Source organism: Micavibrio sp. TMED2 (genome assembly GCA_002168225.1).
In the GTDB taxonomy this organism is placed as follows: domain Bacteria; phylum Pseudomonadota; class Alphaproteobacteria; order TMED2; family TMED2; genus TMED2.
This window is the reverse complement of sequence record NHBH01000001.1, coordinates 513,379-628,721: the sequence shown is the minus strand read 5'-3', so window position 1 is coordinate 628,721 and position 115,343 is coordinate 513,379. Positions and strand designations below refer to the sequence as shown.

Genomic DNA, 115,343 nt, shown 5'->3' with positions numbered 1-115,343 from the left:
ACTGGGCTACCGCCGAGGCACTGGCATTCGGCAGCCTCGTGGATGAGGGCGTGATTGTCCGCCTGTCCGGTCAGGATTGCGGTCGGGGCACCTTCTCCCAGCGCCATTCCGTGCTCTATGATCAGAAGACCGAAAAACGCTACACGCCACTGAAAAACATCAGCAAGGATCAGGCGACCTATGAGGTTATCGACAGTCCGCTGTCGGAATTTGCCGTGCTTGGTTTTGAATACGGCTACTCCATGGCCGAGCCGAATGCCCTGATTATGTGGGAAGGCCAGTTCGGCGACTTCGTCAATGGCGCACAGGTAATGATCGACCAGTTCATTACCTCGTCTGAATCCAAATGGCTGCGGATGTCTGGCCTGACCATGCTCTTGCCACATGGCTATGAGGGCAACGGTCCGGAGCACTCCTCCGCCCGTCTCGAGCGGTTCCTGCAGGCCTGTGCCGAGGATAATATCCAGGTGGTCAACTGTACGACCCCGGCCAACTACTTCCATGCCCTGCGTCGTCAGGTGCACCGGGTATTCCGCAAGCCGCTGATCGTCATGACGCCAAAATCGCTGCTGCGTCACAAGGCCTGTGTCTCACCACTGTCCATGTTCACCGGCGACGAAACCTTCCACCGCGTCCTCTATGAAGATCACGAGGGACTGAAGGCTGACGACAAGATCAAGCAGGTTGTCCTGTGTTCCGGCAAGGTCTTCTATGACCTCGCCGAAGAACGCGACAAGCGCGGCATTGATGACATCCAGATCCTGCGCATGGAACAGCTCTATCCATGGCCGATCAACTCGCTGAAAGAACAGCTTGGCCGCTTCCCGAATGCCAAATTCATCTGGTGTCAGGAAGAACCGGCCAATATGGGTGCATGGTTCTTCGTCGACCGTCGTCTTGAGGCGGTGCTTGAGGAAATCGGCCACAAGAATACCCGTGTCCGCTATGCCGGTCGCGTTGCGGCCGCCTCACCGGCAACCGGTCTTCTGAAGCGCCACAACAAAGAACAGGCAGATCTGGTCAACGAAGCACTTACCATCAAGCGCTAATCGCGCTACAAAGCGGCAGCCGGACCGATGCGCTTGCGCATCATCCGGGTGCCGATGACCCAGAATACAGCCGATCCAACCGATTTATCATTACCCTTACCATCACAGACAATAGGCCACTCGTTCCATGGATATCGTTGTCCCTACACTCGGTGAATCAGTCACCGAAGCCACCATCGCCCAATGGCTGAAGAAACCCGGTGAAGCCGTTGCGCTCGACGAGCCTCTGGTAGAGCTTGAAACCGACAAGGTGACCGTGGAGGTCAATGCACCGCAGGCCGGTGTGCTTGAGGAAATCCTCGCCAATGAAGGCGATGAGGTCGAAGTGGGCGCCCTGATCGGCAAACTCGGCGAAGGCTCCGGCGATGCTCCGGCACCCGCCAAGGAAGAGAAAAAGACTGAACCGGCGAAGGAAGAGGCCAAAGCGGCCCCGGCGCCTGCCAAGGAAGAAAAGCCAGCCGCGAAACCCGCTGCAGCCAACCTCGACTACCCGCTGGCCCCGGCCGTGCGCAAGCTGGCTGAGGAAAACAACCTCGATGCCGCCAAAATCCCGGCATCCGGCAAGGATGGCCGCCTGACAAAAGCCGACGTTCTGTCCTTCATGGAAAACGGTGGCAAGGCTTCCTCGGCCCGCCCGGCAGCGAAGACTCCTGTGCCATCCGGTCCACGCCCACGCGCTGACCGCGAGGAACGTGTGCGCATGACCCGTCTGCGCCAGCGTATCGCTGAGCGCCTGAAGGATGCCCAGAACACTGCGGCCATGCTGACCACCTTCAATGAGGTGGACATGACCAACATGATGAATGCCCGGTCCGAGTATAAAGATGCCTTCGAGAAGAAGTTCGGCGTGCGCCTCGGCTTCATGTCATTCTTCGTCAAGGCCGCTGTCGTTGCCCTGAAAGAGTTCCCGGCCGTCAATGCCGAGATCGAGGGCGATGACGTTGTCTACAAGAATTACTATGACATCGGTGTCGCTGTTTCGACCCCGAACGGTCTGGTCGTGCCGGTTGTCCGCGATTGTGACGAGAAGAACTTCGCTGATATCGAAGCCTCGATCAACGACATGGGCAAACGCGCCCGTGACGGCAAGCTTGGCCTCGACGAGATGTCAGGCGGCACTTTCTCCATCACCAATGGCGGTGTCTTCGGCTCCCTGATGTCAACGCCAATCCTGAACCCACCACAATCCGCGATCCTCGGCATGCACGCGATCAAGCAACGCCCGATGGTTGTTGATGGCAAGATTGAGGCCCGCCCGATGATGTATCTGGCGCTGTCCTATGATCACCGGATCATTGACGGTCGTGAGGCCGTGTCCTTCCTCGTTCGTATCAAGGACTGTATCGAAGACCCACGCCGGGTTCTGCTCGAACTGTAAGGCGCGCGAATACACATAATCGATTATGATGACAGGCCCGGCGAGACAATCACCGGGCCTGTTTTATTTGTTTTGTTACTTCGCATCGACGGCCAAAACCTTTATACCGGAAGCCGCAAGGTTATTCGGATAACTTGCCTCTCCTTCTCCTTTGCCCCAAACAGGAGCCCCCCATGCCTACAATTCAAGCCTTCTCCCCCTATGGTCTGGACATGAATGTCGCCGATGCACTTGGCGTCAACTTTGATGCAGAGCCACTCGCATTCAGCAGCACCAGCCTGATCCTGCCGACCTTTGATGGCGGCACATTCCATATTACCGGTTCCGGCTTTGGCGGGTTCGAGAGCGATAATGATGCATCCCTGACCGGTACTGTTACCGATCTGGCCCGTTTCGATGGCGGTGGTGGCGCACTGTTTTCTGTCAGCGGTATGGCCATGCCGTTATCCACCTTTGCTGCGGCGACCAACCTTGATTTCGTGCCCGATCTCGGCCTCAGCTTCTTCTCGTTCCTGAATTCAGGTGCGGACAATATCACCGGTGCCGATGGCCAGCGCGACAATCTGTTCGGGTTCGACGGCAATGACACGCTGAACGGTCTCGGCGGCGATGACATCCTCTATGGCAACAAGAACGACGACTTCGTTGCCGGTGGTGAGGGCAATGACACCGTCTATGGTGGCCAGCAGAACGATTTTGTCTTCGGTGAGAACGGCAACGACGTTGTCTATGGCAACTTCAATCCCGATGCGGTCTATGGCGGCGCGGGCGATGACACCATTTACGGCGGTCAGGGCGATGACCAGATGTTCGGTGAGACCGGCAATGACGTGCTGATCGGCAACCGCGGCAGCGACGTCATCACCGGCGGTGCCGGTGCCGACCAGTTTGTGTTCGGCTTCTCGCAAGGTCAGGGCACAGACACCATTGTCGACTTCAACAGCGCCGAGGATGTGATTACGGTCAATGATGCCATCAATACCGGCACCATAATCACCTATGATGCCGGGGCCGATGCCACGGTAATCGTCAGTACCTCGCAATTCGAGCAGGGCCAGCTGCTGCGCCAGCCCGATGGCAGCACGATCATCGAGCAACCCAGCACCGGCCAGAATTTCATCATCATTTCCGGTGGTGATTTCACCGGTGAGGTCGGCACCTCGATCTTCCTGCTGTAACCGATAACAGAACGGTTTCGCGACAAACCGCGTCAGCTTGGGTAAGTTGGCGCGGTTTTTTGCTGCCTGCCACCATCCCGGCGCGATCATGGCAGAAACACGGAAAAGCCGTCCAAGAGGTCTTTGCCTGACGCCACAGCCCTGATATATCAGGCATTCCGGTTTGCGCATCAATCCTTGCGCCAGTGCCGAGCCTATCTGTTCTCAACCCATCCGACTTCAAGGAAATTCCATGTCCGATAATTTCGACGTCATCGTCATCGGCAGTGGCCCCGGCGGCTATGTCTGCGCCATCCGTTGTGCCCAGCTTGGTCTCAAAACCGCCTGTGTTGAAAAGCGTGATACCCTCGGCGGTACCTGCCTGAATGTCGGCTGTATCCCGTCCAAGGCGCTGCTCGCCGCGTCGGAGAAGTTCAACGCCGTTAATCACCACTTCGCCGATATGGGCATCAAGACCAAGGGCGTCGAACTCGACCTCAAGGGCATGATGGGCCACAAGAATGGTGTGGTTGATGCCAATGTCAAAGGCGTCGACTTCCTGTTCAAGAAAAACAAGATCACCTGGCTCAAGGGCACCGGCAAGGTCAAGTCAGCCGATACCGTTGTTGTCACCGACGCCAAGGGCAAGGACAGCGAGTACAAGACCAGCGCCGTTGTGATCGCCACCGGCTCTGACGTTGCCGGCCTGCCCGGCGTCGACATTGACGAGAAGAAGGTAGTCTCCTCCACCGGCGCGCTTGAGCTCGCCAAGGTGCCGAAGCATCTGGTGGTGATCGGTGGCGGTGTGATCGGCCTTGAGATGGGTACCGTCTGGAACCGTCTCGGCTCCAAGGTCACGGTTGTCGAGTTCCTCGACCGCGCCCTGCCGACCATGGATGGCGAGGTTTCCAAGGAAGCCAAGAAAATCCTCGAAAAACAGGGCCTTGAATTCAAGCTCTCGACCAAGGTTACCGAGGTGAAGAACACCAAATCAGGCGTCGATGTGACCGTTGAACCGGCCAAGGGCGGCGATGCCGAGACGATCAAGGCCGACATCGTACTGGTGGCCATTGGTCGCAAGCCATATACCGACAGCCTCGGCCTGAAAGAGGCCGGTGTCGAGATGGATGACCGCGGCCGTGTGAAAACCAACGAGCATTTCGAGACCTCTGTGCCCGGCATCTATGCCATCGGCGATGTGATTACCGGCCCGATGCTGGCACACAAGGCCGAGGATGAGGGCGTTGCCGTCGCGGAAATCCTTGGCGGCGAGAGCGGCCACGTCAATTACGATGCGATCCCGAGCGTTGTCTACACCTGGCCCGAGGTTGCCTCGATCGGCAAGACCGAGGAGCAACTGAAAGAAGAAGGCGTCGCCTTCAACAAGGGCAAGTTCCCGTTCATGGCCAATGGCCGTGCGCGTGCCATGGGCGACACCAACGGCTTCGTCAAGATCCTTGCGGACAAGAAAACCGACCGGGTTCTGGGCGTTCACATCATCGGCCCTGAGGCTGGCACCCTGATCGCCGAGATCGGTGTCGGTATGGAATTCGGTGCGTCGGCTGAAGATATCGCGCGCACCTGCCACGCCCACCCGACATTGTCGGAAGTGGTCAAGGAAGCAGCTCTCGCCGTCGACGGACGCCCGCTGCACATCTGATCCGGCAATCAACATAAGCTTGGCAAGCCCCGCACGACCTTGACCGGTTTGCGGGGCTTTTGCTTTGCCATGCCTAGCCCTTGGCGCGCGGATGTGCCTTGGCATAGACCGCGCGCAAACGCTCGATATCCGCATCGAGATAGCGTTGGGTCGAGGTCAGGCTGGCATGGCCGAGCAGATCCTGAATTACCCGCAGATCCACATCGGCACCCAGCAGATGGGTGGCAAAGCTGTGGCGCAGGGCGTGCGGGGTGACGCTGTCCGACAGGGATAGGGATTGCCGGACCTGCCGCATCACCTTGCGCGCGGCATCGGCATTCAGCCGCTTGCCCTTGGCGCCATAGAACAGCGGCGCATCCGGCGTGTCCGGGAAGGGGCAGAGGGTGCGATAACGGGCCAGTGCCTCTACCACCACGGGTAATAACGGTACCTGTCGCTGCTTGTTGCCCTTACCATCAACGACAATGGCAGCGTTCTCCGGCTTGGATGGCATTGCCGACCGGTTGAGCGCCACCGCCTCACCGATCCGCAATCCGGCACCGTAGAGCAGGGTCAGGAGCGCCCGATCACGCTTGGCGATCCATGGTTCAGGCGCGAGCTCCTCGGCCCGGTCGAGTATATCTTTGGCATCCAGACGACTGACCGCACGCGGCAGCGGTTGCTTGCGCTTCGGTGCCTGCAACTGTCCGATTGATGGATTGAATGCCCGGTCGGTCTTGTCGAGCCAGTTGAACAGGCTGCGCAGGGCTGAGAGATTGCGTGCCCGTGTGGCCGCTGTTGCACCGTCACTGGCACGGGCAGCCAGCCATGAGCGGAATGAGCCGAGATCAATGGCGGCAAGATGGGTCAAGGCGAGCTGGCCACCGTGATGGCCCGCCATAAATCCCATAAAATCGGCAATATCGCCCTCATAGGCGCGGCAGGTATGGACCGACAGGCGGCGTTCATCACGCAGCCATGCGCGCCAGTCCTGCAGGGCAGCGGCCAGATCATCCCGGATTGGCAGCAACTGCCAGCTCAGATCATCATCGCCTGCTGCAGATGATCCAACCATCAGACCTCAAGCCAGAGGCGCAGCTGGCGTTCGATCACCCGACCGAGGAACTGGGCAAGTTCGGTGCCCTGACCGGGATCGAACATTTCCGGGTTACGGCTGCCAAGGACCAGCAGGCCGGTCGGCATCCGTGGATCAATATCGAGGCGGATCAGTGCCTGGCTCTGTACCAGTGAGGCAGCAGGACCGAACAGCTGGTCATCACCGATAACATTGCTGTCGAGGCGTACGGCCTGACTGCTGTTCATCCAGCTGTCGACAGTGCCCTGTGACACAACCCGAACGCCGTGCTGATTGATACCGGGCAGGCTGAGATCATTGGTTTCAACCGCCAGCACCACCGCATCCATATCGAGCATGACCGCCAGATCGGTGGTAATGGCGTTGATGAACTGCTCGAAGCTCTGGGCATCGAGCAGAAACAGGATCGCGGAATGCACCCGCGACTGGGTATTCATGTTGGCACGGGCATTGGCGATCAGATCGCCCTGCTGTGCCTTCAGCGCCTCGCCTTCTCGACGCAGGCGCTCGACCATGAAACGCTGGAAATCGGCGATACCGGCACCTACACCCGCCTCCGCACCGACATCGCGGGCCGGTACGGCAAGCACGTTGAGCATGTCCGGATTGTCCTTGAGGAACTCCGGATTGGCCCGCAGATAGGCGCGGACCTCATGCTCGGACAGGCTGGCAGCGTCTCTGGTCTCGGCCATTATGCTTATGCCACGCTGCGCTTGTCACCGCCGGGCAGGATGGTCTGGCCGGTCTTCTCCCAATCGGCAACAAAGGCGGCGAGGCCCTTGTCAGTCAGCGGGTGCTTGTACAGCGCACGCAGAACCGATGGCGGGATGGTGGCCACATCGGCACCCATCTTGGCGGCTTCCATGACGTGGTTCGGGCCGCGTACTGAGGCGACGAGCACTTCCGTATGGATGTTCGGGTAAACCGAATAGACCTCGATGATATCGGCGATCAGGCCCATGCCATCATGGCCGATATCGTCGAGACGGCCAACGAACGGCGAGATGAAGGTCGCGCCGGCTTTGGCAGCGAGCAGCGCCTGATTGGCGGAGAAGCACAGGGTCACATTAACCATGGTGCCCTCGTCGCTGAGGATCTTACAGACCTTCAGACCGGCTTCGGTCAGCGGCACCTTGACCGCTACATTGTCAGCGATCTTGGCGATGTGCTTGCCCTCGGCGAGCATGGTCTCAAAATCGGTTGCGGCAACCTCGGCGCTTACCGGGCCGTCGATAACTTCACAGATTTCCTTGATCCGGGTCAGGAAGTCCGCACCGCTTTTCGCGATCAGGCTCGGGTTGGTGGTGACGCCATCGACCATGCCGGTCGCGGCGAGATCACGGATTTCATCCAGATCGGCGGTATCGATAAAAAACTTCATGTCTGGCCCCTTCGCGGCTGGCTGGTGACTGGTTGCCTTATCAGATGGCATTACCCCGTGTGATACGCGCCCAGAGCAGCGAGAGCAACACCCAACAATCATCAGATCATTAAGTAGTCGCCCATGCCATGCTGTGCTAAGCCATTGGGCAGGCCGACAGCTTCTGGAAATCCGGAGGTAATAGCCCCATATTTGACCCACTGTCCGACAATGTTGATCGATCTTCCAGAACCTGAAAACAGTGCGAACGCCAAGGCACGCGCCAATTTTGGCGATGGCGTGCGGATCAGGGCGATGGTACCGCTGCCGATCGGCACCTCAACCGGCGGGCTGTATGATTACTGGCTCGGCAATCAGGTGCGCGGCAGCCACAACATCGATATCGGCACCTATATCGAGGTACCTGTGGGCAAACGGCACCTCCCGGCGATTGTCTGGGAGATTGATCCCGAACCCGAACCGGCACAATCGACCCGCAAGGTGACGCTGAAGCCGGTAACGCGGATTTTCGACCTGCCGCCGATGCCGGAGATGAACCGCAAGCTGATCACCTGGATGGCGCAGTATTATGCCGCCTCTCCCGGCACGGTGCTGAAGATGTTCCTGAACACGCCATCGGCACTGGAAACCCCGCCGGAGATTACCGCCTACAAACCCGTGCCACGACTGCCAGCGGATCTGCGCATGACCCCGGCACGCAAGCGTGTGCTGGCCAGTTTCCATGACATACCGATCATGACCGGCCCGGAACTGGCCAAGGCCGCCGGTTGCGGCACCTCGGTCGTGGCCGGGCTCGCCGAGCAGGGCGGGCTGGAGCGGGTCAGCCTGCCGGGTGTGCCACCGCGCCCGCCGCGCCCGGATCATGAGCTACCCGGCCCGACCCTGTCACCGGATCAGGCCGTCGCCGCCGAGGCACTGGTCGCCGCGGTCGAGTTGGGCGGCAACCATGTCTCGGTGATCGATGGCGTCACCGGTGCCGGCAAGACCGAGGTGTATCAGGAAGCCATCGCCGCCGCTCTGAAACTGGGCAAGCAGGTGCTGGTGCTGCTGCCGGAAATCTCTCTCAGCGCCCAATGGCTCGACCGCTTCGCCACACGATTCGGCTCAACGCCGACCATTTGGAACTCGGAACTGACCCAGGCAGCGCGCCGCGATACCTGGCGCAATGTGGCGCTCGGTCGTGTCGATGTGGTGGTCGGTGCCCGCTCGGCGCTGTTCCTGCCGTTCGACAATCTCGGCCTGATCATTGTCGATGAGGAGCATGATGCCTCCTACAAACAGGATGACCGGGTAGCCTATAACGCCCGCGACATGGCGATTGTCCGGGCCCGGCTGGCCGATCACCCGGTCGTGCTTGTCTCCGCCACCCCGTCGATGGAAACCGTGGTCAATATGCAGGAAGGCCGGTTCGAGCAACTGGTCCTGCCAGAGCGGCACGGCGCTGCCGAACTGCCGGACATCAAACTGATCGACCTGACCAAAGATCCACCGGATAAGCTGGAGCAACCGGGCCTCGAAGCGCTTGGCCCCGCCTGGCTGGCGCCGCCACTGGTCGAGGCGCTGGCCGATACGCTGGCAAAGCAGGAACAGGCGTTGCTGTTCCTCAACCGCCGGGGCTATGCGCCGCTGACCCTGTGCCAGTCCTGCGGCCATCGCTGGCAGTGCCCGAACTGTACGGCCTGGCTGGTTGAACATCGGCTGGCCCATCGCCTGCAATGCCACCATTGCGGACTGGCGATGCCGTTGCCTTCCCACTGCCCCTCTTGCGGTGCCGAGGACAGCATCATCGCCTGCGGTCCGGGCGTCGAGCGGGTGGCCGAAGAGGTGCAGACACGTTTTCCCGCGGCCCGTATCGGGTTGCTGACCTCCGACATGCTGACCGGGCCACTCGCCATGCGCGAGTTCATGGCCAAGGTGCATACGCGGGAAATCGATATCGTGATCGGCACGCAGATCATGGCCAAGGGCCACCATTTCCCGCTCCTGACCCTTGTGGGGATCGTCGATGCCGATATGGGCCTCGGCGGCGGTGATATTCGGGCACCCGAGCGCAGCTTCCAGCTGTTGCAACAGGTAGCAGGCCGGGCCGGACGGGGCGAGAGTCCGGGTACGGTGATGGTGCAGACACGCCTGCCGAACGAACCGGTCCTGCAGGCGCTGGCGGCCCATGACCGTGACGGCTTCATGGCTGCGGTCGATGCCGACCGGCGGATGCACGCGATGCCGCCCTATGGTCGCCTCGCCGCGCTGATCATCACCGACACCGACCAGAACCGCCTGAATGAGGCGGTCAACGCCCTCGCCAATACTGCGCCCAGAGTTGACGGCGTCATGGTGCTTGGCCCGGCACCGGCGGCACTGGCCATGATCCGGGGGCGTCACCGTCAACGGTTTCTGATCAAGGCCGGGCGCAATGCGGTGCTGGCACGGCTGATCGAGCCATGGCTGGCCTCGGTCAAGCTGCCAAGCCAGACCCGGGTACAGATCGATATCGATCCCTATTCTTTCCTTTAAGCCCCGGCAGCTACACCGGCGAGACGATCCATTGCCTTGGCCAGCTTGATATCGAGTTCGCTCAGACCACCGGCATCATGGGTGGTAAGCGTTACCTCAACCGTGCCGTAAACATTCGACCATTCGGGATGGTGGTTGAGCTTTTCCGCGTGGAGTGCCGCAGCACTCATGAAGCCCCATGCCTCGATGAAGTTTTTGAACCGATAGGTTTTACCGATCGCATCCCGGTCGCTCGCAAGCGTCCAGCCGGGCAGTGCCGCAAGCCCCTCTTCCCGTGCTTTTCCCGTCAGTTTTTCAGGCATTTCTTATTCCCTGTCAGTAACTTGCCAGTATATGAACCGTTATACACTACCTATCCGGCGATATGGGCACGAAGCGCTGGCAGCAAGTCGGCTTCAAACCAGCCGTGCTTTCTAAGCCAGCCATTGTTGCGCCAGCTCGGATGCGGCATCGGCCAGTATCGTGGCGCGTAGTCACGCCAATGTGCAACGGTATCCGTCATGCTCGACTTGCGGCGCTTGCCCAGATAACGCGCCTGCGCATATTGGCCGATCAGCAGGACAGTGCGGATATTCGGCAGTTCGGCCAGCACCCGGTCGTGCCATGTCGGCGCGCATTCCGGGCGGGGCGGTAAATCGGCACCCCGCGCATTCTGCCCCGGAAAGCACAACCCCATAGGCATGATGGCAATCCGCGCCGGGTCATAGAACTGTTCCCGCTCCATCTGCAGCCAGACACGCAAACGATTGCCGCTGGCGTCATTCCACGGGATACCGGTTTCATGCACCCGCGTTCCCGGTGCCTGACCGACAATCAACAGCTCGGCACTGGCCGCAGCCTGTATCACCGGGCGCGGATTATGTGGCAACGGGTTGCCATTGCTCATGGCGCAGAGGCGGCAGCCAGCAATCTCCGACAACAGGCTGTTGAGCGATGCACTCATGGCGCGGCGGCGAGATCCAGTAACTCATCAACATAGTCGGGCACCAGAACCGAGGCGGGACCGTAGCGGGTTTCGGCAAACAGGGTCGCCCCTTCCGATGGCTCCAGATTGAGCTCGATGGTCGCCGCTCCGTATTCGCGCGCCTCAGCGACAAAACCTGCCGCCGGATAGACATTGCCGGATGTGCCGATCGAGATGAACAGATCGGCATCAGCCAGCGCCAACACAATCCGGTCCATAAAGCGCGGCATCTCGCCGAACCAGACCACATGCGGGCGCATACCGGCGGGCAGACCGCAATCGGGACAGGCGGTTTCTATCGAGAGGTCTTCGCGCCAATCGACCACCGCACCGCAATGCTGGCACTCGGCCTTCAGCAACTCACCATGCATATGAATAACGGCGGGTGAGCCACCGCGCTCATGCAGATCATCGATATTCTGGGTGACCAGCACCACCTTGCCCGGCCAGTCCCGTTGCAACCGGGCAATCGCCTTATGGGCCGGGTTGGGCTGAATGGCGGGATCGAGCAGGCCACGGCGGCGGCTGTTGTAAAACTCATGCACCAGCGCCGGATTGCGGGCAAAGCCCTGTGGTGTCGCCACCTCATCAAGGCTGTGCCTTGCCCAGATGCCGTCGGGGTCTCGAAACGTGTCGAGGCCGCTCTCTTTCGAGATGCCGGCCCCGGTCAGGATCACGATTGTGCTATCGGGATGGAGTTGCATGAGATGCAATCTGCCACCCCGATTTCGGAATTACCAGCCTGTCAGATGCGCTGTGCGATCAAACCGGCCGGTTACTGCATTCATGCAGGCCCCATGCGCAGACCGGCGAGCGGCTGCGGTGCCTTGGTATCCCACTTCTTGATTTCGTCGAAATTCTGCTCCTGACGTGCATTCCGCCAGTCGCGGATCGCCCGGCGCAGGTGCACCTTCCGGCGCATATCTTCCTTCGGCGTTTCAGCCAGTGGGTTTACCTGATCCCGCAATTCATCAAGCAGCTTGCCCAGCGTGCTGTCCATATGCTCCTTGACGATTTTGGGGAGTGGGTCGCGGAAGCTTTGTGGCAGCATGGCCCAGGCGAGTTTGCCCAGACGTTCATTGGCGATCGACAGGCCAACCGTGGCCCATGCCGTTGCTTCCTTGACGGTTTGCAGAACGCTGTGAACCGTAGTTTTCAGCGCATTCTTGAAACGGGAGAATGTATTGAGTTTACCGGTGAACAATTTGCCGAGAAAACCGATCGGGCCTTGTGTTGCGACCCGCGTCGCTGATCTATCTAAATAATCACCGAAGTCTTCGATGTAGTTTGTCTTTGCGAATACTGTAGGCATAGCCATTACCGCAGACATAAACGCTCCTTTTAAGCGCCCCTGTCACGAGAAGAGTACCGTGACCGGCATCTCGTCTGATGAATGGCTGGGTGCCACTGACCCCCATGACCAGTAGAAACCCAAAATTGAACAAATCCACTTGTAACCAAAATCCCCAATGATATTGGTTACTTACCAAACCACCCGAGCCCCCTCGGCTGGAACCGGAAGTCCCATCATCGACCGCTCCATATTCCAAAATCCCCACGGTCGTAATGCGATGCTTAGGATTATTCCGGTGCAAGCGGACCTGCAACTCTTCAAACCATTCATCGACAATTCTTATGCTAGGACAAGGTTTTGAAAGTTCTTGAACAAAAATTTTGTCTAAAATTTTAATGAATTTGCAGTTTTTCTGGGAAAAATATACATAAAACACATGAACGCACCTGCAATATCCCTTGGAATACAGCTTGCTACACATGTTAAAGAAAGCAAAAAAGTACTCGCCGTCTTACTGAAAATAAGCCAAATAAAAATTATACCTTTAGTTTTCAACTGACAGTTTCAGCGTTTATTATCGTCAATCCCAGCGCGGACCACTTGGCGCGTCAGCGGCTTCCGGCATCTGGCTTGGCGCCTCCTGACCACTGCCGGTCAGGCTACCGAGCAGTTGCTCGAAGGCTGATTTGTCGTCATTGCTGATTGCACCACCGGCAGGATCACTACCACCGATCGCCGGGCCGGAACTGACCTGACTGGCTGCAATGCGATCCCAGACCCGGCCATCAAGCGACGGCAGATCGCGTACAGGCTTGCCACGATGGGCCGCCTTCATGATCTCACCCCAGGTTTCGGCAGGCAGAGAGCCACCGGTTATTGGCTCTTTCTTGATCCGGTTCATCGGCGTGTTGTCATCATTACCGAACCAGACCGCGCCAACATAATCGGCGGTAAAGCCGAGGAACCAGGCATCGCGGAACGATTGGGTGGTGCCGGTCTTGCCCGCTGCGGGGTGATCAAACGCCGCCTTCTTGCCGGTGCCCTCACTGACCACATCACGCATCATCGCCGTCAGGTTACGGGCATCATCCTGCTTGATCACCCGACTGCTGCTGGCTGGCTGGTGGCGATAGATCACCTTGCCGCCTTTGGCCCGGATTTCGGTAATCGCATGGGGCCAGATCGCCATGCCGCCATTGGCGATCGAGGCATAGGCCGCCGTCAGTTCCAGCATGGATACCTCGGACGTACCGAGGGCCAAACTCAGATTGTGACCGAGCGGGCTAGTAATGCCGAGACGACGGGCAACGCCCTTGACCCGGTCCAATCCAACCGCATCCAGCAATCGGATGGCAGAGACATTATAGGAATGCGCCAAAGCCTCACGCAGACTGACCACACCGTGGAACCGGTTGCTGTAATTCTCCGGTGACCAGTCGCCGAGGGTCAACGGCGCATCATTGATCCGATCAAACGGCGAATATCCGGCCTCCACTGCCGCCAGATAGACAAAGGGCTTGAATGCCGAACCCGGCTGCCGCTGCCCCTGGGTTACACGGTTGAACTGGCTCTGCGCATAATCAACGCCACCAATCATGGCACGGATAGCACCATCGGGGCTCATCACCAGCGCCGCCGCCTGTCGGGCACCGCGCTTGCGCCCTTCCTTGCTCATCGCCTCCGCAATGCCATTCTCGGCGGCGCGCTGTATCTTCGGATCAAGACTGGTGTGGACGATCAGATCCCGGTCGGTCTTGCCGACATAGCCGCCGACCTGCTCCATCACCCAATCGGCAAAGTATTTCTCACCCGATCCGGGCAGGGGGCGGGTCCGGGGCCGCCCATTGGCCGCCGCCTCACGCTCGGCCTCGCTAATGAAGCCAGCATCAGCCATGGCCGCCAGCACCACCCGCGCCCGCTGCCAGCCGAGCTTGGCATTATTGGTCGGGGCATAGCGTGACGGCGCCTTCAACAACCCGGCAATCAGGGCGCTTTCCCGCAGATCCACCGCTCGTGCCGGCTTGCCGAAATAGGTCCGCGCGGCGGCATCAACGCCATAGGTACCGGCACCGAGATAGACCCGGTTCAGGTAAGCGGCCAGTATCTCGTCCTTGGTGTAGGAAATCTCGAGCCAGAGAGCGAGCAGGGCTTCCTGTGCCTTGCGCTTCATCGAGCGTTCAGGCTCCAGAAACAGGTTCTTGGCCAGCTGCTGGGTCAGGGTTGAGCCACCCTGCACCACTCGTCCGGCGCGATAATTGGTAACGGCAGCGCGCACCAGACCGATGGGATCAATGCCCGGATGCCAGTAAAAACGGCGATCCTCAATGGCAATGACGGCATTGATCAGGTTTTTGGGCAGGCTTTCGACTGTTACCCGTGTGGTATGCAGATCGCCATAGCGACCGATTTCCGAACCGTCAGCTGCCAGAATGGTCACCGACTTGCGGCGCTCGAGCACCATCTGGTCGCGGATATCCGGCAAGTCATGGGCGAAATAGAGCAAGGCCGCACCACCGGCGACACCGCCCCAGACCGCCAGCACCAGCGACCAGCGCGTGACAAACCACAGGGAGCGCCCGAACCAGCCGCCGCGCTTGCCCTTGGCGGGTTTGGCAGCTTTACTGGCCTTGCTCTTGCTGCCACTGCCACTGCCACGCTTGGCGGTCTTGCCCGATTTTGCCGGGCTTTTGCCTGCACTCTTCTGTGCCATATACGCCTGTCATGTCTTCGGATAGGACGGTATCGATCACTACTTGATCGCAACTGGCCTTCAGGGTCCGTCCAGCACCCTGCCATGTCAATCAATGCCGGAAATCTGGCGCTGAAATATGGCTTTTTTGCCGTCAGCTGTGCAGTTGCGGACACGGCGATTGCCCCATTCCGTCCGCAATTCCCGTCACGGATCGGTATCCGGTGCCAGACCGCTCGATGCCACATAGCCGAGACCGCCATCGGGCAGTTTCACCGCTGCCCAGCCACCGACCGCGCCATTCATCACCGCCTGTATCCGCTCGCCCTTGCGCAGAAAGCCGGATGTTTCCGCGGCAGTATTCGGCGCATCATAGATTGTCAACCGATCGGCAGTAACCAGCATGGCCGCCAGTGGCGCATCCTCCACCCCCAGCATCCGGCCAAACGGCACCATCTCGCCAATCCGGGCAAAACTGCGCTTGAAACCATCAAAACTGAACAGCTGCAGATTGACCATGCTGAACAGGTTCTGCAGCACAATCAGAATGATCACCGCCAGCGGTATCGCCTGGGCCAGGAATATCCGGTCATCAATGATACGCCACTGGTTGCGCAGTTTCTTGACCTGTCCGTCACCACCCAGATGCTTGCGCAGTTCCAGCAGCTTGTCGCGCATGACAATCGAGGGCGCAAGCCGGAGCGCATCCTGAATGATGCCGAGCGCAATCTTGTTATGTCCGGCATAATGGAACCCCATGGCCTGACGATACAGAAGTTCGGCATTCTCGGCATTCGGTCGCTCACCGCCAACCAGATTGATCAGCGTTGCCTCGACCACCTTGACCGGGCCATAGGGCAGTGCCCACCAGCCAACCATCCAGTTGGCCAGATTGTTCTTCAGCCCCTCGACCATGGCACAGCGCGCGCAATATATGCCGCCCTTACGGATGGTCTTGACCTGGGTGATCAAGCCGCGAACCGCGAGAAAATATGCCACGCGTGGTTGTGCCGAGAGACAGCCGCAACGGGCACACATGCGCAATTCCGCCTGTGCCCTCGTCGGACGGCTATAGGTATAGGCGGTATAACCGGTGCTTCCGGCACCACTGCCCGGAGCTGCCGTCTCTGCAGAACGGGCACCCGTAGCGGCAGTACCGCCCGAACTGCCCGAGCCCATACGCATCCGCCGGGCACCCTCGGCATTGTAATCGGCGCGCTTTTTCGGGTCTTTCAGAACCTCATAGGCAGCGCTCAGCTTCTGAAATTCGGCGGTTGTATCCCGGGTCCGGTTGCGGTCCGGGTGCAGATCGCGCGCCCGCTCACGGAACGCTCGCTTGACCTCATCCGCCGAGGCTGTCGGCGGAATGCCCAGGGCTTTGTAATAGCCTTCAAAATCAAGCGTATCGGACAAGAGGCATCAGCCGTTGATAGTCAGACATAAAAAAGGGGCAGCAAGCGGCATGAAAACCGCCAACTGCCCCGATAGTATGGGGTTATGCGTCGAGATTGACCACCCGCAGCGCATTCTGCTGGATAAACTCGCGGCGCGGTTCCACCACATCGCCCATCAGGGTCGAGAACAGGTCCTCGGCCTCTTTGGTCTCGGCAACCCGGACCTGCAGCAGTGAGCGGACATTCGGATCGAGCGTGGTTTCCCAGAGCTGATCCGGGTTCATCTCACCCAGCCCCTTATAGCGCTGGAGCGCGGAACCCTTGCGGGCAATGTCATTGACGGCACCGAACAGGCCAAGCGGGCCAAGGATACCCTCAATAGAACGGTCCTTATGCGTAAGCGTCGCAGAACCAGCAAAGACCGGCGCCAGTGCGGTTGACAGCTGGTGCAGGCGACGCGCCTCACCGGTCGAGAGCAGTTCTTCGGTCAGGTTATAGGCCTGACGGACACCCTGCAGGGTGCGGACAATCTGCATCCGTGGCTTGGCCAGCAGACCAACAGCACCCGGCTCACCATCAACAAACTCGGCAGACCAACCGCGTTCCTTCTCCTCGAAGGCAGCATTGAGGCGATCGGCAACGCCCTTGAGCACACGGTCAGCCTCGGCACGGTCATTGAACAGATCGACATTGAAGCCACCGGCCAGTGCGATCTGCTCGACGATGAACGGGTCGCCCAGCTTGCGGCCAAGGCTCTCGATGGTTGAGGCGGCCTGACGGGCACGCTCGGCGAGTGCAACCAGGTCATTACCGGCAATCTGGGTACCATCGGATTGAGTGATCGCCGCCGCATCGGTGCCAAACTCGATCAGGTAGTTGTTCAGCTCGCGCTCATCCTTCAGGTAGCGCGCCGACTTGCCCCGGCTGAGTTTGAACAGTGGTGGCTGGGCGATATAGAGATAACCGCGCTCGATCAGCTCCGGCATCTGACGGAAGAAGAAGGTCAGCAGTAGGGTCCGGATATGCGAGCCATCCACATCAGCATCGGTCATGATGATGATCTTGTGATAACGCAGCTTCTCGATGTTGAACTCGTCGGGGCCGATGCCGGTGCCAAGCGCGGTGATCAGCGTGCCGATCTCCTGACTGGACAGCATCTTGTCAAACCGTGCCCGCTCGACGTTCAGGATCTTGCCGCGCAGGGGCAGGATTGCCTGAAACCGCCGGTTACGGCCCTGTTTTGCCGAACCACCCGCACTGTCACCCTCAACGATGAACAGTTCGGCGCGGGTCGGGTCGCGCTCCTGACAATCGGCGAGCTTGCCAGGCAGTGACGCCATATCGAGCGCACCCTTGCGCCGGGTCAGCTCACGCGCCTTGCGTGCGGCTTCACGGGCAGCGGCAGCCTCGACAATCTTGGCCACGATCTTCTTGCCCTCGTTCGGGTGCTCCTCAAGCCATGTGGACAGCGCCTCACCAACGGCATTTTCCACGGCCGGACGGGCTTCGGATGAAACCAGCTTGTCCTTGGTCTGGGACGAGAAGCGCGGATCGGGCATCTTGACCGACAGCACACAAGTCAGGCCCTCGCGCATATCATCGCCGGTCGGCTGTACCTTTTCACGCTTGAGCAGGCCATTCTGCGCCGCATAGGCGTTGATCACACGGGTCAGCGCCCCACGGAAACCGGCCAGATGGGTACCACCATCACGCTGCGGGATATTGTTGGTGAAACACTGCATCATCTCGGCATAGCTGTCGGTCCACTGCATCGCCGCCTCGACAGTCAGGCCGTCTTTCTCGGCGGTAAACAGGACCGGTTCCGGGTGCAGTGCGGATTTCGAGCGGTTCAGATAGGTCACAAATGCCTGCAGGCCGCCATCATAATTCATATCGACGACGCGCGGCTCTTCCTCACGGTCATCGGTCAGCACCAGACGCACACCGGAGTTCAGGAACGCCAGCTCACGCAGGCGGTGTTCGAGGGTCTCGAACTTGAACTCGGTCATGGTGAAGGTTTCAGCCGAGGGGTGGAAGGTGATCTCGGTACCGGTCCGGGTCTTGCCATCCAGCTCCGGGGCCGCGCCGACTTCCACGAGTGGGGCATCGGGCTCACCATGGCTGAACCGCATCTTGTGCTCACGACCATCGATGAAGATACGCAGCTCGAGCCAGTCGGACAGGGCATTCACAACCGAAACACCAACGCCGTGCAGACCGCCGGATACCTTGTAGGAGTTCTGGTTGAACTTACCGCCCGCATGGAGCTTGGTCATGATGACCTCGGCGGCGGAAACACCCTCTTCCGGGTGAATGCCCACCGGAATGCCGCGACCATTATCGGTGATGGTGGCGGAACCGTCGCTGTTCAGGGTCACGGTGACCACATCACAATGCCCGGCCAGCGCCTCATCGATCGCGTTGTCCACGACCTCGTAGATCATGTGGTGCAGACCGGAACCGTCATCGGTATCGCCGATATACATCCCCGGGCGTTTGCGCACCGCTTCAAGACCGCGCAGGACGCTGATCGAGCTGGCGTCATAGGCATCGCCATTGGATGCTTCAGGAGACGCTTCTGGGGCTGCTTCAGGAACAGTGCCTTCCGGGCCGGAAACGGCACCCGATTCTTCTTTTTTAGGATCGCTCATAGGGCCAAAACAGTTACGGAGCGGGCATTTGCCCGAATATCTGCATTATAGCGGAAAACCGCCAATCAAGCATCTTTTTGCGCATTTCCGCCAGTAATCGTTATACGGGTGGCCGAACTGCCCAACGGGTTGAAAATATTGGCATCCGTTCCGGTCATCCAGACTTGTGCACCATGGGCTGCCAGCCGGTCGAATAATGCATGGCGGCGGGCCTCATCGAGATGAGCCGCGACCTCATCCAAAAGCAGGATCGGCGCATGTCCGGTTTCGGCCCGAACCAGCCGTCCATGGGCGAGCGTGATGGCAATCAACAGCGCCTTCTGCTCGCCGGTCGAGCACAGATGGGCAGGCATATTGCGCTCCCGGTGGCGGGCGACGAGGTCACTGCGGTGCGGACCGATCCCGGCACCGCCACTCTGGGCATCCTCCGACCGCGCGCGTTTCAGGGCATCGGCGAGCCGATCTTCAACATCGCCGGCGCTTGCCCCCTCGGCGAGCCAGCCCTCCGGCTGGCCATCAAGGGTGAGATCGGCGGCAGGAAACGGCGCCAGATCGGTGGCGGCAACGCGGTTCAGGCGCTCGATCAGCGCCAGTCGCCCGGCAGCAATGGCGCTAGCCGTCTCGGCCATCCCGGCCTCGAGCCCGCCCAGCCAGACCGGATCGGCCTGCCGCCCGGTCTCTGCCGCATCGCGCAGCAGCTTGGCGCGCTCACGCAACAGGCGCTCATAACGGGTGACCCGCCCGGCATGGCTGGCATCGAAGGCAAAGACGAGGCGATCCATGAACCGCCGTCGCTCCGATGCCCCCTCACGGAACAAACCGTCCATCGCCGGGGTCAGCCAGGCCATATGCAAATGGTTGGCGAGGGCCGTCTGGGCCGATACCGCCTCGCCATTGATCCGCACCATGCGCCGGTTGTTGCCGTCACCGGCGCTGTCCTGCCCGGTACCGAGCCGCACCTCGCCCAAGCGGCCAACCGCTTCGGCGGCAATGCCCCAGCCGCCCGGTTGCGGCCGGTTGACCCGTGGCAGATCCTGAATCCGTGCCCCGCGCAGCCCACGCCCGGCGGTCAACAGACTGACCGCTTCCAGCAGATTGGTCTTGCCGGCACCATTATCGCCGGTCAGCACAACAGCAAAAGCCGCCGGTGCCGGATCAAGTTCCAGCACCAGCCGCTCATAATTGCGATATTGGGTTAGCGTCAGCCGATGAATGGCGAGCAATGGATGCCGCCCGATCAGACCCGCATTGGCATGAGGACGTAGATCGCCTCAGTATCCGATGGATCACGGATCAGGGTCGGGGATGCGCCATCAGCCATCAGCAGCTGGCAGCCATCGCCTTCGATCTGGCCGGTGATATCGAGCAGGTACTTCGAGTTGAAGCCGATCTCCATATCATCACCGTCATAGGTGACCTCGACCTCTTCCGATGCACTGCCGTTTTCCGGTGAATTGGCCGACAGGGTCAGGGTGCTGCCACTGATGCTGAGCTTGACCGCACGGGATTTCTCGGTGGCGATGGTGGCCACACGATCAACCGCACTGCCGAGCGCCTTGGCATCAACCGCCAGCGTCTTGTCATTGCCGGAAGGAATGACCCGCTCATAATCCGGGAAGGTGCCGTCGATCAGCTTCGAGGTCAGGATAACCTCGCCGAAGCTGAAGCGGATTTTGGTGGCGGAAACGCCGATCTTGATGTCCTCATCGGCATCATCGACCAGACGGCGAATTTCGCCAACGGTCTTGCGCGGGATGATAACACCCGCCTGCCCATCGGCATCGGTAGAACCGAGACCGGCTGCACCATCGGGCAGGGTCATTTCAACCCGTGCGAGGCGGTGACCGTCCGTGGCAACCGCGCGCAGCACGTCAATGCCCTCGGCCTCGGCCTTGTGCAGGAAGATACCGTTCAGATAGTAGCGGGTTTCCTCGGTCGAAATGGCAAAACGGGTACGGTCGATCAACCCGCGCAGATCGCTGGCGGAGAGGTTAAACTCGGCCTTCATCTCGCCGGATGCCATGAACGGGAAGTCCTCGGTCGGCAGGCAGCCGAGACGGAAGGCCGAACGACCGGCACGGATCATGAGCAGGGAGCCGTCACCGGCAACCTCCAGCTCGACCTGCGCGCCATCGGGCAGCTTGCGGACGATATCGAACAAGGTATGGGCCGGGGCAGTGGTGGCACCCTCGCGCTCAACGGTTGCCGATACGGATTCAACCATTTCGAGGTCCATGTCGGTCGCCGTGAATGACAGCTTGCCATCATCGGCGCGCATCAGGACATTGGACAGGATCGGAATGGTATTCCGCCGCTCAACAACGTTTTGCACATGGCCAAGAGCACGGAAAAGGACGGCACGTTCGATGGTCAGTTTCATGGGACCGGATGTCTCAGATCATTAAAATTCTAACACGGGGGCTCACACACCGATCGGCGCATGGAATTCGGTGACTTGCATGGCACCTTCCAGCACCTGCATCACGTCATATACGGGCATAGCGCCGACGGGGCTTCAGCGCAACTGTTCCCTCAGTTTTATTGGGCAAAAGCGTGGGATACATAGCCAAACCGGTCGGATGCCCGACATACTGACGTAACTTGCGGGGTTTGTCGGGCTGATGACCCCCTAACCAGTTGTGAAATCATGCCTAAACCGACCAACCGTTTTCGGCGCCAATTATACATCGCGCTTGAGAATACCCAGACAAACCGGCCACTGCAGATTGCCCTGCGCCTGCTCATCATGGGCATGATTGTGGTCAGTATCGGGTCGGTGATCCTCGAAACCGTGCCCGCTTTGGCCGCACGATTCGGCTATGTGTTTGTAACAATTGAGATCATCGCGGTCGCTTTTTTCACGGTCGAGTATGTGGCCAGGGTCTGGGTTTCGGTCGAGGAACGTGCGCCCGGATACCAGCACCCGCTCTGGGGACGGCTGCGTTACATGCTCACGCCGATGGCGCTTATCGACCTCGCCGCCTTCCTGCCCTCACTGATCACCGTATTCAGCGATGCCGGGGCCAGTTGGCTCGCCATGCGCCTGCTGCGGCTCGCCCGAATGCTCAAGATCATGCGCTATTCCCCGGCTCTGCGCACACTGGCAACCGCACTCTATACCGAACGGCGTGCCGGGCTGGCGGTGCTGTTGATCATGCTCATGGTTCTGGTCTCCCTCTCCACCGTCATGTGGATGATCGAGCGCAAGGCGCAACCGGAAGCCTTTGGCTCAATACCGGCCGCGATGTGGTGGGGCATGGCGACCCTGACCACCATCGGGTATGGCGATGTGGTACCCACCACACTGCTCGGCAAGGTGGTCGGCAGCATTGCAGGACTGACCGGAGTTGCCATGTTTGCCTTGCCCGCAGCCATTCTCGCCTCGGGCTTTATCAGGGAATTGAACCGGCAGGATTTCCGCGTCACCTTCGGCGTCGTCTCACAGGTGCCGCTGTTCGAGGATCTGGACCCGAACATCATCGCCGATGTGACCGACCGCCTGCACATGCGCCATATTCCACCGCGCTATGCCATCATCAGGCGGGATGAGGAGCCCCATGCGCTGTATTTTGTCGAGACCGGACAGGTCGAGATCATCGAGCCGCTGAAACCGGCCCGGTTCCTTGGTCCCGGACAGGTATTCGGCGCGATCGAACTGCAGAAGGATAGCCAGACACCGCAATTTACCGCCACCGCCCTGACCGATTGCCGATTGCTGGAACTGCCCGCCGATGACTTCATCGACCTGTTCCAGAACTATCATGAGCTGCGGCAGGCGGTCCTGCGGATCACCCGACAGGATCATGATTCCCTGTTGTTCGAAAAGGCGGAAGAGGCAGTGCGCGAGATTGAGGAGGCCGAACAGGCCCGGATTGCCGAACAGGAAAGAAAACTGTCGGAACACGAGGTGTCGGCATGAGCATTCAGTCACTCACCCCGGCCTTTCGCATCCTCTGCGTCTGCACTGGCAATATCTGTCGTTCCCCGACCGCCGAGGCCGTGCTGCGGCAACGTTTTGATGCCGCCGGGCTGGATGTGGCAATCGACAGTGCCGGCACCCATGGCTATCACATCGGCTCAGGCCCGGATCGGCGCAGCCAGCAGGCAGGCAAAAGCCGGGGCTATGATTTCACCGGCCAGCGCGCCCGACAGGTGGAAGCCGCAGACTTTGACCGCTTTGACCTGATACTGGCGATGGATCAGGGGCATTTTGACAGCCTGATCCGCCAGAAGCTCGATAACAGCCGGGCGGAAATTGCCTTGATGCTTTCCTTCCTGCCGCCGGATCATGATTTTGGCACGGGACTTGACGTGCCGGACCCCTATTATGGCAGTGAAGGCGGTTTCGAGCATGTGCTGGACCTGATAGAAGCTGCCGCCGACGGCCTTGTGCTGGACATCCGCAGCCGCCTGAACCCGAATTGATGTAAATCCATGGCACCGACGACAAAAAAGAAAAAGCCAGCCCAAAGACCCGGCACAGGACCGCACGCCGCCAGCACCGGCAAGCTAAAGGGCAAAGGCAAGGGCCCCGGAAAAGCGCCACCGCATGCCAAGACAGCGGGAAAAAGCGCCAAACCGGCGAAAAAACTGCCCGCCGCCAACCAACTGCGGATCGGTGTGCCGCTGCTGCTCGGCCTGTTCGGGCTGGCACTGGCTGCCTACGGCTTTGCCATTACCGATCAGGCATTGCAGGTTGCCGTGGCCAGAGGCCGGGATGCCGTGGCCGGGCCAGCCGGGACGCTGGCCGGGATCATGCTGGGCGCCGGTGTCGGGCTGATACTGGCCTGGTTGCTTGCCACCCGTATGAAAGCGATCACCGGTATCATTACCGCTGGCATCATTATTGGGGCAGCCAGCGCCGGCGGCTATGTCAGCGCACCGATCCTGATTGATCAGTTGGTCGACAATACCAGCCCGGCCCAGCGACAGGCGGCATTCCGTTCCCAGTTCTTGCATCAGAGCATCGCCGCCAGCGCGTTTCAGGCCAATGGCCTACCCAATAATCCGACGGACATGGAAACCCACGCCTTTGTTGCCGGGATCGGTGCCCTCGCCTCTGCCGATCCGGGGGTTTATGAGCGTATCGAGAGCAATCTGGACCAGCTGGCCACCGCCATTCTAGCCCGCAGCCTGAACGAGGCAGAGGCCTGGCGAAAATTTCAGGAAGCGGTTGCCGAAACCCAGCGTGATTATGAGCGCTACACCATTGCTGCAAATACCTATCGACAAACACTGGCCAATCTGAACCAGCGTTCGGACCAGCTCTGGAATGCCGTGATCCAGTCGGCCACCGCCCGCTGGAACAATTACCTGCAACGCCGCGAACAGGCGATACAGCAACTGAATGCCCGTATCCCCGACTTTCGCGACCTGCTCAATGTCTACTTTCCAGCACATCAGCGTGGGCGCGGCACCGCAGAAGCCGATCGCCGCTATGAGGAATACTCGACCGAGCTGTTCGGCAAATATGTCGATCCACAGATATGGTGCGGACGCAGTGGCTGTCCGGGTTCCGAGGAGTTCATTGCCAATACTGGTATCAATGTCCTCTCCGACGCCTTTCTCGAGCGTTTCGGCAATCTGCCGCTTAACCTGACGGAAGCCCAGTTCATCGCCCATCCAAGCGTACTGACCACCCTCCGGCAGGAAATCACCAAGGAAGGTGTCAATCTGCCGGAAAACTGGACCCTGAGTGCCGAGGGGCGGGATATTCTGCTGACCGCCGCGATCCGTGACCTGCCGGCCGAGGCGGAGAAACGTTACAATGCCTCGATCAATGAATGGTTCGGCGCCTCGCTCGCCCCGGACCTGACATATCCCGATTTCATCGCCCAGGAAGGCATCCAGAAACGCCTGCGCAACTCGCTACGGCTACCCAGCGAACTCCGGATCGATCCCGCCATCGATGAAGCAACTTTCGCCACCGATTATTATCCGCGTATCGAGCGGCGCCCGGTTGATGCGCTGGCTGGGGACATGCAGGCGCCGCTGGAGGATTTCGAGAATGGCGGTCGCCTCGCCGATGGTGCCAAGACGTCCCTGAAACTGCTCTTTGCCCTGCCGCTGATCATGTTCGCCGCCGGATTTGCCGGATTGTCGGGCACAATTATCGGCAGTTTTCTGTTCCTGCTGTCCCTTTGGCATATGGTCGCCAAACTCTTGAAGCTAGGTGCACCGACCGTACTCAGGATCAACAAGGTTTTCCGCCTGTCCTCCGGCATCCTGCTGGTGCTGGCCCTCGCCTCACCGGTGGTGCTCGGCAAGGGGGTGGCCCGCTACCCGGGTTATGGTCCGGTTCTGCAACCGGCGGTCATGACCAATCCGGTCATCGGCATTCCGTCCGATTGGGCCATGCGCACGGTTATCGATATGCAGGAGACCGGTGCCACGCTCCGCCACCTGGCATTCAATCAGAATGATTTCGGGCTGAAGCCGGTCATTGCCGAGCATGAAGACGGGTTCGGCTTTGTCTTTGACAGCGATGCCAATGACCCGAACCTGCTCAATGAGGAGCCCAAGGGTCCGAGCGGTATTACCGGCCTCAAGGACCGGATCGACAATATGATCGATCGCGCCACAAACAGAAATGACGCGAACTGATCTGACCAGTTCGCGTCATTTCTGAAAAGCAGTGTCTCTCTGCGGCTCGCCGTATCAACCAGCCAGCATCCGCTTCAGCAGTTCCACATCTTCCGCGAAGGCGCTGTCGGTCGAGCAAATTTCCTCGATCTTGCGCACGGCATGCATGACCGTGGTGTGATCGCGACCACCAAACTTGCGGCCGATTTCCGGCAGGGAACGGGAGGTCAGCTGTTTCGCCAGATACATGGCGACCTGACGCGGGCGGGCAACCGCACGGGCCCGGCGGGCGGAGTGCATGTCGGCAACCCGGATATTGTAATGCTCGGCCACCCGGCGCTGAATTTCATCGATGGTGACCCGGCGATCGGAGGCGCGGAGCAGATCCTGCAGCACGTCCTGCACGGTATCGAGGGTGATGTCGCGACCGACCAGATCGGCATGAGCAACGAGGCGGTTCAACGCGCCCTCAAGCTCGCGGACATTCGAGGTGATCTTGTGCGCGAGGAACTCGGTAACCTTCTGCGGCACGTTGACTTTCAGTTGGTCAGCCTTCGCCTGCAGGATGCCGAGGCGCAGCTCATAGCTGGTCGGGTGAATATCGGCCACCAGACCCCAGCCGAGGCGGGAACGAAGACGCTCTTCCAGACCTTCGAGGCTGGACGGGCTCTTGTCGGCGGAAATGATGATCTGGCGGTTCTGGTCAACCAGCGCATTGAAAGTATGGAAGAACTCTTCCTGGGTGCTCTCCTTGCCGCTGATGAACTGCACATCATCGATCATCAGGACATCGACGCTGCGGAACTGCTCCTTGAACGCCATGGTGTCCTTGAAGCGGAGCGCGCGGATAAACTGGTACATGAACTTCTCGGCGCTGAGATACAGCACCTTGCGTTCCGGGGTCTTCTGATGGATTGCCCAGCCGATGGCGTGCATCAGGTGGGTTTTACCGAGGCCGACACCGCCATAGAGGAACAGCGGGTTGAACGGCACATTATCGCTTTCGGCCACCCGGCGGGCAGCGGCATGGGCCAGTTCGTTCGGCTTGCCGACAACAAAATTGTCGAAGGTGAAGCGTGGATCGAGCTGGGACAGCAAAGCCTCTTCGCTGTCATTCAGTGAGCCGCCGTTGAAATTGCCGGCATCGCCGGGCTGGCGAATGGTGCCATGGAACTTGACCGGACGGGTGCGCTCAACCGGATCGGATGGTTTGAGCAGTTCCGGTGGTGGTGGTGGCGCCTCGCTGACCGCCTTGGCGAGATTGGCCGCCGCATTCGGTGAGATGATGATCTCAACCCGCAGAACCGACCCGTCCTCAGCCGCCCAAAGCTGACGGATACGATCGACATAATGACGGTTGACCCAGTCGCGCATAAAGCGGGTCGGGACGGCAAGCAGCACTTCGCCGTCAACCTGACCGGTCGGCACCAGCGGCTTCAGCCAGTTTTTATAGGCATTATCGCCAACTTCCACGCGCAGGCGTTCTTGAACCGCATTCCACTGGTGATACAGGCGATGCAGGATCGGATTGATGGTTTGCTGGGCAGCGGCAGCGGCAGCGGCTGTCTCGGTAGTCGGGTCGTTGCTGATGGGGGTGGTGGAGATGGGGGCGTTTTGGGCGGCGATCATGTTGAGACCATTCTTCGGTAATTCGTGCGGGGGAGCGGCACATATATGGACATTGCCGGATGGCGACTTCCGGGCTGTCCTGTGCCGGTTCATAGTGATCAGTGCTGCAATCGGCCTGGCCAGAACATTCGGGAACAGAAAATCCGGCTGTCCAATACCTGTTCCTGCATGGGATGGAACGGCGGATCATGCCAATTTCGGTGCCTTATACGGCATCTGTCTGAATGTATCTGCCGGCCCTGAAAAACAGACTGAGCAGTGTGGACGGGGAAAGTGACCGATTGGGCGGTCCCGATCATCGTCCGGCGATCAAAAGCGGATCGCTAAAATCCCTTGGAGACAGGTTTTCGTCTGATGACGAGGCCTGACCGACCGTAAACGCTAGATGTGACTGACAACGCGATATTGAACTCGATCGATTGATTATAGTGCCCCATCAATCTTTCCTTTCTTCCCCAGTGGTTTATGTCACGAGCACCGTAGCTGCAAGTAATAGGCACAGCAATAGCGCTACTTTAAAAGCAGTATCAAATAAGCAATCCAGAGAAAGCGATCAAAGCTTTATAATTTTCGACTTCTTAGCTGATCTATACTTTCCGGCTACTTTTCAAATTGTGGGATGATTGGCCCCGCCTTCCCGCCGGGCCAAGTATGTCGCGTCGGACACGCCGTTCGTCGACAGCTATGAGTAAAGCGCCTTGTCGGGAAAAAGGCAATGGGATCGAAACCGGAACATGGAAAAAAGTAATAATTGTTCAAAGATTTTTGAAAATAATTTTTAAATAAAAAACAGCGCTCTGCGAGTGCAGAGCGCTGTTTTTACTTATCTATACTTGATACCTTAAGAGTACCGACGGGCGGCCCCAGGGTCAAGCCATTTTCTTGATAGATTTTGAAAGCCGGGAAATTTTCCGGGCTACCGTATTTTTGTGCAGGACACCCTTGGTGACACCGGACTGAAGCTGTGGCTGGGCGGCTTTAAGGGCTGCCAGCGCCTCTTCCTGATTACCACCGGCAATAGCCAGTTCCACACGCTTGATGAAGGTGCGGATGCGGCTGACCCGGTCACGGCGCACAGCGGTGCGGCGGGCGGTCTGACGAATGCGTTTCTTGGCAGACTTGTGGTTTGCCATGTTTACTCTCCAAATTTTCAAATGCCGCGGGCTACTGCCCGTTGATCCAGATCGCCTGTAGCCTTCCCGGCACTCTCTCTGGACCTCAGCGTAACACTGGCCGCATCGCGGCCCCGAATTCACTAGAGCCGGGGTTATATGCAAGCTGGAACCCAGCGTCAAGTGACGAAAAGCGTGGATAACGTGGATACTGTCATTATCCGGTTTTGCGTCAAACGGTTGCCCCCGAAATCATTTGGTCGTTTTATCACCGATGTTTGAAATTCGGTTGTCTTTTTTCGACAAAAGCCGCCATTCCCTCTTTCTGATCCTCTGTCGCAAACAGGGAATGGAACAGACGGCGTTCAAACATGACGCCCTGACGCAGCGTGGTCTCGAAAGCGGCATCCACCGCCTCCTTGCACATCATGACCGATGGGCGGGACAGCTTGGCGATCTTGTGCGCCACGGCCATAACCTCATCCATCAGCTTTTCAGCCGGAACGATACGGCTGACAAGCCCGGCACGCTCGGCTTCCTCGGCATCGATCATACGACCGGTCAGGCACATTTCCATAGCCTTGGCCTTGCCAACCGCACGGGCCAGACGCTGGGTACCACCGGAACCGGGAATAACCCCGATATTGATTTCCGGCTGACCGAATTTGGCGTTCTCGCTGGCGATAATGAAATCGGCCATCATCGCAAGCTCACAACCGCCACCGAGGGCATAGCCACCAACAGCAGCGATCACCGGCTTGCGCACCTGCAGGATGGTCTCCCATTCGGAGGTGATGAAATCGCTGCCATAGACATCGATGAAATCGCGCTCGGCCATTTCCTTGATATCTGCACCGGCAGCAAACGCCTTTTCGTTACCGGCCAAGACAATCACGCCGATGGTATCATCCTGATCGAACTCCAGCGCCGCCTTGCCCAGCTCGCGCATCAAACCGGTGGAGAGCGCATTCAGCGCCTTTGGCCGGTTGAGGGTGATGACCCCGACACCATGATCGGTGCTGGTCAGGATGTTTTCGTAGGCCATGGAGATTTCCTTGAGGTTCTGTCGGATTTGAGATTTCGGGTCAGGTCGACTCAGCGGTCGGACGGCGCCGGGTTCAGGCGGAATATCAGCGTGGTGTCGCCATTGGCGTCAAGCTGCTCGATCTGCAGCGCTTCATCCTCACGGGCGTACTGGGCCTTGCCGATGGCAGCCGGGCCGACCGGTGCCCAGCCGAGCGAGCGCAGGGTCTGATCATAAAACCGCATAGCGCTCAGGTGATCCACAGGGCCAACGATGGTCGCCTCCAGAATCCGGCCACCGGGCTTGTCGAAGATCAGGCTGCCGTCATCGGTCTGAGCCATCCCGGCCATCACCGGCACCGCATCAAACCCGTCGATATAGTCAAAGGCCCGACCGGTAACCGGAAAGGCCAGAACCAGCGCCAGGACGAGAAGGGCGGCGGTCGACAGAGCGGTATGCTGCGTGGAAAATTTCATGGCCTCTGCTTAGCGCGACTGGAGCGGCAATTCAATGACATACATAATCGCCCGATAACCGAAGGCAAGGATCAGCGCTGGCACCGGCCGCAATAGAAGGTCGAGCGGTTGGATTGCACCATGCGCATAATCATCGGCGGATTGTCGGGATCATCGACAGAACAGCGCGGACAGGGATGCCCCTCGCGGTCATAAACCGAAAACTGCTTCTGGAAATAACCGAGCTCGCCGCTGGCCTGCACATAATCCCGCAAGGTTGAGCCACCGGCCCTGATCGCATCCTCCAGCACCGAGCGGATGGCTGGAACGAGGCGCTCGGCCCGCTTGCCCGCAACCGTATGGGCGAGGCGTGTCGGGCTGATGCCAGCCAGATACAGCGCCTCACAGACATAGATATTGCCGAGACCGGCCACCACCTTCTGATCGAGCAACACGGTCTTGATCGGTGACTTGCGTCCTTTGAGTGCGGCGGACAGGGCAGCGGCATCAAAGGCCGGGTCAAACGGCTCCGGCCCCATCGCGACAATCAGCGGATGCGCGGCCATGGCGGCGGCGGATGGCTCCATCAACAGGGCACCGAACCGGCGCGGATCGCTGAAAATCACCCGATGCCCGTCGGTGAAGTCGAAAATCACATGGTCATGCTTGGCTGGCGGCGCATTGTTGTGACCCGGCTTCAGGATCACCATGCGCCCGGACATGCCGAGATGCAGCAGCATCACCTGCCCGTCATCGAGGCTGACCAGCAGATATTTGCCACGCCGGGTAATCTCGGCCCAGCGCCGACCGGCGAGCCGTGCGGGCAGATCCGCAGGCATCGGCCAACGCAGATCCGGGCGGCGCTGATCCACCGTCTCAATAACAGCCCCCAGCACGGCATTGGCCAATCCGCGACCAACGGTTTCAACCTCGGGAAGTTCGGGCATGGGTTACTCTCGCCTATATTGTCGCATAAGCGCTATCAGTGACGGCAAAGCCGCTGACCCGGCACCATATTCATGCTATCGGAAGCCGAACAGCATTTTCCGCGACCGACCTATCCATCATCCGGGCACCAGAGCATGAGCGAGAACAGCAGGCCAAATCACGATACCGATGTTGAAGCTGGCACTGGCACTGGCACTGACGCCACCGCCGATTTCGGCTTCCGCACGGTCAGCGCCCGGGACAAGACCAGAATGGTCGGCGATGTTTTTGCCAGCGTGGCGAGCAATTACGACATTATGAATGATGTCATGTCCGCCGGTGTCCACCGCATCTGGAAAGCCCGCTTCGTCGCCCAGCTTGGACTGCGGCCCGGCATGTCGGTGCTCGATCTGGCGGGTGGCACCGGCGATATCGGCTTTGCCATCGCAGGCAAGCTGGAACGGCAGATCAAACGGCAAAGCCTCGACATCGAGCAACCACCGGTCAATATCTGCGACATCAATCCGGCCATGCTGGCGGTTGGCCGCGACCGGGCGCTGGATCGCGGGATTGTCGATCAAGTCACCTGGTCCTGTGGCAATGCCGAGCAACTGCCGTTCGATGACCGCAGCTTCGACCGGGTGACCATTTCCTTCGGCCTGCGCAACGTCACCGACATCGACGCTGCTCTGCGTGAGGCACGCCGGGTACTGAAACCGGGCGGCAAGTTCTATTGCCTCGAGTTCAGCCGCGTCCATGCGCCGATACTGAACCGCCTCTATGATCTCTATTCCTTCACCCTGATCCCGCGCTTCGGCGAACTGGTCGCCGGTGACCGGGACAGCTATCAGTATCTGGTGGAGAGCATCCGCAAGTTCCCTGAGCAGAAAGCCCTCGTTCAGCGGATGCGCGATGCCGGGCTCCATCGTCCAACCTATGAGAATCTGTCTGCCGGTATCGCCGCCATTCACAGCGGCTGGCGGCTGTAGTCAGCCAAACCAGAATTCAGGCAATAAAAAAGGCGATCTGACTGATCGCCTTAATTCAATGTTATATCGCCGAGACCTACATACCCGGACGGTGCGGTTCGAATGCCTTGGTGCCGGTGAGCGCATCGGTCAGAGCATTGAGCCCCTTGCGCGCCAGCCGAAAAGCATTCACGTCGACAAGGTCGAGCGGCGCATTGATTTCTGCGCCCTTTTCCGGGGAACCGCCACTGACGCTGTTCACGTCGCCAGCCAGTCCCATCATGGTTGGTGATAAGCCCATTTCTCTCGCCCCAAATTGGTTCGATCACGTTTATCTAAAATCCAATATATATAAGTGAATGGAAACCGGCCAGCAGAAATGGCGGAAATACCGGGATAATCGCCGGATATACCGTTTTCCGCTTCCCGTGCGCGGGACAAAGACCTATCTGTTAGGCATCATGTCTTGATCGGCATATACCAGTCAGGTGCCCTATGAGCGATATGAACGCGCAGACAATCGACAGCACCGCCCTCGGCGGGTTCCGCATCCTGCTGATCATCTCCGGCGGCATTGCGGCCTATAAATCCCTCGATCTGATCCGCCGACTGCGCGAACGCGGGGCCGAGCTGCGTTGCGTCCTGACCGCTGGCGGGGCCGAATTCATCACCCCGCTTTCCGTTGCCTCACTGTCGGAATCCCCGGTCTATACCGATCTCTGGTCCCTGAAGGATGAGAGCGAGATGGGCCATATCCGCCTGTCGCGCGAATGCGACCTGATCATCATCGCCCCGGCGAGTGCGAATATTCTGGCCCAGATGGCCAATGGGCTGGCCAGCGATCTTGCCACCACCACCCTGCTGGCCGCCGACAAGCCGATCCTGATCGCCCCGGCCATGAACCAGATGATGTGGGGCCATGCGGCGACCCAGGCGAATATCGCCACCCTGCGCCAGCGCGGCGTGCACCAGATTGGCCCCGGCAGTGGCGAGATGGCCTGCGGCGAGACCGGCTCCGGTCGCATGGCCGAACCGCTCGAGATCGTGGCAGCCGCCACCGACCTGCTGCGTGGCAACGGTCCCCTGCGCGGCAAACGGGCGATTGTCACCAGCGGCCCGACCGTTGAGCCGCTCGATCCGGTCCGGTTTATCTCCAACCGATCATCCGGCAAACAGGGACAGGCGATTGCCGCCTCACTGGCGCGTGCCGGTGCCGAAACCATCATGATTTCAGGTCCGACCGGTTTGGCACCGCCGCCGGGGGTGAAAACCATTTTCGTCGAAACCGCGCAGGAAATGCTCGATGCCTGTGTCAATATGCTGCCAGCCGATATCGCGGTCTGTGCCGCCGCGGTTTCCGACTGGCGCGCCGCCGATATGGCCGGGCAGAAGCTGAAGAAGACCGGTGATGGCCCGCCGAGCATCGCGCTGGCAGAGAATCCGGACATTCTGGCGAGCCTCAGCACCCGTAACGACAGTCGCCCGGCGCTGGTGGTCGGCTTTGCCGCCGAAACCGAGAATATTATCGAGCACGCCCGCGCCAAGATCGCGAAAAAGGGCTGTGACTGGCTGCTGGCCAATGATGTGGGCGGCGATACCGGAACTTTCGGCGGCGACAACAACCGTATTCGCTTCCTGACCCGCGATGGCCGGACCGAAGATTGGCCGGATATGCGCAAAACCGATGTTGCCAATGAGCTGGTCAATCGTATAGCCCAGCACTTTGCACAATCTGCCTGATCCGGTTATCAAAGCCGACACGCCCAATCCCGTTACCCGGAGCCTTCTGCCTATGTCGATCAACTGGCCAACCCAGCCACAGCACATCCATATCCGCCGTCTGGATCACGCCCGTGATCTCGACCTGCCCGCCTATGCCAGCATCGGTGCCGCCGGTATGGATCTGGTCGCAGCGATTGCAGAGAATGTCGTACTGGCACCCGGTCAGCGCGCGCTGATCCCCACCGGCATCTCCCTCGCCCTGCCGGTCGGTTATGAGGCGCAGGTTCGCCCGCGCTCCGGCCTTGCACTGCGCAACGGTATCACCACCCTCAACACCCCCGGCACCATCGACAGCGATTATCGCGGCGAGGTCGGGGTGATCCTGATCAACCATGGCGATGAGGACTTCGTGGTCGAGCGCGGTATGCGCATCGCCCAGATGGTCGTCGCGATCTATACCGCGGTCACATGGGTTGAAGTCAATGAACTGCCCACGACCGAACGCGGTGCCGGTGGTTTCGGCTCAACCGGGGTCCAGCATCCAACCGAATGGCCGCGCGAGAAAGCATCGGACAAGTGAGCGATCAGCCGGATATCCATGATCCGGCGGTGCGCTATGCCCGGCATCTGGTGCTGCCGGAAATCGGCGGACAGGGCCAACAGAAGCTGGCCGCAGCCAGCGTTGCGATTGTCGGTATGGGCGGCCTCGGCAACCCGGCAGCGCAGTATCTTGCCGCCGCCGGGATCGGCAGCCTGACCCTGATCGATGGTGACCGGGTCACACCGAGCAATTTGCAGCGGCAAATCCTGTTCACCGAAACCGATATCGGCCAGAGCAAGGTGGCGATCGCCCGCGCACGCCTCAACAGCCTTAACAGCCAATGCACAATCAACGTGGTTGACGAAGCTCTCACAGCAAAGAACGCAACCGCGCTGCTCACTGGGCACAACGTCATTATTGATGCCACTGATCTTGTAACCACACGCTATGTCATCAATGACGCCTGCCGCAATCTGCGTATCCCGTGGGTGATGGGAGCGGTCATCCGGTTCGAGGGGCAGGTTGCCGTGTTTGATCCGCGTGAGGCCGATGCCCCGGATTACCGCAGCCTCTTTCCCGACCTGCCGCCCGCCGATGCCCTGCCCGCCTGTGCCGAGGCAGGCGTTCTTGGCGCGGTCGCGGGCATTATCGGCTCATGGCAGGCAATGGAAGCCATCAAGCTGATAACCGGTGCTGGCAGCATCACCATCGGTCGCACCATGAATCTCGACGGCCTCTATGGCGAGATGTTCAGCACCAGCCTGTGACTGACGCCGATTACTCAGTAGCGGTTATTCGGCAGCAATCTGATATTCGGGCGGATTCTGCGGATCGTAATCGTTCGGGTAGAACTGTGCGGTTATCGACATCTCGATTGCCCGCAATTCCTGCTCGGTCTTGTCGAGCAGACTTTCACGCGCCTCGATGAACCGGGCACTCTTCAACACCCGTGCGGCATTGAGCCGGGTCAGCGCCTGCATGAACGGTGATGCTTCCGCCACCGCCTTGTCGAATTTTATCGGTGAGAGGCGGGCGAGCTCCACACCCTCCTTGTCGATGGCAATCAGATTGCCCTGATAGGGCAGCCCGAGGATATGCTCGACATCGCCATAGAGGCTGCCAGCAGATTTGAAAAATGTCGCCTGCTGCTCTTTACCGGTCTTCAGTACCGCGTCGCCACGCAGAATGAGCCAGATGGCATCCACCCTGTTTCCCGCCTGGCAAATCACCTGCCCTCTTGTATAAAATCGGCGATCAATAATCGTAGGCGCCAATGTCCTGAGATAATCCATGCACCACCTCCCCAATGATACAACCATAGGTTGATTATACCACATGGGCTGAAGCGCAACAAAACGGACAGGCTTTGTTAACTATAAATATTACGTTCGTATGCGATTGAAATCATTCAACCTTACCGCTGTCATCAAGGGCATAACCCGCTGAGCGGACAGTGCGGATGATGTCGGCTTCACCGCCATCATTGAGGGATTTGCGCAGGCGACGGATATGCACATCGACCGTGCGCGGTTCCACATAAACATCCTGGCCCCAGACCATGTCGAGCAGTTGCTCACGGCTGAATACCCGGCCCGGATAGCTCATGAAATGACGCAACAGCTTGAATTCGGTCGGGCCGAGATGGACGTCGCGCTCCCCGCGCTTCACCTTGAAGGCGGCGAGGTCCATGACAATGTCGCTGAAGGTCAGGCTCTCATCCGCCGTTGCCGGGCTGGCGCGGCGCATGACGGCGCGCATCCGCGCGATCAGTTCAGCAACCGAGAACGGCTTGGCGATATAGTCATCGGCACCGGCATTCAGCCCGCGCACCTTGTCCGCTTCCTCGCCACGGGCGGTCAGCATGATGATCGGCACGTCACGGGTGCGCGGATTGCGGCGCATCTGGCGGCATACCTCGATACCCGAGGTATGGGGCAGCATCCAGTCGAGCAGCACGATATTGGGCGTCGTCTCCTTGATGGTGACCAGGGCTTCCTCGCCATCGGTCGCCACCAGCGTACGGAATCCCTCTTTCTCGATATTGTACTGCAGCAGCGTGACGATATCGGCTTCGTCCTCAACGATCAGCACAATAGGCTTTAGCGTATCACTCATATCTCGGGCCCCTACCCTTTGGAAATCGCCAGTCTAGTCATTTGCCCCGGCCGGTTTGTCCCTATCGGCAGGGCGGATCAGTTGATCACTCGTATCATCACCGGTCGGACGGACCTTGTTGAAAGGCTCGCCGGTGACGATCAGATGCACCATCTCGGCAATATTGGTTGCATGATCACCAATACGCTCGACGTTTTTCGCAATGAACAGAATATGGATGTAACCTGTGATATTCCGGGGGTCTTCCATCATATAGGTCAGGACCTCACGGTGCAGGCTGGTATAGAGGTCGTCGAGGTCCTCATCCCGGTGCCATGCCTCGATCGCACCGGCCAGATCATTGCGGCTATAGGCGGTGACCACGCTGCTCAACAGGTCCCGGACCAGCCGCCCCATGCGTGATACCGCACCGATCTGCGGCAGGTCGGAAAACTCCGCCAACGGGCGCACCCGTTTGGCAATATTGGCGGCATAATCGCCGATCCGCTCGAGATCACCGGCGATCCGCATCGCCCCCAGTATCTGGTTCAGATCCGCCTGATCCGGGCGCTGGTCGATCAGCAGCTGCTGGGCCTCGCGGTTGATCCGGGTCTGCAGGTCATCAAGCACGGAATCATTACCGGCGACCGCGATTGCCTTGGCCGCATTGCGCCTGACTGCCGCTGTGATGGACTGTTCGAGCTGGCTTTCGGCATAGCCGGCCATACGGATCACCAGTGGTGCCAGCACCTCTGCCGGCTCCCGGCGCGCACTCTTGCCCCCGACCTTCGGCAGGATGGAGTTGCGCAGTTTTGGTCTGGTGGTTCGTGACTTGGCCATGATTGCCATGATTAGCACCGGCCGCGCGGCAAGACTACCATTGAAATACCAGTCAGCAGCGGCACTTAGCCGTAATCACCCGTGATATAGCCGCGTGTACGCTCATCCTGCGGGTTGTTGAACAGCTCCCCGGTTGGCTTCAGTTCTGCCATGGTGCCAAGGTGGAAAAAGGCGGTGCGCTGGGACACCCGCTGTGCCTGCTGCATGTTGTGGGTGACAATCACGATGGTGAAGTTCGAGCGCAACTCGTGGATCAGCTCCTCGATCTTGGCGGTCGCGATCGGATCGAGCGCCGAGCATGGCTCATCCATCAGGATCACCTGTGGGCTGACCGCAATGGTACGGGCGATGCAGAGGCGCTGTTGCTGGCCGCCGGACAGGCCGGTGCCGGGCTGGTGCAGCCGGTCCTTGACCTCGTTCCACAGACCGGCACGGGTCAGGCTGCTTTCCACTACCTGATCGAGATCGGCCTTGCTATCCGTCAGGCCGTGGATGCGCGGGCCATAGGCGATATTGTCATAGATCGATTTCGGGAACGGGTTCGGTTTCTGGAATACCATGCCGACCCGGGCGCGCAGCTCGACCACATCGAGGTCGGGGCTGTGAATGTCATTGCCATCGAGCAGGATGCGACCGGAAACCCGGGCACCGATGATCGTGTCATTCATCCGGTTCAGACAGCGCAGGAAGGTAGATTTGCCGCAACCGGACGGGCCGATCAGCGCCAGCACCTCACGCTCATTTACATCGAGGTCAACGCCCTTGAGCGCATGGGCCTCGCCATAATGCACCTGCACATTGCGGCAGCTTATCTTGGTAGTGGCATGCTCATGTTCAGGTTCAGACATTTCCGACCGCTCTATAAAAGCAAGGTTGCTCATGATCCGTAATCCTTTTCTACCAGCGGCGTTCGAGTTTGCGACGCAGCCAGACGGCAAGTGCATTCATGGTGATCAGGAACGCCAGCAGCACCATGATCGCGGCTGATGTACGCTCAGTGAAGGCCCGTTCCGGGCTGTCGGCCCAGAGGTAAATCTGAACCGGCAGGGCGGTTGCCGGATCGGTCATGCCGGTCGGCACATCGGCGATGAATGCCACCATGCCGATCATGAGCAGCGGTGCGGTTTCGCCAAGCGCCTGCGCCATGCCGATAATGGTGCCGGTCAGCATGCCAGGCAGTGCCAGAGGCAACACATGGTGCCAGACCACCTGATGCTTGGATGCGCCGAGGCCGAGGGCGGCTTCCCGGATCGAGGGCGGCACCGCTTTCAGTGCGGCACGGGCGGCGATAATGATGGTCGGCAGGGTCATCAGCGCCAGCACCATGCCGCCAACCAGCGGCGCGGACCGGGGCAGACCGAAGGTATTGAGGAACACCGCAAGTCCGAGCAGGCCAAAAATGATCGAGGGCACCGCCGCGAGATTGTTGATGTTCACCTCGATCATATCGGTCCATTTGTTCTTGGGTGCGAATTCCTCGAGATAGACCGCCGCACCGACGCCGAGCGGGAAGCTGATGGAAAAACAGACCAGCAGGGCAAACAGTGAACCCATGGCCGCGCCGAGAATACCGGCGACCTCGGGATCGCGGCTGTCGGCATTGGTGAACAACCGGGTATTGAAGGTGAGGCCGATCTGGCTATTGCTCTCCAGCGCCCGCACCCAGCCAATTTCCCGGTCACTGACCCGCCGCATGTTTTCCGGCAGATCAGCGTCGATCTTGCCCTTCATAAGCTGGTCAATGTCATCAGAGGCAGGCAGGCTGACCGAGCGCACGGTGCCGATCCAGTCAGGATTGTCTGCCACCTGCTGGGCCAGTTCAAACTGTGCGGCATTGCTGACAATGCCGGTCAGGGCGCGGCGATCCCGGCGACCGCTGACATCGGGGAACTGCTGTTGCAGGGCATCCCGGATGATCGCTTGGTAATTGGCACGCAGCAGGGTTTGCGGGTCGCGTGTGCCCTGCGGATCAATCCGCTCCTCGCTCAAATTGAGGTCGAGCACAAGCTCCGTCTGGGCAAAGGCACTGTAGCCCCGGCTGACGATGCTGACCATCAGGGTCAGCAGCATGGCAACGGCGATGAAGATGGCAACCTGTCCGGCCAGCACCAGACGGCGCTCATACCCACGCCGGCGCGCAAGCCCCTTGGCAAAGGCCGGGGAACCCGGTCCGCGCGAGCCATTGGCAACACCGGCCACCTGACCCTGGGTACCGATCAGAATGCCATCGGCGGTATCTGTAATGCTTGCAGCCATTAGTCGTAACGCTCCCGGTAACGCTGGACGATCTTCAAGGCGATGACGTTGAGACAGAGGGTGACAACGAACAGCACCAGCCCGAGGGCAAAGACCGACAGGGTTTTTGCGCTGTCAAATTCCTGATCACCGACCAGCAGGGTGGTGATCTGCACCGTAACGGTGGTCACAGCCTCGAATGGATTGGCGGTGAGATTGGCGGCGAGGCCAGCGGCCATCACAACGATCATGGTCTCACCGATCGCCCGGCTGACCGCCAGCAGAATGGCACCGACGATCCCCGGCAGGGCGGCAGGCAGCACAACCTGCACCACAGTCTCGCCGCGGGTGGCACCAAGGCCGTACGCGCCATCGCGCAGGGATTGCGGCACGGCATTGATCACATCATCGGACAGGGAAGAGACGAACGGGATGATCATCACGCCCATGACCAGACCGGCAGCCAGAGCGGATTCCGAACTGACATCGAGACCAACCGCATCACCCCAGCCGCGAAACAGCGGCGCGACAGTCAGGGCAGCGAAAAAGCCGTAGACCACGGTCGGGATACCGGCGAGCACTTCCAGCACCGGCTTGGCACAGGCACGAGTCCGGCGGCTGGCAAATTCAGCCATATAGATGGCAGCGAACAAGCCGATCGGCACGGCGACCAGCATGGCAATCAGGCTGATCAGCAGGGTACCGGCAAACAGCGGCACAGCACCGAAGGCACCGGAAGAACCCACCTGATCGGCACGCAGAGCGGTTTGCGGGCTCCATTGCAGGCCGAACAGAAATTCATGCATCGGTACGCGGGCAAAGAAACGCAGCGCCTCAAACAGCAGAGACATAACGATGCCGAGCGTGGTCAGGATGGCAATGACCGAACAGGCAATCAGAAGACCGTCAACCACCTTTTCGACCCGTTCGCGGGCACGGAAACGGCTGACGAGCCGACCACGGGCAGCGCTCAATCCATAGGCGGAGAGTGCCAGCACCAGCGCGGTCATGGCCCAGCGGCCAATGGTCATCAGTTCGTTGTACTGGATCGCCGCTGCCGCAATCGCCGGTTCGGCGCTGTCCATATTGAAATCGCCGCTGGCCAGATTGTGGATTTCAGCCAGCGTGATATTGCGCTGGCTGACACTCAGATCGGTATAGGTCGGGCCGAGGGTATCGAGAACCAAATGGTCAACAATCGGCGACTGGCCGAGGGACCAGATTACGAGCAGAGCCAGCGCGGGCAGGATGGCCCAGAGCGCGACATAGCCGCCATGGTAAACCGGAAGAGAATGGAGCGTTGATTTATGCCCGTCGCTGACGACCAGCGCCCGGCTTATCCCGGCGCGGTAGGCAAAGCTGCCGATAATCAGCAGCACAAGGCACAGCATGGTCAGAGACATGAGGGGGCACTCAAACGCTGTTGTTCATAACGTGGAAACGGGCCGGGCGGGTACTGGACCCGCCCGGCTGTTTCAACTGTCTGCTCAGTTCATTGCGCGCAGGTTGGTGGCGTCGAGACGCTCCTGCTCACGCATATCCGCTGGCAGCGGGATCAGGCCGCGCTCGGCGAGGTAGCCGTCCGGACCCATCGCACGCTCCGAGGTAAACTCGGCGAGGTACTCTTCGATGCCAGGAATAACGCCGACATGGGCATTCTTGACGTAGAAGTAGAGTGAGCGGGAAACCGGATAGTTGCCGTCGGCAATGTTGTCAAAGGTCGGCTCTGACCCATCAACAATAGAGCCCTGCAGCACATCGGCGTTCTGGTCGAGGAAGCTGAAACCGAAGATGCCATAGGCATTGTGGTTGGCTTGCAGTTTCTGAACGATCAGGTTGTCATTCTCACCGGCCTCAACATAGGCACCATCCTCACGGACAGCAGCACAGGCATCACCATTGCCTTCATATTCAGGGAAGTTCTCACAAGCTTCTTCCATGACCAGCTCAACAAAGGCATCACGGGTGCCGGAGGTTGGTGGTGGACCGAGAACCTCGATTTCCTTGTTCGACAGGGATTTGTCGATGTCCGACCAGTGTTTGTATGGGTTAGGGACCAGCTTGCCGTTTTGTGGCACTTCTTTCGCCAGCGCGAGGAAGATCTGCTCACGGGTCAGTTCTGAGCGTGGCGCTTCGTTGGAATTGGCGAGAACGATACCGTCATAACCGATCTTGATCTCGGTGATTTTCTCGACACCATTGCTGGCGCAACGCTCGATCTCCGAGCTCTTGATCGCGCGGGAAGCGTTAGTGATATCGGGGTGCTGGGTGCCGACACCGGCACAGAACAGCTTCAGACCACCACCGGAACCGGTGCTCTCAACCTTCGGGGTCGGGTAGCTGGTTACGCGGCCGAAGTTTTCAGCCACAGCGGTTGAGAAAGGAAACACAGTTGATGAACCGACAATGCTGATCCGGTCACGGCTTTGTGCCTGAGCGGCATCAGCCAGAGCGAATGAACCGGCCACGGCGAGCGCGGCACTAAAGACAAGTAGCTTGTTCATTTGAAAAATCTCCAAATTTTTTTGTTATGTGTCAGCGTGTTAGTTGGGGCAAAGCATGACACACAACCGGAATGCATGAACGCCATATCGAGTGATGTAGGGGCCAATGTTGCGATTGCAACCAGTGACCATAAATCACGCGACCGGCCTTGATGCGCGGGCGGAACCTACTCGCTTAGGCATTACCAATTTATGTAAGTAATGTTTCCGTTTTATGACAGAATCGCGTTTTAAATTGTTAATACACTAATAGCGGTGATTAGTGCCTGATAACGCTGGCTTATGCCGTCCACAGGAAAAACTGCGAAAATTACAAACTGGTCAACTAGATTGATTTTTCAACCAGACCGCGCTGTTCTGCGGCTCAGGAACCGGCAACCGGTGCGGCACTCGCGGTATTCGATTTGCGTTGCTTGCCAGCAGCAACTGCTTTCTCCGTGGCAACCGGCAGGAATACTGTGAAGGTACTGCCCTCACCCACCTGACTATCGACCAGAAACCGGCCACGGTGGCGGTTGATGATGTGCTTGACGATGGCGAGGCCGAGGCCGGTGCCACCCGCTGCCCGGCTGCGCGCCGGATCGACCCGGTAAAAGCGTTCGGTCAGACGCGGCAGATGCTCGCGCGAAATACCGGGACCGCGATCAATCACCGAGACCTCGATCAGTTCGGCATCACTGCCGGTCATTTTCTGGGCGAGAGAGCTGGCGGCATCATGATGGGTCAGGCGGACGGTAATCTCGGTTTCGGGATAGGCATAGGTAATCGCATTATCGATCAGGTTCTGAAACACCTGGGTCAGCTGATCTGCATCACCGGAAACCGGGGGCAGGTCGAGATCACCGACCAGCCGGATTGTCATCTGCCGGTCCGCCGCGCGCAGTTCCGATCCCCTGACAATCCGCTCCAACACATCCGGAACGGCCACCCGTTCGGTCGGTGGGCGGTGCTCATCGGTCTCGATCCGGGACAGGGACAGCAGCTCCTCGACCAGCTTGGCCATCCGGCTGGCCTGATCCGCCATGATCCCGAGGAACCGGCCACGGGCATCGCCGTCATCCTGTGCCGGGCCCTGAAGGGTTTCGATAAACCCGAGCAGCGAGGCCAGCGGCGTGCGCAGCTCGTGACTGGCATTGGCAACAAAGTCTGCGCGCATCTGTTCCGAGCGGCGCACCGCGGTGATGTCGTGCAACGTCAACATGATTGACCCAAACGGATCACGCTGAGGCTGATAGCTGTCGAGCGGCTTGGGTGAGCTGCCGCCATAAAGGTTGGCCATGCCCTCGCGATCGGCGATTTCTGCATCAACCACGTGCCGCATCCGGTGACCGAACGGCGTCACCCTAGCCTCGAATATCTGGGGCACATTACCGGGGATGGAGAACTCGACCTTGCGCTGGCCGCCCTCCGCCATGGCGCCATCGATTGCCTGCAGCACTTCCGGGTTACGCAGGGCGACCGTAATGTCGCGCCCGATGGTCGGATGGCCGAACAGCGCAATCGCTGCGGCATTGCCCTGGGTGATGCGCCGCTCGGCATCAAGCAGCAGGACCGGGTCGGGAATGGCATCGAAGATCACGTCATTGGCAGCGATCCGGCGATAGAGACGGCGCAGCTGTGGCAGCCACGGGTTGCTCTCATCCGTTTCCAGCCGGGTTGGCGCTTCCGGATCGGCATCATCCTCGCTGCCCGGCGTGACCAGCCGGGTCAGGTGCACCGACAGGCGTTGCAGTTGGCGGCCATAGACCCAGAGCATCAGCATGACGCCGGGCACGACCGTACCGATAATCACCCCGGCAAGGGTCAGGCCGATTTCACCACGCACCACGAGCACGAGCAGGACCAGCATCAATGGCGCCATCAAACCGGCAGCCATCAGGCCCTGCAGAATGGATAATGAGCTCGTACGCTTCTTCATCGGTCTCTCGGATACACCGCCCGGCAGCAATAGGCACCGCCTGATGGCTTGCTATAGACCCATCATGATTACCGCGTCAGATCAGCGGGTCAAATAACGGTTCTATGACAGTCGCCCGCCGGATGACGGGCAACCGCTGGCGCGTTCTTACTTGGCGTCAATCGACTGGAACGCCGCCAGTGCCGCCGCATTGACGATGTCAGGCACGGTTGCGCCCATCTGCACCACCTGCGCCGGCTTCTCCAGACCGAGCAGCAATGGCCCCAACAGGGTCGATGCGCTCATCTTCTGCAGCAGTTTGGCACTGATATTGGCGGTATGCAGCCCCGGCATGATCAGGATATTGGCCGGACCGGTCAGATTGCAGAACGGATAGAGCCGCTTCATCAGATCGTAGTCGAGCGCCACATCGGCGGACATTTCACCGTCGAACTCGAAATCCACTTCCCGCTCACCGAGGATCGCGACCGCATTGCGGATACGATCCGCGCGCTCATGCAACGGCTGGCCGAAATTGGAGAAGGACAGCAGCGCCACCCGTGGCTCATGGCCCAGATCGCGGGCTTTCTGTGCCGACTGGATGGCAATCTGTGCGAGGGTTTCGGCATCCGGAGTTTCATTGACCAGCGTATCGGCAATGAAGATGGTCCGGTTCCGCCGCACCATGACCGACAGGCCGAAGGTGGTCTGGCCCGGTACGGGGCTGACCGCACGTCGGATATCGTCAAGGCAGACCGCAAAGGCACGGGTCAGGCCGGTCACCATGGCATCGGCATCACCATTGGCGAGCATGGCCGCGGCAAAGGCGTTCCGGTTCTGGTTCACCATGCGCTGACAGTCGCGATACAGGGCACCGCGCCGCTGCTGACGACGATAGATGAATTGGGTGTAGCGGTCATTGTCGTGACTGAGTGCCGCATTGGCGATGGTCACCAGTTCGCCGTCCAGGGACACGCCCATGGCCTTCATCTTGTTGCGGACCCGGTCCTCACGACCGATCAGGATCGCCTTGCCATAACCGGCATGGGTGTAGTCGATGGCCGCGCGGATGGTCTGTTCCTCCTCGCCCTCGGCGAAGACGACCGTGCGCGGGTTGTCCTTGAGCTTGGCGAAGATGCGCTGGAGCGAACCTGCGGTCGGATCGAGGCGGTTTTTCAGCTCCTGACGATAGTGCCACATATTCTCGATCGGCTTGGCAGCCACGCCGCTGTCCATGGCGGCCTGTGCCACTGCCTCGGGGATCTTGACGATCAGGCGGTTGTCGAACGGTACGGGGATCAGGTAGTCGGGACCGAATTGCAGACGACGACCGCTATAGGCGGCACCAACCTCTTCCGGCACATCCTCACGGGCCAGATCGGCAATTGCCTTGGCAGCGGCGATTTTCATCTGATCGTTGATCTCGCGCGCCTGCACATCGAGAGCACCGCGGAAGATATAGGGGAAGCCCAGAACGTTGTTCACCTGGTTCGGGTAATCCGAGCGACCGGTAGCGATAATGGCATCGGCCCGCGCCTCACGCGCTTCCTCGGGCGTGATTTCCGGATCGGGATTGGCCAGCGCGAAGATGATCGGCTGTGGTGCCATGGCCTTGACCATGTCTTTGGTCAGCGCGCCCTTGACCGACACACCGACGAAAACATCGGCGCCCTCGACCGCCTCTTCCAGTGTCCGCAACTCGGTATCGACCGCATGAGCCGACTTCCACTGGTTCATCCCGGCTTCACGACCGGTATAGATCACACCCTTGGTGTCACAGAGGATGACCTTGTCATGGGGCATGCCCATAGCCTTGAACAACTCGACACAGGCGATTGCCGCCGCACCCGCGCCATTGATCACCATGCGGGTTTCCTTGATATCCCGACCGGTAATTTCCAGCGCATTGATCAGGCCGGCAGCGGCGATGATGGCGGTGCCGTGCTGGTCGTCATGGAACACCGGAATGTCCATGACCTCACGCAGGCGCTGCTCAATGATAAAGCAATCGGGTGCCTTGATATCCTCGAGATTGATGCCGCCCCAGCTCTTACCGAGAAAGCGCACGCAGTTGACAAATTCATCGGTATCCTCGGTATCGACCTCGATATCGATGCCGTCGATATCGGCGAAACGCTTGAACAGGACGGCCTTGCCCTCCATCACCGGCTTGGATGCCAGTGCGCCAAGATTGCCGAGGCCGAGCACAGCCGTACCGTTGGAGATAACGGCAACCATATTGCCCTTGGCCGTATATTTATAGGCATCGGACGGGTCTTCGGCGATCTTCAGGCAGGGCACTGCCACACCGGGGGAATAGGCCAGCGACAGATCGCGCGAGGTGGTCAGCGGTTTGGTCGCGTTAATCTCAAGCTTGCCCGGACGACCATGGGCGTGAAGATCGAGGGCTTCCTCATCCGTTACGCGGCTCGCTGGCTGTTGCTCACTCATATCCTGTTTCCTTCCCGGTGCCCCGCCCATGTCACTGGGCGTTGTGGCGTGATAACACTTTGATGCCTAACGTCGCATTTACCGGCGTTGCCTATCGAAAGCGACTGAAATTCACTATAGTTGTGCATGGAAGTGGGTGTGTAGCGCCGATGGGTTCCCGGGTAAAGATCGGATAGGAAAAGTCTGGTGAAAAGCCAACAGTATGATCTGTTCAACAGCATCCCCGTGGATGCGGTTTTCCATCTGCAGGACAGCCTGTTCAATCTGGTGTTCTGGCTTGCGATCTGGGCGCATTTCTCGGCCAAAGCTCCCAACAAGCTCCAGTTCCTCGGCCTTTATGTCATTGCCCTGCTCTGGGGTGCCCTACAGGCAACCTCGATACTCTGGGATATCGTGGATTTTTCCGGCGTGCTGACGGAAGCGAGCGCCGACATCTTCAACCGGCTGAATTTCCTCTGGGCACTCTATCTGTGCACCTATCTGGCCCTGCTCGGTCGCTATATGGTGGCACCGAAACATGCGCGGACCGTGTTCAGGGGCTTCATGATCCTGATCTGTTTCGTTTCCATCGGCACCTTCAGCCTGTTCCATTATGTCGTGATCGGCGGCGGGCTGTTCGAGGGGCGCTACGCCCGCGATGAAATGGTCATGTCCATGTTGCGCAACGATGCCCCGGAAGACCTGATCCTCAAGGTCTGCGATGACATGGAATTCTGGTGCGGCATATCCGAGAACCCCGAGAGTTTTGTCGGCGACACGCCGGAAGTACAGGATGCCATCGACAATCTGGTTTCATGGCAAATGTTCGAATTGCGCGATCAGCAACGGGTCACCAAACAGATACACCACTATCTCTCACCGGATAAGTTCCAGCTCGGCATCTATCAGACCGTATCGGGATACATTGATCGTCGGGGCGATACCTGGATATTTATCTTTGATAAAAAGCGGTTTGATGACATGACGCGCAAATATACGATATATGCGTCGCTGTTGATTTCCGCCGCGCATCTGGCCTGGCTGATCGGTGGCTTTTTGCTGATCAGCCTGCATGAAAGCGGTCGCATCCACAAATACGCCATGCGCTACAAGAATGCCGAGAAGCTGAAGGCACGCGAGGACGCAAAACAGGAACCCGGCCCGAGCCCCCCGGCAGACAATACCGTCACATAGATCACCAGACCAGATCCCGAAATCCGACAACACCAAGAAACAGAAAACCGCATATGGACCGAGCACGAAAAACTCGAAACTCCTTTATCTTCAGGCTTATGATTGTCGCCTGCATTCTGTTCGGCGTGTACAGGGTACTGGTTTATTTCTTCGGGACACCACCACCGGCGGATGAGGCCGCAATCGGCGATTTCGCCGATAAACGGATAGACCGTTTTTACCAGCAGGGTGATGGCACACCGCTACCCGGCACCGATTTGCCGCCGCCGCCCGAAACCGACCTGCGCTAGGCACACCAGCGACCGAACGCGCAAACGGGCCGACAATGCCGGCCCGTTTTATTTCACAGAGAGTAAAAACAGAGCTGCCCTAGCGCATACCCGCTGCGGTCTTGGCCTGACGGACCAGCTGGACAAATTCCGCACGCTGACCGAACTCATCCGTGCCCTTGGCACCATTCGCCATCTCGATCACCGCATCGTAATCATAATCGCTGCCGAGGAACCGACCGCCGCGCAGCAACTGCCCGAACCCGGCCACGGCGGCGACAAAGCGGCTGTCATCGGAGACCGCATCCGCTAACTGCACATCATCGGCAGTGATCGGACGGGTGATCAGCCGCGAGGTATCCTCATCCGGCAGCTTGTAGCGCATCTTGAGGAAAGCGATCTCGTTACTGGCCGTCGATGCGCTGTCACCTGCATCACCAGCAACCGGCTCGGCACTGGCAGCGGCTGATTCACCGGCATTGCCATAGCGCAGCGGATCGTAGCGATTACCGGCAACGGCATTGACCGGCAGGATTTCATAGAGCGCGGTAACCGCATGACCGGCACCGATCTCCCCGGCATCGACCTTGTCGTTGTTGAAGTCCTCGCGGTTCAGCATCCGGCTCTCATACCCGATCAGGCGATATTCCGAGACCTGCGCCGGATTGAACTCGACCTGTATCTTCACATCCTTGGCGATGGTGAACAGGGTGCTGTTGGCTTCCTCGACCAGAACCTTGCGCGCTTCCTGTAGCGTATCGATATAGGTCGCGACACCATTACCGTTCTGGGCCAGCGCCTGCATCATGGTGTCGTTGTAATTGCCCTCACCGAACCCGAGCACAGAGAGGTAGATACCGCTCTCCTGCTGACGTTCGACAAAGCCCTTGAGCTCCTCGCTATTGGCGATACCGACATTGAAATCACCATCGGTGCCGAGGATCACCCGGTTGACCGCGTCCTTGTCAAAATTCTGGCGGGTCAGGTCATAGGCGAGCCGGATACCGGCGGCACCGGCGGTGGAGCCGCCAGACTGCATGTTGTTGATCGCCGCCAGGATCTTGCGCTTCTCGCTGACCGGGGTCGGCTCGAGCACGACACCGGCAGACCCGGCATAGGCAGCAATCGCGATGGTATCATCCGGGTTCATCTCCTCCACCAGCATCCGCAGGGATTGCTGCAGCAGCGGCAGACGGTCCGGGCCACTCATCGACCCTGACGTATCCACGAGGAAGGTCAAATTGGCGCGCGGGCGCTCACCGGCGGGCAGGTCATAGCCCTTGATGCCGATATGGACGAGTTGGGTATTCGGGTTCCACGGCGTATCGAACACGGCCACGCTCGGCTCGAACGGCACATTGGCCTCTTCCGGCAGCGGATAGTCGTAATCGAAGTAGTTGATCATCTCCTCGATCCGCACCGCATCCTTCTGCGGCAGATAGCCTTCATTGAGCTGACGGCGGATGAAGCTGTAGGCAGCTGTATCCACATCGATAGAGAAGGTGGAGACCGGCTCGGCGCTCACCTGCTTGGTCGGGTTGATCTCGATATCATCGAACCGGTCGCGACCGATCATTTCCTTCGGCAACACTGGCGCCGGCTCGGCCAGCACCGGCGGTGATCCGGCAATCCGATCAGCCATAACCCTGGTATCAGCAGGTGCCGCAATACCGGTCAGGTTGCCACCTTCCTGTCTGCGCATGACCATTGATTGCTGAGCCAGACCACTTGACGCATCTGCCGCATCAAGTTCTTCACGCTCCCGCAGTACAGGTACAAAACCCTGACTTTTCTCAAGCGCCCGCTGACTCTCACGTTGATTGAAGTCGGACAGGAGACTCTCATAATGAGGTGAGGCAAGCTCTCCCGGCATATTCTGCACACCCGACTGTGACGTTATGCTTGTCAAGGAGCCGCCAGGCGAGGGAACCTCGTTGTCCAGCATCATCAGGGTGACACCGACCAGCATGAAGCTGACCGAAGCAGCAGTAGTGAGCATCAGTTGTTTGCGATATTCCATGGTAAAATCCTCCAGCCATATGCGGAACCGGCGGAAAATGCCGGGTCCTCGCTTTCGGATTGTCTGACGCGCTTGCCGCTCAAATCTTTGGGAAGTTTTTTTCTCCAGCGACGCATCGGCCTCTGAAATCACGGCATCGAACACCGCCATGGCATTGCGCATGGCGTCGGCTTTCGCCTGCTTGTCCGGCGTTGGCGCGGATGCCTTGCCCATGGTCTCAAAGAGGCGGTCCGGATCGAATTTATCAGTCATGATCGCTGCCCTCCCCTGCTTCTGATCGCAACTGTGCTGCCAACAGCTTTTTGGCCTCATTCAGGCGCCAGGACACGGTACCGCCCTTGCAGCCGAGCACCTCCCCGGCGGCATCATGGGTCAGCCCCTGCCAGTGCACGAGCATGACCGCCGCCCGCAACTTGGTCGGTAAGGCGTTCACCGCTGCCATGCCCTGTTTGGCCTCATATTGTCGATCAGCGGACACGTCCTCGCTCGCTATCTGTAAATCCTCAAACACCACGCCGGGGTCGATCCGTCGCCGTTTCTTCGCCCGTGCCTTGTCATGCAGATGGTTCAGCACCAGCCGGTGCAGCCATGTGGTAAACTTGGCCCGGCCCTCGAACTTGGCAATCGCCGTTGCCAGCTTTACCACCACATCCTGCGCCGCATCCTCCGCCGCCGCCCGGTCACCGAGCCAGCCATAGGCCAGATTGTAAATCCGGTCATAATGCCGCTCGATCAGGATCGAGAACGCATCCCGGTTGCCGGCAAGCGCGGACGCCACGAGCCGTTCATCGGGCAAACCGCCTGTCGGATGCTGCCCGGTCCCGTCATCGCCCAGCTGCGGTTTCTGGCTGCCCATGCCATCTGCCAAGTTGCAACTACCCCTAACCGGCACAAATACGACCGGTACAATCACATCACGCTGATATGCCGTTTCAAACAGTGCCATCTTGCCTTATGACGCTGACAGATGCCGCATTCTTGGATAACAAGGCTTACTTATTTTCCGAAACCGTGACATTGACCGGCACGAAACTCAGCGCTAAGACCAAAAACAACAACGTTCACAAACCAACAATCAGGAAATATCCGACATGGCTAAGAAGGTTTATGCAAACGCAACGGAAGCACTCGCAGGCATCCTGCATGACGACATGGTCATCATGGCCGGTGGCTTCGGCCTCTGCGGCATCCCGGAGAACCTGATCGATGCGATTGTTGAGAGCGGCGTCAAGGGCCTGACGGTCATCTCCAACAATGCCGGTGTTGACGGTTTCGGCCTCGGCAAGCTGCTGGAAACCCGCCAGATCAAGAAGATGATCTCTTCCTATGTTGGTGAGAACAAGCTGTTCGCCGAACTGTACCTCGGTGGTGAGCTGGAGCTTGAATTCAACCCGCAGGGCACGCTGGCCGAGCGTTGCCGCGCCGGTGGCGCCGGTATCCCGGCCTTCTACACCAAAACCGGTGTTGGCACCAAAGTCGCGGAAGGCAAGGAAGAGCGCGAGTTCAATGGTGAGAAATACATCATGGAAACCGGCCTGATTGCCGATCTCTCGATCGTGAAGGCCTATATGGGCGACACCGAAGGCAACCTCGTTTATCGCAAGACCGCCCGCAACTTTAACCCGCCAATGGCCACTGCCGGTAAAATCTGCGTTGCCGAAGTCGAGAAACTGGTCGAGCCTGGTACCATCGACCCGGATCACATCCACACCCCCGGCATTTTCGTACAACGGATGATTCAGGGCGAGCACGAGAAGCGGATCGAGCAACGCACCACCCGCGACCGCCACGCCGCATAAGCAGCCGGTTGGCGGGCTTACCGCCCGGAAGAAAATTCAGAAAATCAGGTTTTGGGCCCGCTGCGGCCCATTCCTTTGCCGTTTGACCGCCGGTTGCTGCCGGATGACCGGGCCGCGCGCTCCTCTGCTGCCGCCTGCCGGTCGATTTCGGGCAGCACACCGCCATCGGTCAGCTTCTGGAACGCCTTGGTAAAGCGGGTAACCGCATCATCGAAGGCGAGCAGGCTCCGGTTGCCCTGCCCGGCACCGCCGCAGCTGGCAGGCGCAGCTGATGGCTGCTCGAGCGTGCGGGCGGCCATTCTCGATGGCAGATTGGCATTGCGCAGGTCGGGGATGATCTGGGTCCGCAGCACCTTCATCGCATGACGCCGTTGCGGCCCGTCGACCATGGCCATACGGGTACCAACCAGATCACCGAAGCTGTCCGGTGTCAGTTCCAGTTGGTCAGCCAGCGCCTGCGGATCGCCAAGGGTCTTGTACACCGCCCGGATCTGCTTCTGCGCATCCACCGGGTCACGATAAACCTGCGCCAGCAAGGGCAGTTGCAGGGCATCATCAACAGCCATCGACTGCCGCACCTTCAGCATCGGCGACATTTCCTGAGCCGTTCTGACATTGCGCTCGGCCCGGCGACCGCTGCGCAGGGATGCCTGTATCTCCGGTTGCTGACGGAGGCCCTCGGCCCACTCGGCGAATTGCAGGAGACCGTCATAGGCAGCCTGACGGCGGGCGGCGGAGATCGGTTCAGCTGCCCGCTCGGCAGTTCCATCGGAGGCAAGCCCCAGCGCCACATGCCACTGGTTGCTGCGCCGGGCAGCACCATGCTCGGCATAGGTGGCGGCGATATTGGCCGGTATCTCGAAACCGGCCGCTTCGGCGGCGGCAATCACCTGTCTTTGCAGGCTGTTGCTGTATGACGGCACTACCTGGGCCATAAACGGTACCTTTGTGTCGATATCGCATAGTCAGTCGCTTGTTTAAGTGCATATCCCCGATCGCCATGAAAACCGCAAACAGATATAGCCCGGCGCATGGCTGTCAGACCCAAATCGGCGGTTTCATGGGAGATTGATGCGACAAACCGGCATGCGGCCTGCCGGATGATTTGACACTGGCTACGCCAACGCTTAAATCCGACACATCAAATCCGGCCTAGACCGTATGTATATGGAGAGAGACCCCAATGCCCTGGACACGTGATCAGGTTGCCGAGCGCGCCGCCAAAGAACTCGAAGACGGTTTTTACGTAAATCTGGGTATCGGTATCCCGACGCTCGTCGCCAACTACATTCCCGAAGGCATCGATGTCCGCCTGCAATCAGAGAACGGCATGCTCGGCATGGGGCCGTTCCCGTATGAGGACGAGGTTGATGCCGACCTGATCAATGCCGGCAAGCAAACCATCACCGAACTGCCCGAGAGCAGCTTTTTCGACAGCGCCACCTCTTTCGGCATGATCCGCGGCGGCCATATCGACCTGTCGATCCTCGGTGCCATGCAGGTCGCCAGCAATGGCGATATTGCCAACTGGATGATCCCCGGCAAGATGGTCAAGGGCATGGGCGGCGCGATGGACCTCGTCGCCGGCGTCAAACGTGTGGTTGTGGTCATGGATCACAATGCCAAGGACGGCTCACCGAAACTGCTCAAGGCCTGTGACCTGCCGTTGACCGGTGCCGGTTGTGTCGATATGATCATTACCGATCTCGGCGTCTTCACCATCGATGAGAAGGGCATGACCCTGATCGAACTGGCACCCGATGTCACCGTCGACGAAATCCGCGAGAAAACGGAAGCCGACTTCACCGTCGGTGGCTCGCTCTCCTAATATTAAGGCCCTGATATCTAGGCCCGATGACCCGGTTGATCAGTCGCCTGATTTGCCGAGATAGCCGAATATCCGAAACCCGCCATAGACGACAATGCCGATCACGGCGAGGATGCCGCAGACGACCCAGAATGCGGCGCTGCTGTCGGTGCCCGGCATCCCGCCGACATTGATACCGAGCAGACCGGTGATGAAGCCGAGCGGCAGGAATACCGCCGTGATGATGGTCAGGCGGTACATGGTCCGGTTGATCCGGTCATCCTGCCGTTTCTTAATCTCGTCATAGACGAAAATCGACTGCTCGCGCATCTCGTCCAGCTGTTCGACAAACCGCAGCACATCCTGCCGCGCATTGGCGATGACGGCATGGTCATGCTGGCTGAAAATCGGCAGTTGCACAGCAAGCAGCTCGGTCAGCGCCTCGGCCTGCGGCTTCAGATACCGGCGGAGAGCGGCAACCGCACGCCGCGCCTCGGCCAACTCTGCCGGTGGCCTGATCTCGTCGGTCTGTACCAGCCCCAGTTCGGCATCATCGAGGATGGCATCATAGCGCGTGATCGTCGGTCCCATGAGGTCCATGAGCTTCTCGGTAATCAGCGCCACCAGCTCGCCCGGCCCCGAAGGACCGTCATTGCGCTGCAAATCATCGCTGATCGCCGCCACAGATCGGACATTGAAACGGCGCAGGGTGACGACAACACGCTCCGATACCCACATGCGCAGGGCCACCATGTCTGTGGGGTCAGCGCCCTCATTCAGGTTGATACCGCGCAGGTTGAGCAAAAGACCGGACACGCCATTGGCGGTACCGACACTGCAGCGCGGGCGGGTGTCCTCGTCGAACAGCCCGTCCATCTGCCAGTGCTCCAGCTTCAGGTGCTCGGCGACCCATTTGCTGGCATCGGGATGGGTACGGTCAAAATGCAGCCAAATCTGGCCTTCAGCAGGCAATCCGCCTGCGATCTCATCCCATGCGAGCATCCGGCTGCCGCCCTTGCCGTCAAAAACATGGCCAAAGACAAGCGCCTGTCCCGAGACAGGGGGTACCGCCGGGGCCGTCTGCCCCTGTTGGATCGTATCAGACATGGATTTTCCGCGTTATCAACCAGATCAAATCATGAAGTACGCATTTAAATTAACCCGTTCCGCAAAAAGGCAAATTCAAAAACACGCCGGGACTGAAATTCTTTCGGTGAGCGCAACATTCCAGATAAAGCCGCGACTTTGTTGGCACCAAAACAATTTTCTCACAGATATACCCGGTTACACCCCCGTATGCGCTTGGCATTTCCATGACGTACCCCTATAGGTCAGCGCATTCGCAGATTGTCTTGTCCGCAACAATACCTGTTATCGCAGGCATTGCAGCGGATTCCTGCGATCTGTTCAAACACTGACTTCAGAGAAAAAAATGGCTCAAGATACCGCTACCCAAGATAACGTCACAGGATCCGTAAGCTTTACTATCGCAGCTGGCCTTGCTGAACCGCAATACGGCTACGCCAATGTCAATGGCGTTTTTGGCATTCGGATTCCTGATGGAGACTACTATAATCTCGGTCAACGATCAGCTGGCACCACAGGAACCATTCATGTGGGCGGTGCACTGGACGAGATTTCAGTATTCGTCGCTCAATACGAAAGCGAATCCTCCACATCGATACTTGCCAACGGTAACGGCCTGGATGGCCAAGCCATCTTCACGGCTGATCCGAATGCAACGACCTGGAGCCTTACATTCACCACGACCATAGATGCGCATATTTTCGTCATCGTAGTCGATCAGACCGAGCAAGACGGTATGACCGGTGTGGTAGAGCAAGCGTCACCCTATGTCCTGACTGGCGATTTGGCCATTGCACAGGCTCAAAGCGCATCCTATCAGGGCGGCTCCATGGCGCTTACCGGCACTTCTGGTGCTGAAGGCTCATTCATTATCGACGGCACCGGTGGTGTTGATGTCACGCCCGGCGACGGCGAAGGTATTGCCGAGCTGCTGCAGATTGCCGGTAGCGATGACCCGGAGCTGATCCAGGGCGCGGAACTGGCCGAGCAGATTTTCGGCTTTGCTGGCAATGACATCCTGTTTGGTGGTGCCGGAAACGATGTGATCTACGGCAATACCGGCGATGATGTGGTCTATGGCAACCTCGATAATGACATCCTGTATGGCGGTCGCCAGATCGACGTCGTCTATGGCGGTCAGCATGATGACGTGCTCTATGGCAACCTCGAAAACGATATCGTCTATGGCAATGCCGGTAACGACACCATGTTCGGCGGTCAGGGCGAAGACGTCATGTTCGGCGGCCAGGGCAATGACAACCTGCGTGGCAACCTCGGCAACGACACCCTGTTCGGCAATCTCGGGGCTGATACCCTGACCGGCAATGCGGGCAGCGACAGCTTCGTCCTATCGGCGAATCAGGGGGCAGATATTGTCACCGATTTCGATATTGCAGGTGGTGACCGGGTTCTGGCCTTCACCAGCTTCACCCAGTCGGAAGTCAACGGCAATGTCGTGCTCGAAGCCACCAATGGCGATGGCAGCCTGACCCTGTTAGGCGTTGATTTAGCGTCGTTTGAGAGCGCCCTGCCGATCACCTTCGTCTGATAACAGACCCGATCTGATCGCTTCTCAGACCGGTTGAAATCACCTGAACCGGCCCCCGGCACAACCGCCGCGGGCCGGTTTTTTCATGCAAAACTTGGGGGCACCGGTCCGGCCCGGATAAACTGTTGCCCACCAGTTCACCGCATAGAAACACTCCCTTACGACCATGCCTCAGGACAGCCGCAACGAAGATCTCGATCTCGCCAATTCCGCCAGCACGGCACCGCTGCTGGCCGAGCCGCAATTCGGCTATCTGAATATCATCGGCAGCCCGACCGACGAATTCGTCGATGTGGACATCTACAGGATCGGCACCCTGCCACGGGATATCGATCTGAAATTCTATGTCGGCGGCCCGATGACCGAGATGAAGGTCCAGCTCGCCAGCGCCAATGATAATGGCGACCTCACCATCCTGCGCACATATGAGGCCGGCACTGATGATCGACTGGTCGAGGTGTCCTATACAACGCCCCGCGAACAGGAACTGTTTGTCGTCATCACCGATCAGCCGGAAAACGACAGTCGCGGCGACAGCTATACGCCTGAAGCCTATGTCATCACCCATTCCTATTCACTGGCCTTTGCCCAGGGCAATTATTCGGTCGCGCAGGGCGAGGGCTTTGTCCGCAACGGTACCAGCGGTGATGCAGGCACCTTTCTACTGGAGATCATCGGCCAGCCGGACTTCCCGGACGATGCAGATGGCGGGCTGAACGAGACGATCGCCAGCGCCACCATCGGCTCCGACTTCATCATCGGGCGCAATTCAGTTGATACGATTGACGGTCTGGAAGGCGATGATCGCATTTTCGGCATGATCGGCAACGACACGATCCTCGGAGGCCGGGGGGCCGACATCCTCTATGGCAATCAGGGCCGCGATATTCTCCATGGCGATGCCCAGAATGACTACCTCTATGGCGGTCAGGATGCTGATCTGGTGTATGGCGGGCTCGGCACCGATGTGCTCTACGGCAATCGCGGTATTGATGTGCTCTATGGTGGCGACAAGTCGGATACGCTCTATGGCGGTCAGGGCGGCGACGTGCTTTATGGCGGCGACGGTGATGACGTGCTGTTCGGCAATCGTGGCAGCGATGCACTGTTCGGTGGTGAAGGCTCTGACATTTTCGTCATTGCCGGGCATCAGGAAACCAGTGTCATCTTCGACTTCAACCCCGATGAGGGTGACCGCATTGCCGTCTCCGGTGGCCTGAAGACCATCGTGAACCCGGATGGTTTGCTGATCCAGCAGGTTGGTACGGATTCACAGGTGATCCTCGTCGGCATAGATACATTCGACGACAGCTTCGTGCTGGATATTTCGTTCTAGTATCCGGAAGGTTCAGGGCTCGATTTCAGAGCCGTCATAGGCAAACAGCCTGCCGCTGTTTGCCGGCGTCGTGCAATTCAGAACATTCAGCATACAAGCGGTTGAATAGGCAGTGGAAAACAGCTTTTCCGCCGCCACATTCTTCTGAAACGGTTCGGATAATGCCGTATCAACCGTTCCCGGATGCAATCCGATACAGAATGCCTGACTGTGTTTGCGCGCCAGTTCGATCGCAGCACAGCGGATATGCTGGTTCAAGGCCGCCTTGGCCGCCCGATAACCATACCAGCCCCCGATACGGTTATCGCTGATACTGCCAACACGCGCTGACAGAGCAGCAAACCCGGCTCTTCGATCACGCGGCAAAAGTGGCAGCATATGTTTCATCACCATAACCGGTGCAATGGTATTGGCGCTGTAGGTTGCGGCAAGATCATCCGGGGACAGATCACGCCAGGACTTTTCAGGGCCAATATTGCGATCCTTGTCGTGCAGCATGCCGATTGCCGCAATACCAAGATGCAAGCCCCCCACATCACCTATCATCTCGGCGATGTTTGACAGGCTGTCATCACTATACGGATCATACTGCCGTGAGATTACCTTGCGGTGCCCGGCAACCACAGCAGATCGAGACAGGGCAAAGATTTTCGCCACCGACGGATCATTGGCAAGGTGTTCGATGAATGCCTTGCCGATACCGCCAGACGCGCCGAAAACCGCGACATTGAGATTGTCACCAAAACCGGTAAGTCCATTGAAATTTTTCATATCTGGCACTGCGTTATGACTCATGATCAGTAAACCGTTACCATCGGATCAATGGCGGGAACCGCCATGCCTTGCGAAGTGTTTGAACCGATAGCCGATACAAGGCATGTTACCGGTATACATATAAACCCCAGAGCACGGTGACCATGCCACGTCTGATCTTCACTCGCAGCATATGCGTTGTTTTTCTATGGCTGATGGCTCTGCCTTTGGCAAACGCCGCCGAGTTCAATTTCCGGCGCGAGATTGCCAAGGTTCCGAGCACGTACAAGGCCTTGTCAGGCACGGTACTGACCAGCGCCGAGCTGACCGAACTGCTGCATGATTATCCAAAAGAGATTGGCCGGATCATCAATGATGCCCGTGAAGGCTTTGCCGAAAATGGCACCACCTATCGGATCAATTACCGGTTCAGCGACAATCACAAGCCCGAGGGCACCATTGATTATTCTGACCCTAGAAATGGGCATCGGGGTGGCCATTTTCTGATTCAGGAAGTCACGCGGAACGGCCAGAGTTTTGGCCTGCTCTGCCGCTCCCCGGAAATGAACATCGTCACGGAGTATTGCCGCACGGTTCACGCCCTGCGCGACAATCTCTATGAAGCGCGCGGCTACCCGAGCGGTCAGGTGCGCTATCGCTTCCGCCTGTTCGATGCCGAAAACAATGCCGCCGGATCAGCAATGCCCGAACACAGCATGGAAGCCCCGGCTGATCACGAACAACCGGAACATACCCATTAAGCCCGGCTAACCCTTGGCGGCAGCCTTGATCAGGGTTTCAAAGTCAATCCGCGCGCCATTGGCTGCCCAGCCGCCGTCAGCCGGAATGATCGCGCCATTGACATAGGCTGCGGCATCCGAGCCCAGAAACAGGCACAGCTGGGCAACATCATCGGGCGTGCCCATCCGACGGGCCGGGACCGATTTCACCACCGCATCACGCATCTCATCGGTAGGGGCCAGACGCTTCATCCCCTCGGTGCCATCAATCGGGCCGGGGATCACCGAGTTGACGCGGATTCCCAACGGCCCCCACTCAATCGCCAACGTCTGGGTAACCATGTCGACACCGGCCTTGGCGGCACAGACATGGGCCTGAAACGCCATTGGAATGACCGCCTGCGGGGCCGAGATATTGATCACGCTGGCCCCCGGCTTCTTCAGATATTCGAACGCACCGCGCATGACGTGGAAGGTGCCGAGCAGATCAATATCAACGACTGATTTGAAGCCGTTGGGGCTGATGCCGACCGCCGGGGCCGGGAAGTTCCCGGCAGCGCCGGAGACGAGCACATCAATCTCGCCATGCTTGCCGGCAAAATCCGCCACTGCTGCTGCCACGCCCTCATGGTCACGCACGTCCAGCGGGTAGCCCTCAACCGCCTCTGCCCCCGCCGCTGTCAGCTGGGCTTGCGCCGCCGCCACCTTATCCGGGTTGCGGGAGGCGACGGCCATGACCGCACCCCGTTTGGCAAAAGCCTCGGCAATGCCGAGATTGATGCCGCTGGTCCCGCCAAAGACAAAGACCTTGGCACCGGTGAAATCGAACTGGGCACTGGTGGCAGTCATCGGGCATTTCCTCTTGTTATGAAAAATTATTTTTATGGTAGGTTGGAGCTGAATTTGAATATAGAGCGCCGCTGCCGCAAGGGAAAAGCGGAACATTCGGGTAGCATTGATGGCCATAGGCAGCAGCAGGCTTACACATGGCGGGGCTGATATTCTGGAGCGCCCGGGACTGCTCGATCAGGCGGGCATGCTGCGTCCGGCATTACTGTCGGCACAGTTGATGCCAATTGGTCTGACCCGGCATTTTGCCCTGCTGGACCAGATTGAGGCGCTCAACAGCTTCGGCCTGACGATTGCCGAGACAGCAGAGGTCAACGGACTTGCCTTTACCTGGTATCCATCACAGGCCGATTATCGTCTGACCCGGATCATTTATGGCAAGGCGGCGGAGACAACCAGCGCTTCGACCGAACTTGCCGCCCTCAACAAGGCGCTCACCCTGCATGACGGTGCCCGCTGGGATGCCTATATCGCCTTTGGTGCTGTACCGGGCAATCCTGACGCCAGCTTTCTCAAGGGCTATATCGATGCCTCGTCAGTATCGGCAGGCATCCATGAACCATTGGCGCAGGCACTGGATACCGCGATCCGGGGCGCGCCGGTCGATGATGCGGACAGCGTATTCAGCACCGCCGCCTATCGGCATATCCGGGACAGCAGTATCTGTGACTTGCTCGGCGTCAATATCCTTGCCAACAAGCCGGAAACCAAGCTCTACCGTATGAATTATGACGGTCTGGACCCGGCGCTGCTGGCGCAAGACTTCTTCGGCGACAGTGACCGACAGCAAGATATGCGCCGACAGATCGATGCCTTTGCCGCACTCGGCTTCCGCATCGCCTATATCGTCTTTACCGCATCCGGCGGACCCGATGATATCCGGGTACAGTTCTTCAACCCCGATGGACCGCCCGCAGCGGCCCTGATCCAGCAACTGCTGGATGCCGGACTGCTTGAGCATACCGGACGCCATGATGCCCTGATCAACTGTCTTGCGGGATCGCGGCTTCGCAGCTGGCATGTGGTCGCGGGCAATCAGCCGGGCGCAGCGCAGCGGCTCAAGATTTACGCCGATCTGCCGCACTGATTGCCAATCTGGCAGACACCAAAAATTAGAGCGGTGACCCGTTAAGGTCACCGCTCTAGCCCTTGCCCCAGTGCGCACCTGAGCTTGCCGAAACAAACCGGGCATTGGCAACGCACTCCCTGTCGGCGCGAGGTGTCGCAGGCCAACAAAGCTCGTGTTTCATAGTTACGATATGCGGACGAAATGAAAGTACCGAGCGTCAATTTTCAGGACAGGTCCCGACGCTGCGTTCCACGATGCCGCGCTTTATGGCATAAAGTCTAGTGAGGCTGACATAACAAGGTTAACGAAGGCTTAACACTCATGGCTCTACCAAGCGCTGACGAACAATGGATGCTCGAACTGGTCAACCGCATCCGCGTCGATCCTGACGGGGAGCTTGGCCGCCTGCTGACCAGCCTCAACCCGCTCACCGCGGTCGATCCCGAGGTGCAATCCGCACTCGATTATTTCGGTGTGGATTCAACAGCGCTGCAGCAGAATTTCGCCGCCCTGACCGCCGTACAGGCCCTTGCCTGGAACTCTGGCGTCAATGAAGCCGCGACAGGTCACAACAACCTGATGATCAGCCAGAATACCCAGAGCCACCAGCTGCCGGGCGAAAATTCATTACTGACGCGGGTGCAGGACACCACACCAGAATTCATCAACTCCGTTGGCGAGAATGTCTATCTTTATGGGGAGTCCATCGAATACTCCCATGCGGGCTATGTGATCGACTGGGGCTTCACATCGACCGGCATCCAGCAACCGGCCGGACACCTGCTTAATATGACCAGTGGCGATTTCAACATGGCCGGGATTGCCGTCGGTACATCCCAGGTCGGCGAAGTCTCCTCAACCCAGAATTTTATCACCACCAGCGATGTTGGCCCCTTCATCCTCGGTGTCGCCTTTGATGACAGCGACGGCGACGGCTTCTATGACGCCGGTGAGGGGCTGGGCGGCGTTACGGTCAGCGTGAACGGCATCAGTACAACCAGCTGGGCCAGCGGCGGCTATCAGATCGAACTGCTGAGCGGCGGCACCTATATCGTGACCTTCAGCGGCGGCGGGCTGACCAGCGATATCAGCACCACGATCACCGTCGGCAGTGCCAACCGGAAAATCGATCTGGCACTGCTCGGCAATGACGACACCGAGGTATTGCTGGTCCGCGATGACGGCGATTTTGACGGCATTGATGCAGTGGGCGGCAGCACACCGACAGAACCGGAAACCCCGGTCACCCCGCCACCGACAACCGGCACCGAAGGAACCGATGCCAGTGAAATTCTGGAGATGACCGAGGGCAATGACACGGTCTTTGCCTTTGGCGGCAATGACATTGTCTGGGGCTTTGCCGGTGCGGACCTGATCTACGGCAATACCGGCACCGACCTGATCTATGGCAATACCGGGCTGGACACCCTCTATGGTGGCCGCGATACCGATACCATCTATGGCGGTCGGCAGGAGGATATCGTCTATGGAAATCTCGAGGATGATATCATCTACGGCAACCTCGAGGCGGACCTGATGTATGGCGGGCAGGGCGCTGACATCATGTATGGCGGACAGGGTAATGACACGTTGCTCGGCAACCGCGATTTCGACATTCTGCGCGGCAATCTCGGTGATGACTTTCTGATTGGCGGCAGCGGCAACGACACCCTGATCGGCGGCAGCGGTGCCGATCATTTCTATATCTCACAGGATTTCGACATTGCTGCCGATTTCAACGGTAATGAGGGCGATCGTGTCGCTGTGACTGGAAGTGGGGTAAGCATTCAGGGTAATAGCCAGTCGGTAACACTCATTGGCGATACCGGGTCGATCATGATCGAGGGTATCGGCTTTGACCAATTTGATAGTGATAACTGGATCGTTTTTGTCTGATGCGTGGTTTTTTCTCGGTCGGTGTTGAGGGCATGAGCAAGCCCGGCAATGCCGGCAACCTTATCCGTACCGCCCATTCCTTCGGGGCCAGCAGCTTTTTCGCCATCGCCCCCCATGTGGATTTCGGCGAGGTACGCTCCTCCGATACCTCGGATGCCTTCGAGCATCTGCCATTCTATCAGTATGATACGCCGGAAAAGCTCGACCTGCCGCGCGGCTGTCGTCTGGTCGGCATTGAACTGGTCGATGCCTCGATCCCGCTGCCGAGTTTCCGCCATCCAACCCGCGCCGCCTATGTCCTTGGACCCGAGCGTGGCGAGCTGTCACCGGAATTACAGGCACGCTGCGATTTTCTGATCCAGATCCCGATGCAGTTCTGCGTCAATGTCGGCGTGGCCGGGGCGATTGTGATGTATGACCGGATGCTGTCCATGGGCCGTTTTGCCGAACGCCCGGTGCGTGCCGGTGGGCCGACAGAAGAGTTGGTCAGGCACCGCCATGGCGGTCAGATCATCCGTACCGCCAACAAATAGGCCGGACCAGCCCCTCAGTACTTGATGAACGAGTTGAAGAACCGGCCAACCGGGCCAGTCAGGCGCAACGGTGCCGTGGTCACAGCCAGGCAATAGCAGACCTCGCCCTCATCGGCGACCGGGCGGTGCTCAACGTTACTGTCAGTAAATGCCAGATCACCGCGCGCGAAATGGCCGCGCTCATCCTGAAATGCCCCACACAGCACCAGCGTCAGTTCAGTGCCCTCATGGGTATGCTGGGGCATGGCGGCACCGGGTTGGATACGCAGCATCTTGGTCCGCACCATATCATTACTACCAACCTGCAACGTCACCTCATCCAGCCCGCGCAAAACGCTCTGCCAGGGCAGGTTTTCGAGCGTTGACGGCAGATAGTCCCGCAATGGCTGCGGAATATTCGCATCAAAACTCTCTGTTTTAAAATCAATCTGTTCTGATGATTTTTTGTCGGACAGTCCCGCATCAATACTGGCCATGATCCGGGCCAGAGCATCATCGGCAACCGGGATCTCCTCTGCCGCCTCGAGCGTGGCACCACCGATCGCTTCATAATCGGCAACCTTGCGCCGACATATCGGACACAGCGCCATATGGGTGGCGATCACAAGGCTCTCTGCCTCACCCAGCGCACCGCTGGCGTAATCCAACAGCAGCTCATCATCAGGGTGATGTCGCACACTCACGACACCAGCCCCCGGCTGGTCACCGACAGTATTACCCTGCCCGCCATGCAGATCATTCGTCATGCCCGACTGCCCTTCGCAATTTCTCCAGCGCCAGCCGCAGCCGCGACTTGACGGTTCCGAGCGGCAGGCCCGTCTCCAGCGCAATCTGGCCATGGGCGAGATCACGATAGAAAGCGAGCCTGACCAGCTCTGCCTGCTCCGTTGGCAATTCATCAATCGCCCGGCCGATACGTTGTGCCCGGTCATTGATGGCAACCAGCTCATCAGCCTGATCGGGCGTATCCTGCACCAGTGCCGGATCAGTCGGATCAACCTGTGGCCGGTTTTCCCGCCGCAGATGATCGATCCGCTTGTTCCGCGCAATTGTGAATATCCATGTGCTGACCGCAGCCTGCGACGGATCATAACTTTCCGCCTTGCGCCAGACCGTCAGCAGGACGTCCTGTGCCAGATCCTCAGCTGCCGACTCGCGTAGCCCAAGACGCAGCAAAAACCCTTTCACGCGCGGCGCGAAGTGGTGGAAGAGCACGGCAAATGCCTCACGATCGCGATGCGTGGCAATCGCCTGCATCAGCAGATCATGACGCGGCTGGTCGTCCTTTTCGCTTGCGGCAGTACCTGACATAGAGCCATTCAAAAGTGCTAAACCCCTTTGTACAAGGGAGATATTAGCTTCCGGCGGCAATGTCGAGCCGACAATCGAAATCATGGAATGCACCGTATTCATGTGCATATTTCGACGCGGAAACCGTATTGGATCACCCGATTATCACTTTTCTGACTCCTTTTGGGCGTCATATTTCGGTATCCGATGGGTATACATTTTGTCATCCTGCCTAAGGATGGTTGCGATATGGAGCCATCTTCGGTAACCAAATACGGTGATTTTTTCGCGCATCCAACTGGTGCGACCTGCCGCCAAATATAACTTCAAGAGAACCTAGTCCCCCATGCGCCATATTCTGCTTTCCGTACTCGCCATCATGACCGCCTATGCCTGCTGGCAAATCGGTGCCCCCGTTGACGCCCGCGCGGCGGAACCACGGCTGATCGGCACCTTCCGTGACTGGAGCGCCTATGAGTTCCAGGATGCGAATGGCAAGGTCTGTTACATGGCTTCACGCCCGATCAAGGACGAAGGCAACTACACCCGCCGCGGTGAAATCTATGCCCTCATCACCCATCGCCCGGAAGAGCGCAGCTTCGACGTTGTCAGCTTTATCGCCGGTTACACCCACAAAGCGGGTTCCGATGTGTCGGTCCAGATCGGCAGCGATAATTATGACCTGTTCACCCAGGGCGACACCGCCTGGACCCGCGACGGCGAAACCGACCGCTCACTGGTCGGCTCGATCCGCAAGGGCAGCCGCATGGTTACCCGTGGCACCTCCAGCCGCGGCACCCTGACCACCGACACCTACAGCCTGTCCGGTTCGTCAGCTGCCTATGAAGCCATCGGCAAGGCCTGCGGCGTCTCGCCATAATTGCCCGGCGGTAATTATCTGCTGACAAGAAAGCGCTGATCTCGACAAATTCGTCCGTTTCGGGCAGATTGCAGCGTAACACCCATTCAAAACGCCGGTGTGGCAGAGATGCCCCGGCGTTTTGTTTATGGGAGAAGCCACTTCTCGGAGAATTACGTCATGGGCCTGAACGCACATGCCAGCGCCTTTGCGCCACCTACCGCCAGCGACGGCCTGACCCCGGTTATCGGACCAACCCGCGAGGCCCTGAAAGCCGCCCTGAAAGAGCGCGGCGTGGCCGGGTTCCGTGCCGACCAGATCTGGAAATGGGTCTATCAGCGCGGCGTCACCGATTTCGCCGAGATGTCGAACTTAGCCAAAGATCTGCGCGCGCAGATGGCGGCCGAGTTCTCTATCACACGCCCGGAGATCGTGCAGGATCAGGAGAGCGTCGACGGCACTCGCAAATGGCTGCTGCGCATGCCCGACGGGCAGGAAGTGGAAACGGTCTATATCCCCGAGGATGATCGCGGCACGCTCTGCGTCTCAAGTCAGGTCGGCTGTACCCTCACCTGTAAATTCTGCCATACCGGCACCCAGCCGCTGGTCCGTAACCTCGGTCCTGCCGAGATCGTCGGCCAGGTCATGATCGCCCGCGATGCGCTTGGCGACTGGCCATCGGGCAAGGAAGATCGCCGCCTGACCAATATCGTCATGATGGGCATGGGCGAGCCGCTGTATAATTACGAGAATGTCGCTGATGCCCTGCGCATTGTCATGGATGGCGACGGCATCGCCTGGTCCAAGCGCCGGATAACGCTTTCTACCTCCGGCGTCGTGCCGCAAATCCGCCAATGCGGTGCCGAGCTGAACGTCAACCTCGCGATTTCCCTGCATGCGGTTACCGATGAGCTGCGCGACAAGATCGTGCCGATCAACAAAAAGTATCCGATTGCCGAACTGCTGCGCGCCTGCCGTGAATATCCGGGCGTCAGCAATGCCCGCCGCATCACATTTGAATATGTGATGCTGAAAGATGTGAACGATACCCCGGCCGATGCCCGCCAGCTGGTACGCCTGCTGCGCGGCATTCCGGCCAAGGTCAACCTGATCCCGTTCAACCCGTGGCCCGGCGCGCCCTATGAGTGCTCGTCAGCCAAGACCATCACTGCCTTCGGTGACATCGTGGCCGCCGCCGGTTATCCGGCCCCGGTGCGCGCAACCCGCGGGCAGGATATTCTCGCCGCCTGTGGTCAGTTGAAATCGGAAAGCCAGCGCGAACGTGCGGCGGCCAAGCTGAAAGCCATTCAGGCCCAGCGCAAGGCTGAGGCAGACGCAGCGGCCAGCTAGGACCCGGCAATCACGGCATCAGGCTGTCGTAGAAGACAAAGCTGCCGTCGCTGATGCCCGTCGGCAAAATGCCGGCAAGCGTCAGCGTGTCACCGCTGACGAAGTTGAACACGGTATCGGTACCGTTTTCCGCAACACTTGCCACCGCCATCGCCTCGGCGGCAGAGCTGACACCCAGCCGGATATCGAGCAGCAGGGTATCGGCAATATCGGCAAAGTCACTGATCAGGTCATTCTCCTCACCGGTTTCAAACCGGAAGGTATCATTACCCAGCCCGCCGATAAGGGTATCCGTACCCTGCCCGCCACCGATCAGGTTGTTGAAGGAATCCCCGATAACGCTGTCATCACCATTGCCACCGACGGCACCTTCAATGCCGATGATGAAGAGGGCAGCGGGATTGGCCTGAAAATCGATATAGTTGGCCCGGTCATTGGCGAGATCAATGATGTAGGAAAGGTTGTCACCGGCAAAATCGACGATATCGCCATCACCGAGGTTGCCGTAGATGACATCGGCGCCACCACCGGTCTCGATCGTGTCATTGCCCTGCCCGCCATAGAGCGTGTCACTGCCCGCCCCGCCACGGATGATATCATCACCCATATTGCCGAAGACAACATCATCCCCGGTCCCGGCAGATATGGTGTCGGCTTCCTGCCCACCAAAGATGGTGTCATTACCGGCATCGCCGCGGATGATATCTGAATCGCGGTTGCCATAGATCAGGTCATTTCCGCCAAGGCCATAGATGATATCGTCCCCGAACCCGCCAAAGGTAATATCATTGGCATCTGTCAGGGATATGGTATCGGCCATGCCGCCACCGATAATCGCTTCGATGGAGCTGAGTACGATTTGTTGGGGGGTGGTTTCATCAACGATGAAATCAGCGGTCGACGCAGCCAGATCAATGTCCAGCTCAACATCGATATAGGTGAAGTCGACCGTATCGTTGCCAACATCGCCGGTATACACATCGTTACCGATCGTGGCGATTATCAGATCATGCCCTGCGCCGGCAAACAGCAGATTGTCGCCGGTATTCCCGGCCAATGTATCGGCAGCCGGGGTCGCAATCAGGTTCTCGACATTGGAGATATGACCGCGCAGGTGCAGTTGGCCATCAATGAGCAGTTCAATACGCCCGGTCTCGAACTCGACCCGCATTGGTGCATTGCCGACATGGATGAAGTTCACGATATCGACACCGGTTCCGCCATCAATGGTTTCACCGTCGGCACGCCCTAAAATTGAGTCATTGCCGGAGCCGCCAATCAGAATATCCGGATTACCCAGACCATCGATGGTGTCATTGCCCGCCCCGCCATCGAGACGGTTGTTGGTGGCACTGCCGGTAAGATAATCGCCACCTGAGCCGGTGACGATATTCTCGATGCTCAGGATAGTGTCGGTCTCGGCTCCGAACAGAACCGTGCCGCTCTCAATCCCGGCAACGATAGAGAAATTGAAACCGCTATAATCGGCCGTATCAACGCCATCGCCACCGAACAGCACATTGCTGCCATCGCCACCGCTGAGCCAGTCATCGCCCTGTCCGCCATAGAGCGTATCAGCCCCATCCCCACCGAAAACCGTGTCATTGTCACGGTTGCCATAGAGCACATCATTGCCAAACGATCCCCGGACATAGTCGATGCCCTGACCGCCATAGAGAACGTCATCCCCGTCATCGCCATAGAGCTGGTCGGTATCAAGATTGCCATACAGGATATCGCTGTCGGCACCGCCATAGAGCGTATCGTTACCGGCCTCACCGAACACCCGGTCGATCTCATCACCGCCATAGATCACATCGCGATCTGCGCCGGCATAGACCGTATCAGCCCCGGCTCTGCCATAGATCAGGTCAGCGGCATCGCCACTGTTGAGATAATCACCACCCGCGCCGCCATCGAGCGTATCGGCCCCGGCACCGCCGATCAGCCGGTCATCACCGCCCTGCCCCAATATGCCATCGGCGGCGAAGGTACCGGTCAGGCTGTCATCAAGCTCGGTGCCGACGATTACATTCGCATCGGCCGGGAAATCAAAGGGCTGCAAGGACATGATCAGGTTCTCATCATTGGTGCAACGTTCGCGTGCATTGACGGATATTTTACGCCATCTGCCCCTGATGACGCAAAGCCGCCGAACACTTCCCCGATAATCGGGCCGACAGCTGTGGCAAACATGGATATTACCGGGCTAAACAAAGAACCGCGCGACACCGGTTGCGTTTGGCGCGTAGAGCGCCTAATTTGCCGCCAAAGTTTCCCTGACAGGTCAGTCGCTTCCAGACTGATCCCCCTCTGACATCACTGGAAAATCGGTCCCGATGAGCAGCAATACCGACAAGAAGATCAAGAAAATCGTCCTCGCCTATTCCGGCGGCCTCGATACCTCCGTCATCCTGCGCTGGCTGCAGGAAACCTATGCCTGCGAGGTTGTCACCTTCACCGCCGATCTCGGTCAGGGCGAAGAGGTTGAACCGGCCCGTGCCAAAGCGGAAATGATGGGCGTGAAGGAAATCTTCATCGACGATCTGCGTGAGGAATTTGTCCGCGACTTCGTCTTCCCGATGTTCCGGGCCAATGCGCTTTATGAAGGAACCTACCTGCTCGGCACCTCGATTGCCCGGCCACTGATCGCCAAGCGCCAGATCGAAATCGCCCGGCAGACCGGTGCCGATGCGGTGGCCCACGGCGCGACCGGCAAGGGCAATGATCAAGTGCGGTTCGAGCTCGGCTATTATGCCCTCAAGCCCGATATTCAGGTGATTGCGCCATGGCGCGAATGGGATCTGACCTCACGGACCCGCCTGCTCGACTATGCCGAGAAGCACCAGATTCCAATCGCCAAGGACAAACGCGGCGAGCCACCATATTCGACCGATGCCAACCTGCTCCACATCTCCTATGAGGGCAAGGCGCTGGAGGACCCATGGGTCGAGGCTGATGACAGCATGTACACCCGCACGATCAGCCCGGAAAAGGCACCGGACACCCCGCAATATGTCGAGATCGATTTTGAGCGCGGCGACCCGGTTGCGGTTGACGGCGAGGCACTCGGCCCGGCTGCCATGCTGACCAAGCTCAACGAACTGGCCGGCAAGCACGGCATCGGTCGCCTCGATCTGGTCGAGAACCGTTTCGTCGGCATGAAGAGCCGCGGCGTTTACGAGACCCCCGGTGGCACGCTTCTGTCGATTGCCCGCCGTGGCATCGAGAGCATCACCCTCGACCGTGACGCAGGGCACCTCAAGGACGAGCTGATGCCCCGCTATGCCAAGCTGATCTATAACGGCTTCTGGTTCTCGCCCGAGCGTGAGGCCCTGCAGGCGCTGATCGATCAGACCCAGGAAAATGTCACCGGTACCGTTCGGATGAAGCTCTACAAGGGCAGTGCCAGCATCGTTGGCCGCAAATCACCGAAGAGCCTCTACAGCCTCGAGCATGTGACCTTCGAGGAAGATGCGGTTTACGATCAGGTAGATGCCGCCGGGTTCATCAAACTGAACGCGCTGCGCCTGCGTTTGCGCCAGCGCCAACAGAGTGATTAAAACAACAGGTGACGATGAATTGCCACCATCGGCACAAAACCGGCAGCGAAAACGCAGCCGAGGGTGGCCTTGACCCGCAAAATGGTTTATGTGGAAAGGGTTAAGGATTTAAGAAGTCTATTCTTGTTTCGTTATCTTGAGGGCAGGCATGGGCACCCCGGCAGGCGGTGCGGCGACTACGATGCAGTGTTTTTGCGCTTCATCCGCGACCGGATAATGCCTGATAGATAATAAGCTGGTAACATCTGGACAATGGCTTTTCATCTCGGTGACGTTTCTATCGTAGTTGCAGATCAGAGCGCATTTATGCGTCGTCTGTTGCAGGAAATGCTTGCCGGTTTCGGGGTCGGACGGATCGCTACCGCCGAGAATGGCGAGAAAGCGATCAAGCTGTTCGACGAAATGGATGTCGACATGCTGATCTGTGACAGCATGATGGAACCGGTTGACGGGTATGAGCTGACCCGCACCATCCGCAACAATCCCGACCTGCCCAACCGCTATCTGCCGATCATTTTCCTGACCGGCCATGCCGATATGCACTCGGTCCTCAGGGCCCGCGATGCAGGTGCCACCGAATTTCTGGTAAAACCGGTGGCCCCGGCTGTGTTATATGAACGTGTCGCCTATGTTATCGAACATCAGCGACCGTTCATTCAGGCTGGCCAGTATTTTGGCCCGGATCGCCGCCGACGTGTCAGTGCGGAATTTGGCGGCGTGGAAAAACGTGGTACACCAAATGCTGTTGATTCCAAGGGTATCGGCCTGACACAGGAAGAAGTCGAAGCCATTTTCAAGGGCCGCGGATAGTCATTGATGACCGAGAACAACAGCAGTACAGGCCATCCTTTTCGCATTATTGAGGTGCGCAACAACCTCAAGAACAAGGCCAGCCGTCAGGAAGGTATCTCGCCCAAGGAAGCGATCGAGAAGGCCGAGGCCCGCGTCGCCGATCTGGCTGAGGAGTATGACACCCGCCTGAAGGACGACATCGAACAGCTGCGCGAGCTTTCCTCCCAGATTTCAACCCAACCAGTCGAGACATGGCAGAAACCGCTACTGCGTCTCGTGCATGATATGGAAGGTCAGGCCGGTGTATTCGGCTTCGAGATCATTTCATTCGTCTCCGGTTCCGCCGGGCGCGTGCTTGAACATGCCCCGCCGGATCATCCGAAATATCTGGCCACCATCGAAGCCCATTGCGACGCCATCTTTCTGGTCTACAACCAGAAAATCCGTGGTGATGGCGGCTCTGCCGGACGCGCCCTTGTGCGCGGCCTGAAGGCCACTGCCGATACCTGCGTGCCACCGGCCCATGACCGCCGGGCGCAACTGCGCCAGCAGCAGGAACGTGAAGCCGCCGCCGGTGGCAATGACAGCGGCAGACGCTGACCCGCCGTTTCGGCTCAAAATCCTTAAATAGAGAAGTGATCGATGATCGCCGGGACCGGCCTGTCATGCTGTTGACAGCAGGCGAGTACGGTATTGACCAGCAGGCAGGCAATGGTCATGGGACCGACACCGCCCGGGACCGGGGTAATGGCACCGGCGACAGCCTTCGCCTCATCGAAGGCCACATCACCGACCAGACGGCCTTTCGGGCTGGTGTCATCGGGTGCCAGACGGTTGATGCCCACATCAATGACCGTGGCGCCGGGCTTGACCCAGTCACCGCGTACCATTTCAGGGCGACCAACAGCCGCCACCAGAATATCCGCCGTGGCCGCGAGCGCAGGCAGGTCGGCGGTACGTGAATGGGCAATGGTCACCGTGGCATTGGCCGCGAGCAGCAGCTGCGCCATCGGCTTGCCGACAATATTCGACCGACCTATGATCACGGCAGTCAGACCGGACAGGTCATTGCCATGGACCGTATTGACCAGATGGCGGCAACCGAGCGGCGTGCAGGGCACCAGACCACGGGTACCCGAGGCCAGCGCACCGACATTGAGCGGATGAAAACCGTCCACATCCTTGATCGGATCAATGGCGGCAATGACCCGGTCCTCGTCGATATGTTTCGGCAGGGGCAGTTGCACCAGAATGCCATTGACCACCGGATCGGCATTCATCTCGGCAATCAGTTTGAGCAAATCGCTCTCCGGCACATCGGCAGGCAGGCGATGCTCGATACTGGTCATGCCTGCCGCTTCCGTTGCCTTGCCCTTGCTGCCGACATAGACCTGACTGGCCGGATCCTCGCCGACCAGCACGACCGCCAGTGCGGGTTTCGGCACACCGGCTGCGACCAGATCGGCAACAGCACTGGCGACATGTTCGCGAACGGTTGCCGCCGTCGCTTTTCCATCAATCAGAGTTGCAGTCATTATAACGGCCAGACGTAAACGATAAGACGGCTGAGGAACTCAAGTCCGATCAGCAAGACCAGCGGTGACAGATCAATCCCACCCATGGCCGGCAGATACTGACGGATTTTCCGCAAGGCGGGTTCGGTTGCCCGCATCAGAAAATCATAGACCAGATAGACAAAGCGATTGCCGGTATTGATCACATTGAATTGCACCAGCAGATGCGCAATCACGGCGACGAATACGATAAACTTGTAAATGCCAATGACTGTCAGGATCAGCCACAGGAACGGATCAGCACCGTACATGTCTTGTCTTCTCTCATCAGTGGGTGGGACGTCGAACAACGCCTATCGAGCGGGAACCTAGTGTCCGATCATGAACAACACAAGGTTCCTGATATATTAACATTTTGATCGTCACTGCGGGTTATCCTGCACACGTGACCAAATCACATCGGAAAGTCGGGTGCAAATGCCGGAAAACATCCTGTGTTCGTCCGGCATCCCCCGATTTGTGCGGGGGAGACTTGCTGATACTAAGGTGGAAAAAATGACATGGCTTTGATAAACAGAGAGTTCGCGCCATATGATTTGTCGAATGAATAACCGTTAAACAACTTCAGAAACCCTGCGACTGTGGCAACTTCCAATCTTGTTTATGACCTGAGCAAACTGTCGATCCTTCTGGTCGAGGACAGCTCGTTCATGCGCGAGATCATGATGGCGCTGCTGGAAAATCTTGAGGTCGGCAACATCACCTCGATCAGCAATGGCGAGGATGCCATCTCGGAACTGCTTCGCTCCACCAGCAATGGTATGGACAGCCATTCGGATTACGATGTGGTCATTTCCGACTGGGCGATGAAGCCGATGAACGGCCTCGACCTGCTCAAATGGATCCGCACTCACGATAATGAAGCCATCCGCTTCATGCCGTTCATCATGCTGACCGCCTATTCCACCATGGACTGGGTAACCCAGGCCCGTGACTGGGGGGCCACCGAATTCCTGACCAAGCCGGTATCGGCACAGGCGGTCGCCAAACGGCTGTTGACGGTTATCGAACGACCCCGCCCTTTCATCCGCACCAGCAACTATTTCGGTCCCGACCGGCGGCGTCAGAAACTGCCCTATGGCGGCACCGAACGGCGCAAGGGCACCTGACACTGCGTCTGGCCGTCGCATGATGCGATAATTTCAGGCAAATTTTATTTGATTTTGTGATAGATTGTTCCGAGGGAAGGGTTTCGACCCTTGGGGCAGGTTACTGCATTCGCAAATTCGGCGGGTTTATGAACAACGGCACTAGACGCCAAACCGGTTTGGACCAATCCAGCTTGGGCCAGCAGGGTATGGGCACACGGACCGGCGGTGATCATCACCTGATCAACCGCAAGAATACCCTCAGGGAAAAGGTCGGTGGCCATGAGGTCGGCGGCGGGCACATCTCCGAGGCCGCGATCATGCGGGCCGAAGCCGCGGTTGAACAGCACAAGGAAAAGTATCTGGAACAGGCCGGCAAGGATCGTGACCAGCTGCGCCAGCTCTATCAGGAATTGCGCGCCAGCCGAAGCAAACCGGAACCCGCCATCCAGGCATTGAGCCAGATCGGGCGCGAAATCAAGGGACAGGCGGAAACCTTCGGCTATGCCCTGCTTGGTCGGTTTGGTGACAGCCTGTACCAGTTCACCCGTCAGATGGTGACAGTAAATGATCGCCAACTCGACCTGATCAAGGCGCATATCGATGCGATTGATGTGGTCGTCAGCCAGAATGTCGCCGGGACCGGCGGTCAGCTGGGCGAGGAACTCTCCAATTCACTGCGCCGCGCGATCCAGCGTGTTGCGGTTTCCTGACCCTGCCGGATCATCGGTTTGCCAATCACAGTCCCCCGGTCTTCCAGACATTTTTCGGTATTATTGTGTGTGGTCTGCATCAAACGCCATCGTAATTTCTGTAATTTGATTAGGCCTTTTGCGATTGGTCGCGGATCAGGTATGACAAACTGAAAGAGAAACATACAGATAGCCCTGAGATAGCAGCAATCCAGACCGGCTGTTTCAGGTAACCAGCTGTTGAGAATATGTAGTTAAAAGATGAGTAGTAGTGGTGAGTATGATCTGTCGGACCTGAAGATACTGGTCGTTGACGACAGCGATTTCATGCTCGGTCTGCTGATAGAAATTTTTGAAGGTCTTGGTTGCAAAACTGTGATTGCCGCAACCGACGGCAAGGATGCCATAGACAAGATCAATACAGCCGTGGAGGATGGCAGGGAAGACAGCTTGTTTGACGTGGTCTTTACCGACTGGGCGATGGAGCCGATGGACGGGCTCAAACTGTTGAAATGGGTGCGCGACCATCCCAATCCTGAAGTTCGCTACATGCCCTTTGTCATGGTATCGGCCTATTCAACTCTTGATTGGGTTATCGAAGCCCGTGATTACGGGGTGAACGAGTTCTTGACCAAACCGGTTTCCGTCAAATCAGTGGTGTCGCGTTTGACAAGCATCATCGAAAAGCCACGCGCTTTTGTAAAATCAACGAATTACTTCGGACCGGACAGACGGCGCAGAAATGCGACATTCAACGGCCCGGACCGCCGCAACCGCGGCTGAATGAAGGAGCGGAGGCCGCATCATGGCCAGTGATGGAAACGATAGCGACAAGGTCGAGATCATCAAGCCTTCAACCAAGTTGAAGAACAAGGTTGGTGGCGGCCCGAACGCGAAATTCAATGCCAAGGTGATTGAGCGCACCGAAAAGGCGGTCTCGGCGCGTGGTGATGACTATGTAACCAAGGTCAAAACCGATCTCAACGAACTGCGCAATCTGGCCCAGTCCCTGAAATCCGCCAACCCCGGCGATACCGAGTTGATCCGCAAGGTCGCCATGGCCGCCCGCGAAATCAAGGGTGAGGCAGGCACCTTCAACTTCCCGCTGCTGACCCGTTTCGGTGATGGTCTGTTCAATTTCACCGACAGCATGACCGAACTCAGCCCCAAGCGCATTGCCGTCATCCAGGCTCATGTGGATGCCATGACCGCCGTGCTCGCCCATAACATGCGCGGCGATGGCGGCCCGGTCGGCAGCCAGTTAGTGCGTGGCCTCGATATGGCCATCGAGAAATTCAAACAGGAATAGGACGGGCCCGGTTTCGACCGCAGCACTGTCGATGGGGCTATGACGGGTTGAGGCCCGGCTCCGGCTCCCTGCTGCGCAGATAGCGGATGCGCCGCCACCAGCGCCGACCTTCCGGTGTCGTCATATACTCACCGAAACGGGCCAGCCGGGTGATGATGAAGGTGATCGCCAGATAGACCAGCCCCGCTGCGATCAGCGGCTCGAACGGCGCATAGGTGCGGGCATAGAGGCGCTGTGCCTGCCCGGCAATATCCATGATCGAGATCGCGGAAACCAGTGCACTGCCCTTGAGCAGCAGGATCACTTCATTGGCATAGGCCGGGATTGAGATACGCAAGGCATGGGGCACCATGATCCGGCGCAGCACCATCCAGCGCGACATGCCCATGGCCCGGGCGGCCTCAATCTCGTTTGCCGGTACTGCCAGAATGGCGCCCCGGATGATCTCGGCGGTATAGGCCGCCGTGTTCAGCGCCAGCGCCAGAATGGCCCAGTAGATCGGATCGCGGATCAGGGGCCAGATCGGACTCTTGCGCAGATCCTCGAACAGGCCCGGCAGGTTGTAGATCAGGAATATCTGCACCAGCAGCGGCGTACCGCGAAAGAAGAACATATAGGCATAGGCCGGGCCGTTGAGCCACGGCTTGCCCGACAGGCGCATGGCCGCAAGCGCGATGGCCAATACCAATCCGATCAGCAGGCTGAAACCGATCATCGTGCCGGTCACGGCGGCACCGTCAATCAGGCCGGGAATGGCGCGGATAATCAGATCGGCGTCCAGCGCCCAGCCTAGCAAGAAGTTGAGAACGGTATGCAGGGTTTCCATCGCCGCGATCCCCTACGCCCGTGACGCGCGCTTGACGCCGCGCATGGTGCCACGCTCAATCAGCTGGATTACCGCCATGGAGATGACCGTCAGCACCAGATACAGCAATGCTGCCGCCATGAAGAAAGTGAATTGCATTCTGGTTGAGCGTCCGGCCACATCGGCAGAACGCAGCAACTCATCAAGTCCGACCACAGAGATAATCGCGGTATCCTTCAGCATCACCAGCCAGAGATTGCCGAGCGCAGGCAGCGCATAGCGCAACAGTTGCGGCAGAACAATTCGCCGGAACCGCAGCAGCTTCGGCATCCCGATTGCGTCAGCCGCCTCAATCTGCCCCGATGGCACGGCGAGAATACCGGCGCGCAATACCTCGGTCTGATAGGCACCGGACACGGTCGCCAGCGCCACGACACCGGCAATGAAGCCATTGATCTCGACCCGGCCCTCATAACCGATCAGGTTGAGAAAACCGCCGAGCGCGACACTGCCGCCAAAATAGATCAGGAACACCACAAGGATTTCCGGCACGCCGCGAATGACCGTGGTGTAGGTCTCGGCGGCACCGCGCAACAGGGCAAAGGGCGAGAGCTTGGCCCCGGCACCGAGCAGCCCGATGACAAAACCGATGGCATAGGAAACCAGCGCCAGCCGTACGGTTAGCCACAGCCCGTCAAGGAGCTCATCGCCCCATCCGGTATCACCGATGGCAAAAAGTGCGAGGGTTTCCTGCATTGGCCGCTGGTCAGTCTGCTCAAATCAACGTGAAACAAGTGTTCATCAAAAGAGCGGGGGCGGCAGATGATCATCAGACTGCCGCCCCCGGTCATGTTATCAACGGCAATCAGCCGCCATAGATGTCAAAGTCAAAGTACTTCTGCTGGATGTTCATGTACTCGCCATTCTCGCGAATGCCCTTGATCGCTTCATTGAACATCTTGACCAGATCTTCATCTTCCTTGCGCACGGCGATACCGACGCCTTCACCGAAACCGGCCCAGACAGAACCGTCAAGCGCCGGACCGACGAAGCCGTAGCCCTCGCCTTCCGGGGTTTTCAGGAAGCTCTCGTCAAGCACGATGCTGTCAGCCAGCAGGGCATCGACACGACCGGCAGCAAGGTCGAGATTGGCCTGTTCCTGGGTGTCGTAATAACGGATATCGATGGCATCACCGAGATTGTCCTCGAGGAAGTTCGAGTGAATGGTGGAGGCCTGAACGCCGACAATCTTGCCGTCCATCGCATCTTTCATACCGTCGACGTCGAACTCTTCCATCGCACCGTCAGGAACCACGAAACGGGCCGGGGTCTCATAATATTTGTCGGTGAAGGCAACGCTCTTCTTGCGCTCTTCCGTGATCGACATGGAGGCAACGATGGCGTCGTATTTATGGGCCAGCAGGGCTGGAATGATGCCGTCCCAGTCCTGGGCAACGATCTCACACTCGACCTTCATGTAGTCACAGAGAGCGTTGGCGATCTCCACGTCGAAACCGGTCAGGTTACCGGCAGTATCGGTCATGTTGAATGGAGGGTAGGCGCCCTCGGTGGCGATCGTGATCTTGTCACGGGCGGCGGCTTCGCCAACCATGGTGACTGCCATGACGGCAGCAGCAGCCAGAGTAAGAAGTTTTTTCATCGCTTGGAAATCTCCTGAAATGGATGAAGGGAAAGGGGGAAATTCAAACCGGCCACCAGCGTCAGAGCTGGCTCGCCAGAAACTGCCGACAGCGCTCACTGGTCGGCATATCGAAAACCTGTGACGGCGGGCCGCGTTCCTCGACCCGGCCCTGATGCAGGAACACCACCTCGGACGAGACCTCGCGGGCAAAGCCCATCTCATGGGTCACGATCAGCATGGTATTGCCTTCCTCGGCCAACTTGCGCATCACGCGCAGCACCTCGCCCACAAGTTCGGGGTCGAGGGCGGAGGTCGGCTCATCGAACAGCATAACCTTGGGCTTCATGGCCAGTGCCCGGGCAATCGCCACCCGTTGCTGCTGACCACCGGACAGTTCGGACGGATAGGCACCCGCCTTGGCCGAAACGCCAACCTTGTTCAGCAGTTCATGGGCTTCCTCGACCACCTCGGCACGCTTGCGACCCTGCACATAGATCGGTGCCTCGATGACATTCTCGAGTGCGGTTTTGTGGGACCAGAGGTTAAAGCCCTGAAACACCATGCCGAGCCGGGCGCGGATGCGCTCCACCTGCCGCTTGTCGGCAGGCTCCGACGTACCATCCCGCCGCTTGCGCATACGGATCAGTTCGCCATTAACGCGGATTTCGCCCTGATCGGGGGTTTCGAGCAGGTTGACACAGCGCAGCATGGTGGATTTGCCGGAACCGCTCGATCCGATGACCGAAATCACATCGCCATCATGGGCCTCAAGCGAAATACCCTTGAGCACCTCAAGGCCACCAAAGCGTTTGTGAAGGTCGGCAATTTCGAGCGCAGGAACAGCGGCCGTTCCGGCCTTGGGAGCGTCTGCGGTTTCGGCAGTGGTAGCGGCGGGCATCAACTCGTCGGTCATCAACTGTGTGAACCAGAATGGCGCGCAGGCTAAGCCCAAAATGCAAGGCTGCAAAGGTTTTTTTGCATAGCAGCGATCTGTTTCGGTCAAATGCCCGTCAGGCAGGGGCCGCAGTCTTTGACCAGGATCAGGCGATGGGGGCATACTGGCCCGGATATGGTTCGATACCCTTGGGGCAGGCCCGGAGACGACATCCCGGCCCAACCCCGGATGAACAAGGCATAAAACCGATGTCTGCCCTTGAATGGCTTTCCAATATCGTCACCGGCGCCGGTATGGCTGTAGCCGGTCAGGCCTGCCCCCTGCCTGATCATCAGGTAGTGGTCGTACGCCCGATCGAGCAGCCGCTGCAACGGGATTTCACCAAAACATCGGTCGGCATCAACCAGATGACCAACAAGCCGGTTGCCGTCCCCGTTCCCCATACCGCCCGGGCGCTTGGCGGGCTGATGCTGATTGAGATGAGCGCCAATACCAATGTCGAGTTCGGCGGTGCCACCGCACGGGACAATTCCGGTGCCTGCGTCTGGCCTGCCAAGGTCACCATCGATCTGGTGCTGGCCGGCACCCTCTTCGTCAACCAGATCTATGAAGAGGGCACCTGCATGCACAACGCCATCGCTGAGCATGAGATGGAACACTATACCCAGGGCAAGGCACTGGTATTGCGCGAGTTGAAAACCGTGCAACAGGCAGCCAAGGCCGTCGTGGACAAGATAGGCGTGCTCGGCCCGATGCCGCCGGAACAGGCGCAACAGCAGGGCAAGCCGATCGGCGATGCCATCACCGCCGCCGTACAGACGGAAATCGACCGCCTGAACAAGGAACAGGAAGAGTTGCAGGTAGCCCATGATTCCGCGATCGAAAATCTGGAAACCCTGACTGCCTGCCGCGGGGCCGGACGTTTTGTGCACCAGCCACCGGTGCTGCCCGGTGGACAGGCAACCGGAGGGCAGGACGGCTGATTGTGAGAGTTATTGCCGCCACAATCATTCTGTTCATTCTCGCCCTCGCCCCGGAAGCGCAGGCGCAACCGCGCATCCAGTGCCCGACCATGGATGCGCCGATCTTCAATCTCAATGTCGACAACCGCCCGGTGCGGATCATTCCCAATGCCGATCAGAACCGGATGCGCCAGCTCTATACCCGGCACAATCCGGGCCGGGCCGCCGGGCTGACCAGCCATCACAGCATCGGCGGACTGCATCACGGGGAAATTACCTTGCGCACCCAGTTCAACATGCTGCAGGCGACACAAGGGTCAGCTGCCTGCCTCGGCCTGCAAAGCCTCGATATGACGCTGGTCTATGATCCGATCATCTATATCTCCAGCGACCGACCGCGCGGCTCCTGCGAATACAACGCGGCGCTGGAACACGAGTACAAACACCACAATACCGACCTTCTGGTTCTGCGTCAGGCAGCGCCCCTGCTCCGTGCTGCCGCGCAACGCTCGATCTCCTCACTGCGCCTGCCGTTGCAGACCCAGACCAGCCAGCTGGCACAGGCGCGCGAACAGTTGCAGCAGCAGATTACCGACCAGCTCAATCTGGAAATGGACCGCATCGAAAAACAGCGGAACCAGCGACAGGCACTGATCGATACCCCGGCAGAGTATCAGCGGGTCGCCAGCATCTGCCCCTCACGCAGATAAGCCGGGCGTCAAATCATCCGACCTCACCAATCCATGATTTGCAGTGGCAGGGTCGATCTGGCACCCTACATAACTGGAATGGGGAAGGTTCGGATGAGAAACAAACTGTTCGCGCTGGCGTTGATAATCGCCCTGATCGGGTTCACGACGCCTGTGGCTGTCCATGATGCCAAGGCAGCCAGCTGCACACGCGAAGGCTTGCCGAGCGTTCAGGTCACGGTGGAGATTTCACCGGTCCATACCAACACCACGCAAAATCTGGCCCAACTGACCGGACGTGACAACAATACCCGACTGGGGATCATGGATGGTCACCATGTGGGCGGCCTGACCGTCGGCGATATTCAGGCACAGACCCAGATCGGTTTTGGCGAAAGCACCGGTTTCTTCACCGGCAACACCTGCCTCTGGATCAATTCACTGGTGATACAGCTGAGCCTGCAATCCAGAATTTTTGTGGCAAAAGAACTCCAGCGCGGAACCTGCGAATATCGCATCCTGCTCGAGCATGAGCAAAAACATGTGCAAATCGACCGGAATGTTGTGAATGAGTATCGGCGATTGATTGAAGCGCATCTGGAAAGCGAACTACTGCAGCAAGGTGCAGCAGGACCGGTGCCGTTCAGGCTTGCCCCTGATCTGCAACGGGATCTGACCGGGCAGGTCAGCGGGCTTGTCGATCAACAGATGCGCAAACTCTATGCCGAACGGGACCGGCGGCAACAGGCGCTCGACAATCCTCAGGAATATGAGCGCATGAGCATGGCCTGCCTCTAGCGCAGCAGGCTAGTCCTGACCGAGTGTTTCGACCGTGGCGAGACGCCGTTCCAGTGTCGGCAACCATGGCTCATCCCCCACAGCATCGGCGCGCAAGGCCCGCCACTCGGCCACTGCGGTCTCCAGATCACCCGCCTGCCATAACTGCAGTCCATGATAAAACCGCGTGCCGGGCAAATCGGGGAAGTCACGGACGAGCCGATCAATCAACCGCCCTGCCTCGACACCTATCTGGCCATCATCGGCGGCAATCATTGCCTCAAGCCGGGCCAGTTGCAGGGTCACATTATCCGGCTCGAGCATCGCCGCCCGGCTGAATGCCTGTGCTGCATCGCCGTGGCGACCGAGCAGCCGCCATGTCTGGCCGAGCAAGGTCCACCCGGCGAGGTTGTCGGGATCAGCGGCCAGTTGCCGGGCCAAGCGGTCGGCAGCGGCCAGCGCGTTGCTGTTGCGCGCCAAGGCCGACTGGTCACGACCGGCCAGCGGCTGGTCCGGCATGGACGGATTACCGAGATAGAGATACATGCCCATGGCTAGCAGGGGCACGCCAATGACCACCGCCGCCGACAGCCTGTTGAACCGTACCAGCGGTGCCGCAATGATCGCACAGACCAGCGCGGAAAGTGTGGCTGCCACAATCCAGAACATCATGATGACGGCTCCTGCCAGTCATCAATCGCGATTGCTTCCAGCGCCGCTGCCTCATTGCCCCGCTTGCGCAGGAACAGGACCAGCCCGACCAGTACCAGCAAGGCTGGCGGCAGCGACCACAGGATGATCGTGCGCGTGGTCATCGGCGGGTTGAGCAGGATACGCTCGCCATAGCGGGCAATCAGATCGTCGAGGATGGCCTGATCACTGTCCCCGGCGGCAATGCGGCGGCGGATCAACCGTTGCATGTCAATCGCCAGCGATGCCTCGCTATCGGCAATCGACTGGTTGGCGCAGACGACACAGCGCAATCGCTCGGCCATCGCCTGCGCACGCGCTTCCTGCTGCGGATCGTCGAGCACATCTTCGGGCGAGATGGTGGCAGCCACGGCAGGCATGGCGAACAGCAGGGTCAGGGCAATCAGCATAAGGCGCATCAGGAAGCCCCCGCAGCCTGCAGGCGCTCGAACACCTCTTGCAACGTATCAAACTGCGTAGCCGAAATAGGCCCCTGTATGCGGAAGCGGATGCGGCCATCGGCGTCGATCACAAATGTTTCCGGCACACCGGTGATGCCGAAGGCCAGCGCCGCCTCACCCTTCGGATCGAGACCGGTCATGGCGAAGGGATTGCCGAATTCTTCAAGATAACCGGCTGTATCCGCCACCTTGTCACGATAGGCGATGCCATAGACCGCCACCTGCCCATCCCGGGCAAGGCGTAACAGATAGGGATGCTCGATCCGGCACGGTGCACACCATGAGGCATAGAAATTGACCAGCGCCAGACCGGATGGACCCGGCGTAATATCGCCATGCGCCAGACCGGTCAGAAAGTCCGCTGCCTCATCACCCGCCGTATCAAATTGCGGCAAGGGCTGATCAAGCAGCGCCGGTTCTGCCGTGGCAGGTGCGCTATCGGGACGGTTGAGCGCAATGGCAAATGCCGCCGCCAACAACAGGACAAACAACAGTGGCAACCAGATCAGCAGGCGTTTACCGGTCATGACGCCACCTCTGGTGCTGGTGTCGCCGCCACAGCCTCGACCTTGCGACCACGGGTGGCGAAGAGGCGGTCACTGGCCGCGATCAACCCGCCCAGCGCCATGATAGCAACCCCGATCCAGATCAGCGCAATCATCGGATGGTACTGCAAATGCAGCGACCAGCCGCTGCCAGCCTGTCCTGTTGCCTCACCAGCATCAAGCGGACGGTTGGCCTCATCAGGCTGACCAAGGGTGACATAGAGATTGCCCCAGCCGTCAAAACGGATCGCTGCCTCGGTGGTGCGCATCTGGGAAACCGGGTACCAGCGCTTTTCCGGTGTCAGGGTGAACCGTCCCCGATTGATCTCGAGGCGTCCCATATCCGACTGGTAATTGTCGCCATCGACCCGCTCGACACCCTTGAAGCGGATGGTGTAACCGGCGAGGCTGACCCGCTCATTAGGCTCCATGCGCAAGATACGGTCCGTACTCCAGACTGACGACCCGGCAATGCCGAGTACCATGACCGCCAGCCCCAGATGCGCAACACTCATCCCGTGTTGCCAGGCAGGCAGGCGGATCGCGCGGGACAGGCTGAATTGCGCCCGTTCCAGCCATTGCATCAGGGTCGCCGCCAGTATCCAGAGGCCAGCGGCAAACCCGGCACTGGCAAAGGCCCGGCCCGGCTGGTCCGGCCAGATGACGGCAAGCGCGATAATGACAGCGATCAGCAATGACCAGCGCAAGCGGCGCATAACCGGCGCAACCGATGCCTTGCGCCATGGCAGGAACGGCGCGATTGCTATCGCTGGCAGCAGCGGCGCCAGCAGCGGGGCAACCGTCGCCTCGAAATAGGGCGGGCCGACCGATACCGGCGGCAGGTTCAGCAGTTGCAAACCTAGTGGATAGAGCGTGCCGAGCAGCACCACCGCGCAGGCGAGCGCCAGCAGCACATTGTTCAGCACCAGTGCGCCTTCACGGCTGATAGCGGCGAAATCGGGGTTCGGGGCCATGCGTCCGGCTTGCCCGGCACGCCAGCCATAGAGCGCCAACGCACCGGCAACGGTCGTACCGATCAGCGCCAGAATGAACATACCGCGCTCGGGATCGAGGGCAAAAGCATGCACGCTGGTCAGCACACCGGAGCGCACAAGGAAGGTGCCGAGCAGCGAGAGCGAGAAGGTGATGATCGAGAGCAGCACGGTCCAGCTCGCCAGTGCCTCCCGCTTGGCCATCACATGAATGGAATGCAGCAGCGCAGTGCCCGCCAGCCATGGCATCAGGCTGGCATTCTCCACCGGGTCCCAGAACCACCAGCCACCCCAGCCAAGCTCGTAATAGGCCCACCATGAGCCAAGCATGATGCCGAGGGTCAGGGTCGACCACGCAATCAACACGTAGCGCCCGGTCGCCTGTGCCCAATCCCGGTCAAGGCGACCGATCATCAACCCGGCAACCGCAAAGGCAAAGGTGCTGGAGAAACCCACATAACCGAGATAGAGCAGCGGCGGGTGGAAGGCCAGCGCCGGGTCCTGCAACAACGGGTTGAGATCATTGCCATCGATCGGCGGATCGACCAGACGCCCGAACGGGTTGGAGGTCCAGAGCAACAGCAGCAGAAAGCCGATACCAAGCAGTCCATGCACGCCGAGAGTGACATCGCGCAGGCGCAAACGGCCCGTATCAGCCTCGCTGTCCAAACCGCCACCACTCAGGGCAACCGCCGCGCCGAAGATGGCGAGCACCATGACCCAGAGCAGAAGCGAGCCTTCGTGATTACCCCAGCTGCCAGCGATCTTGTACAGCAGGGGCTTGGCGGAATGGCTGTTCTCCATCACAGTGATGACCGAGAAATCCGAAGTCAGAAACAGATAGATCAGCCCGAGAAAGGCAGCAGCGATCAACCCGGCCTGCACCCCGGCGGCCCGGCGCGCCACGGTGGATGCCGCCTGCCGACGGATCGGATCATGCTGTACACCATCACGCAGCAGCAACAGCCCGGCCACTGCCTGTACAACAGCCGTGGCCAGTGCCAGCACGAGGGCGAAATGGCTCAGTTCGGCAATCATCAGCGATTGCCCTCAATCAGTGTATCGGTGCGATGCTGCGGGCCCTGACCGGCTTCGGTGCGGCCACGCTCCAGCGCCGCCGCCACTTCCGGCGGCATGTAGTTCTCGTCATGCTTGGCGAGAATTTCCTCAGCCGTGAAATGGCCATTCTCGGCCAGAATACCGATTGCCACCACGCCCTGCCCCTCGCGGAACAGATCGGGCAAGATGCCGGAGAAGCGCACCGGTGTTTCGGCACTGTAATCGGTCACGACAAAGTTTACGGTGAGGCCATCATCGGCACGGGTCAGCGAATTCTCGGCCACCATGCCGCCGAGACGGATGGTGCGGTTGACCGGCAAGGGCTTGCCAGCCGCCTCAAGTTCCGCCAGATCCGCCGGGCTGTAGAAAAAGGTCAGGTTCTGCTGCAGCGCCGACAGCACCAGAAAGGCAGCGGCACAGACCACCACCGCACCGACACAGAGCCATGCGAGACGGCGGTGCTTCGGTTGCCATGGTCGTTTTGCAGATGGTTGGGCGGGCGACGGTTCCGGGCGGGTCATAACGGCAGGTTCAGTTGCTGTTCTGTGACTGTTCGAGATCGACAAGACGCTGCCGCCAGCGCCGCGTATAGGCGATGCTGACCCCAACCAGACCGGCCAGACCGACGCCGGTGATGGCATAGGCTGCCCAGACATATGCTGCGTACTGATCCACGGAAATAGGTGTCCTGACCTGTTGTGCCCGATATTGCTGGCGGCAACTTAGGGACTGGCGGGCAAGAATGCTAGGTTTTGCGACCCTGTATCGCATTCATGTTATCAGGCCATGTTATCCGGGGTCGTGACCTTGATCAGGCCTGCCCGGTATTTTCGGCCCCGACCGTCACCTGTGCCGCGCCCTGCATTGCCTGACGCTGCATCCGCATCTGCCAGCGACGGCGCGCAAGTTCGCCCTTCAGCCGCATGAGGATCAGCGCACCGCCCAGCGCCATGAAACCGAGCGCCATGATCATCAGCGGCCAGATCATGCTGCTGTGAAGCGCCGGGCTGTCGAGCCGGGTGATGCTGGCCGGTTGATGCAGGGTATTCCACCAGTCGACCGAGAACTTGATAATCGGCAGGTTGATCGAGCCGAGCAGGACCAGTATCCGCCCGGCGGCATCGCCGCGCTGGGGCTGATCGAAGGCATCGACCAGCGCCAGAAACCCTAGATAGAGGAAAAACAGGATCAGAACCGAAGTCAGCCGGGCATCCCATACCCACCAGACGCCCCAGATCGGCTGGCCCCAGATCGCACCGGTAATCAGGCAGATGGCGGTAAAGCAAGCCCCCACCGGTGCCGCAGCGCGCATATAGAGATCAGCCAGCGGGTGCCGCCAGACATAGCCAGAAATCGCCGCACCGGCCATGGTGGCATAGACAAACAGCGCCATCCAGGCGGCAGGCACATGCACATACATGATGCGGACACTGTCGCCCTGTTGGTAATCCGGCGGTGACCCGAACAGCGACAGATAGAGGCCCACAGCAATCAGGCCAGCCGCCAGCAGCCACAGAACCGGCAGGACCGGTGCGGTCAGTTTCTGGAACCGTGCTGGGTTGGCGAAGCGGTGCATGGGCTCGGGTTATCTCATCAAATCACAAAAAGAACATGGCGGTCGGTGTTTTGAGCATCAAGCACTGTCCCGGATCAAGGCACGTATTGCCGCGCCACCGGCAGCAATCGCGACAGGCAGGCTGCCGAGGCAGAGTGCCGCCAGTATCTGCAGCTCGGTAACCGCCACCTCACCCAGCAGGCTGCGCTGGATCGCGGCGGCACCGAATATCAGCACCGGCAGTTGCAGCGGGAACAGCAGCAGGGCGAGTAATGCCCCGCCCTGACGGGTACCTGCGGTCAGTGCCGATCCGGCCATGCCAATGGTGACCAGCGCCGGTCCGCCAAGCAACAGCGCCAGCGCACCGGGGAGCATAACAGCAGGCGGCACCGCAAGCAGCGCAAAAATCACCGGCGAGACCAGAACCAGCGGCATGATGGTGACAATCCAGCAGGTCACGATCTTGGCCGTGATGATCAATTCGGCACTGGCACCAGTAAACAGCAACTGTTCGAGTGAGCCATCGCTGTGATCGCTGCGGATACCGCGCTCCACCGCCATGGTGACCGCCAGCAGGGCGGCGATCCAGACCAGACCGGGTGCGACGCCGCGCAGCGTCGCGCTGGCCGGTCCGAGGCCGAGAGGCGCCAGCACCAGCACCAGAAAATAAAAGATAAATACGGTCGCGGCATCGCCCCGGCGCTGCCAGAGCGTGCGCATTTCCCGCCCGATCAGCCGAACCAGCAGCAGCCACCAAGGGGCGAAAGATGCAATGCCAAGCTCCCGGTTCATGCCGCCACCGCCAGATCAAGCATGCGGATATCATCGAGTGGCAGCACCTCGTGGCTCGCCAGAACCGTGAGGCCACCGCGCTCCCGATGCTCGCCAAGCGCGGTCATGAGTGCATCGCGGGCATCGGCATCAAGCGTCACTGTTGGTTCATCAAGCACCCAGATCGGTCGGTCCTGCTGACACAGCCGGGCGAGATCGACCCGGCGGCGCTGGCCTTGCGAGAGATACTGCACCGGACGGTCGCGCAAGGGCGTCAGCCCCCAGCGCGCCAGCAGCGCATCATCGGCAACAGCCGGTAAACCGGCGAGCCGCGCGGTCCGGCGCAGATGTTCGGCGACGGTCGGGCCGGGCTTCAGCCCCGGCTGCACGGCAAGCCAGCCGATCTGTGCCATCCAGAACGGATCAAAAGCCCTGACCGTCTCGGCCGGTCCGCCGAACCCGTGGCGCAACTCGCCGAGCAGGGCCGGCAGCAGCCCGGCCAGCACACGCAGCAGGCTGGTCTTGCCAACCCCGTTCGGGCCGGTCAGTTGCCAGATCGTGCCACGGGCAAGGCTGAGGTCGAGCGGTTGGGTCAGGGCCATGCCGCCACGACCAACCACAAGCTGCTCGGTTGAGATCAGAATATCCGTCATGCCCAAGGCTCTTATTGTGCTTCGCCCGGACAGGCAAGCATCCCATTGCTTAACGAAGTCCGTTCCGCCCGGACGTGGCACTAACGGATCATCAATAATTGTCCGCTACGCTTCATATCAGAACAGCGATCCGGCCTGTTTGAAATGCCGGTGTGATCCCAGAAAGGGAATGGATCGATGAATGATATGCGAGATACGGCCCGTCACGAAACCAACGATGATTTCGTCTATGAGGGCAGACCACTGACCGAGGAGTTGCCCGCCGATACCGGGGTGATTGAATCGGTTCTCAAGGGCCTTGGCCTGACACTGGTACACCGGGTATTCCCGGACCCGGTACGTGACCCGACACAGGTTGCGCTCAGACTGCGGGCCGGGGTTCGCCAGATCGGACGCACACTGGTTCTGAAAGGACGGCGCACCGGCGATGGTCACCTGATCATCATCAGCGGCAAAAATCAGGTCAGCCTGCGTAAACTGCTCAAGATCACCGGCGAGGAACTGGAACGCCCGGACGAGAAGTTCATGCGGCAAGTGGTCGGTTATGACGCCGATGGCGTACCGCCCTTCGGCCATCGCCAGAAGCTGAAAACCTATATCGACAAGGATATGATGACGTTCCACAACGCGTGGTTCCCGGCGGGCTCGCCCCGGATGTGGATGTTCCTGCGCACCGATGTTGTGGCCCAGGCCACCGGCGGCAGGCTCTATGACCTCAAGGTGGAGACGCCCAAAAACAAGTCCGCATAATCCGCACCCAAGAATATCCCCCGATGCGGCGTCCCACTCTACAGCAAGGATCTTCAACCATGGTTGAACGGGGGACAAGGGGATGCGCTTTCGACGATTGCTCGGCATCATGGCTATCGGTGCCACGGCACTGTTTGTCGTCGGCTATGTCATGTTTGTTTTCGAGCTGCGCCGGTTCGAGAAAAAGATCGCCGACAATATCGCACGTAAAGATGCCTGGTGCGCCACGACACTGAACCAGTGTCGTGATGATATGATTGTTGCCCGGGCCGAGGCGATCTCGCCATCCAGCCTGTATCTCTCAGATTTTCAGGGTGAAGGCCGGAGATACGGCAACAGAAATATTGTGCAAATCTGGGGCATCTCCACCACGCATAATGCGCTCAACGATCTGTATGCCCGCGCTGCGGTCACTGATCTGCTGCATGAATATGGCCCTTGGGTTGCCTGTTGGGAACGCAGCACCGGTAGCTTCAGCTGCTCCGGCCTCGGCCAAACCCTGCCCGCCGAAATGCCGGTCTATAACCCGAGCACCGATATTGCCCTGAAGATAATCGAGAACGGCTTTGCCGGTTTCTTCAGTCCCGACGGTATCAAGCCAATGCCGACATGGGCATTCGCGCCCGAACAGCCACCGATCAGCCTGAGCGGGCTGTATCTCAATGCAGCAATCAAATCAGGAGCCCGGTAATGCAAAAGCACCTTATTGTCTTGGCTGGCATGTTCTGGATCGCAGCTGCCACGCTGATCGTCCGGGAGTTGAATACAGGCTTCAAAAGAGCCGATCATCAGGTAACAGCCTATAACAATGCGCAGGGCATGAAGCCTGTCAGTATTTATCAGGACATATGGATCAATCCGGCCATAAAGCTTCCGGGATCCAGCCGATCCGTGCGCTCATCGGATGATGTCGTGAACATGGTCCGTGTCGAAGGCAAGGTTTTGAGCGATCAACCGATTAATACCCACGCCCCACCATCCTTCGGTTACGCCCCGCTGCACCGCCCCATGATTACGGGAGGCTATAACGGCATATCACTGCGTCTCGTGGTTGAACGCCATAATGGCAAGATGCCTCATGAAGTGCCGGAGATCATCGACCTGACACTGGCAGGCGTCGATACGCAGCCCGCCTTCGTTGATCCGCAATGGCTAGTGACAAGCCTGACATCCATCCTTGAGGACAAGCATTTTCAGCTGATTTGTGATGTCGTTGATGCTGACAAGTCAAACCCCTTGGGCCGTTGCTGGCTGCCGCCCGATGCAGATGAAACAACTGACGTCGGGCAATCGCAATCAGCGTTCAATCATGACATCGGGTTCCAGTTGCTGTCCGCAGGGCTGATAACGCGACAACCGATACGTGATGACAATGACGCCAGATTGCGTGCCGCCTTTGATGACGACAATCCGAGCCAGAGCTTTGATAATCTGTACCGTGCTGCCGAGCATCAGGCCCGCCAGCAGCAAATGGGCATCTGGCATCGCTATCGGGACAATCTCAGTACTGCCTCGGCCAACTGACCGGGCCGGGCCACTATCGCTCAGGCCTCGTAGTTGCGGATGTCGTCGATCACCTTGCCATCATTCGGCAGGCTGTTGGGTGCGACGATCTCCACCTTGCCGCGCAGCTTGACGATATCCTGCAGGCTGCTCGCTACCGCATCGGCAATGCTGCTGTCGGTTGCCTCGATCTTCAGGGTCATGATGTCGCCGCCATCGGCACGATCAACCACCAGACGGCTTTTCGCAATTTGGGGGTGCCGTTTGGCGAGGGCCGCGAGCTGTTCCGGGCGCACGAACATGCCCTTTATCTTCGCCGCCTGATCGGCACGGCCCATCCAGCCCTTGAGGCGCATATTGCGCCGACCACAGGGGCTTTCCCCGGCCAAGACAGCGGACAGATCACCGGTGGCAAACCGAACCAGCGGATAGGCCGGGTTGAACAGGGTAACCAGTACCTCGCCGACCTCGCCCTCCGGGACCGGATCGCCGGTGCCGGGCCGGACAATCTCGACCAGCACATTCTCATCCACCACCAGCCCTTCCCGTGCCGGGGTTTCATAGGCGATCAGGCCGAGATCGGCGGTACCGTAATTCTGGTACACCGCCACGCCGCGATCGGCATACCATGCCCTGGCATCGGGCATCAGCGCACCACCACCGACCGATGCCTTGACCATGCGGCTGGTATCGAGTCCGAGGCTGTCGGCCTTCTCCAGAATGACTTTCAGGAAATCGGGCGTGCCGGTATAGGCGGTACAGCCGAGATGGGCCATGGCCTGTGCCTGACCCTCACTGTTGCCGGTTCCGGCCGGAAACACCGGACAGCCCAGTGCCCGCGCGGCTGAATCAAACAGGAACCCGCCCGGCGTGAAGTGATAGCTGAAACAGTTTTGGACCATGTCGCCCTTGCGGAACCCGGCAGCGAACAAGGCACGACCAAAGCGCCAGAAATCAGCCCCCGCACCCTGCGGCTCATAAATCGGGCCGGGGGAGACGAACAGATGCACCATGTCATCCAACGGCTGCCCGTCAAACCCACCGAAGGGCGGTTTCGCCGATTGCCGCTCGACCAGCTCCGATTTTCGGGTTACCGGCACCGTTGCCAGCGCTGCCCGGTCGGTAATCGCGGTCGGATCAATATCGGCCAGCAACTCGGCATAGGCCGCGCTATGGGTCCGTGCATGGGTCAGCTGGGTTGTCAGCGCGGCAAACAGCGCCGCCTCGCGCTCATCATGGCTGCGGGTTTCCAGATCATCATAATGTTCAGTGGTCATGGGACCCCTTCCGTTCGGCAGCAGGTTTGACAGATCAGATCAGCTCAGCCAGCGCTTGCGGCGTTTGTAGTTCTTCACATCGCGGTAGTTCTTCTTACCCGCCGAGGAGACGCCGAGATAGAACTCCTTCACATCCTCATTCTCGCGTAATTCCTTCGCCTCGCCATCCATGACGACGCGGCCATTCTCGAGGATATAGCCGTATTTAGCGTATTTCAGCGCCACATTGGTGTTCTGTTCGGCGAGCAGGAAGGTCACGCCCTCCTTCTCATTCAGGGCTTTGACTATCTCGAAAATCTGCTCCACCAGCTGCGGCGCGAGGCCCATGCTGGGCTCATCCAGCAGGATGATATTCGGCTTGGCCATCAGGGCACGACCGATGGCGGTCATCTGCTGTTCACCGCCCGAGGTATAGCCCGCCTGGCTCTTGCGCCGCTCTTTCAGACGCGGGAAATAGTTATATACCATCTCCAGATCGGCATTGATCTGACCACGCCCGACCCCGCGGGTATAGGCGCCGGTAAGCAGGTTTTCTTCAACCGTCAGATGTTCAAAACAGTGCCGCCCTTCCATCACCTGAATGACACCACTCTTGACGAGATCATTGGGGGTCAAGGTATCGACACGCCTGCCGCTGAAGGTGATCGACCCTTTGGTCACCTCACCCCGTTCAACGCGCAGCAGATTGGAAATGGCTTTCAGTGTTGTGGTCTTGCCGGCACCGTTACCGCCGAGCAAGGCGACGATCTGGCCCTTGTTGACCGCCAGTGAAACGCCCTTCAGCACCAGAATCACATGGTCATAGATGACCTCGATATTGTTCACCTGCAGCAGGGCATCAGGCGCAACATCAGCCGGGTTGGAATGACCTACATGGCGGTTTGCTGCGGTATCGGACATCTGGAAACTCCGTATCTGGCGGCGCGGTCAGCATGGTACCGGCGGCGCATCGCTGCGCCGCCGGTTACCCGTCGTGTTATCAGGAATCGCAGCGATCGAGCGGCAGGCCTTTTTCCTTAGCATACTGCTCGGCAGACTCCTTGTAGAGTTCACGGATCAGCTCCTGGTTCGGCTCGATCCAGTCGGAAGCAGCCTCCCACTTCTCGCCGTCCCATTGCTGGATGCGCAGTTTACCGCCACCCTCATGGTCCTCACAGCTGAGCTTAATCGGCTCCATCATGCCTTCAAAACCGGCTTGTTTGAGCACATCGGCACTGAGGTCGAGGTTCTCGAAGCCCCAGCGGATTTCCTCACCGGTCAGCGGACGATTGCCGTATTTGCCCATGGCGGTACGGATTGCCTCGGTCACGAACAGCATGTTGATCAGGCCGCGGTTGTAACCGACCTCACCGACCTTGTCCCGGCTCTCGGCGGTGCCGTTACCCTTGTCATAGACATGCTTCAGGATGTCCTGAACCACCGGGTAATCCTGCCCCACACCGTTGAAGGTACCGGATTTATAGCCCTTGGCGGCAGCACCGGCCGGGCGCACATCAGGCTCGGAACCGGACCACCAGACACCGATGAACTTGTCCATTGGATAGCCGACAGCAGCGGCCTCCTTGATCGCGGTGGAGTTCATCACACCCCAGCCCCACATCAGGGTCCAGTCGGGACGCAGGCGACGACCGATCTGCAGCCAGGTTGATTTCTGCTCCAGACCCGGATGCGAAACCGGGAACAGGTGGAAATCGAAACCATACTTCTTGGACAGCAGTTCGAGGGTCTTGATCGGCTCCTTGCCATAGGCACTGTCGTGATAGACCAGCGCAATCTTCTTGCCCTTGAGGTTGTCATAGCCGCCCTCTTCATCCGCGATGTAATGGATCATCGCATCGGCTTGACCCCAATAGGTCGCAGGCGGGGTGAAGACATAGGGGAAAACCCGGCCATCGGATGCATCGGCGCGGCCATAGCCCATGGACAGGATCGGAATTTTATCCTGCGCCGAGCGGTCGAGCAGCGCATAGGTGATGCCAGTGGAGAACGGGAATACCGCCGCACCGCCGGTCGGGCCGTTATTCTTCAGACGTTCGTAGCATTCAACGCCACGGTCGTTGTTGTACTGGGTTTCGCATTCCTCGAAGGTCAGCTTGACGCCGTTGATGCCGCCATCACGCTCGTTCAGCATTTTCATATAATCCTGAAACGCATCGGCAACCGGAATGCCGTTCGGTGCATATGGGCCGGTACGAAAAACCAGCAGCGGAACAAAGATTTCGCCCTCTGCCCGTGCGGTTGCTGGCTCGGTTGCCCAAAAGGCACCGGCACCGATAACGGTAGCCACGGCCAGCGCTGTCAGACGCTTGAAATTCATGCTCGTTTCCTCCCTGGTTGACGAGACGGTAGTTATGGGGGACCGGATTTATGCCCACACTGCCCTTTTGCGGCGGCCACGGTCCCAGCGGCCATGTGCGGGTGTTTTGTTTGTTCATTTATCAGTGCGGGAATGGCCAGAGCCGGAGCTTCTCCTTGCCTATCTGCCAGAGCCGCGCCATCCCGTGCGGCTCGGCGATGAGAATGATGATGATCAGCGCACCGAGGATCATGTATTCGAGGTGACCGATGGTGGCGATGTCGATATGCAGCCCGATCATGGCCGGGGTCTGGCTGATCAGGATCGGCAGCATGACGATGAAGGCCGCACCCATGAATGACCCGGTAATGCTGCCCAGCCCGCCGATGATGACCATGAACAGCACCTGGAACGAGCGGTCGATCTGGAACGCCAGTGCCTCGACCGACGAGGTATAGACAAAAGCCCAGAGCGCACCGGCGATCCCGATATAGAACGAGCTGATGGCAAAGGCCGAGAGCTTGGCGGTAATCGGCTTGATGCCGATGATTTCGGCGGCGATATCCATGTCGCGGATCGCCATCCATGTCCGCCCGATCCGGGAACGCACCATGTTCTTCGCCAACAGGGCCATGACCGTGACCATGCCAAGTGCGAACAGATAGCGGTCAACCGCAGAGGCGCTGGAACCGGTAACACTGAAGCCGGGGAATAACTCGCGCGGCGGGGCCGAGATCACGCCCGAGGCACTGTGATTGGTCCACCAGCCGAACTTGTTGAACATCCAGATCAGGAAGAACTGCGCCGCCAGTGTCGCCACCGCCAGATAGAACCCCTTGATCCGCAGGCTCGGCAGGCCGAACAGCACCCCGACCATCGCCGTACCGACCCCGGCCAGAATGAACACCAGCAGGATATTCATCTCTGGAAAGCCGGTCGTCAGCTTGTAGGCAAAGAACGCGCCACAGGCCATGAAGCCACCGGTGCCGAGGCTCAACTGGCCGCAATAACCGGTCAGGATATTGAGCCCGATGGCCGCCATGGAGAACACCACGAAGGGCAGCATCAGCGAGGTCAGGAAATACTCGGTGCCGAATACCGGAATGGCGATGAAGGCAATGGCGAGGATAATCGCCATGCCGATCTTGTCCTGCAGGATCGGGAAAATCGCCTGATCTGCCTGATAACTGGATTTGAACTGTCCGGCCTCGCGGTAAAACATGATCTATTCTCCCTGCCCTGACCTAGACGCGCTCAATGATCTTTTCGCCGAACAGGCCCTGTGGCCGGAACAGCAGGAATACCAGCGCCAGCATATAGGCGAACCAGTCCTCGATGGCACCGCCGAAGGCAGGGCCCCAGAAATTCTCCGCGATCTTCTCGCCCGCACCGATGATCAGACCGCCGACAATGGCACCGGGGATCGAGGTAAAGCCGCCCAGGATGAGCACCGGCAGCGCCTTCAGCGCGATCAGCGAGAGCGAGAACTGCACGGTGACCTTGGCTCCCCACATGATCCCGGCCACGATGGCCACCACACCGGCAACCGACCAGACGATCACCCAGATATGATTGAGCGGAATACCGACGCTGAGGGCCGCCTGATGGTCATCGGCCACCGCGCGCAGGGCGCGACCGATCTTGGTTTTCTGGAAGAATACCGCCAGCACGGCCACCAGAATGGCCGCGGTCGCCCCGGCAACCACATCGAGCTGATTGACGAAGACTTCGCCATTCGGCCCCAGCTCGAAATTGCCGTTGGGCAGCTGGAAGGCGAAGCTCTTCACATCCGACCCCCAGACAAGCTGGCCGAAACCGTCGAGGAAATAGGTCAGGCCGATGGTCGCCATGAACATGATGATATGTTCCTGATTGACCAGCGGGCGCAGGACCAGCCGTTCCACCGAATAGGCGAGGCCGATCATCACTACCATGGTCAAGAGGATCGCCAGCCAGACCGGCATGCCATATTCCATCAGCCCGACAATGGTCAGGGCAGAAAACAGCACCATGACCCCCTGCGAGAAGTTGAACACGCCAGACGCCTTGAAAATCAGCACGAAACCGAGGGCAACCAGCGAGTACATGACCCCGGTCAGCAGCCCGCTGATCAGCACTTCGAGGAAGAAATACGGATATTCCGCAATCTCGGTGAAGGGGGTGATGAAGATGGCTTCAAACATGGTTCCCTATCGCTCCCTCAATCATGTGCCACGCCGAGATAGGCGTCGATCACCGCCTGATCCGAGCGCACTTCATCGGGTGTGCCATCGGCCAGCTTGCAGCCGTAATCGAGCACCACCACCCGGTCGGAAATATCCATGACCACGCCCATATCGTGTTCGATCAGGGCCATGGTGGTGCCGAACTCGTCATTCACATCGAGGATAAAACGGCACATATCCTCCTTCTCTTCGACATTCATCCCGGCCATGGGTTCATCGAGCAGCAGCAGTTCCGGCTCGGCGGCCAGCGCCCGGCCCAGCTCGACCCGCTTTTGCAGGCCATAGGGCAGTTTGCCGACCGGGATCTTGCGGATATGCTGGATTTCGAGGAAGTCGATGATGCGTTCACAGAACTCGCGATGCTCGATCTCTTCCTTCTGGCCCGGTCCCCAATAGAGCGCCTGCATCAGCCACGGTTGCTTCATCTTCAGCACCCGACCGGTCATGATGTTGTCGAGGGTGGACATGCCCTTGAACAGGGCGATGTTCTGGAAGGTCCGGGCAATGCCCTGCTTGGCCGCCTGATGCGGACGCATCTTCTTGCGGGTGACGCCTTTATAGGTGATCTCGCCTTCCTGTGGGTGATAGAAGCCGTTGATAACATTGAGCATCGACGACTTGCCCGCCCCGTTCGGGCCGATGATGGCACGGATTTCATGGGCCTTGATGTCAAAGCTGATATTGGTCAGCGCCTTCACGCCACCAAATGACAGCGAAATATTCTTGACCTCGAGCAGGGTCTCACCGACCCGACTCTGCGGGGTGTTCGCCGGCTGGACGGTGGCATCGGATGCTGCACCACCACCTGTGGTCATCTCGTCAGTTACCGATTGCTCCGACATTACCCCTCCCTTATGCTGCCACCGGCTGTCCGGCCAGTACGATTTCAGTGTCCTCAATCGCCAGATCGGCCTTGATCATGCCCTTGCGACCATCCTCGAAGGTGACTTCGGTCTCGATATAAGCCGATTTGGCATCGGAGAAGAGCGCGGTAATCAGCGGCTCATACTTCTCACCCACATGCTTGCGCCGCACCTTGCGGGTCCGGGTCAGCTCGCCATCATCGGCGTCCAGCTCCTTGTGCAGGATCAGGAACCGCTTGATCTGACAGCCCGACAGGTTCGGATCATTGGCGAGGTCGCGGTTGACCTGCTCCACATTGTCCTTGATCAGGTCGTAAATCTCTTTCCGGCCTGCGAGGTCGGTATAGCCGGAATAGGCGATATTGCGGCGCTCAGCCCAGTTGCCGGCGGCCTCCAGATCGATATTGATCATCGCGGCCACATAATCATGGCCGTCACCGACCGCCACCGCTTCCTTGATGAACGGGAAGAATTTCAGCTTGTTCTCGATATATTTCGGCGCGAACAGCGAGCCGTCGGTCAGCTTGCCCACATCCTTTGCCCGGTCGATGATCTTCAAATGGCCATCGGGCTCCATTACCCCGGCATCGCCGGTATGGAACCAGCCACCCGCCTTGGCTTCCTCGGTCGCCTCGGCATTCTTGAAATATTCCTTGAAGATCCCGGGCGAGCGGAACACCACCTCACCGTTATCGGCAATTTTCAGCTCGACGCCGGGAACCGGCACACCGACCGTATCGGCCCGCACCTGATCCGATGGCTGAATGGTGACGAACACCGCCCCCTCGGTCATGCCGTAGATCTGTTTGACGTTGATCCCGAGCGCGCGGAAGAAGTTGAAGATGTCCGGCCCGATCGCTTCCCCGGCGGTATAGGCGATACGGATACGGGTAAAGCCGAGCACGTTTTTCAGCGGGCCATAGACCAGCCTCTCGCCGAGCCAGTATTTGAACCGGTCAGCGCCGGATACGGGACGGCCCTCGAGCAGGTCGATACCGACCCGCGCGGCATGATCCATGAAGGTCTTGTACAGCCAGCGCTTGAAGCGACCGGCATCTTCCATCCGGATCGCAACCGTAGTCAGGATATTCTCAAAAATCCGCGGCGGGGCGAAGAAATAGGTCGGCCCCAGCTCGCGCAGGTCGAGCAGCACGGTCTCCGCACTCTCCGGGCAGTTGACCGTGAAGCCGGTGACGAATTGCTGGCCATAGGAGAACAGGTGATCCCCGGCCCAGGCCATGGGCAGATAGGCGAGCACATCCTCATCCGCCGTCAGTTTTTCGTATTCGGCAGCATTCTTCGACATGATCAGCACATTGTCGAAGGTCAGCATGGTGCCTTTCGGCCGCCCGGTGGTACCGGAGGTATAGAGCATGATCGAGACATCGGAGCCGCGCCCCTTCTTGCACTCGGCCTCAAAGAAACCGGGCTTTTCCTTATGCCATGCGCGACCACGTTCCTGCACACTGTCCAGCGATTGCAGGAACTCTTCGGTATAGTTCCGCAAGCCACGCGGGTCGTCATAGATGATCTGCTCGATCGGCACGTCCTCACGGATCGCCAGCAGCTTGTCCACCTGCTCCTGATCCTCGACCAGCGCAAATCGCACTTCGGCATGGTTGAGGATATAGGCCATCTCCTCGACCACACTGTCCTGATAGATCGGTACCGGCACGCCGCCGAGCGCCTGTGCCGCCGTCATCGCCCAGTAGAGATGCGGGCGGTTATCGCCAATGATCGCCAGCCGGTCGCCATGCTTGAACCCCATGGCAGCGAGACCGTTTGCCATTGACCGGATTTCGTCGAGCGCCTGCGCCCAGCTCCATGACTGCCAGATGCCGAATTCCTTTTCCCGCATGGCAATGGCGTTCGGGCGCTTGCCGGCATGCTCAAGCAACAGTTTCGGGAAGGTATCAATACCGGTTGAGATAATAGCAGCAGCACCGTCAGGCATGGTGATCTCCCATAACGGTCAGGACTGAGCGAGTGCTCGAATGAACAGGATATTGTCTGGATAAAAATCGAGAACAGGTCGCGACAGACAAAAAATTCGCCAATGCATTACCGCGTGCGCGCTTAACCGACGACACGGCCCCTTATCTGAACGTTCTTCCCATATACCGGCCCTGAATTGCCAGCTTTGCTGGTCCGGGCGGCACTTTTTCAGACCCGGTTTTTGACGGGCCCGTATTTGTTTGCCTGCAACACTATGTTGATCCGGGGCGGATGACAACAGTAATCATCCGGCAGTTGCCAATCGGTAAACCATCGGTTTTGTTGATAAATTATGCTGCACCGCAGTGAATTTTGTCGCTATAGCGCAAAACTGCGCAACTGCCGTTTGCGGCAAACGCATATCTGGGGTAAACCCTAGAGCGATTCTAAAAGACGGTGTCGATCAGTCTTGCACGGGCCATGAGCAATTTATGGCCACCCCGGTCAAGCCACCCGATCAGCCGTCGGCGTATATATCTGTCTCGGACCAGCCCTAACCTCTAGGAGACCACCTTGGCCGCCACGAAATCCACCTACAATGCCCGCCGTGAACTGACGGTCGATGGCGAAACCTACAGCTACTACAGCCTCAAGGCCGCAGCTGAAAAGCTGGGCGATATTTCCCGCCTGCCTTTCACCCTGAAAGTGCTGCTTGAGAACCTGCTCCGCTATGAAGACGGTCGCACCGTCAATGCCGAGGATGTGGCTGCGGTTGCCGAATGGCTGAAAGAGAAGAAGAGCACCAAGGAAATCGCCTATCGCCCGGCCCGGGTTCTGATGCAGGATTTCACCGGCGTTCCGGCGGTCGTCGATCTCGCCGCCATGCGCGATGCGATGGTCGGCATGGGCGGTGATGCCACCCAGATCAACCCGCTCTCCGCTGTTGACCTCGTCATCGACCACTCGGTCATGGTTGACGAATTCGGTTCAGCGAAAGCCTTCCAGCTCAATGTTGAGCGTGAGTTCGAGCGCAACGGCGAACGTTATGAGTTCCTGCGCTGGGGTCAGGAAGCATTCGACAATTTCCGCGTCGTGCCACCGGGCACCGGTATCTGCCACCAGGTGAACCTCGAATATCTGGCCCAGACCGTCTGGACCGGCAAGGATCCGGCTGATCCATCCGCCAACTGCGCCTACCCTGACACGCTCGTCGGTACCGACAGCCACACCACTATGGTCAACGGCCTCGCCGTTCTCGGCTGGGGTGTCGGCGGGATCGAGGCCGAGGCTGCCATGCTCGGCCAGCCGGTCTCCATGCTGATCCCGGAAGTCATCGGCTTCCGCCTGACCGGCAAGCTGCCTGAGGGTGCCACCGCTACCGACCTCGTGCTGACCGTGACCCAGATGCTGCGCGCCCGCGGTGTGGTTGGCAAGTTCGTCGAGTTCTTCGGTTCCGGCATCTCGCAGATGAGCCTCGCCGACCGTGCCACCATCGGCAACATGGCGCCTGAATACGGCGCCACCTGCGGCTTCTTCCCGATCGATGACGAAACCCTGCGTTACCTCCGCTTTACCGGTCGTGACGAAGCACGGGTCAAGCTGGTTGAAGCCTATGCCAAGGAACAGGGCATGTGGCTCGATGCCAGTGCACCGGAGCCGGTCTATACCGATACCCTCGAACTCGATCTCGGCGACGTCGTACCGTCAATCGCCGGTCCGAAGCGCCCGCAGGACCGTATCCTGCTGAGCGAAGCCGCTGCATCCTTCAAGAAAGAACTCAACGGCCAGTTCGCGGTCGATGATGTGAACAGGGAAGTGCCGGTTGCCGGTACCGATTACAGCATCGGTCATGGTGACGTGGTGATCGCCGCGATCACTTCCTGCACCAACACCTCCAACCCGAACGTCATGCTCGCCGCCGGTCTGGTTGCCCGCAATGCCCGCGCCAAGGGCATGAAGGTCAAGCCATGGGTCAAGACCTCACTGGCACCGGGCAGCCAGGTCGTTACCGACTATCTGGCAAAAGCCGAGCTGCAGGACGATCTCGACGCCATGGGCTTTAACCTTGTCGGTTATGGCTGCACCACCTGTATCGGTAACTCCGGTCCACTGCCCGAGCCGATCTCCAAGGCGATCAGCGAAGGCAATCTGGTTGCAACCTCGGTCCTGTCCGGGAACCGCAACTTTGAAGGCCGGATCAGCCCGGATGTGCGCGCCAACTATCTGGCGTCACCACCACTGGTCGTCGCCTATGCCCTCGCCGGCAACATGAATGTCGACATCATGAATGACCCGCTCGGTCAGGACAGCGACGGCAATGACGTGTTCCTGAAAGACATCTGGCCATCAACCGCCGAGATTCAGGAAGTCATGTCCAGGAGCCTGACCCGCGACATGTTCGTCGAGCGTTATTCCGACGTCTTCAAGGGACCGGAAGAATGGCAGGCGATCAAGGTCGGCGGCGGTCTGACCTATTCATGGGACGAAAGCTCGACCTATGTGCAGAACCCGCCGTTCTTCCAGGGCATGAGCCCGGAACCGGAAGCGGTTGCCGATGTGAAGGGTGCACGCATGCTGGCCAAGCTGGCCGACAGTGTCACCACCGACCACATCTCACCGGCCGGTTCGATCAAGAAGGACAGCCCTGCCGGTGAATACCTGCTCGAGTATCAGGTACGCCCGCATGACTTCAACTCCTACGGCGCGCGTCGCGGTAATGACAAGATCATGACCCGCGGTACCTTCGCTAATATCCGCATCAAGAACGAGATGCTGGACGGGGTTGAGGGTGGTTACACCAAGCACTACCCATCTGGTGACCAGCTGCCGATCTTCGATGCCGCCATGCGTTACAAGTCCGAGAATGTGCCGCTGATCGTCATGGCCGGTAAGGAATACGGCACCGGTTCTTCCCGTGACTGGGCTGCCAAAGGCACCCGCCTGCTCGGCGTCAAGGCCGTGATCGCCGAGAGCTTCGAGCGTATCCACCGCTCCAACCTCGTCGGCATGGGCGTGCTGCCACTGCAGTTCAAGGATGGCGTCACCCGCGACAGCCTGAAACTGACCGGCACCGAAACCTTCGATGTCAACGGCATCGGCGACGGCCTCAAGCCACGCGGCGATGTCACCCTGACCATCCATCGCACCGATGGTTCAAGCGAGGATGTGAGCCTGCTGTGCCGCATCGATACGCTGGACGAACTGGAGTACTACCGCAATGGCGGCATCCTGCACTATGTCCTGCGCAACATCGCCAAGGCAGCCGCGTAAAACCGGCTGAAACCTGAATACGAAAAAGCCCCGGCGGAGCAATCCACCGGGGCTTTTTTCATGTCTGTAATCAGTATGGTTTGGCTAGTCCTGTGCGATCAGGGCGCCATAGGCGTGAAGCACATCCTGCTGACCACCCTTTTTCGATGCCTTGGGCAGTTCAGCGACCATAATCTCTTCCTGTTCGCGCAGGCGCTTCATGGCTTCCGGATTGATCTTGCTGATCCGCATCAACTGACCTGAACCGCGGTTCAGGATAGCCTCGTTCCGACTGCCGGAGAGTTGCAATCGGGGCGTCGTGCCGGGCGGTTCTTCCTGACCGTCCAGCACCAGCATCAGCTCGCCGCGATTGTTTTCGACAACGTCATGTTCAGCGACATCGATCACGTCACGGATATTGGAAACGTTGCTCATGGTCTAAAGCCTCCAGACCAGTTTCCCGATCTGCCCTGTCTAGTTGGTTGGTGCCGGGGCTGGTGCCTGCTCCGGACCGCGCGCCATATCTTTTCTGCGCTGACGACCTTCCACCAGTTCGCCAAGTTTGCCAAGCTTTCTGTACGCATAGCCGCCAAGCAACTGGCCCTGTTCCTTGGTCATCTTGTTATCATAGACCATGGTCTGGATGTTCACCGCGATGAATTGCTCCAACCGGTTGGTAACACCCGCATTGACACCATTATGCTTGCGGTCGGCGAGACGACCGACATCGCGGGCGGCATCGCTGCCGGTAACCGACAAATGGTTCTGGGCATTGGTGATCGCCTCATTGCCGAGGCCTTTCAGATCAGCCGCAATCTGGCTGAAGCCAAGGCTCTTGGTCAGGCCCGGATCAATATCGGCCATAGCCTTGACGACCTTGGCAAGACCGACAGCAGCATCGGCTGCGGTACGGTTGTCAGAAATCTCAATGGCAGCCGGAACAGAGCTTGAATTCTCTGGTGCATAAGGTTCGGCAGGGATGCTGTCGATAACCGATTGGGCATCCTGCGGCTCGGCACCATCGCGGCCCCAGTGATCAATATCGTCAGCCAGCTTGCGCACCTGTTGACCGGCACGGGCAGCGAGCAGCGCTTCGCTGGTGTTCTTGTCGACCAGACCGAATTGCAGCGCAATATCACCGGTTTTTGGGAAGCCTGCTGGCATATCACCGCGATCCAGCGCCTTGCCGGCGGCGTAGAGGTCGCGCTGGGTAACGCCAACATCCTGCATCGCCTGGTGAAGGTCCTGATAGGAGGTGATTGCCGAAATATCAGTGTCGGGTGCTGCAGCAGCGACAGCCAGCAGCTTGCCCTGAATGTCGGCAGCGGCCTGACGGTCAAACTCACCATACTTGTTGACGACTTCGCCCGGTGCCTCGTCAAAAACCTTGGCAACACGGGCCGCCTTGTTCTTCTGACCGAAATAGGTTTCACCCAGAGCGCCATCAACAGCACCGCGAACGATGCCAACAACCGCACCCTTGGCGGCATTGACAGCCCGCTCGGCGAGTTGAGCGGTCTGGCTCAGTTTCATGCTGAACCACTCGGCAACAGGTGCCTTGACGCCTTCGATAGCAGCAGCCGTTTCGGCCTTCATTTCATCTGCGACGATTTCCTTAACCGTATCGACAGAGTCGGAAAGGCTGGCAATAGAGGCATCATATTCAGCCGCCTTGGCCCGGCCTGCCTCTGCGGCAGTCGTCACGGCATCTGCTTCGGCAGTCTTGAATGTCTGCTTGGCACTGGTCAGTTCGTCCTGGGCCTTGCTGCGGGCATCGGCGATTGCCTTGCGCTTTTCCTCGGCCTTGGCTTTGGCGAACTGCTCGGCAAAGGTGATGTCCTGAGCGTGCTCGTCCTCAAATTCCTGCAACTCGTTCTCGGCCTTGATAACGGCAGCGGATTTCGACTTCAGCTCGGCCTGCATTGCTTCACGGCGTGCTTTCAGTTTTTCACGCAGATCATCACCCTCGAGCCCCTCGGTCTCGGCAGCAAGATCGGCACCGGCCTTTTTGCCAACGCCTTTGTTGTCTTTTGCGGCTTCCTGCGCGTCGCGCAGCGCCTGCTGGAGACGGGCGCGCTCGTTCTCAACGGTGTCGTCGAGGGCAACGCTGTAAGCTTCGTCATAAGCCTGCTTGGCAAGTTTGCGCGCTTGCCGTGAATCAGCCTTGGCAGCATCGAAAGCAGCCTGCGCCTCATCGAGCTTCTGTTTCGGCTCCTTAATCGCTTCGTCATAGGCAGCATCAGCGGCCAGCCCGGCCTGTTCGACCTGCTCTTCCTCAAGTGCCTCAAGATCTTCCCGAGCCTTGATCACACGGTCATCCCAGCGAACCAGCTTTGGCTTGATGGCTTGCAAAAAGCGCATGAATGGACGTTCGGTCATTGGCACCCGGCGTTCACCGCCCGGAAAGACATTCATGTCCTCGGTGATGGTGCTCTTGTTGGCTGACTCATCACCAAAGGTTGGTTCAATGCGGTTGCGCAGATCTGACATTATTTCTCATCCCCAATTTGCTGCCCCGATGTGCAGCCTCGTGTTTGCCTGACAGCAAAGTCCATTGCCCGAACAGTTGCGTATGCAGATATTGATACGCTTTAACGAAAGCCGACAGCTTTTTTTCGTAAAATATACCCGTCGCGCGATGACAACTGCCACAGCCTCCTGTTAGCCCAGCAGGCAGAAAGCGTCGAGCGCAGGCTCCACGCTCAATTTACATGGCAGTTATGCCGTAAACTGATCAGTCGGCGTAGATATCGAGCAGACTGGTGGTCGGCTGCAGCCCCTGATACCCGCGAATGCGCATCCGTCCGGTTGTCGGGTTCAGATCAACCGCAAGCCGGGTTTCGGGGTTGAGGATCGGGTGGACCAGCCATTCATCGGCATCGATCCCCTTGTTGATCCGACTCTTCATGGCGACCAGACGCTCATTGCTCTGATAGGCCATAACCGTGCCGCGGAACTCATTGTTCAACCAGTGGTTGGTAACAGCGGGCGCGCGTTTTTGCGTGCTCTTGGAATTTTCGGTCCGTTCAATGATCGAAAACTCACCCTCCTGCGTGCCGAGAACCGAGAAGATGGCCGGATAGGCAATCGGGGTCCGCTCGATCATTTCAACCGCAGAATCAAAGTCCTCACATTCATCAAAGACCTTGCGCAACAGCAGGCCCGGCGGCACGCCCTTCTGTCCCCACCATTTCAGCTTGCTCATCGGCCAGGCGAGATAGCCAGGGCCCTTGCCATTGATCGGCGCATGGTTGATGGCAGCGGCAAACCGTCCGGGTGCCACGCCCTGCAGACACCCGACATAGCCGGGCCAGGTGACATTGACCCACATACCGGCTGGCGCATGTCGGCGAGCAGCAACGGCAAGTCGGCCAAGTCCGTCCAGTTTCCAGTCGAGTGTATGCAGCAGACGGCTGCCGCCCTCGGGGTCCTCGACCGCGCCGGTTGTGCAGGCCATCTCAAAGGCCAGATTGATAACATAGGTGCCGGGATCGCCCTGCAGGGCCGTGGAAACACCGTCAATCTCCAGACGATAGGGTACGGATGCCTTGTCAGCCCACTTCTTGCAGGCACCATCGACAAATTTCAGCCCCTTCTCGGTCAGCTTGCGGACAGCCAGGTCATGAACGGCCCGCAGCCGCTTTGGATAGGCCTCGGCGAGCTTGTGGAAACCGCCTTCACCAATGTCGATCAGCGGTACACCCGGTCCACGTTGACGCTTTTTCTTCTTTGCGCGCGGTGGCGGCGGTGGGGCCTCGTCTTCATCATCCTCGTCATCAAAGTCTCGGGCGGTTTCATCAACCATGACAGCCGCAGCAGCTGCAGCACCAGCCACAGCACCGGCCGTGGCAAACTCGTCGTCATCCTGATCACCAAGATCCACCGGCTCCGCATCTGCAGAGGCCGCGACCATGTCGTCATCGTCGGCTTCCTGCTCGACAACTGGTTCCGCAGCTATGTCAGCGGTAGTTTCAGACGGGCTGATGCCATCATCATCACCAAGACCGGCAACGGCATCACTGCTCGGCATCAGATCATCATCATCCCCAGCACTATCGCCGCTATCAAAACCTGACATATCCGCAGATGCGGCCATATCATCAGGCACATCTGCCGGTGTCGGTACCGGTTCTTCAAAATCATCAAAACCATCGGTTCGCGATGATTTGGCGCTGAGCATCGCATCCAGATCATTATCAGCCGACGCTTCTGGCGCTGCTGCCTGTTCAACCGCGGCCTCAATCTCGGCTTCAGGTTCAATGTCGATGTCAGGGGTTACAGGCTCCGGCTCATCAACCGCTGCTGCCGGAACCTCATTATCCAATGCGGCATCCGCCGTTTCGAAATCGTCAGTCTCTGCCGCGAATTCATCATCATGATCATCGTCGGCAGCCTCTGTGCCCGATACCGCATCGGCATCCGCGCCTGCCGTAAACTCATCGGCGTCAAATTCGTCAGTCTCGAAATCATCATCTGACCCGGCATCGTCATCTGATCCATCATCTGCATCTGCTGCAGCAACCGGCTCAGCGGCAAAGTCATCAGCCTCGAAATCATCAGACTCGAAATCGTCACCGCTATCATCGTTATCAGCACTCGCCGCGAGCGGCTCTGCCGGTTCGGCAGCCTCAGGCTCGCCCGGTGCCGGTGCATTCATGTCATCGGCGATTTCATCGGAAATATCGTCGAAATCATCATCCATATGCGGCTCTGCCGCTGGTCCGTCATCATCGGCCATGGCATCGACTTCGGCATCAAGCTCTGCTGCTACTTCCTCGAGTTCATCATCTATCTCGCCATCATCGGCGAAGGGGTCATCATCATCACCGAACTGGTCCAGCCCGGCAGCCTCGTCGAAATCATCAAAATCGTCGAAATCGTCGAAGTCATCGAATTCGTCAGAGCCGTTATTGCCGGCTGGCTTGCCACCCTGTTTGTTATCGGAATCTGACGTCATCTAAAACTCACCAAACATGAACCGGAGATACCCCGTGAACCGGACCGGTAACCCTGCCTGAGACAGCAAACAAACATACGCAAGCTGGCAGACAGTCCTCGATACCATATCAAACACTAGAGGCATCAGGGAATTGAGCAATGCGGTTCTGCCTATCTCAAGCATTTTGTTGAAAGATTGTTGCCAATAGAACGGCCTTTCGCCGCCTCTGCACTGCCCCAATCGGATCAAAACCGTGTGATCGGCGATGAAACCGCCAGAAACGACGTCCGGTGATTGCTGTTTCCCCGGTTTCACTCTATTTAATGGCGATAAGGCGCATTAGCCGCTAAACATGCGGCCAAACCTGTCCCAACCCCGTTTTTGCAAGAGCATTCCGTTCATGGCCACACGTGACCATATCCGCAACTTTGCCATCATCGCCCATATCGACCATGGCAAATCCACCCTTGCCGACCGTCTGATCGAGACCTGCGGCGGGCTGAACGAACGCGAGATGAGCTCGCAGGTGCTCGACAGCATGGATATCGAGCGTGAACGCGGCATCACGATCAAGGCGCAATCCGTGCGCCTGCTGTACAAGGCCGATGACGGGATCGAATACCAGCTCAACCTGATGGACACCCCGGGCCATGTCGACTTCGCCTATGAGGTCAGCCGGTCGCTTGCGGCCTGCGAAGGCTCGCTGCTGATCGTCGATGCCAGTCAGGGCGTTGAGGCCCAGACGCTGGCCAATGTCTACAAGGCGATCGAGAACGATCACGAGATCATCCCGGTGATCAACAAGATCGACCTGCCCGCCGCGGAACCAGACCGGGTGCGCGAACAGATCGAGGATGTGATCGGCATCGACGCCTCTGACGCCATCCTGTGTTCGGCCAAGACCGGCGAGGGCATCCATGACCTGCTCGAAGCCATCGTCAAGCGCCTGAATCCACCGGAATATGAACCGGAGAGCCGCCCGCAGGCGCTGCTCGTCGACAGCTGGTATGACAGCTATCTCGGTGTCGTCATGCTGATCCGCATGATGCAGGGCACACTGAAAACTGGCCAGACCGTGAAATTCATGTCCACGGGTGCCGAGCGACTGCTCGACCGGGTCGGCGTGTTCTCACCCAAACCACAGATTATCGGCCAACTCGGCCCCGGCGAGATGGGCTTCCTGACCGCCGGTATGAAGGACATTCAGGATGCACGGGTCGGTGACACCATCACCGATGCCAAGAAACCGGCCAGTGAGATGCTGCCCGGCTTCCAACCGTCCATTCCGGTCGTCTTCTGCTCCCTGTTCCCGGCTGACAGCTCCGAGTTCGAGCATCTGCGCGACAGCCTTGGCAAACTCCGCCTCAACGATGCCAGCTTCCATTACGAGGCCGAAACCTCGGCAGCACTCGGCTACGGTTTCCGCTGCGGCTTCCTCGGCCTGCTGCATATGGAAATCATTCAGGAGCGCCTCGACCGCGAGTTCAATCTCGACATGATCGCTACCGCCCCGTCCGTGGTCTATCGCATCCACAAGACCGACGGGAAAATGATCGAGATGTACAACCCCGCCGATATGCCGGATGTGGTGCATATCGACAAGATCGAGGAGCCGTGGATCAAGGCCACCATCCTCGTCCCGGATGATTATCTCGGCGGCATCCTGAAACTGTGTCAGGACCGGCGCGGTGAACAGATCGACCTGACCTATGCCGGCAACCGGGCCATGGTGGTCTATCGCCTGCCGCTGTCGGAAGTGGTCTTCGACTTCTATGACCGTCTGAAATCAATCAGCCGCGGCTATGCCAGCTTTGACTACCAGATGGATGACTACCGGGCCGATGATCTGGTCAAGATGAACATCATGGTCAATCAGGAGCCGGTGGACGCGCTCGCCATGATGGTGCACCGCTCGGTGGCCGAAAAGCGTGGCCGCGACCTGTGCGAACGCCTCAAGGACCTGATCCCGAAACAGCTGTTCAAGATCGCCATTCAGGCCGCGATCGGTGGCAAGGTCATCGCCCGTGAGACCGTCTCTGCCATGCGCAAGGACGTGACCGCGAAATGCTATGGCGGCGACATCAGCCGGAAGCGCAAGCTGCTGGAGAAACAGAAGGCGGGTAAGAAAAAGATGCGCCAGTTCGGCAATGTCGAAATCCCCCAAAGCGCCTTCATCGCCGCCCTCAAGATGGGCGACGAGTAAACCGGCCTAAACCGTTACCTGTCCGCGCTTGGCGGCCCGCTCGAGAAATCGGGCGGGGGCGATGGCGGCTGCCGTGGTGTCGGCCATGGACAGGGGTTCGTCAAACAGGCTGGCGCAGATGGTTTCGGCACAGATCGGGGCAGTAACGAGGCCGGTTGAGCCGAGGCCGGTGAGCAGATAAAGGCCCGGCAGGACCGCAGCGATATTTTCCGGGTCAGGGGCCGGTCCGGCGAGCGGCAGATGGTCCGGGGTCGTGGCACGCAGCGCCGCCCGGCTGTCGATCACATGCCCGAGCATCCCGGCAAGTGCCGGCATGGCGGCAGCCAGCGCCGCACGGTTGCCCTCATCGCTGTCATCGCGCACATCCGGCCAGTTGGCCGGGATCGCGTCATCCCAGTGGTCATAGCTCGCCCCGACAATCCGGCGGCCATCAATGACCGGTGAGAGATAATGTCCGAAGGTGGTGATGCAGTTCGGACCGTGGCCCGCCTCGGCGGCCAGTTCAGTGATCTGGCCACGTTTCGGACGCAGCGGCTGCCAGTCCAGTTGCGAATAAAGGCGACTGTCCAGCCCATTGGCGACAATCACCACATCGGCACTCAGCATCACCTCACCCGTCGCATCGAACAGGTCCCAGCCACTATCGCTTGGCCTAATCCGGGCAACAGCCTTGTCAATCACAGTAATCGCCTCATGCTGGCGCAGGGCCTGACACAGGCGATGGGGGCGGACCCAGCCCGCCTCGGGCAGCCACAGTCCGCCATGCTCATTGCCTGTACCGGTCAGGAAACACACCTGTTCGCCATCAACCACCGTGCCGCTGCGGCTCGCCACATTGGGCAGACGGGCGAGACGCTGGAACCGCGCTGCCTCATCACCGTCACGGGCCAGTTGCAGGACACCGCAATCGGTTAGAGCAGGCGCGCCATCAACCAGCGGCAGGCGATCATACCACGCCGTCGCAAAGCGCCAGGCGCTGCGGTTGAAATCGCTGACCGGATCATCACCCAGATGCAGGCGTGGCATAACGATGCCCACCGGATTGCCCGATGCCGCCCGCTCCAGCCCCGGATGCGGATCGATAACCGTTACCGCCTGTCCGCGCGCGGCCAGTGCCGCCGCCATCGCCGATCCGGCAATCCCGGCACCGATAATGGCAAAGCGCCGGTCAGGCAGCGGCTCCGGTCGGATCAGCGCTTCCCGGTGCGCCACCAGCATATCGCGCTTGCGCCCGAAACCGGGAGCCTTGTTACAGGCAAAGCCGCGGGCCGAGAGTCGGTCGCGAACCGCGCGGGCGACGGTAAAGCTCGCCGCCACAGCATCCGGAGCACTCAACCGAGCCACCTGATCCATGACTTCCTCGCGCCACATCTCCGGGTTCTTCGAGGGCGAAAAACCATCGAGAAACCACGCATCGACACGCGCCTGCAACTGGCCAAACATGGCCGCCGCCTCACCGATCAGCAGGGTCAGACACACCCGCCCACCGTCAAACACCAGCCGGTGCACACCCGGCTCCGGCGGTGGATACTGGGTCAGCAGCCCGGCGCGCAGATCGCCCAGCTCGGGCCATTCATCAAGGGCACGGGTCATATCCGACTTGGTCAGCGGATAGGCCTCGACCGAAATCAGGTTCAGTTGCCGGCACTGACCCGGGCTGTCGCGAAAGGCCTGCCATGTGGCCAGCATGTTGAGACCGGTGCCAAACCCGGTCTCGGCAATGGTGAAGTGATCCCGGTTCTGCCACCGCTCGGGCAGGCCACAGCCTTTCAGAAACACATGGCGTGTCTCGTCCAGCCCGCCATCGCGGGAGAAATAGACATCGCCAAACCGGTCGGAGACCAGCGCACCATCCTCGCGCCAGCGCGGTTCCGGGCCGGTTTCACCTGTGTTTTTGTCTGCCTTGTCGTCTGGGGGCGTTTCGTGATCACTCATGAGGGCGGAAGATACCGATGAGCGGACAAAAGAAAAGAGGCGCTGACAGCGCCCCTTCACTTTATCGGTACGGATTGTGGCTTATGCGGCCTGTTCATCCGCCAGTGCCGGATAATCGGTATAGCCCTTCTCATTGCCACCATAGAAGGTCTGCTGATCCGGTTCATTGAGGTCAGCCGCCAGTTTGAAGCGTTTGGGCAGATCCGGGTTAGCAATAAACGGCCGACCGAAAGCAACGGCTGTCGCATGACCATCCCTGATCGCCGCTGCCGCCTCATCGGCATCATAATCGCCATTGGCGATATAGGCACCGGACCATGCCGCCCGCACCGCCTTGATCACCGTCTTGTTCTCAGCAGTTTGTTCCTCTCCGGGGAATTTCTCGACCACATGCAGATAGGCAAGGCCGTAGCGACCAAGCGCCTTGGCTGCGGCGACAAAGGTTTCGGTCGGGTTGCTGTCACTCATATCGTTGAAACCGCCGGTCGGCGACAGGCGGACACCGACCCGGTCAGCGCCAAGCACATCAACCACGGCCTCGACCACCTCATCCAGCAACCGGATGCGGTTTTCAACCGGACCGCCATAGCTGTCACTGCGCTTGTTGCTGCCATCACGCAGGAACTGATCGAGCAGATAACCATTGGCACCGTGAACCTCGACGCCGTCAAACCCCGCCGCCTTGGCATTCTCGGCAGCCTGACGATATTGCCCGATTGTCGTTTTGATATCCTCAACGGTCATGGCGCGCGGTTCGGATACATCGGTCATGCCCGTCTCGATAAAGGTCTGGGACTTGGCCCGAATAGCCGAGGGGGCCATCGGTTGCTCACCATTCGGCAGCAGTGAGGTATGGCTGATCCGGCCCACATGCCAGAGCTGGAGCACGATCTTGCCACCGGCGGCATGGACCGCCTCGGTAGTCTCGCGCCATTTGGCAACCTGTTCGGGTGAATGAATACCGGGCGTATTGAGGTATCCCTTACCGAAAGGGCTGATCTGCGTCGCCTCGGTGATAATCACACCGGCCCCGGCCCGCTGGGTGTAATATTCGGCGGCGAGATCACCGGGCGTACCGTCGGGATTGGCCCGGTTGCGGGTCAATGGGGCCATCAGCACCCGGTTGGCAGATTTGATAGAGCCAAAGGCAACAGTCTCGAAAAGCACAGAATTATGCGCGTCAGTCATGGTAATGTTCCTGTGTTCCGGATTAAGCGGCGAAGCGACAGCGACTGCCGATGCCGCAGTAATCCCAGTTGGTGGGTTTGATTACTGACGTGGTTGCACAAGCCGACCTTCGCAACTGGTAAATTTGTGCGCTGCGGGAAATACAGCATGTATCAATAATGCAGGAACCATCGCATCACCGCCGATCCTTCCTCCGTAGCCTGACCGCGGCCACTGCCACGCTTGCCCTGCCCGCCACCCTGACCGCATGTGGCCAGGGCGCGGCCCCGGCCCCGCCGCCGGGTGTGCAGATCGCTCCCGATCCGCCCTTGCAGCAGAAGATCCCACCGCTGGTGCTGAAGGATGAAGACGGCGAGGTTATTACCGGGCTTGCCAGCTTTGATATAACCGCGCGGGTACTCTCGACCAAACGCTATCGCTGGGATGCCAGCGCCCGCTATTCTCCCCTCGATATCGCCTTCGGCTGGGGGCCGATGTCGGATACCGCCGTGATCGAGAAACTGTCGATCGGCCAGCACTGGCGCTTCGGCTATGTGTCATGGCGCGGTGCCCCGCCGGTTGCCGAGCATCAAATCTTCGATAATTTTAGCAACTGCCATATCGTCCCGGCCACCGGTAACAACCGGCGCATTATGCTGGGCGTTCGCGCCAATGAGTTGCTGCGCCTCAGCGGCTATCTGATCCGGATTGAACGCGATGATGGCTGGCGATGGCAGAGCTCACTATCCCGGCGCGATAACGGACCGGGTGCTTGTGAGGTAATTTACGTAATTGATGCCGCTGTCATGCCGGTCTGATCGGTACGGGGGCAGGATCATTCGTGATCGTGCGTGCCGCGTTCCTGCTTGATCGTCGCTTCCCGAACGATACTGGTCAGGATATTGCCAAGCTCGCTGGTCTCGGTGCTGAGTTCATCGGCATTGCTCTTGACGAACTGGGCCAGACGGCTGGTTTCGCCGACTTCCTGCAACAGCCGCTGCATACGGTTGGCAACGTCCTGGCTGACATTGGCAGAATGGCGAATGGCCGAGGCGATTTCCTGGGTCGACGCCATCTGCTCATTGATGCTGGCGGCAATGGTATTCGAGATTTCACCAAGGTCGCGAATTGTCTGGGTGACATCGGAGAAGGTGGCGGCCGCCTTCTCACTGCTGGCCTGAATTGCCTCAACCTGCCCGGCGATCTCGCTCGTCGCATCGGCAGTCTGCTGGGCGAGGCCTTTGACCTCGGAGGCAACCACGGCAAAACCGCGACCGGCCTCACCGGCCCGCGCCGCCTCAATCGTCGCGTTGAGCGCCAGCATATTGGTCTGGTCGGCAATGCTGGAGATGATCTCGACCACCGAACCGATCTGGGCTGCGGTATCGGCGAGGCCCTTGACCACCGATTGCACATCACCGGTTTGCGAGACCGCGATTTCGGTCTTGGTATGCGACTGGTTCACTTCCATGGCGATGGTATCAATCGCCTGTGACAGCTGACCGGCAGCGGCGGCAACGGTCTGGGCGGTTTCCAGCGCATCCTGTGCCACTTCGGTGGCCTCGGAAGCCTCGGAAGCCATCCGCCCGGAGGTGGCATCCATATCAATCGCCGCCGACTGCATCTCTCCGGCCTTGGCACCAACGATGCTGACCACCTTCTCGGTCTCACGATCGATGCTTTCGGCCATTTCCTTCAGCGCGGCATGGCGCACGGCATCAGCCTCGCGCTGGGCCCGGACACGGGCCTGTTCGGCATTATCGGCCTGAATGATGTAGTCCCGGAAGGTGCGCAACGAGGTCACAATTGCCCGCAACTCATCCATCCGGCGCAAGCGGTCGATATTTACATGCTGGTTGCCCTCGGCCAGCTCACGGGTGGCACCGGCAATTTCCCGGATCGACAGTACCGTGGCGCGACCAAGCGTGATAGCCACAACCAGCACGATCAGCAGGGCAACACCGGATGCCGCCATGAAATCACGTTTAGTTTCCTCTGCTGCCGACGATGCCTGCAGCACCCGCTTCTGACCGGCAAGGCGCATTTCCTCGACACTCTCGTTCAGCGCCTGTCCCAGCCGGGCAAAGGTATCGTCAAAGGCACGGATGCTGCGCACACCACCGGCAAGGTCGATCTCGATCAGGACCGAGAGCGTATCCACATTGAGCTTGTACTCATCCAGCCGCTCATAGACTTCCTGCAACTTCTGGCGCTGTTCGGGGGTGGCAAATTCAGCCTGATAACGCTCGATCCGGTTGAGCAGGCTGTCCACCGTATCGCGGATTGCCTCGAACTCACTGACCAGATCGACATCGGCCTCACTGGCCAGCAGGCTGGTGACCCGATAGAGCGCACCATTGACCGCAAACAGCCGCTGGTTGATGGCCGACAGCTCCAGACCACCGCGCAGGTTCTTCTCCACCACCTCATTCGCATTGAGACGCTGGGATTCAATCGCCTGACTGCCCATGGTGGTGATACCAGCCAGAAACGCCATGGCGATCAGCGGCGCGATCGAGAACTTGATGAAAAACGGCCAGTTTTTGACCCGGAAATAATCAATCGCTTCCTTCTTATGGCGCGGTTTCGGTCCGGGATTTGTCGGTTTGGGCGGCGTCATGGTCGGCGGCACAGCAGCATTGGCGGCGGCAGAGGGAACAGATGCAGGTGCAGCAGATGCACCATTACCCGCAGCCGGGCTGCTCGCTTTGCTGGTTTTCTTGAATATCGCCGGGATCATTTTATGCCGCAAAGTGGTGACGCATGGTCAGAACAGCTTGTGTTTTTCCGACCCTGTGCCCGGTCGGAAAGTCATGGCCAAGCCGCCATGCACCGGTTAGTAACACTGTTCCGATCACATGATGCCCCGAACAGCGCTGAGAAACTTGAAACCTACAAACCCGGATATTGGGGCAAAACAAG

At 59.1% G+C, this 115,343-nt stretch carries 104 protein-coding genes (1 of these 104 running past the window's edge); 40 read left to right on the top strand and 64 right to left on the bottom strand.

Going from position 1 to position 115,343, the window contains the following annotated elements:
* The 4 genes from CBB62_03020 to CBB62_03005 form a co-directional block, all read left to right on the top strand.
* On the top strand, positions 1 to 1,049 hold the final stretch of the coding sequence (locus CBB62_03020; protein ID OUT41340.1) for a 2-oxoglutarate dehydrogenase E1 component. It extends 1,879 nt beyond the left edge of the window; 1,049 of the gene's 2,928 nt are visible here — the last part of the coding sequence; the start codon falls outside the window, past its left edge; it ends in the stop codon at positions 1,047 to 1,049.
* Between the two features lie 127 nt (positions 1,050 to 1,176).
* Complete coding sequence (locus CBB62_03015; GenBank protein ID OUT41339.1) at positions 1,177 to 2,427, top strand: dihydrolipoamide succinyltransferase; 1,251 nt, start codon at positions 1,177 to 1,179, stop codon at positions 2,425 to 2,427.
* Positions 2,428 to 2,600: 173 nt separating this feature from the next.
* Complete coding sequence (locus CBB62_03010; protein OUT41338.1) at positions 2,601 to 3,605, top strand: hypothetical protein; 1,005 nt, start codon at positions 2,601 to 2,603, stop codon at positions 3,603 to 3,605.
* A 232-nt stretch (positions 3,606 to 3,837) separates the two neighbouring features.
* The gene (locus tag CBB62_03005) at positions 3,838 to 5,244 is read left to right on the top strand and encodes a dihydrolipoyl dehydrogenase (GenBank protein ID OUT41337.1); all 1,407 of its coding nucleotides are present in this window, start codon (positions 3,838 to 3,840) and stop codon (positions 5,242 to 5,244) included.
* Between the two features lie 73 nt (positions 5,245 to 5,317).
* Here the strand turns inward: CBB62_03005 and CBB62_03000 are convergent, their stop codons facing one another.
* Genes CBB62_03000 through CBB62_02990 form a run of 3 tightly spaced genes read right to left on the bottom strand, consistent with a single transcriptional unit; the run spans position 5,318 to position 7,700 of the window.
* A complete protein-coding gene (locus tag CBB62_03000; GenBank protein ID OUT41336.1) occupies positions 5,318 to 6,298 on the bottom strand; it encodes a hypothetical protein in 981 nt (326 codons plus the stop codon).
* On the bottom strand, positions 6,298 to 7,011 hold the full coding sequence (locus tag CBB62_02995) for a hypothetical protein (GenBank protein ID OUT41335.1): 714 nt from the start codon (positions 7,009 to 7,011) through the stop codon (positions 6,298 to 6,300). The genes CBB62_03000 and CBB62_02995 overlap by 1 nt, the downstream gene beginning before the upstream one ends.
* Positions 7,012 to 7,016: 5 nt before the next feature.
* The gene (locus CBB62_02990; protein OUT41334.1) at positions 7,017 to 7,700 is read right to left on the bottom strand and encodes a fructose-6-phosphate aldolase; all 684 of its coding nucleotides are present in this window, start codon (positions 7,698 to 7,700) and stop codon (positions 7,017 to 7,019) included.
* A gap of 294 nt (positions 7,701 to 7,994) precedes the next feature.
* Here CBB62_02990 and CBB62_02985 point away from each other — a divergent pair, with 294 nt between their 5' ends.
* Positions 7,995 to 10,214 carry a primosomal protein N' gene (locus CBB62_02985; protein ID OUT42610.1) on the top strand — a complete coding sequence of 740 codons (2,220 nt, stop codon included), beginning with the start codon at positions 7,995 to 7,997 and terminating at the stop codon, positions 10,212 to 10,214.
* Here CBB62_02985 and CBB62_02980 read toward each other — a convergent pair.
* The 9 genes from CBB62_02980 to CBB62_02940 all read right to left on the bottom strand — a co-directional run bounded on the left by CBB62_02980 (position 10,211) and on the right by CBB62_02940 (position 21,586).
* On the bottom strand, positions 10,211 to 10,516 hold the full coding sequence (locus tag CBB62_02980) for a 4a-hydroxytetrahydrobiopterin dehydratase (GenBank protein ID OUT41333.1): 306 nt from the start codon (positions 10,514 to 10,516) through the stop codon (positions 10,211 to 10,213). The genes CBB62_02985 and CBB62_02980 overlap by 4 nt on opposite strands.
* 50 nt (positions 10,517 to 10,566) lie before the next feature.
* Positions 10,567 to 11,157: a uracil-DNA glycosylase gene (locus CBB62_02975; protein OUT41332.1), complete on the bottom strand. Its 591-nt coding sequence runs from the start codon at positions 11,155 to 11,157 to the stop codon at positions 10,567 to 10,569.
* Positions 11,154 to 11,882: an NAD-dependent protein deacylase gene (locus tag CBB62_02970; protein ID OUT41331.1), complete on the bottom strand. Its 729-nt coding sequence runs from the start codon at positions 11,880 to 11,882 to the stop codon at positions 11,154 to 11,156. The genes CBB62_02975 and CBB62_02970 overlap by 4 nt, the downstream gene beginning before the upstream one ends.
* 80 nt (positions 11,883 to 11,962) lie before the next feature.
* The gene (locus CBB62_02965; protein OUT41330.1) at positions 11,963 to 12,496 is read right to left on the bottom strand and encodes a hypothetical protein; all 534 of its coding nucleotides are present in this window, start codon (positions 12,494 to 12,496) and stop codon (positions 11,963 to 11,965) included.
* Between the two features lie 556 nt (positions 12,497 to 13,052).
* Entirely contained in the window at positions 13,053 to 15,182 is a 2,130-nt protein-coding gene (locus CBB62_02960; protein ID OUT41329.1) for a hypothetical protein, read from the bottom strand.
* Between the two features lie 186 nt (positions 15,183 to 15,368).
* Entirely contained in the window at positions 15,369 to 16,574 is a 1,206-nt protein-coding gene (locus tag CBB62_02955; protein ID OUT41328.1) for a hypothetical protein, read from the bottom strand.
* An 82-nt stretch (positions 16,575 to 16,656) separates the two neighbouring features.
* Positions 16,657 to 19,206 carry a DNA topoisomerase (ATP-hydrolyzing) subunit B gene (locus tag CBB62_02950; GenBank protein ID OUT41327.1) on the bottom strand — a complete coding sequence of 850 codons (2,550 nt, stop codon included), beginning with the start codon at positions 19,204 to 19,206 and terminating at the stop codon, positions 16,657 to 16,659.
* Between the two features lie 65 nt (positions 19,207 to 19,271).
* The gene (locus CBB62_02945) at positions 19,272 to 20,420 is read right to left on the bottom strand and encodes a DNA replication/repair protein RecF (protein ID OUT42609.1); all 1,149 of its coding nucleotides are present in this window, start codon (positions 20,418 to 20,420) and stop codon (positions 19,272 to 19,274) included.
* Positions 20,421 to 20,443: 23 nt separating this feature from the next.
* Positions 20,444 to 21,586, bottom strand: coding sequence for a DNA polymerase III subunit beta (locus tag CBB62_02940; protein OUT41326.1), 1,143 nt, complete (start codon positions 21,584 to 21,586; stop codon positions 20,444 to 20,446).
* A gap of 267 nt (positions 21,587 to 21,853) precedes the next feature.
* Here CBB62_02940 and CBB62_02935 point away from each other — a divergent pair, with 267 nt between their 5' ends.
* Genes CBB62_02935 through CBB62_02925 form a run of 3 tightly spaced genes read left to right on the top strand, consistent with a single transcriptional unit; the run spans position 21,854 to position 25,809 of the window.
* On the top strand, positions 21,854 to 23,125 hold the full coding sequence (locus CBB62_02935; GenBank protein OUT41325.1) for a hypothetical protein: 1,272 nt from the start codon (positions 21,854 to 21,856) through the stop codon (positions 23,123 to 23,125).
* Positions 23,122 to 23,631 (top strand): protein-tyrosine-phosphatase, encoded by a 510-nt coding sequence (locus CBB62_02930; protein OUT41324.1) that lies wholly within the window; start codon positions 23,122 to 23,124, stop codon positions 23,629 to 23,631. Before CBB62_02935 ends, CBB62_02930 begins: the two co-directional genes overlap by 4 nt.
* 9 nt (positions 23,632 to 23,640) lie before the next feature.
* Positions 23,641 to 25,809 carry a hypothetical protein gene (locus tag CBB62_02925; protein OUT41323.1) on the top strand — a complete coding sequence of 723 codons (2,169 nt, stop codon included), beginning with the start codon at positions 23,641 to 23,643 and terminating at the stop codon, positions 25,807 to 25,809.
* A 54-nt stretch (positions 25,810 to 25,863) separates the two neighbouring features.
* Here CBB62_02925 and CBB62_02920 read toward each other — a convergent pair whose 3' ends face one another.
* The 5 genes from CBB62_02920 to CBB62_02900 all read right to left on the bottom strand — a co-directional run bounded on the left by CBB62_02920 (position 25,864) and on the right by CBB62_02900 (position 30,955).
* Entirely contained in the window at positions 25,864 to 27,417 is a 1,554-nt protein-coding gene (locus CBB62_02920) for a chromosomal replication initiation protein DnaA (GenBank protein ID OUT41322.1), read from the bottom strand.
* A gap of 869 nt (positions 27,418 to 28,286) precedes the next feature.
* A complete protein-coding gene (locus tag CBB62_02915) occupies positions 28,287 to 28,550 on the bottom strand; it encodes a 30S ribosomal protein S20 (protein OUT41321.1) in 264 nt (87 codons plus the stop codon).
* A gap of 247 nt (positions 28,551 to 28,797) precedes the next feature.
* A complete protein-coding gene (locus tag CBB62_02910) occupies positions 28,798 to 29,574 on the bottom strand; it encodes an enoyl-CoA hydratase (protein ID OUT41320.1) in 777 nt (258 codons plus the stop codon).
* Positions 29,575 to 29,624: 50 nt separating this feature from the next.
* On the bottom strand, positions 29,625 to 30,029 hold the full coding sequence (locus CBB62_02905) for a hypothetical protein (GenBank protein OUT41319.1): 405 nt from the start codon (positions 30,027 to 30,029) through the stop codon (positions 29,625 to 29,627).
* 71 nt (positions 30,030 to 30,100) lie between these two features.
* Positions 30,101 to 30,955, bottom strand: coding sequence for a DNA-formamidopyrimidine glycosylase (locus CBB62_02900; protein OUT41318.1), 855 nt, complete (start codon positions 30,953 to 30,955; stop codon positions 30,101 to 30,103).
* Between the two features lie 135 nt (positions 30,956 to 31,090).
* On the opposite strand from CBB62_02900, the gene ubiE reads away from it, so the two are divergent.
* Positions 31,091 to 31,924 (top strand): bifunctional demethylmenaquinone methyltransferase/2-methoxy-6-polyprenyl-1,4-benzoquinol methylase, encoded by an 834-nt coding sequence (gene ubiE, locus CBB62_02895; GenBank protein OUT41317.1) that lies wholly within the window; start codon positions 31,091 to 31,093, stop codon positions 31,922 to 31,924.
* Between the two features lie 76 nt (positions 31,925 to 32,000).
* On the opposite strand, the gene CBB62_02890 is transcribed toward ubiE, so the two are convergent.
* Entirely contained in the window at positions 32,001 to 32,204 is a 204-nt protein-coding gene (locus CBB62_02890) for a hypothetical protein (GenBank protein ID OUT41316.1), read from the bottom strand.
* Positions 32,205 to 32,407: 203 nt separating this feature from the next.
* Here CBB62_02890 and CBB62_02885 point away from each other — a divergent pair, with 203 nt between their 5' ends.
* Genes CBB62_02885 through CBB62_02875 form a run of 3 tightly spaced genes read left to right on the top strand, consistent with a single transcriptional unit; the run spans position 32,408 to position 34,933 of the window.
* Positions 32,408 to 33,643, top strand: a complete 1,236-nt coding sequence (locus CBB62_02885; GenBank protein ID OUT42608.1) for a bifunctional phosphopantothenoylcysteine decarboxylase/phosphopantothenate synthase — start codon at positions 32,408 to 32,410, stop codon at positions 33,641 to 33,643.
* Positions 33,644 to 33,695: 52 nt separating this feature from the next.
* The gene (locus CBB62_02880; protein ID OUT41315.1) at positions 33,696 to 34,205 is read left to right on the top strand and encodes a deoxyuridine 5'-triphosphate nucleotidohydrolase; all 510 of its coding nucleotides are present in this window, start codon (positions 33,696 to 33,698) and stop codon (positions 34,203 to 34,205) included.
* Positions 34,175 to 34,933, top strand: a complete 759-nt coding sequence (locus CBB62_02875) for a hypothetical protein (GenBank protein OUT41314.1) — start codon at positions 34,175 to 34,177, stop codon at positions 34,931 to 34,933. Before CBB62_02880 ends, CBB62_02875 begins: the two co-directional genes overlap by 31 nt.
* 24 nt (positions 34,934 to 34,957) lie before the next feature.
* Here CBB62_02875 and CBB62_02870 read toward each other — a convergent pair whose 3' ends face one another.
* The 9 genes from CBB62_02870 to CBB62_02830 all read right to left on the bottom strand — a co-directional run bounded on the left by CBB62_02870 (position 34,958) and on the right by CBB62_02830 (position 46,187).
* Positions 34,958 to 35,371 carry a hypothetical protein gene (locus CBB62_02870; protein ID OUT41313.1) on the bottom strand — a complete coding sequence of 138 codons (414 nt, stop codon included), beginning with the start codon at positions 35,369 to 35,371 and terminating at the stop codon, positions 34,958 to 34,960.
* A 199-nt stretch (positions 35,372 to 35,570) separates the two neighbouring features.
* Complete coding sequence (locus tag CBB62_02865; GenBank protein ID OUT41312.1) at positions 35,571 to 36,281, bottom strand: phosphate regulon transcriptional regulatory protein PhoB; 711 nt, start codon at positions 36,279 to 36,281, stop codon at positions 35,571 to 35,573.
* 33 nt (positions 36,282 to 36,314) lie between these two features.
* Positions 36,315 to 37,100: a phosphate transport system regulatory protein PhoU gene (locus CBB62_02860; GenBank protein OUT41311.1), complete on the bottom strand. Its 786-nt coding sequence runs from the start codon at positions 37,098 to 37,100 to the stop codon at positions 36,315 to 36,317.
* A 65-nt stretch (positions 37,101 to 37,165) separates the two neighbouring features.
* Positions 37,166 to 37,981 (bottom strand): phosphate ABC transporter ATP-binding protein, encoded by an 816-nt coding sequence (locus CBB62_02855; GenBank protein ID OUT41310.1) that lies wholly within the window; start codon positions 37,979 to 37,981, stop codon positions 37,166 to 37,168.
* 16 nt (positions 37,982 to 37,997) lie between these two features.
* Positions 37,998 to 39,356, bottom strand: a complete 1,359-nt coding sequence (locus CBB62_02850) for a phosphate ABC transporter, permease protein PstA (protein OUT41309.1) — start codon at positions 39,354 to 39,356, stop codon at positions 37,998 to 38,000.
* Positions 39,356 to 40,738, bottom strand: a complete 1,383-nt coding sequence (locus CBB62_02845; GenBank protein OUT41308.1) for a phosphate ABC transporter permease subunit PstC — start codon at positions 40,736 to 40,738, stop codon at positions 39,356 to 39,358. The genes CBB62_02850 and CBB62_02845 overlap by 1 nt, the downstream gene beginning before the upstream one ends.
* An 84-nt stretch (positions 40,739 to 40,822) precedes the next feature.
* The gene (locus CBB62_02840; GenBank protein OUT41307.1) at positions 40,823 to 41,839 is read right to left on the bottom strand and encodes a phosphate ABC transporter substrate-binding protein; all 1,017 of its coding nucleotides are present in this window, start codon (positions 41,837 to 41,839) and stop codon (positions 40,823 to 40,825) included.
* Between the two features lie 364 nt (positions 41,840 to 42,203).
* A complete protein-coding gene (locus tag CBB62_02835; GenBank protein OUT42607.1) occupies positions 42,204 to 43,688 on the bottom strand; it encodes a hypothetical protein in 1,485 nt (494 codons plus the stop codon).
* 216 nt (positions 43,689 to 43,904) lie between these two features.
* On the bottom strand, positions 43,905 to 46,187 hold the full coding sequence (locus tag CBB62_02830; protein ID OUT41306.1) for an NADP-dependent malic enzyme: 2,283 nt from the start codon (positions 46,185 to 46,187) through the stop codon (positions 43,905 to 43,907).
* Positions 46,188 to 46,373: 186 nt separating this feature from the next.
* On the opposite strand from CBB62_02830, the gene CBB62_02825 reads away from it, so the two are divergent.
* Positions 46,374 to 47,360, top strand: a complete 987-nt coding sequence (locus CBB62_02825) for a hypothetical protein (protein OUT41305.1) — start codon at positions 46,374 to 46,376, stop codon at positions 47,358 to 47,360.
* Between the two features lie 98 nt (positions 47,361 to 47,458).
* Complete coding sequence (locus CBB62_02820; protein ID OUT41304.1) at positions 47,459 to 47,650, top strand: hypothetical protein; 192 nt, start codon at positions 47,459 to 47,461, stop codon at positions 47,648 to 47,650.
* A 79-nt stretch (positions 47,651 to 47,729) separates the two neighbouring features.
* Here the strand turns inward: CBB62_02820 and CBB62_02815 are convergent, their stop codons facing one another.
* Both CBB62_02815 and CBB62_02810 read right to left on the bottom strand, forming a co-directional pair.
* Positions 47,730 to 49,862, bottom strand: a complete 2,133-nt coding sequence (locus CBB62_02815; protein OUT42606.1) for a hypothetical protein — start codon at positions 49,860 to 49,862, stop codon at positions 47,730 to 47,732.
* Positions 49,863 to 49,893: 31 nt separating this feature from the next.
* The gene (locus CBB62_02810; GenBank protein OUT41303.1) at positions 49,894 to 50,595 is read right to left on the bottom strand and encodes a hypothetical protein; all 702 of its coding nucleotides are present in this window, start codon (positions 50,593 to 50,595) and stop codon (positions 49,894 to 49,896) included.
* 145 nt (positions 50,596 to 50,740) lie between these two features.
* Between CBB62_02810 and CBB62_02805 the strand changes: the two genes are divergently transcribed.
* A complete protein-coding gene (locus CBB62_02805; GenBank protein ID OUT41302.1) occupies positions 50,741 to 51,448 on the top strand; it encodes a succinyl-CoA--3-ketoacid-CoA transferase in 708 nt (235 codons plus the stop codon).
* A 44-nt stretch (positions 51,449 to 51,492) separates the two neighbouring features.
* Here the strand turns inward: CBB62_02805 and CBB62_02800 are convergent, their stop codons facing one another.
* Positions 51,493 to 52,383, bottom strand: a complete 891-nt coding sequence (locus CBB62_02800; protein OUT41301.1) for a hypothetical protein — start codon at positions 52,381 to 52,383, stop codon at positions 51,493 to 51,495.
* Positions 52,384 to 52,631: 248 nt separating this feature from the next.
* Between CBB62_02800 and CBB62_02795 the strand changes: the two genes are divergently transcribed.
* On the top strand, positions 52,632 to 53,276 hold the full coding sequence (locus tag CBB62_02795) for a succinyl-CoA--3-ketoacid-CoA transferase (GenBank protein OUT41300.1): 645 nt from the start codon (positions 52,632 to 52,634) through the stop codon (positions 53,274 to 53,276).
* 39 nt (positions 53,277 to 53,315) lie between these two features.
* Here CBB62_02795 and CBB62_02790 read toward each other — a convergent pair whose 3' ends face one another.
* Complete coding sequence (locus CBB62_02790) at positions 53,316 to 54,362, bottom strand: hypothetical protein (GenBank protein ID OUT41299.1); 1,047 nt, start codon at positions 54,360 to 54,362, stop codon at positions 53,316 to 53,318.
* A 325-nt stretch (positions 54,363 to 54,687) separates the two neighbouring features.
* Between CBB62_02790 and CBB62_02785 the strand changes: the two genes are divergently transcribed.
* On the top strand, positions 54,688 to 55,890 hold the full coding sequence (locus tag CBB62_02785; protein OUT41298.1) for a hypothetical protein: 1,203 nt from the start codon (positions 54,688 to 54,690) through the stop codon (positions 55,888 to 55,890).
* A 166-nt stretch (positions 55,891 to 56,056) separates the two neighbouring features.
* The gene (locus CBB62_02780; GenBank protein OUT41297.1) at positions 56,057 to 57,226 is read left to right on the top strand and encodes a hypothetical protein; all 1,170 of its coding nucleotides are present in this window, start codon (positions 56,057 to 56,059) and stop codon (positions 57,224 to 57,226) included.
* Between the two features lie 12 nt (positions 57,227 to 57,238).
* On the opposite strand, the gene CBB62_02775 is transcribed toward CBB62_02780, so the two are convergent.
* Positions 57,239 to 57,997 (bottom strand): hypothetical protein, encoded by a 759-nt coding sequence (locus tag CBB62_02775; protein ID OUT41296.1) that lies wholly within the window; start codon positions 57,995 to 57,997, stop codon positions 57,239 to 57,241.
* A gap of 146 nt (positions 57,998 to 58,143) precedes the next feature.
* Here CBB62_02775 and CBB62_02770 point away from each other — a divergent pair, with 146 nt between their 5' ends.
* Positions 58,144 to 58,740 (top strand): hypothetical protein, encoded by a 597-nt coding sequence (locus tag CBB62_02770; GenBank protein OUT41295.1) that lies wholly within the window; start codon positions 58,144 to 58,146, stop codon positions 58,738 to 58,740.
* Positions 58,741 to 58,746: 6 nt separating this feature from the next.
* On the opposite strand, the gene CBB62_02765 is transcribed toward CBB62_02770, so the two are convergent.
* The gene (locus tag CBB62_02765; GenBank protein OUT41294.1) at positions 58,747 to 59,568 is read right to left on the bottom strand and encodes a short-chain dehydrogenase; all 822 of its coding nucleotides are present in this window, start codon (positions 59,566 to 59,568) and stop codon (positions 58,747 to 58,749) included.
* Between the two features lie 109 nt (positions 59,569 to 59,677).
* Here CBB62_02765 and CBB62_02760 point away from each other — a divergent pair, with 109 nt between their 5' ends.
* The 3 genes from CBB62_02760 (at position 59,678) to CBB62_02750 (ending at position 63,066) form a co-directional block, all read left to right on the top strand.
* Positions 59,678 to 60,655 (top strand): hypothetical protein, encoded by a 978-nt coding sequence (locus CBB62_02760; protein OUT41293.1) that lies wholly within the window; start codon positions 59,678 to 59,680, stop codon positions 60,653 to 60,655.
* Between the two features lie 303 nt (positions 60,656 to 60,958).
* On the top strand, positions 60,959 to 62,533 hold the full coding sequence (locus CBB62_02755; GenBank protein ID OUT41292.1) for a hypothetical protein: 1,575 nt from the start codon (positions 60,959 to 60,961) through the stop codon (positions 62,531 to 62,533).
* A complete protein-coding gene (locus CBB62_02750; GenBank protein OUT41291.1) occupies positions 62,533 to 63,066 on the top strand; it encodes an rRNA methyltransferase in 534 nt (177 codons plus the stop codon). The genes CBB62_02755 and CBB62_02750 overlap by 1 nt, the downstream gene beginning before the upstream one ends.
* Before the next feature lie 14 nt (positions 63,067 to 63,080).
* Here the strand turns inward: CBB62_02750 and CBB62_02745 are convergent, their stop codons facing one another.
* Complete coding sequence (locus CBB62_02745) at positions 63,081 to 63,812, bottom strand: hypothetical protein (protein OUT41290.1); 732 nt, start codon at positions 63,810 to 63,812, stop codon at positions 63,081 to 63,083.
* Positions 63,802 to 64,377, bottom strand: coding sequence for an RNA polymerase subunit sigma (locus CBB62_02740; GenBank protein OUT41289.1), 576 nt, complete (start codon positions 64,375 to 64,377; stop codon positions 63,802 to 63,804). The genes CBB62_02745 and CBB62_02740 overlap by 11 nt, the downstream gene beginning before the upstream one ends.
* A 325-nt stretch (positions 64,378 to 64,702) precedes the next feature.
* Between CBB62_02740 and CBB62_02735 the strand changes: the two genes are divergently transcribed.
* The gene (locus CBB62_02735) at positions 64,703 to 65,236 is read left to right on the top strand and encodes a hypothetical protein (GenBank protein ID OUT41288.1); all 534 of its coding nucleotides are present in this window, start codon (positions 64,703 to 64,705) and stop codon (positions 65,234 to 65,236) included.
* A 159-nt stretch (positions 65,237 to 65,395) separates the two neighbouring features.
* Complete coding sequence (locus CBB62_02730) at positions 65,396 to 66,565, top strand: 23S rRNA (adenine(2503)-C(2))-methyltransferase (protein ID OUT41287.1); 1,170 nt, start codon at positions 65,396 to 65,398, stop codon at positions 66,563 to 66,565.
* 10 nt (positions 66,566 to 66,575) lie between these two features.
* On the opposite strand, the gene CBB62_02725 is transcribed toward CBB62_02730, so the two are convergent.
* On the bottom strand, positions 66,576 to 68,636 hold the full coding sequence (locus CBB62_02725) for a hypothetical protein (protein OUT41286.1): 2,061 nt from the start codon (positions 68,634 to 68,636) through the stop codon (positions 66,576 to 66,578).
* A gap of 268 nt (positions 68,637 to 68,904) precedes the next feature.
* On the opposite strand from CBB62_02725, the gene CBB62_02720 reads away from it, so the two are divergent.
* The 3 genes from CBB62_02720 (at position 68,905) to CBB62_02710 (ending at position 71,520) form a co-directional block, all read left to right on the top strand.
* A complete protein-coding gene (locus tag CBB62_02720) occupies positions 68,905 to 70,128 on the top strand; it encodes an argininosuccinate synthase (protein OUT41285.1) in 1,224 nt (407 codons plus the stop codon).
* A gap of 252 nt (positions 70,129 to 70,380) precedes the next feature.
* The gene (locus CBB62_02715) at positions 70,381 to 70,938 is read left to right on the top strand and encodes a hypothetical protein (protein ID OUT41284.1); all 558 of its coding nucleotides are present in this window, start codon (positions 70,381 to 70,383) and stop codon (positions 70,936 to 70,938) included.
* A 6-nt stretch (positions 70,939 to 70,944) separates the two neighbouring features.
* Entirely contained in the window at positions 70,945 to 71,520 is a 576-nt protein-coding gene (locus CBB62_02710; GenBank protein ID OUT41283.1) for a hypothetical protein, read from the top strand.
* Positions 71,521 to 71,543: 23 nt separating this feature from the next.
* Here the strand turns inward: CBB62_02710 and CBB62_02705 are convergent, their stop codons facing one another.
* Entirely contained in the window at positions 71,544 to 72,455 is a 912-nt protein-coding gene (locus CBB62_02705; protein ID OUT41282.1) for a bifunctional methylenetetrahydrofolate dehydrogenase/methenyltetrahydrofolate cyclohydrolase, read from the bottom strand.
* Positions 72,455 to 72,745: a hypothetical protein gene (locus CBB62_02700; protein ID OUT41281.1), complete on the bottom strand. Its 291-nt coding sequence runs from the start codon at positions 72,743 to 72,745 to the stop codon at positions 72,455 to 72,457. Before CBB62_02700 ends, CBB62_02705 begins: the two co-directional genes overlap by 1 nt.
* Positions 72,746 to 73,075: 330 nt before the next feature.
* Here CBB62_02700 and CBB62_02695 point away from each other — a divergent pair, with 330 nt between their 5' ends.
* The 4 genes from CBB62_02695 (at position 73,076) to CBB62_02680 (ending at position 75,583) form a co-directional block, all read left to right on the top strand.
* Positions 73,076 to 73,603, top strand: a complete 528-nt coding sequence (locus CBB62_02695) for a hypothetical protein (protein OUT41280.1) — start codon at positions 73,076 to 73,078, stop codon at positions 73,601 to 73,603.
* Positions 73,604 to 73,791: 188 nt separating this feature from the next.
* Positions 73,792 to 74,295: a hypothetical protein gene (locus CBB62_02690; protein ID OUT41279.1), complete on the top strand. Its 504-nt coding sequence runs from the start codon at positions 73,792 to 73,794 to the stop codon at positions 74,293 to 74,295.
* Between the two features lie 240 nt (positions 74,296 to 74,535).
* Entirely contained in the window at positions 74,536 to 75,057 is a 522-nt protein-coding gene (locus CBB62_02685; GenBank protein ID OUT41278.1) for a hypothetical protein, read from the top strand.
* A gap of 22 nt (positions 75,058 to 75,079) precedes the next feature.
* The gene (locus CBB62_02680; GenBank protein OUT41277.1) at positions 75,080 to 75,583 is read left to right on the top strand and encodes a hypothetical protein; all 504 of its coding nucleotides are present in this window, start codon (positions 75,080 to 75,082) and stop codon (positions 75,581 to 75,583) included.
* A 37-nt stretch (positions 75,584 to 75,620) separates the two neighbouring features.
* Here CBB62_02680 and CBB62_02675 read toward each other — a convergent pair whose 3' ends face one another.
* The 4 genes from CBB62_02675 to CBB62_02660 form a co-directional block, all read right to left on the bottom strand.
* Positions 75,621 to 76,364, bottom strand: a complete 744-nt coding sequence (locus CBB62_02675) for a hypothetical protein (GenBank protein ID OUT42605.1) — start codon at positions 76,362 to 76,364, stop codon at positions 75,621 to 75,623.
* 57 nt (positions 76,365 to 76,421) lie between these two features.
* On the bottom strand, positions 76,422 to 77,144 hold the full coding sequence (locus CBB62_02670) for an ABC transporter (GenBank protein OUT41276.1): 723 nt from the start codon (positions 77,142 to 77,144) through the stop codon (positions 76,422 to 76,424).
* Positions 77,145 to 77,253: 109 nt separating this feature from the next.
* Complete coding sequence (locus CBB62_02665) at positions 77,254 to 78,048, bottom strand: nickel transporter (protein ID OUT41275.1); 795 nt, start codon at positions 78,046 to 78,048, stop codon at positions 77,254 to 77,256.
* A 61-nt stretch (positions 78,049 to 78,109) separates the two neighbouring features.
* Complete coding sequence (locus CBB62_02660) at positions 78,110 to 78,928, bottom strand: histidine/lysine/arginine/ornithine ABC transporter ATP-binding protein (GenBank protein ID OUT42604.1); 819 nt, start codon at positions 78,926 to 78,928, stop codon at positions 78,110 to 78,112.
* A gap of 245 nt (positions 78,929 to 79,173) precedes the next feature.
* On the opposite strand from CBB62_02660, the gene CBB62_02655 reads away from it, so the two are divergent.
* From CBB62_02655 to CBB62_02645, 3 genes are all read left to right on the top strand, one after another.
* Positions 79,174 to 79,908 (top strand): hypothetical protein, encoded by a 735-nt coding sequence (locus tag CBB62_02655; GenBank protein ID OUT41274.1) that lies wholly within the window; start codon positions 79,174 to 79,176, stop codon positions 79,906 to 79,908.
* A 2-nt stretch (positions 79,909 to 79,910) separates the two neighbouring features.
* Complete coding sequence (locus CBB62_02650; GenBank protein OUT41273.1) at positions 79,911 to 80,597, top strand: hypothetical protein; 687 nt, start codon at positions 79,911 to 79,913, stop codon at positions 80,595 to 80,597.
* Positions 80,598 to 80,690: 93 nt separating this feature from the next.
* Complete coding sequence (locus CBB62_02645) at positions 80,691 to 81,374, top strand: hypothetical protein (GenBank protein OUT41272.1); 684 nt, start codon at positions 80,691 to 80,693, stop codon at positions 81,372 to 81,374.
* A gap of 9 nt (positions 81,375 to 81,383) precedes the next feature.
* On the opposite strand, the gene CBB62_02640 is transcribed toward CBB62_02645, so the two are convergent.
* The 9 genes from CBB62_02640 to CBB62_02600 are packed head-to-tail and all read right to left on the bottom strand — an operon-like array spanning position 81,384 to position 88,079.
* Positions 81,384 to 82,025, bottom strand: coding sequence for a hypothetical protein (locus tag CBB62_02640; protein OUT41271.1), 642 nt, complete (start codon positions 82,023 to 82,025; stop codon positions 81,384 to 81,386).
* Positions 82,022 to 82,462, bottom strand: a complete 441-nt coding sequence (locus CBB62_02635; GenBank protein OUT41270.1) for a hypothetical protein — start codon at positions 82,460 to 82,462, stop codon at positions 82,022 to 82,024. The genes CBB62_02640 and CBB62_02635 overlap by 4 nt, the downstream gene beginning before the upstream one ends.
* Positions 82,462 to 83,031 (bottom strand): hypothetical protein, encoded by a 570-nt coding sequence (locus CBB62_02630; GenBank protein OUT41269.1) that lies wholly within the window; start codon positions 83,029 to 83,031, stop codon positions 82,462 to 82,464. Before CBB62_02630 ends, CBB62_02635 begins: the two co-directional genes overlap by 1 nt.
* Complete coding sequence (locus CBB62_02625; GenBank protein ID OUT41268.1) at positions 83,028 to 85,079, bottom strand: hypothetical protein; 2,052 nt, start codon at positions 85,077 to 85,079, stop codon at positions 83,028 to 83,030. The genes CBB62_02630 and CBB62_02625 overlap by 4 nt, the downstream gene beginning before the upstream one ends.
* The gene (locus tag CBB62_02620; GenBank protein OUT41267.1) at positions 85,079 to 85,621 is read right to left on the bottom strand and encodes a cytochrome c biogenesis protein CcmE; all 543 of its coding nucleotides are present in this window, start codon (positions 85,619 to 85,621) and stop codon (positions 85,079 to 85,081) included. Before CBB62_02620 ends, CBB62_02625 begins: the two co-directional genes overlap by 1 nt.
* A gap of 10 nt (positions 85,622 to 85,631) precedes the next feature.
* Positions 85,632 to 85,871 (bottom strand): heme exporter protein CcmD, encoded by a 240-nt coding sequence (locus CBB62_02615; protein OUT41266.1) that lies wholly within the window; start codon positions 85,869 to 85,871, stop codon positions 85,632 to 85,634.
* A 40-nt stretch (positions 85,872 to 85,911) separates the two neighbouring features.
* Positions 85,912 to 86,676 carry a heme transporter HemC gene (locus CBB62_02610; GenBank protein ID OUT41265.1) on the bottom strand — a complete coding sequence of 255 codons (765 nt, stop codon included), beginning with the start codon at positions 86,674 to 86,676 and terminating at the stop codon, positions 85,912 to 85,914.
* 57 nt (positions 86,677 to 86,733) lie between these two features.
* Complete coding sequence (locus CBB62_02605) at positions 86,734 to 87,447, bottom strand: heme exporter protein CcmB (protein ID OUT41264.1); 714 nt, start codon at positions 87,445 to 87,447, stop codon at positions 86,734 to 86,736.
* Positions 87,444 to 88,079 carry a heme ABC exporter ATP-binding protein CcmA gene (locus CBB62_02600; GenBank protein ID OUT41263.1) on the bottom strand — a complete coding sequence of 212 codons (636 nt, stop codon included), beginning with the start codon at positions 88,077 to 88,079 and terminating at the stop codon, positions 87,444 to 87,446. The genes CBB62_02605 and CBB62_02600 overlap by 4 nt, the downstream gene beginning before the upstream one ends.
* Before the next feature lie 177 nt (positions 88,080 to 88,256).
* Between CBB62_02600 and CBB62_02595 the strand changes: the two genes are divergently transcribed.
* The 3 genes from CBB62_02595 (at position 88,257) to CBB62_02585 (ending at position 90,353) form a co-directional block, all read left to right on the top strand.
* On the top strand, positions 88,257 to 88,829 hold the full coding sequence (locus CBB62_02595) for a hypothetical protein (GenBank protein OUT41262.1): 573 nt from the start codon (positions 88,257 to 88,259) through the stop codon (positions 88,827 to 88,829).
* Between the two features lie 97 nt (positions 88,830 to 88,926).
* Positions 88,927 to 89,520: a hypothetical protein gene (locus CBB62_02590; GenBank protein OUT41261.1), complete on the top strand. Its 594-nt coding sequence runs from the start codon at positions 88,927 to 88,929 to the stop codon at positions 89,518 to 89,520.
* Positions 89,520 to 90,353, top strand: a complete 834-nt coding sequence (locus tag CBB62_02585; GenBank protein OUT41260.1) for a hypothetical protein — start codon at positions 89,520 to 89,522, stop codon at positions 90,351 to 90,353. Before CBB62_02590 ends, CBB62_02585 begins: the two co-directional genes overlap by 1 nt.
* A 20-nt stretch (positions 90,354 to 90,373) precedes the next feature.
* On the opposite strand, the gene CBB62_02580 is transcribed toward CBB62_02585, so the two are convergent.
* From CBB62_02580 to CBB62_02550, 7 genes are all read right to left on the bottom strand, one after another.
* Positions 90,374 to 91,609, bottom strand: coding sequence for an AMP-dependent synthetase (locus CBB62_02580; protein ID OUT41259.1), 1,236 nt, complete (start codon positions 91,607 to 91,609; stop codon positions 90,374 to 90,376).
* Between the two features lie 39 nt (positions 91,610 to 91,648).
* Positions 91,649 to 92,509, bottom strand: coding sequence for an ABC transporter ATP-binding protein (locus CBB62_02575; GenBank protein OUT41258.1), 861 nt, complete (start codon positions 92,507 to 92,509; stop codon positions 91,649 to 91,651).
* 79 nt (positions 92,510 to 92,588) lie between these two features.
* Positions 92,589 to 93,926, bottom strand: coding sequence for an ABC transporter permease (locus CBB62_02570; GenBank protein ID OUT41257.1), 1,338 nt, complete (start codon positions 93,924 to 93,926; stop codon positions 92,589 to 92,591).
* Between the two features lie 121 nt (positions 93,927 to 94,047).
* Entirely contained in the window at positions 94,048 to 95,127 is a 1,080-nt protein-coding gene (locus CBB62_02565; GenBank protein OUT41256.1) for a branched-chain amino acid ABC transporter permease, read from the bottom strand.
* Between the two features lie 22 nt (positions 95,128 to 95,149).
* A complete protein-coding gene (locus CBB62_02560) occupies positions 95,150 to 96,088 on the bottom strand; it encodes a branched-chain amino acid ABC transporter permease (protein OUT41255.1) in 939 nt (312 codons plus the stop codon).
* A 17-nt stretch (positions 96,089 to 96,105) separates the two neighbouring features.
* Positions 96,106 to 96,945: an ABC transporter ATP-binding protein gene (locus tag CBB62_02555; protein OUT42603.1), complete on the bottom strand. Its 840-nt coding sequence runs from the start codon at positions 96,943 to 96,945 to the stop codon at positions 96,106 to 96,108.
* Between the two features lie 37 nt (positions 96,946 to 96,982).
* On the bottom strand, positions 96,983 to 98,947 hold the full coding sequence (locus tag CBB62_02550) for a long-chain fatty acid--CoA ligase (GenBank protein ID OUT41254.1): 1,965 nt from the start codon (positions 98,945 to 98,947) through the stop codon (positions 96,983 to 96,985).
* A gap of 554 nt (positions 98,948 to 99,501) precedes the next feature.
* Between CBB62_02550 and CBB62_02545 the strand changes: the two genes are divergently transcribed.
* Positions 99,502 to 102,198: an aconitate hydratase 1 gene (locus CBB62_02545; protein ID OUT41253.1), complete on the top strand. Its 2,697-nt coding sequence runs from the start codon at positions 99,502 to 99,504 to the stop codon at positions 102,196 to 102,198.
* Between the two features lie 84 nt (positions 102,199 to 102,282).
* Here CBB62_02545 and CBB62_02540 read toward each other — a convergent pair whose 3' ends face one another.
* The 3 genes from CBB62_02540 to CBB62_02530 form a co-directional block, all read right to left on the bottom strand.
* Positions 102,283 to 102,612, bottom strand: coding sequence for a hypothetical protein (locus CBB62_02540; protein OUT41252.1), 330 nt, complete (start codon positions 102,610 to 102,612; stop codon positions 102,283 to 102,285).
* Positions 102,613 to 102,651: 39 nt separating this feature from the next.
* Positions 102,652 to 104,667, bottom strand: a complete 2,016-nt coding sequence (locus CBB62_02535; protein ID OUT41251.1) for a hypothetical protein — start codon at positions 104,665 to 104,667, stop codon at positions 102,652 to 102,654.
* 244 nt (positions 104,668 to 104,911) lie between these two features.
* Positions 104,912 to 107,134, bottom strand: coding sequence for a hypothetical protein (locus tag CBB62_02530; protein OUT41250.1), 2,223 nt, complete (start codon positions 107,132 to 107,134; stop codon positions 104,912 to 104,914).
* Positions 107,135 to 107,516: 382 nt separating this feature from the next.
* Between CBB62_02530 and CBB62_02525 the strand changes: the two genes are divergently transcribed.
* On the top strand, positions 107,517 to 109,319 hold the full coding sequence (locus tag CBB62_02525; protein ID OUT41249.1) for an elongation factor 4: 1,803 nt from the start codon (positions 107,517 to 107,519) through the stop codon (positions 109,317 to 109,319).
* Positions 109,320 to 109,325: 6 nt separating this feature from the next.
* On the opposite strand, the gene CBB62_02520 is transcribed toward CBB62_02525, so the two are convergent.
* Complete coding sequence (locus CBB62_02520; GenBank protein OUT41248.1) at positions 109,326 to 111,254, bottom strand: bifunctional tRNA (5-methylaminomethyl-2-thiouridine)(34)-methyltransferase MnmD/FAD-dependent 5-carboxymethylaminomethyl-2-thiouridine(34) oxidoreductase MnmC; 1,929 nt, start codon at positions 111,252 to 111,254, stop codon at positions 109,326 to 109,328.
* A gap of 81 nt (positions 111,255 to 111,335) precedes the next feature.
* Positions 111,336 to 112,442 (bottom strand): alkene reductase, encoded by a 1,107-nt coding sequence (locus CBB62_02515; GenBank protein OUT41247.1) that lies wholly within the window; start codon positions 112,440 to 112,442, stop codon positions 111,336 to 111,338.
* Positions 112,443 to 112,600: 158 nt separating this feature from the next.
* Here CBB62_02515 and CBB62_02510 point away from each other — a divergent pair, with 158 nt between their 5' ends.
* Positions 112,601 to 113,239, top strand: a complete 639-nt coding sequence (locus tag CBB62_02510) for a hypothetical protein (GenBank protein ID OUT41246.1) — start codon at positions 112,601 to 112,603, stop codon at positions 113,237 to 113,239.
* Between the two features lie 17 nt (positions 113,240 to 113,256).
* Here the strand turns inward: CBB62_02510 and CBB62_02505 are convergent, their stop codons facing one another.
* Complete coding sequence (locus CBB62_02505) at positions 113,257 to 115,161, bottom strand: hypothetical protein (GenBank protein ID OUT41245.1); 1,905 nt, start codon at positions 115,159 to 115,161, stop codon at positions 113,257 to 113,259.
* Between the last annotated feature and the right edge of the window lie 182 nt (positions 115,162 to 115,343).

Coding starts and splice junctions, on each gene's coding strand:
- CBB62_02580 (OUT41259.1), bottom strand. CDS start 91,609: ATGACCACTGAACATTATGATGATCTGGAAACCCGCAGCCATGATGAG.
- CBB62_02820 (OUT41304.1), top strand. CDS start 47,459: ATGATTGTCGCCTGCATTCTGTTCGGCGTGTACAGGGTACTGGTTTAT.
- CBB62_02770 (OUT41295.1), top strand. CDS start 58,144: ATGCCACGTCTGATCTTCACTCGCAGCATATGCGTTGTTTTTCTATGG.
- CBB62_02850 (OUT41309.1), bottom strand. CDS start 39,356: ATGGCTGCAAGCATTACAGATACCGCCGATGGCATTCTGATCGGTACC.
- CBB62_02890 (OUT41316.1), bottom strand. CDS start 32,204: ATGGGCTTATCACCAACCATGATGGGACTGGCTGGCGACGTGAACAGC.
- CBB62_02950 (OUT41327.1), bottom strand. CDS start 19,206: ATGAGCGATCCTAAAAAAGAAGAATCGGGTGCCGTTTCCGGCCCGGAA.
- CBB62_02805 (OUT41302.1), top strand. CDS start 50,741: ATGGCTAAGAAGGTTTATGCAAACGCAACGGAAGCACTCGCAGGCATC.
- CBB62_02555 (OUT42603.1), bottom strand. CDS start 96,945: ATGACCACAGGTGGTGGTGCAGCATCCGATGCCACCGTCCAGCCGGCG.
- CBB62_02515 (OUT41247.1), bottom strand. CDS start 112,442: ATGACTGACGCGCATAATTCTGTGCTTTTCGAGACTGTTGCCTTTGGC.
- CBB62_02710 (OUT41283.1), top strand. CDS start 70,945: ATGACCGAGAACAACAGCAGTACAGGCCATCCTTTTCGCATTATTGAG.
- CBB62_02535 (OUT41251.1), bottom strand. CDS start 104,667: ATGTCAGATCTGCGCAACCGCATTGAACCAACCTTTGGTGATGAGTCA.
- CBB62_02905 (OUT41319.1), bottom strand. CDS start 30,029: ATGAAATTTTCCACGCAGCATACCGCTCTGTCGACCGCCGCCCTTCTC.
- CBB62_02855 (OUT41310.1), bottom strand. CDS start 37,981: ATGAGCAACCTTGCTTTTATAGAGCGGTCGGAAATGTCTGAACCTGAA.
- CBB62_02665 (OUT41275.1), bottom strand. CDS start 78,048: ATGAAAAAACTTCTTACTCTGGCTGCTGCTGCCGTCATGGCAGTCACC.
- CBB62_02930 (OUT41324.1), top strand. CDS start 23,122: ATGAGCATTCAGTCACTCACCCCGGCCTTTCGCATCCTCTGCGTCTGC.
- CBB62_02750 (OUT41291.1), top strand. CDS start 62,533: ATGCGTGGTTTTTTCTCGGTCGGTGTTGAGGGCATGAGCAAGCCCGGC.
- CBB62_02610 (OUT41265.1), bottom strand. CDS start 86,676: ATGCACCGCTTCGCCAACCCAGCACGGTTCCAGAAACTGACCGCACCG.
- CBB62_02630 (OUT41269.1), bottom strand. CDS start 83,031: ATGACCGGTAAACGCCTGCTGATCTGGTTGCCACTGTTGTTTGTCCTG.
- CBB62_02925 (OUT41323.1), top strand. CDS start 23,641: ATGGCACCGACGACAAAAAAGAAAAAGCCAGCCCAAAGACCCGGCACA.
- CBB62_02655 (OUT41274.1), top strand. CDS start 79,174: ATGTCTGCCCTTGAATGGCTTTCCAATATCGTCACCGGCGCCGGTATG.
- CBB62_02980 (OUT41333.1), bottom strand. CDS start 10,516: ATGCCTGAAAAACTGACGGGAAAAGCACGGGAAGAGGGGCTTGCGGCA.
- CBB62_02880 (OUT41315.1), top strand. CDS start 33,696: ATGTCGATCAACTGGCCAACCCAGCCACAGCACATCCATATCCGCCGT.
- CBB62_02790 (OUT41299.1), bottom strand. CDS start 54,362: ATGTCTGATACGATCCAACAGGGGCAGACGGCCCCGGCGGTACCCCCT.
- CBB62_02510 (OUT41246.1), top strand. CDS start 112,601: ATGCAGGAACCATCGCATCACCGCCGATCCTTCCTCCGTAGCCTGACC.
- CBB62_02940 (OUT41326.1), bottom strand. CDS start 21,586: ATGAAACTGACCATCGAACGTGCCGTCCTTTTCCGTGCTCTTGGCCAT.
- CBB62_02740 (OUT41289.1), bottom strand. CDS start 64,377: ATGTCAGGTACTGCCGCAAGCGAAAAGGACGACCAGCCGCGTCATGAT.
- CBB62_02920 (OUT41322.1), bottom strand. CDS start 27,417: ATGATCGCCGCCCAAAACGCCCCCATCTCCACCACCCCCATCAGCAAC.
- CBB62_02705 (OUT41282.1), bottom strand. CDS start 72,455: ATGACTGCAACTCTGATTGATGGAAAAGCGACGGCGGCAACCGTTCGC.
- CBB62_02575 (OUT41258.1), bottom strand. CDS start 92,509: ATGTCCGATACCGCAGCAAACCGCCATGTAGGTCATTCCAACCCGGCT.
- CBB62_02875 (OUT41314.1), top strand. CDS start 34,175: ATGGCCGCGCGAGAAAGCATCGGACAAGTGAGCGATCAGCCGGATATC.
- CBB62_02865 (OUT41312.1), bottom strand. CDS start 36,281: ATGAGTGATACGCTAAAGCCTATTGTGCTGATCGTTGAGGACGAAGCC.
- CBB62_02600 (OUT41263.1), bottom strand. CDS start 88,079: ATGACGGATATTCTGATCTCAACCGAGCAGCTTGTGGTTGGTCGTGGC.
- CBB62_02780 (OUT41297.1), top strand. CDS start 56,057: ATGCCTCAGGACAGCCGCAACGAAGATCTCGATCTCGCCAATTCCGCC.
- CBB62_02795 (OUT41300.1), top strand. CDS start 52,632: ATGCCCTGGACACGTGATCAGGTTGCCGAGCGCGCCGCCAAAGAACTC.
- CBB62_02605 (OUT41264.1), bottom strand. CDS start 87,447: ATGAACCGGGAGCTTGGCATTGCATCTTTCGCCCCTTGGTGGCTGCTG.
- CBB62_03015 (OUT41339.1), top strand. CDS start 1,177: ATGGATATCGTTGTCCCTACACTCGGTGAATCAGTCACCGAAGCCACC.
- CBB62_02815 (OUT42606.1), bottom strand. CDS start 49,862: ATGGGCAAGGCATCCGCGCCAACGCCGGACAAGCAGGCGAAAGCCGAC.
- CBB62_02540 (OUT41252.1), bottom strand. CDS start 102,612: ATGAGCAACGTTTCCAATATCCGTGACGTGATCGATGTCGCTGAACAT.
- CBB62_02620 (OUT41267.1), bottom strand. CDS start 85,621: ATGACCCGCCCGGAACCGTCGCCCGCCCAACCATCTGCAAAACGACCA.
- CBB62_02915 (OUT41321.1), bottom strand. CDS start 28,550: ATGGCAAACCACAAGTCTGCCAAGAAACGCATTCGTCAGACCGCCCGC.
- CBB62_03005 (OUT41337.1), top strand. CDS start 3,838: ATGTCCGATAATTTCGACGTCATCGTCATCGGCAGTGGCCCCGGCGGC.
- CBB62_02585 (OUT41260.1), top strand. CDS start 89,520: ATGCAAAAGCACCTTATTGTCTTGGCTGGCATGTTCTGGATCGCAGCT.
- CBB62_02745 (OUT41290.1), bottom strand. CDS start 63,812: ATGACGAATGATCTGCATGGCGGGCAGGGTAATACTGTCGGTGACCAG.
- CBB62_02720 (OUT41285.1), top strand. CDS start 68,905: ATGAGCAGCAATACCGACAAGAAGATCAAGAAAATCGTCCTCGCCTAT.
- CBB62_02595 (OUT41262.1), top strand. CDS start 88,257: ATGAATGATATGCGAGATACGGCCCGTCACGAAACCAACGATGATTTC.
- CBB62_02990 (OUT41334.1), bottom strand. CDS start 7,700: ATGAAGTTTTTTATCGATACCGCCGATCTGGATGAAATCCGTGATCTC.
- CBB62_02570 (OUT41257.1), bottom strand. CDS start 93,926: ATGAATTTCAAGCGTCTGACAGCGCTGGCCGTGGCTACCGTTATCGGT.
- CBB62_02760 (OUT41293.1), top strand. CDS start 59,678: ATGGCCATAGGCAGCAGCAGGCTTACACATGGCGGGGCTGATATTCTG.
- CBB62_02715 (OUT41284.1), top strand. CDS start 70,381: ATGGCTTTTCATCTCGGTGACGTTTCTATCGTAGTTGCAGATCAGAGC.
- ubiE (OUT41317.1), top strand. CDS start 31,091: ATGAGCGAGAACAGCAGGCCAAATCACGATACCGATGTTGAAGCTGGC.
- CBB62_02775 (OUT41296.1), bottom strand. CDS start 57,997: ATGAAAAATTTCAATGGACTTACCGGTTTTGGTGACAATCTCAATGTC.
- CBB62_02755 (OUT41292.1), top strand. CDS start 60,959: ATGGCTCTACCAAGCGCTGACGAACAATGGATGCTCGAACTGGTCAAC.
- CBB62_02900 (OUT41318.1), bottom strand. CDS start 30,955: ATGCCCGAACTTCCCGAGGTTGAAACCGTTGGTCGCGGATTGGCCAAT.
- CBB62_02765 (OUT41294.1), bottom strand. CDS start 59,568: ATGACTGCCACCAGTGCCCAGTTCGATTTCACCGGTGCCAAGGTCTTT.
- CBB62_02685 (OUT41278.1), top strand. CDS start 74,536: ATGAGTAGTAGTGGTGAGTATGATCTGTCGGACCTGAAGATACTGGTC.
- CBB62_02985 (OUT42610.1), top strand. CDS start 7,995: ATGGTACCGCTGCCGATCGGCACCTCAACCGGCGGGCTGTATGATTAC.
- CBB62_02560 (OUT41255.1), bottom strand. CDS start 96,088: ATGTTTGAAGCCATCTTCATCACCCCCTTCACCGAGATTGCGGAATAT.
- CBB62_02625 (OUT41268.1), bottom strand. CDS start 85,079: ATGATTGCCGAACTGAGCCATTTCGCCCTCGTGCTGGCACTGGCCACG.
- CBB62_02565 (OUT41256.1), bottom strand. CDS start 95,127: ATGTTTTACCGCGAGGCCGGACAGTTCAAATCCAGTTATCAGGCAGAT.
- CBB62_02830 (OUT41306.1), bottom strand. CDS start 46,187: ATGAGTGAGCAACAGCCAGCGAGCCGCGTAACGGATGAGGAAGCCCTC.
- CBB62_03000 (OUT41336.1), bottom strand. CDS start 6,298: ATGGTTGGATCATCTGCAGCAGGCGATGATGATCTGAGCTGGCAGTTG.
- CBB62_02910 (OUT41320.1), bottom strand. CDS start 29,574: ATGGCCTACGAAAACATCCTGACCAGCACCGATCATGGTGTCGGGGTC.
- CBB62_02730 (OUT41287.1), top strand. CDS start 65,396: ATGGGCCTGAACGCACATGCCAGCGCCTTTGCGCCACCTACCGCCAGC.
- CBB62_02635 (OUT41270.1), bottom strand. CDS start 82,462: ATGCGCCTTATGCTGATTGCCCTGACCCTGCTGTTCGCCATGCCTGCC.
- CBB62_02670 (OUT41276.1), bottom strand. CDS start 77,144: ATGCAGGAAACCCTCGCACTTTTTGCCATCGGTGATACCGGATGGGGC.
- CBB62_02800 (OUT41301.1), bottom strand. CDS start 52,383: ATGGCCCAGGTAGTGCCGTCATACAGCAACAGCCTGCAAAGACAGGTG.
- CBB62_02960 (OUT41329.1), bottom strand. CDS start 15,182: ATGGCACAGAAGAGTGCAGGCAAAAGCCCGGCAAAATCGGGCAAGACC.
- CBB62_02935 (OUT41325.1), top strand. CDS start 21,854: ATGCCTAAACCGACCAACCGTTTTCGGCGCCAATTATACATCGCGCTT.
- CBB62_02845 (OUT41308.1), bottom strand. CDS start 40,738: ATGTCTCTGACCATGCTGTGCCTTGTGCTGCTGATTATCGGCAGCTTT.
- CBB62_02660 (OUT42604.1), bottom strand. CDS start 78,928: ATGCCCGCCGCTACCACTGCCGAAACCGCAGACGCTCCCAAGGCCGGA.
- CBB62_02995 (OUT41335.1), bottom strand. CDS start 7,011: ATGGCCGAGACCAGAGACGCTGCCAGCCTGTCCGAGCATGAGGTCCGC.
- CBB62_02615 (OUT41266.1), bottom strand. CDS start 85,871: ATGCGATACAGGGTCGCAAAACCTAGCATTCTTGCCCGCCAGTCCCTA.
- CBB62_02505 (OUT41245.1), bottom strand. CDS start 115,161: ATGATCCCGGCGATATTCAAGAAAACCAGCAAAGCGAGCAGCCCGGCT.
- CBB62_02975 (OUT41332.1), bottom strand. CDS start 11,157: ATGAGTGCATCGCTCAACAGCCTGTTGTCGGAGATTGCTGGCTGCCGC.
- CBB62_03010 (OUT41338.1), top strand. CDS start 2,601: ATGCCTACAATTCAAGCCTTCTCCCCCTATGGTCTGGACATGAATGTC.
- CBB62_02810 (OUT41303.1), bottom strand. CDS start 50,595: ATGGCACTGTTTGAAACGGCATATCAGCGTGATGTGATTGTACCGGTC.
- CBB62_02700 (OUT41281.1), bottom strand. CDS start 72,745: ATGTACGGTGCTGATCCGTTCCTGTGGCTGATCCTGACAGTCATTGGC.
- CBB62_02840 (OUT41307.1), bottom strand. CDS start 41,839: ATGAACAAGCTACTTGTCTTTAGTGCCGCGCTCGCCGTGGCCGGTTCA.
- CBB62_02645 (OUT41272.1), top strand. CDS start 80,691: ATGAGAAACAAACTGTTCGCGCTGGCGTTGATAATCGCCCTGATCGGG.
- CBB62_02525 (OUT41249.1), top strand. CDS start 107,517: ATGGCCACACGTGACCATATCCGCAACTTTGCCATCATCGCCCATATC.
- CBB62_02690 (OUT41279.1), top strand. CDS start 73,792: ATGGGCACACGGACCGGCGGTGATCATCACCTGATCAACCGCAAGAAT.
- CBB62_02640 (OUT41271.1), bottom strand. CDS start 82,025: ATGATGTTCTGGATTGTGGCAGCCACACTTTCCGCGCTGGTCTGTGCG.
- CBB62_02885 (OUT42608.1), top strand. CDS start 32,408: ATGAACGCGCAGACAATCGACAGCACCGCCCTCGGCGGGTTCCGCATC.
- CBB62_02835 (OUT42607.1), bottom strand. CDS start 43,688: ATGCTGGTCCTGCTCGTGCTCGTGGTGCGTGGTGAAATCGGCCTGACC.
- CBB62_02550 (OUT41254.1), bottom strand. CDS start 98,947: ATGCCTGACGGTGCTGCTGCTATTATCTCAACCGGTATTGATACCTTC.
- CBB62_02725 (OUT41286.1), bottom strand. CDS start 68,636: ATGTCCTTGCAGCCCTTTGATTTCCCGGCCGATGCGAATGTAATCGTC.
- CBB62_02970 (OUT41331.1), bottom strand. CDS start 11,882: ATGCAACTCCATCCCGATAGCACAATCGTGATCCTGACCGGGGCCGGC.
- CBB62_02735 (OUT41288.1), top strand. CDS start 64,703: ATGCGCCATATTCTGCTTTCCGTACTCGCCATCATGACCGCCTATGCC.
- CBB62_02965 (OUT41330.1), bottom strand. CDS start 12,496: ATGGCTATGCCTACAGTATTCGCAAAGACAAACTACATCGAAGACTTC.
- CBB62_02785 (OUT41298.1), top strand. CDS start 54,688: ATGGCTCAAGATACCGCTACCCAAGATAACGTCACAGGATCCGTAAGC.
- CBB62_02860 (OUT41311.1), bottom strand. CDS start 37,100: ATGGCCAAGTCACGAACCACCAGACCAAAACTGCGCAACTCCATCCTG.
- CBB62_02520 (OUT41248.1), bottom strand. CDS start 111,254: ATGAGTGATCACGAAACGCCCCCAGACGACAAGGCAGACAAAAACACA.
- CBB62_02530 (OUT41250.1), bottom strand. CDS start 107,134: ATGACGTCAGATTCCGATAACAAACAGGGTGGCAAGCCAGCCGGCAAT.
- CBB62_02680 (OUT41277.1), top strand. CDS start 75,080: ATGGCCAGTGATGGAAACGATAGCGACAAGGTCGAGATCATCAAGCCT.